The 113,389-nt window shown below is 70.9% G+C and carries 103 protein-coding genes and 2 pseudogenes (2 of these 105 only partly in view); 62 read left to right on the forward strand and 43 right to left on the reverse strand.

The genetic code is table 11. From position 1 onward, the window contains the following. Positions 1-379: the 5' portion of a TetR/AcrR family transcriptional regulator gene (locus ACLQ2T_RS10565; RefSeq protein WP_425765803.1), read on the reverse strand. It extends 191 nt beyond the left edge of the window; the window shows 379 of its 570 coding nt (coding positions 1-379); the start codon lies at positions 377-379; the stop codon falls past the left edge of the window. A gap of 73 nt (positions 380-452) precedes the next feature. Between ACLQ2T_RS10565 and ACLQ2T_RS10570 the strand changes: the two genes are divergently transcribed. From ACLQ2T_RS10570 to ACLQ2T_RS10580, 3 genes are all read left to right on the forward strand, one after another. Continuing rightward, positions 453-2,330, forward strand: coding sequence for an ABC transporter ATP-binding protein (locus ACLQ2T_RS10570; protein WP_425765804.1), 1,878 nt, complete (start codon positions 453-455; stop codon positions 2,328-2,330). Between the two features lie 9 nt (positions 2,331-2,339). Continuing rightward, positions 2,340-5,609: an efflux RND transporter permease subunit gene (locus ACLQ2T_RS10575; RefSeq protein ID WP_425765805.1), complete on the forward strand. Its 3,270-nt coding sequence runs from the start codon at positions 2,340-2,342 to the stop codon at positions 5,607-5,609. Between the two features lie 86 nt (positions 5,610-5,695). Next, the gene (locus ACLQ2T_RS10580; RefSeq protein WP_425765806.1) at positions 5,696-6,952 is read left to right on the forward strand and encodes an MFS transporter; all 1,257 of its coding nucleotides are present in this window, start codon (positions 5,696-5,698) and stop codon (positions 6,950-6,952) included. Between the two features lie 19 nt (positions 6,953-6,971). Here the strand turns inward: ACLQ2T_RS10580 and ACLQ2T_RS10585 are convergent, their stop codons facing one another. Continuing rightward, positions 6,972-7,412 carry a hypothetical protein gene (locus ACLQ2T_RS10585; RefSeq protein WP_425765807.1) on the reverse strand — a complete coding sequence of 147 codons (441 nt, stop codon included), beginning with the start codon at positions 7,410-7,412 and terminating at the stop codon, positions 6,972-6,974. Between the two features lie 128 nt (positions 7,413-7,540). Here ACLQ2T_RS10585 and thrB point away from each other — a divergent pair, with 128 nt between their 5' ends. The 4 genes from thrB (at position 7,541) to prfA (ending at position 12,813) form a co-directional block, all read left to right on the forward strand. Next, a complete protein-coding gene (thrB, locus tag ACLQ2T_RS10590; RefSeq protein WP_425765808.1) occupies positions 7,541-8,485 on the forward strand; it encodes a homoserine kinase in 945 nt (314 codons plus the stop codon). A 294-nt stretch (positions 8,486-8,779) separates the two neighbouring features. Beyond that, positions 8,780-10,948 carry a transcription termination factor Rho gene (rho, locus tag ACLQ2T_RS10595; protein WP_425765809.1) on the forward strand — a complete coding sequence of 723 codons (2,169 nt, stop codon included), beginning with the start codon at positions 8,780-8,782 and terminating at the stop codon, positions 10,946-10,948. Between the two features lie 457 nt (positions 10,949-11,405). Further along, the gene (gene rpmE, locus ACLQ2T_RS10600; RefSeq protein WP_425765810.1) at positions 11,406-11,630 is read left to right on the forward strand and encodes a 50S ribosomal protein L31; all 225 of its coding nucleotides are present in this window, start codon (positions 11,406-11,408) and stop codon (positions 11,628-11,630) included. Between the two features lie 94 nt (positions 11,631-11,724). Further along, positions 11,725-12,813, forward strand: a complete 1,089-nt coding sequence (gene prfA, locus ACLQ2T_RS10605) for a peptide chain release factor 1 (RefSeq protein WP_425765811.1) — start codon at positions 11,725-11,727, stop codon at positions 12,811-12,813. A 6-nt stretch (positions 12,814-12,819) separates the two neighbouring features. Here prfA and ACLQ2T_RS10610 read toward each other — a convergent pair whose 3' ends face one another. Further along, positions 12,820-14,370, reverse strand: a complete 1,551-nt coding sequence (locus ACLQ2T_RS10610) for a diguanylate cyclase domain-containing protein (RefSeq protein WP_425765931.1) — start codon at positions 14,368-14,370, stop codon at positions 12,820-12,822. A 70-nt stretch (positions 14,371-14,440) separates the two neighbouring features. Between ACLQ2T_RS10610 and prmC the strand changes: the two genes are divergently transcribed. The 4 genes from prmC (at position 14,441) to ACLQ2T_RS10630 (ending at position 18,857) form a co-directional block, all read left to right on the forward strand. Next, positions 14,441-15,394 (forward strand): peptide chain release factor N(5)-glutamine methyltransferase, encoded by a 954-nt coding sequence (gene prmC, locus ACLQ2T_RS10615; protein ID WP_425765812.1) that lies wholly within the window; start codon positions 14,441-14,443, stop codon positions 15,392-15,394. Next, on the forward strand, positions 15,394-16,038 hold the full coding sequence (locus ACLQ2T_RS10620; protein WP_327027450.1) for an L-threonylcarbamoyladenylate synthase: 645 nt from the start codon (positions 15,394-15,396) through the stop codon (positions 16,036-16,038). Before prmC ends, ACLQ2T_RS10620 begins: the two co-directional genes overlap by 1 nt. Further along, positions 16,039-16,650 carry a phosphotyrosine protein phosphatase gene (locus tag ACLQ2T_RS10625; RefSeq protein WP_425765813.1) on the forward strand — a complete coding sequence of 204 codons (612 nt, stop codon included), beginning with the start codon at positions 16,039-16,041 and terminating at the stop codon, positions 16,648-16,650. A 95-nt stretch (positions 16,651-16,745) separates the two neighbouring features. Next, positions 16,746-18,857, forward strand: coding sequence for a transglycosylase domain-containing protein (locus ACLQ2T_RS10630; RefSeq protein WP_425765814.1), 2,112 nt, complete (start codon positions 16,746-16,748; stop codon positions 18,855-18,857). 18 nt (positions 18,858-18,875) lie between these two features. Here ACLQ2T_RS10630 and ACLQ2T_RS10635 read toward each other — a convergent pair whose 3' ends face one another. Further along, the gene (locus ACLQ2T_RS10635; RefSeq protein ID WP_425765815.1) at positions 18,876-20,333 is read right to left on the reverse strand and encodes an SDR family oxidoreductase; all 1,458 of its coding nucleotides are present in this window, start codon (positions 20,331-20,333) and stop codon (positions 18,876-18,878) included. A 35-nt stretch (positions 20,334-20,368) separates the two neighbouring features. Between ACLQ2T_RS10635 and glyA the strand changes: the two genes are divergently transcribed. The 14 genes from glyA to ACLQ2T_RS10705 all read left to right on the forward strand — a co-directional run bounded on the left by glyA (position 20,369) and on the right by ACLQ2T_RS10705 (position 32,592). After that, positions 20,369-21,655, forward strand: a complete 1,287-nt coding sequence (glyA, locus tag ACLQ2T_RS10640; protein ID WP_425765816.1) for a serine hydroxymethyltransferase — start codon at positions 20,369-20,371, stop codon at positions 21,653-21,655. Further along, positions 21,652-22,119, forward strand: a complete 468-nt coding sequence (locus ACLQ2T_RS10645; protein ID WP_425765817.1) for a hypothetical protein — start codon at positions 21,652-21,654, stop codon at positions 22,117-22,119. Before glyA ends, ACLQ2T_RS10645 begins: the two co-directional genes overlap by 4 nt. A gap of 164 nt (positions 22,120-22,283) precedes the next feature. After that, a complete protein-coding gene (locus ACLQ2T_RS10650) occupies positions 22,284-22,505 on the forward strand; it encodes a hypothetical protein (protein WP_425765818.1) in 222 nt (73 codons plus the stop codon). Then, positions 22,506-23,327, forward strand: coding sequence for a F0F1 ATP synthase subunit A (atpB, locus tag ACLQ2T_RS10655; RefSeq protein WP_425765819.1), 822 nt, complete (start codon positions 22,506-22,508; stop codon positions 23,325-23,327). It begins immediately after the preceding gene. An 87-nt stretch (positions 23,328-23,414) separates the two neighbouring features. Beyond that, positions 23,415-23,639 (forward strand): ATP synthase F0 subunit C, encoded by a 225-nt coding sequence (atpE, locus tag ACLQ2T_RS10660; protein WP_327024320.1) that lies wholly within the window; start codon positions 23,415-23,417, stop codon positions 23,637-23,639. 29 nt (positions 23,640-23,668) lie between these two features. Next, positions 23,669-24,193: a F0F1 ATP synthase subunit B gene (locus ACLQ2T_RS10665; protein WP_425765820.1), complete on the forward strand. Its 525-nt coding sequence runs from the start codon at positions 23,669-23,671 to the stop codon at positions 24,191-24,193. Continuing rightward, positions 24,193-25,014: a F0F1 ATP synthase subunit delta gene (locus ACLQ2T_RS10670; protein WP_425765821.1), complete on the forward strand. Its 822-nt coding sequence runs from the start codon at positions 24,193-24,195 to the stop codon at positions 25,012-25,014. The genes ACLQ2T_RS10665 and ACLQ2T_RS10670 overlap by 1 nt, the downstream gene beginning before the upstream one ends. A gap of 92 nt (positions 25,015-25,106) precedes the next feature. Then, positions 25,107-26,753: a F0F1 ATP synthase subunit alpha gene (gene atpA / locus ACLQ2T_RS10675; protein ID WP_425765822.1), complete on the forward strand. Its 1,647-nt coding sequence runs from the start codon at positions 25,107-25,109 to the stop codon at positions 26,751-26,753. Positions 26,754-26,762: 9 nt separating this feature from the next. Beyond that, on the forward strand, positions 26,763-27,701 hold the full coding sequence (locus ACLQ2T_RS10680) for a F0F1 ATP synthase subunit gamma (RefSeq protein WP_425765823.1): 939 nt from the start codon (positions 26,763-26,765) through the stop codon (positions 27,699-27,701). Then, a complete protein-coding gene (atpD, locus tag ACLQ2T_RS10685) occupies positions 27,701-29,155 on the forward strand; it encodes a F0F1 ATP synthase subunit beta (protein WP_425765824.1) in 1,455 nt (484 codons plus the stop codon). Before ACLQ2T_RS10680 ends, atpD begins: the two co-directional genes overlap by 1 nt. 227 nt (positions 29,156-29,382) lie before the next feature. Continuing rightward, positions 29,383-30,537 (forward strand): LCP family protein, encoded by a 1,155-nt coding sequence (locus tag ACLQ2T_RS10690; protein WP_425765825.1) that lies wholly within the window; start codon positions 29,383-29,385, stop codon positions 30,535-30,537. Positions 30,538-30,624: 87 nt separating this feature from the next. Then, on the forward strand, positions 30,625-30,909 hold the full coding sequence (locus tag ACLQ2T_RS10695) for a F0F1 ATP synthase subunit epsilon (protein ID WP_425765826.1): 285 nt from the start codon (positions 30,625-30,627) through the stop codon (positions 30,907-30,909). Between the two features lie 12 nt (positions 30,910-30,921). After that, positions 30,922-31,380, forward strand: coding sequence for a DUF2550 domain-containing protein (locus ACLQ2T_RS10700; protein WP_425765827.1), 459 nt, complete (start codon positions 30,922-30,924; stop codon positions 31,378-31,380). 609 nt (positions 31,381-31,989) lie between these two features. After that, entirely contained in the window at positions 31,990-32,592 is a 603-nt protein-coding gene (locus ACLQ2T_RS10705) for a hypothetical protein (protein ID WP_425765828.1), read from the forward strand. Between the two features lie 395 nt (positions 32,593-32,987). Here the strand turns inward: ACLQ2T_RS10705 and ACLQ2T_RS10710 are convergent, their stop codons facing one another. Both ACLQ2T_RS10710 and ACLQ2T_RS10715 read right to left on the reverse strand, forming a co-directional pair. Beyond that, on the reverse strand, positions 32,988-33,920 hold the full coding sequence (locus ACLQ2T_RS10710; protein ID WP_425765829.1) for an alpha/beta hydrolase: 933 nt from the start codon (positions 33,918-33,920) through the stop codon (positions 32,988-32,990). After that, a complete protein-coding gene (locus tag ACLQ2T_RS10715; protein WP_425765830.1) occupies positions 33,917-34,258 on the reverse strand; it encodes a hypothetical protein in 342 nt (113 codons plus the stop codon). Before ACLQ2T_RS10715 ends, ACLQ2T_RS10710 begins: the two co-directional genes overlap by 4 nt. 74 nt (positions 34,259-34,332) lie before the next feature. Here ACLQ2T_RS10715 and ACLQ2T_RS10720 point away from each other — a divergent pair, with 74 nt between their 5' ends. Beyond that, positions 34,333-34,911 carry a helix-turn-helix domain-containing protein gene (locus ACLQ2T_RS10720; protein WP_425765831.1) on the forward strand — a complete coding sequence of 193 codons (579 nt, stop codon included), beginning with the start codon at positions 34,333-34,335 and terminating at the stop codon, positions 34,909-34,911. Here ACLQ2T_RS10720 and ACLQ2T_RS10725 read toward each other — a convergent pair. Both ACLQ2T_RS10725 and ACLQ2T_RS10730 read right to left on the reverse strand, forming a co-directional pair. Continuing rightward, a complete protein-coding gene (locus ACLQ2T_RS10725) occupies positions 34,857-35,276 on the reverse strand; it encodes a VOC family protein (RefSeq protein WP_425765832.1) in 420 nt (139 codons plus the stop codon). The genes ACLQ2T_RS10720 and ACLQ2T_RS10725 overlap by 55 nt on opposite strands. Beyond that, positions 35,273-35,845 (reverse strand): cob(I)yrinic acid a,c-diamide adenosyltransferase, encoded by a 573-nt coding sequence (locus ACLQ2T_RS10730; protein ID WP_425765833.1) that lies wholly within the window; start codon positions 35,843-35,845, stop codon positions 35,273-35,275. Before ACLQ2T_RS10730 ends, ACLQ2T_RS10725 begins: the two co-directional genes overlap by 4 nt. Between ACLQ2T_RS10730 and murA the strand changes: the two genes are divergently transcribed. Further along, positions 35,844-37,286 (forward strand): UDP-N-acetylglucosamine 1-carboxyvinyltransferase, encoded by a 1,443-nt coding sequence (murA, locus tag ACLQ2T_RS10735; RefSeq protein WP_425765834.1) that lies wholly within the window; start codon positions 35,844-35,846, stop codon positions 37,284-37,286. The two genes, ACLQ2T_RS10730 and murA, sit on opposite strands and share 2 nt — an antisense overlap. Positions 37,287-37,431: 145 nt before the next feature. Beyond that, on the forward strand, positions 37,432-38,280 hold the full coding sequence (locus ACLQ2T_RS10740) for a 3-hydroxyacyl-CoA dehydrogenase family protein (RefSeq protein WP_425765835.1): 849 nt from the start codon (positions 37,432-37,434) through the stop codon (positions 38,278-38,280). Between the two features lie 138 nt (positions 38,281-38,418). On the opposite strand, the gene ACLQ2T_RS10745 is transcribed toward ACLQ2T_RS10740, so the two are convergent. The 4 genes from ACLQ2T_RS10745 to ACLQ2T_RS10760 all read right to left on the reverse strand — a co-directional run bounded on the left by ACLQ2T_RS10745 (position 38,419) and on the right by ACLQ2T_RS10760 (position 41,250). Then, positions 38,419-39,267, reverse strand: coding sequence for an ABC transporter permease (locus ACLQ2T_RS10745; RefSeq protein ID WP_425765836.1), 849 nt, complete (start codon positions 39,265-39,267; stop codon positions 38,419-38,421). Then, on the reverse strand, positions 39,264-40,112 hold the full coding sequence (locus tag ACLQ2T_RS10750; RefSeq protein ID WP_425765837.1) for an ABC transporter ATP-binding protein: 849 nt from the start codon (positions 40,110-40,112) through the stop codon (positions 39,264-39,266). The genes ACLQ2T_RS10745 and ACLQ2T_RS10750 overlap by 4 nt, the downstream gene beginning before the upstream one ends. A 119-nt stretch (positions 40,113-40,231) precedes the next feature. Next, on the reverse strand, positions 40,232-40,531 hold the full coding sequence (locus tag ACLQ2T_RS10755) for a DUF1540 domain-containing protein (protein WP_327024338.1): 300 nt from the start codon (positions 40,529-40,531) through the stop codon (positions 40,232-40,234). A 98-nt stretch (positions 40,532-40,629) separates the two neighbouring features. Then, positions 40,630-41,250, reverse strand: a complete 621-nt coding sequence (locus ACLQ2T_RS10760) for a DUF4126 domain-containing protein (RefSeq protein WP_327027452.1) — start codon at positions 41,248-41,250, stop codon at positions 40,630-40,632. Between the two features lie 71 nt (positions 41,251-41,321). Here ACLQ2T_RS10760 and nucS point away from each other — a divergent pair, with 71 nt between their 5' ends. Continuing rightward, the gene (gene nucS, locus ACLQ2T_RS10765; RefSeq protein ID WP_425765838.1) at positions 41,322-41,981 is read left to right on the forward strand and encodes an endonuclease NucS; all 660 of its coding nucleotides are present in this window, start codon (positions 41,322-41,324) and stop codon (positions 41,979-41,981) included. On the opposite strand, the gene ACLQ2T_RS10770 is transcribed toward nucS, so the two are convergent. Continuing rightward, on the reverse strand, positions 41,978-43,480 hold the full coding sequence (locus ACLQ2T_RS10770) for an aldehyde dehydrogenase family protein (RefSeq protein WP_425765839.1): 1,503 nt from the start codon (positions 43,478-43,480) through the stop codon (positions 41,978-41,980). The genes nucS and ACLQ2T_RS10770 overlap by 4 nt on opposite strands. A gap of 215 nt (positions 43,481-43,695) precedes the next feature. Between ACLQ2T_RS10770 and ACLQ2T_RS10775 the strand changes: the two genes are divergently transcribed. The 4 genes from ACLQ2T_RS10775 to ACLQ2T_RS10790 all read left to right on the forward strand — a co-directional run bounded on the left by ACLQ2T_RS10775 (position 43,696) and on the right by ACLQ2T_RS10790 (position 47,182). Further along, positions 43,696-44,160: an FHA domain-containing protein gene (locus tag ACLQ2T_RS10775; RefSeq protein WP_425765840.1), complete on the forward strand. Its 465-nt coding sequence runs from the start codon at positions 43,696-43,698 to the stop codon at positions 44,158-44,160. A 127-nt stretch (positions 44,161-44,287) separates the two neighbouring features. Further along, entirely contained in the window at positions 44,288-45,913 is a 1,626-nt protein-coding gene (locus ACLQ2T_RS10780) for a 3-hydroxyacyl-CoA dehydrogenase family protein (RefSeq protein WP_425765841.1), read from the forward strand. 63 nt (positions 45,914-45,976) lie between these two features. Then, positions 45,977-46,303 (forward strand): hypothetical protein, encoded by a 327-nt coding sequence (locus ACLQ2T_RS10785; RefSeq protein ID WP_203222128.1) that lies wholly within the window; start codon positions 45,977-45,979, stop codon positions 46,301-46,303. Between the two features lie 69 nt (positions 46,304-46,372). Continuing rightward, a complete protein-coding gene (locus tag ACLQ2T_RS10790) occupies positions 46,373-47,182 on the forward strand; it encodes an alpha/beta hydrolase (protein ID WP_425765842.1) in 810 nt (269 codons plus the stop codon). Between the two features lie 15 nt (positions 47,183-47,197). Here ACLQ2T_RS10790 and ACLQ2T_RS10795 read toward each other — a convergent pair. The 4 genes and pseudogenes from ACLQ2T_RS10795 to mce all read right to left on the reverse strand — a co-directional run bounded on the left by ACLQ2T_RS10795 (position 47,198) and on the right by mce (position 52,102). Next, positions 47,198-47,378, reverse strand: a pseudogene (locus tag ACLQ2T_RS10795) (DUF397 domain-containing protein). A gap of 294 nt (positions 47,379-47,672) precedes the next feature. Beyond that, positions 47,673-49,835 (reverse strand): hypothetical protein, encoded by a 2,163-nt coding sequence (locus tag ACLQ2T_RS10800; RefSeq protein WP_425765843.1) that lies wholly within the window; start codon positions 49,833-49,835, stop codon positions 47,673-47,675. A gap of 173 nt (positions 49,836-50,008) precedes the next feature. After that, positions 50,009-51,274: a DivIVA domain-containing protein gene (locus ACLQ2T_RS10805; protein WP_425765844.1), complete on the reverse strand. Its 1,266-nt coding sequence runs from the start codon at positions 51,272-51,274 to the stop codon at positions 50,009-50,011. 345 nt (positions 51,275-51,619) lie between these two features. Further along, a complete protein-coding gene (gene mce, locus ACLQ2T_RS10810; protein WP_425765845.1) occupies positions 51,620-52,102 on the reverse strand; it encodes a methylmalonyl-CoA epimerase in 483 nt (160 codons plus the stop codon). A 62-nt stretch (positions 52,103-52,164) separates the two neighbouring features. On the opposite strand from mce, the gene ACLQ2T_RS10815 reads away from it, so the two are divergent. From ACLQ2T_RS10815 to ACLQ2T_RS10840, 6 genes and pseudogenes are all read left to right on the forward strand, one after another. After that, positions 52,165-53,361: an acetyl-CoA C-acetyltransferase gene (locus tag ACLQ2T_RS10815; protein WP_425765846.1), complete on the forward strand. Its 1,197-nt coding sequence runs from the start codon at positions 52,165-52,167 to the stop codon at positions 53,359-53,361. A gap of 65 nt (positions 53,362-53,426) precedes the next feature. Next, complete coding sequence (meaB, locus tag ACLQ2T_RS10820; protein ID WP_425765932.1) at positions 53,427-54,362, forward strand: methylmalonyl Co-A mutase-associated GTPase MeaB; 936 nt, start codon at positions 53,427-53,429, stop codon at positions 54,360-54,362. Between the two features lie 334 nt (positions 54,363-54,696). Continuing rightward, positions 54,697-55,101, forward strand: a complete 405-nt coding sequence (locus ACLQ2T_RS10825) for an Asp23/Gls24 family envelope stress response protein (RefSeq protein ID WP_425765847.1) — start codon at positions 54,697-54,699, stop codon at positions 55,099-55,101. Positions 55,102-55,258: 157 nt separating this feature from the next. Then, positions 55,259-56,947, forward strand: coding sequence for an acyl-CoA mutase large subunit family protein (locus ACLQ2T_RS10830; protein WP_425765848.1), 1,689 nt, complete (start codon positions 55,259-55,261; stop codon positions 56,945-56,947). Positions 56,948-57,047: 100 nt separating this feature from the next. Next, positions 57,048-57,971: a tetratricopeptide repeat protein gene (locus ACLQ2T_RS10835; RefSeq protein WP_425765849.1), complete on the forward strand. Its 924-nt coding sequence runs from the start codon at positions 57,048-57,050 to the stop codon at positions 57,969-57,971. A gap of 177 nt (positions 57,972-58,148) precedes the next feature. Further along, positions 58,149-59,067: pseudogene (locus ACLQ2T_RS10840) on the forward strand (arginase family protein); the annotation flags it as partial. Positions 59,068-59,984: 917 nt separating this feature from the next. Here the strand turns inward: ACLQ2T_RS10840 and ACLQ2T_RS10845 are convergent. Beyond that, the gene (locus ACLQ2T_RS10845; protein ID WP_425765850.1) at positions 59,985-61,934 is read right to left on the reverse strand and encodes a penicillin-binding transpeptidase domain-containing protein; all 1,950 of its coding nucleotides are present in this window, start codon (positions 61,932-61,934) and stop codon (positions 59,985-59,987) included. A gap of 289 nt (positions 61,935-62,223) precedes the next feature. Here ACLQ2T_RS10845 and ACLQ2T_RS10850 point away from each other — a divergent pair, with 289 nt between their 5' ends. Continuing rightward, the gene (locus ACLQ2T_RS10850) at positions 62,224-67,278 is read left to right on the forward strand and encodes an NAD-glutamate dehydrogenase (protein WP_425765851.1); all 5,055 of its coding nucleotides are present in this window, start codon (positions 62,224-62,226) and stop codon (positions 67,276-67,278) included. Positions 67,279-67,339: 61 nt separating this feature from the next. Here ACLQ2T_RS10850 and ACLQ2T_RS10855 read toward each other — a convergent pair whose 3' ends face one another. Continuing rightward, entirely contained in the window at positions 67,340-68,041 is a 702-nt protein-coding gene (locus ACLQ2T_RS10855; RefSeq protein WP_425765852.1) for a class F sortase, read from the reverse strand. Continuing rightward, the gene (locus tag ACLQ2T_RS10860) at positions 68,025-69,059 is read right to left on the reverse strand and encodes a hypothetical protein (protein WP_425765853.1); all 1,035 of its coding nucleotides are present in this window, start codon (positions 69,057-69,059) and stop codon (positions 68,025-68,027) included. The genes ACLQ2T_RS10855 and ACLQ2T_RS10860 overlap by 17 nt, the downstream gene beginning before the upstream one ends. Before the next feature lie 523 nt (positions 69,060-69,582). On the opposite strand from ACLQ2T_RS10860, the gene ACLQ2T_RS10865 reads away from it, so the two are divergent. Continuing rightward, on the forward strand, positions 69,583-71,394 hold the full coding sequence (locus ACLQ2T_RS10865; RefSeq protein WP_425765854.1) for a glycoside hydrolase family 6 protein: 1,812 nt from the start codon (positions 69,583-69,585) through the stop codon (positions 71,392-71,394). Between the two features lie 135 nt (positions 71,395-71,529). On the opposite strand, the gene ACLQ2T_RS10870 is transcribed toward ACLQ2T_RS10865, so the two are convergent. From ACLQ2T_RS10870 to ACLQ2T_RS10880, 3 genes are all read right to left on the reverse strand, one after another. Continuing rightward, positions 71,530-71,904: a hypothetical protein gene (locus ACLQ2T_RS10870; protein ID WP_425765855.1), complete on the reverse strand. Its 375-nt coding sequence runs from the start codon at positions 71,902-71,904 to the stop codon at positions 71,530-71,532. A 117-nt stretch (positions 71,905-72,021) separates the two neighbouring features. Further along, positions 72,022-72,951 carry a hypothetical protein gene (locus tag ACLQ2T_RS10875; protein WP_425765856.1) on the reverse strand — a complete coding sequence of 310 codons (930 nt, stop codon included), beginning with the start codon at positions 72,949-72,951 and terminating at the stop codon, positions 72,022-72,024. Between the two features lie 10 nt (positions 72,952-72,961). After that, complete coding sequence (locus tag ACLQ2T_RS10880; RefSeq protein ID WP_425765857.1) at positions 72,962-73,552, reverse strand: hypothetical protein; 591 nt, start codon at positions 73,550-73,552, stop codon at positions 72,962-72,964. A gap of 336 nt (positions 73,553-73,888) precedes the next feature. Here ACLQ2T_RS10880 and ACLQ2T_RS10885 point away from each other — a divergent pair, with 336 nt between their 5' ends. From ACLQ2T_RS10885 to ACLQ2T_RS10915, 7 genes are all read left to right on the forward strand, one after another. Beyond that, positions 73,889-76,531: a nitrate- and nitrite sensing domain-containing protein gene (locus ACLQ2T_RS10885; RefSeq protein ID WP_425765858.1), complete on the forward strand. Its 2,643-nt coding sequence runs from the start codon at positions 73,889-73,891 to the stop codon at positions 76,529-76,531. Beyond that, entirely contained in the window at positions 76,531-76,950 is a 420-nt protein-coding gene (locus tag ACLQ2T_RS10890) for a roadblock/LC7 domain-containing protein (protein WP_425765859.1), read from the forward strand. The genes ACLQ2T_RS10885 and ACLQ2T_RS10890 overlap by 1 nt, the downstream gene beginning before the upstream one ends. Next, a complete protein-coding gene (locus ACLQ2T_RS10895; protein ID WP_425765860.1) occupies positions 76,940-77,329 on the forward strand; it encodes a DUF742 domain-containing protein in 390 nt (129 codons plus the stop codon). Before ACLQ2T_RS10890 ends, ACLQ2T_RS10895 begins: the two co-directional genes overlap by 11 nt. Continuing rightward, on the forward strand, positions 77,310-77,912 hold the full coding sequence (locus ACLQ2T_RS10900; protein WP_425765861.1) for a GTP-binding protein: 603 nt from the start codon (positions 77,310-77,312) through the stop codon (positions 77,910-77,912). The genes ACLQ2T_RS10895 and ACLQ2T_RS10900 overlap by 20 nt, the downstream gene beginning before the upstream one ends. A gap of 94 nt (positions 77,913-78,006) precedes the next feature. After that, positions 78,007-79,044, forward strand: a complete 1,038-nt coding sequence (locus tag ACLQ2T_RS10905) for a lactonase family protein (RefSeq protein ID WP_425765862.1) — start codon at positions 78,007-78,009, stop codon at positions 79,042-79,044. Between the two features lie 145 nt (positions 79,045-79,189). Beyond that, on the forward strand, positions 79,190-80,953 hold the full coding sequence (locus tag ACLQ2T_RS10910) for a substrate-binding domain-containing protein (protein WP_425765863.1): 1,764 nt from the start codon (positions 79,190-79,192) through the stop codon (positions 80,951-80,953). 207 nt (positions 80,954-81,160) lie between these two features. After that, positions 81,161-82,648 carry a sugar transferase gene (locus ACLQ2T_RS10915; RefSeq protein ID WP_425765864.1) on the forward strand — a complete coding sequence of 496 codons (1,488 nt, stop codon included), beginning with the start codon at positions 81,161-81,163 and terminating at the stop codon, positions 82,646-82,648. Positions 82,649-82,658: 10 nt separating this feature from the next. Here ACLQ2T_RS10915 and ACLQ2T_RS10920 read toward each other — a convergent pair whose 3' ends face one another. After that, entirely contained in the window at positions 82,659-83,786 is a 1,128-nt protein-coding gene (locus ACLQ2T_RS10920; protein WP_425765865.1) for a PP2C family protein-serine/threonine phosphatase, read from the reverse strand. Positions 83,787-83,880: 94 nt separating this feature from the next. Between ACLQ2T_RS10920 and ACLQ2T_RS10925 the strand changes: the two genes are divergently transcribed. Continuing rightward, positions 83,881-84,432: a MarR family winged helix-turn-helix transcriptional regulator gene (locus ACLQ2T_RS10925; protein ID WP_425765866.1), complete on the forward strand. Its 552-nt coding sequence runs from the start codon at positions 83,881-83,883 to the stop codon at positions 84,430-84,432. A gap of 17 nt (positions 84,433-84,449) precedes the next feature. Here ACLQ2T_RS10925 and ACLQ2T_RS10930 read toward each other — a convergent pair whose 3' ends face one another. Together ACLQ2T_RS10930 and ACLQ2T_RS10935 are read right to left on the reverse strand one after the other, a co-directional pair. Next, the gene (locus tag ACLQ2T_RS10930) at positions 84,450-86,114 is read right to left on the reverse strand and encodes a PP2C family protein-serine/threonine phosphatase (RefSeq protein ID WP_425765867.1); all 1,665 of its coding nucleotides are present in this window, start codon (positions 86,112-86,114) and stop codon (positions 84,450-84,452) included. 139 nt (positions 86,115-86,253) lie between these two features. Next, positions 86,254-87,513 carry an ROK family protein gene (locus ACLQ2T_RS10935; RefSeq protein ID WP_425765868.1) on the reverse strand — a complete coding sequence of 420 codons (1,260 nt, stop codon included), beginning with the start codon at positions 87,511-87,513 and terminating at the stop codon, positions 86,254-86,256. 49 nt (positions 87,514-87,562) lie between these two features. On the opposite strand from ACLQ2T_RS10935, the gene xylA reads away from it, so the two are divergent. The 3 genes from xylA to ACLQ2T_RS10950 all read left to right on the forward strand — a co-directional run bounded on the left by xylA (position 87,563) and on the right by ACLQ2T_RS10950 (position 91,721). Next, positions 87,563-88,750, forward strand: a complete 1,188-nt coding sequence (gene xylA, locus ACLQ2T_RS10940; protein WP_425765869.1) for a xylose isomerase — start codon at positions 87,563-87,565, stop codon at positions 88,748-88,750. An 11-nt stretch (positions 88,751-88,761) separates the two neighbouring features. Then, the gene (gene xylB, locus ACLQ2T_RS10945; RefSeq protein ID WP_425765870.1) at positions 88,762-90,189 is read left to right on the forward strand and encodes a xylulokinase; all 1,428 of its coding nucleotides are present in this window, start codon (positions 88,762-88,764) and stop codon (positions 90,187-90,189) included. Between the two features lie 107 nt (positions 90,190-90,296). Further along, positions 90,297-91,721 (forward strand): MFS transporter, encoded by a 1,425-nt coding sequence (locus ACLQ2T_RS10950; protein WP_425765871.1) that lies wholly within the window; start codon positions 90,297-90,299, stop codon positions 91,719-91,721. Positions 91,722-91,724: 3 nt separating this feature from the next. Here ACLQ2T_RS10950 and ACLQ2T_RS10955 read toward each other — a convergent pair whose 3' ends face one another. The 5 genes from ACLQ2T_RS10955 to ACLQ2T_RS10975 form a co-directional block, all read right to left on the reverse strand. Further along, positions 91,725-93,383, reverse strand: a complete 1,659-nt coding sequence (locus ACLQ2T_RS10955) for an alpha-amylase family glycosyl hydrolase (protein ID WP_425765933.1) — start codon at positions 93,381-93,383, stop codon at positions 91,725-91,727. Between the two features lie 55 nt (positions 93,384-93,438). Beyond that, positions 93,439-94,470, reverse strand: a complete 1,032-nt coding sequence (locus ACLQ2T_RS10960; RefSeq protein WP_425765872.1) for a LacI family DNA-binding transcriptional regulator — start codon at positions 94,468-94,470, stop codon at positions 93,439-93,441. Positions 94,471-94,531: 61 nt separating this feature from the next. Continuing rightward, a complete protein-coding gene (locus tag ACLQ2T_RS10965) occupies positions 94,532-95,497 on the reverse strand; it encodes a carbohydrate ABC transporter permease (RefSeq protein ID WP_425765873.1) in 966 nt (321 codons plus the stop codon). Between the two features lies 1 nt (position 95,498). After that, positions 95,499-96,551, reverse strand: a complete 1,053-nt coding sequence (locus ACLQ2T_RS10970; protein WP_425765874.1) for a carbohydrate ABC transporter permease — start codon at positions 96,549-96,551, stop codon at positions 95,499-95,501. 73 nt (positions 96,552-96,624) lie between these two features. Beyond that, positions 96,625-97,977, reverse strand: a complete 1,353-nt coding sequence (locus ACLQ2T_RS10975) for an ABC transporter substrate-binding protein (protein ID WP_425765875.1) — start codon at positions 97,975-97,977, stop codon at positions 96,625-96,627. 251 nt (positions 97,978-98,228) lie between these two features. Between ACLQ2T_RS10975 and ACLQ2T_RS10980 the strand changes: the two genes are divergently transcribed. After that, a complete protein-coding gene (locus ACLQ2T_RS10980; protein ID WP_425765876.1) occupies positions 98,229-99,026 on the forward strand; it encodes a peptidoglycan DD-metalloendopeptidase family protein in 798 nt (265 codons plus the stop codon). A gap of 57 nt (positions 99,027-99,083) precedes the next feature. Here the strand turns inward: ACLQ2T_RS10980 and ACLQ2T_RS10985 are convergent, their stop codons facing one another. The 5 genes from ACLQ2T_RS10985 to ACLQ2T_RS11005 form a co-directional block, all read right to left on the reverse strand. Then, complete coding sequence (locus ACLQ2T_RS10985; protein ID WP_425765877.1) at positions 99,084-99,584, reverse strand: TspO/MBR family protein; 501 nt, start codon at positions 99,582-99,584, stop codon at positions 99,084-99,086. Positions 99,585-99,759: 175 nt separating this feature from the next. Beyond that, positions 99,760-99,903 carry a GPGG-motif small membrane protein gene (locus ACLQ2T_RS10990; RefSeq protein ID WP_007464364.1) on the reverse strand — a complete coding sequence of 48 codons (144 nt, stop codon included), beginning with the start codon at positions 99,901-99,903 and terminating at the stop codon, positions 99,760-99,762. Further along, complete coding sequence (locus ACLQ2T_RS10995; RefSeq protein WP_425765878.1) at positions 99,894-100,670, reverse strand: metallophosphoesterase family protein; 777 nt, start codon at positions 100,668-100,670, stop codon at positions 99,894-99,896. Before ACLQ2T_RS10995 ends, ACLQ2T_RS10990 begins: the two co-directional genes overlap by 10 nt. 10 nt (positions 100,671-100,680) lie before the next feature. Beyond that, positions 100,681-100,953, reverse strand: coding sequence for a hypothetical protein (locus ACLQ2T_RS11000; RefSeq protein WP_425765879.1), 273 nt, complete (start codon positions 100,951-100,953; stop codon positions 100,681-100,683). Then, positions 100,950-101,792, reverse strand: coding sequence for a nucleotidyltransferase family protein (locus ACLQ2T_RS11005; RefSeq protein WP_425765880.1), 843 nt, complete (start codon positions 101,790-101,792; stop codon positions 100,950-100,952). Before ACLQ2T_RS11005 ends, ACLQ2T_RS11000 begins: the two co-directional genes overlap by 4 nt. Between ACLQ2T_RS11005 and ACLQ2T_RS11010 the strand changes: the two genes are divergently transcribed. Further along, the gene (locus ACLQ2T_RS11010; RefSeq protein WP_425765881.1) at positions 101,695-102,435 is read left to right on the forward strand and encodes a dTMP kinase; all 741 of its coding nucleotides are present in this window, start codon (positions 101,695-101,697) and stop codon (positions 102,433-102,435) included. The genes ACLQ2T_RS11005 and ACLQ2T_RS11010 overlap by 98 nt on opposite strands. Here the strand turns inward: ACLQ2T_RS11010 and ACLQ2T_RS11015 are convergent. Next, on the reverse strand, positions 102,420-103,115 hold the full coding sequence (locus ACLQ2T_RS11015) for an SDR family NAD(P)-dependent oxidoreductase (protein WP_425765882.1): 696 nt from the start codon (positions 103,113-103,115) through the stop codon (positions 102,420-102,422). The two genes, ACLQ2T_RS11010 and ACLQ2T_RS11015, sit on opposite strands and share 16 nt — an antisense overlap. A gap of 471 nt (positions 103,116-103,586) precedes the next feature. Here ACLQ2T_RS11015 and ACLQ2T_RS11020 point away from each other — a divergent pair, with 471 nt between their 5' ends. Further along, complete coding sequence (locus tag ACLQ2T_RS11020) at positions 103,587-104,576, forward strand: sigma-70 family RNA polymerase sigma factor (RefSeq protein ID WP_425765934.1); 990 nt, start codon at positions 103,587-103,589, stop codon at positions 104,574-104,576. A 131-nt stretch (positions 104,577-104,707) separates the two neighbouring features. Here the strand turns inward: ACLQ2T_RS11020 and ACLQ2T_RS11025 are convergent, their stop codons facing one another. Further along, positions 104,708-105,679, reverse strand: a complete 972-nt coding sequence (locus ACLQ2T_RS11025) for an NlpC/P60 family protein (RefSeq protein ID WP_425765883.1) — start codon at positions 105,677-105,679, stop codon at positions 104,708-104,710. Between the two features lie 452 nt (positions 105,680-106,131). Between ACLQ2T_RS11025 and ACLQ2T_RS11030 the strand changes: the two genes are divergently transcribed. After that, the gene (locus ACLQ2T_RS11030; RefSeq protein WP_425765884.1) at positions 106,132-106,662 is read left to right on the forward strand and encodes a DUF6232 family protein; all 531 of its coding nucleotides are present in this window, start codon (positions 106,132-106,134) and stop codon (positions 106,660-106,662) included. 23 nt (positions 106,663-106,685) lie between these two features. Here ACLQ2T_RS11030 and ACLQ2T_RS11035 read toward each other — a convergent pair whose 3' ends face one another. Beyond that, complete coding sequence (locus tag ACLQ2T_RS11035; RefSeq protein ID WP_425765885.1) at positions 106,686-107,015, reverse strand: DUF3817 domain-containing protein; 330 nt, start codon at positions 107,013-107,015, stop codon at positions 106,686-106,688. 23 nt (positions 107,016-107,038) lie between these two features. After that, positions 107,039-107,485: a hypothetical protein gene (locus ACLQ2T_RS11040; protein WP_425765886.1), complete on the reverse strand. Its 447-nt coding sequence runs from the start codon at positions 107,483-107,485 to the stop codon at positions 107,039-107,041. A gap of 124 nt (positions 107,486-107,609) precedes the next feature. Between ACLQ2T_RS11040 and ACLQ2T_RS11045 the strand changes: the two genes are divergently transcribed. The 3 genes from ACLQ2T_RS11045 to ACLQ2T_RS11055 are packed head-to-tail and all read left to right on the forward strand — an operon-like array spanning position 107,610 to position 108,827. Next, positions 107,610-107,933 (forward strand): DUF6158 family protein, encoded by a 324-nt coding sequence (locus tag ACLQ2T_RS11045; RefSeq protein ID WP_425765887.1) that lies wholly within the window; start codon positions 107,610-107,612, stop codon positions 107,931-107,933. Next, entirely contained in the window at positions 107,933-108,247 is a 315-nt protein-coding gene (locus tag ACLQ2T_RS11050) for an SRPBCC family protein (RefSeq protein ID WP_425765888.1), read from the forward strand. Before ACLQ2T_RS11045 ends, ACLQ2T_RS11050 begins: the two co-directional genes overlap by 1 nt. 40 nt (positions 108,248-108,287) lie before the next feature. After that, on the forward strand, positions 108,288-108,827 hold the full coding sequence (locus ACLQ2T_RS11055) for a DUF1360 domain-containing protein (RefSeq protein WP_425765889.1): 540 nt from the start codon (positions 108,288-108,290) through the stop codon (positions 108,825-108,827). Between the two features lie 70 nt (positions 108,828-108,897). Here the strand turns inward: ACLQ2T_RS11055 and ACLQ2T_RS11060 are convergent, their stop codons facing one another. The 3 genes from ACLQ2T_RS11060 to ACLQ2T_RS11070 all read right to left on the reverse strand — a co-directional run bounded on the left by ACLQ2T_RS11060 (position 108,898) and on the right by ACLQ2T_RS11070 (position 110,741). Further along, positions 108,898-109,095, reverse strand: a complete 198-nt coding sequence (locus ACLQ2T_RS11060) for a hypothetical protein (RefSeq protein ID WP_425765935.1) — start codon at positions 109,093-109,095, stop codon at positions 108,898-108,900. A 59-nt stretch (positions 109,096-109,154) separates the two neighbouring features. Further along, positions 109,155-109,385 (reverse strand): hypothetical protein, encoded by a 231-nt coding sequence (locus ACLQ2T_RS11065; RefSeq protein WP_425765936.1) that lies wholly within the window; start codon positions 109,383-109,385, stop codon positions 109,155-109,157. A 237-nt stretch (positions 109,386-109,622) separates the two neighbouring features. After that, positions 109,623-110,741, reverse strand: coding sequence for a 3-deoxy-7-phosphoheptulonate synthase (locus ACLQ2T_RS11070; RefSeq protein WP_425765890.1), 1,119 nt, complete (start codon positions 110,739-110,741; stop codon positions 109,623-109,625). Between the two features lie 311 nt (positions 110,742-111,052). On the opposite strand from ACLQ2T_RS11070, the gene ACLQ2T_RS11075 reads away from it, so the two are divergent. The 3 genes from ACLQ2T_RS11075 to ACLQ2T_RS11085 form a co-directional block, all read left to right on the forward strand. Continuing rightward, on the forward strand, positions 111,053-111,268 hold the full coding sequence (locus ACLQ2T_RS11075) for a hypothetical protein (protein ID WP_327024405.1): 216 nt from the start codon (positions 111,053-111,055) through the stop codon (positions 111,266-111,268). A gap of 76 nt (positions 111,269-111,344) precedes the next feature. After that, complete coding sequence (locus ACLQ2T_RS11080; RefSeq protein WP_425765891.1) at positions 111,345-112,637, forward strand: M16 family metallopeptidase; 1,293 nt, start codon at positions 111,345-111,347, stop codon at positions 112,635-112,637. A gap of 85 nt (positions 112,638-112,722) precedes the next feature. Beyond that, positions 112,723-113,389: the 5' end (the start) of a M16 family metallopeptidase gene (locus tag ACLQ2T_RS11085; RefSeq protein ID WP_425765892.1), read on the forward strand. It continues 692 nt past the right edge of the window; 667 of the gene's 1,359 nt are visible here — the first part of the coding sequence; it begins with the start codon at positions 112,723-112,725; its stop codon lies beyond the right edge, outside the window.

A 113,389-nucleotide genomic window follows, 5' to 3' on the forward strand; every position in this document is an offset into this window, starting at 1 on the left:
CGTGGAAGTCGTCGTCGCAGACCTCGGTGCTCCAGGCGGGGTCGTTGACCAGCGCGGGCTCGGAGAAGACCAGCGAGAGCAGGTCGCCCAGGTCGAAGTACTCCGCGCAGAGCCGCAGCAGGGCCTCGGCGCCGGTGCCCTCGGCAAGGCGGGCGCGGGTGGTGGCCTCGTTCAGCCGGGTCGCGCCTTCGGCGGCCACGGCGGCCAGCAGGTCGGACCGTTCGGCGAAATACCGGTGCAGGGTGGTCCGGCCGACCTGGGCGGCGGTGGCGATCTCACCCAGGCTGGCGGTCTGATTGCGGCTGAGCACCTCGATCGCGGCTTGCAGGATCGCCTGGCGGGTCCGCGCCCGGCTGCCGCTCTCATCCCTGCTCGCCACGTCGAAGAGGCTACCAACGTACAAATTCGGAATTGTGCTTGCCCGCAATGGAACAGTGATGTTCCCTTGCGGGGTGACTTCGACCGTCTTACCCACTCGGACCGAACCGCAGCCGCCCACCCAGCGGGCCCGCACCGGGCTGCTGCTGGCCTACCTCCGGCCGCACTGGCCGGCCATGCTGGTCGGGCTGGTGCTCGGCCTGTTCGCCAACGCCGCCGGGCTGGCCGCCCCGCTGGTGACCAAGTGGGTGCTGGACACCCTAGGTGCCGGTGAGCCCCTGGCCCGACCGGTCACCGTGCTGCTGATGCTCGTGCTGGTCGGTGCGGTCATCTCGCTGTGGCAGTGGATTCTGATGGGCCGGATCGCCGAAGCGGTGGTGCTCGACGCCCGCACCGGGGTGATCCGCCGCTACCTGGCCGCCCGGATCGACCAGTTGACCCGCCGCCCCAGTGGTGAACTGGTCACCCGGGCCACCTCCGACCCGGCGCTGCTGCACCAGGCGTCCGGCAGCCTGGTCGGACTGACCAACGGTGCCCTGGCCCTGATCGGGACCCTGGTGCTGATGGGCACCCTGGATCTGGTGCTGCTCGGCGCCACCATGGTCGCGGTGCTCGTGGTGGCGGTGCTGATGGGGCTGCTGCTGCCCACCATCGGCCGGGCCCAGGAGGCCGCCCAGGAGTCGGTGGGACGGCTGGGTGGCGTCCTGGAAGGCTCCCTGCGGGCGGTTCGCACGGTCAAGGCCAGCCGGGCCGAGCAGCGGCAGACCGAGGCCCTCACCACCCACGCCCGCGAGGCCGCCCGGCACGGGCTGCACGCCGCCCGGCGTAGCGCCCTGGTCTGGACCATCTCCTGGACCGGCATCCAACTCGCCGTCATCGTCATCCTCGGGGTCGGGGCCGCGCGGGCCGAACGCGGCCTGATCGAGGTCTCCACCCTCATCGCCTTCCTGCTCTACGCCTTCGGGCTGATGGGGCCGATCGGCGACCTGACCCAGAACCTGACCGCCATGCAGGCCGGCATCGCGGCGGCCGGCCGGCTGCGCGAGATCGAGGCCCTGGCGGCGGAGCCCGGCACCACGCCGGGCGAGGCAGGCCGACCGGAGGACGGGGGTACCCCTGTCGGTCGTACCGCCGGGCCGGTGCTGGCCCTGCGCGGGGTCACCGCCCGGTACGCCCCCGGAGCCCCACCCGCCGTGCGGGACATCGACCTGGAGATCCCCCGGGTCGGTCACACCGCCCTGGTGGGACCCTCCGGGGCCGGCAAGACCACCCTGTTCTCCCTGCTGCTGCGCTTCCTCGAACCGGAGCACGGTGAACTGCTGCTGGACGGCCGCCGGTACGGCGAGCACACCCCGGCGCAGATCCGGGGCCGACTGGCCTACGTGGAGCAGGAGGCGCCGGTGGTGCCCGGCACGATCGGCGACAACCTGCGCTTCACCCATCCGGACGCCGGTGACGACGAACTGTGGGCCGCGCTGCGGGCGGTCGACCTGCACGAGAAGGTGGCCGCCCTGGAACTCGGATTGGACACGCCGTTGGCGGCCACCACCGTCTCCGGGGGTGAACGGCAGCGCATCGCGTTGGCGCGGGCGGTGCTGCGTACGCCGGATGTGCTGCTGTTGGACGAGGCCACCTCGCAGGTCGACGGCCTGACCGAGGCGGTGGTGAGTCGGTGCGTGCGGCAGCGGGCCCAGCAGGGTGCCGTGGTGACGATCGCCCACCGGCTCTCCACCGTGCTCGATGCCGACCAGATCGTGGTGCTGGAGGGTGGCCGGATCCGGGCCGTCGGCGACCACGCCACTTTGCTGCGTACCGACGAGCTCTATCGGGACCTGGTGGCGGCGCTGCGGATCGGCGCCGTGGCGGAACCGGTCATGACCGCCCCGGAAGCTGACGAAGGGAACGGGTCGGGCACACTGCTCGTGCCCCACGACCGTCTCCCCCAGGAGTGAGTCACGCCGATGTCGCTGCTCGCCAGATTCAGCCTCGCCAACCGAGGGCTGGTAGCCCTCATCGCGGTGGTGACCACGGCGTTCGGTGCGTACGCCGTGCCGTCGCTGAAGCAGCAACTCCTGCCCTCGCTGGAGTTTCCCGCCGCCTTCATCGTCGCCTCGTACCCCGGCGCCGCGCCCGAGGTCGTCGAGTCCCAGGTCACCGAGCCGATCGAGAACAGCCTGCGGGGCATCCCCGCGTTGGACACCGTCACCTCCACCTCCCGTGAGGGTCTGACCACCGTCACCGTCCAGTACGAGTTCGGTACCGACCTGGACGACGTGGTCAGCAAGATGCAGACCGCGCTGAACCGCACCCGGCTGCCCGACGGGGTCGAGCCGCAGGTCTTCGCGGGCAGCACGGACGACCTGCCGGCGGTGGTGCTGGCCGCCTCCGGCGGTGGCGACGAGCGGGAGTTGGCGGCGAAGCTGCGCGAGGTCGTGGTGCCCGAGTTGGCGGCGATCGAGGGGGTACGGGGCGTCGAGCTGACCGGGGTCCGTGAGGAACTGGTGGTGATCACCCCGGATCCCGCGAAGCTGGCCAAGGCCAAGGTGCAGCCGAACGCGATCACGACCGCCCTGAAGGCCAACGGGGTGGCCGTACCGGCCGGGGTGGTGCTGGACGGCGAGCGCAGCCTGCCGGTGCAGGTCGGGGCTCCGCTGACCACCCTGGAGGAACTGCGGGAGGTGATCGTCGCCCCGCCGGTCAAGAAGACCCCTGCGGTACGGCTGGGTGATGTCGCCACGGTGGAGGAGCAGCTGACCCCGGCCACCGCGATCACCCGTACCAACGGTCGGGAGAGCCTGGGCATCACGGTCACCGCCGACCCGGACGGCAACGCCGTGGAGATCTCGCACGCGGTCGGCGACCGGCTCGACGACCTGCGGGCCGCGACCGGGGCCGAGCTGACCGTGGTGCTGGACCAGGCGCCGTTCGTGGAGAAGTCGATCAAGACCCTGAGCACCGAGGGCCTGCTGGGTCTGATCATGGCCGTGGTGGTCATCCTGGTGTTCCTGCTGTCGGTACGGTCCACAGTGGTCACCGCGGTCTCCATCCCGCTGTCGGTGGTGGTCGCCCTGCTGGCCCTCTGGCTCGGCGACTACTCGCTCAACCTGCTCACCCTCGGCGCGCTGACGGTGGCGGTCGGGCGGGTGGTGGACGACTCGATCGTGGTGCTGGAGAACATCAAGCGACACCTGACCTACGGCGAGCCGAAGCGGGAGGCGATCCTCACCGCCGTACGCGAGGTGGCCGGGGCGGTCACCGCCTCCACCCTCACCACGGTCGCCGTCTTCGCCCCGATCGCGCTGGTCGGCGGCTTCGTCGGGCAGCTGTTCGCGCCCTTCGCGATCACCGTCACCGTGGCGTTGCTGGCCTCGCTGCTGGTGTCGCTGACGGTGATCCCGGTGCTGGCGTACTGGTTCCTCAAGCCGGTGACCGGGGCCGACGGTGCGGCGCTGCGCCAGGCCGCCGAGCAGCGTGAGCTGCGCAGCCCGTTGCAGCGGGCGTACCTGCCGGTGATCCGGTTCGCCACCGGACGACGGGCCTACCGCTGGGCCACGTTGGCCGTGGGAGTGCTCGTGCTGTTCGGCACCTTCGGCCTGGCCCGGCAACTGGAGAGCAACTTCCTCGACGACTCCGGTCAGGACACCCTGAACATCCGGCAGGAGCTGCCGGTGGGCACCGGGCTGGCCGGCACCGACGCGGCGGCACGTCGGGTCGAGGCGGTGCTGGCGGACACCCCGGGTGTGGAGTCGTACCAGGTGACCGCCGGTGGCGGGGACAGCCCGTGGACCGGCAGCGCCGGCAACAACGTGGCCAGCTACGCCCTGCGGCTGGACGGGGAGACCGACGCCAAGGCCATGCGCGGCATCCTGCGGGAGCGATTCGCCGCCCTGGGCACGACGGCCGGTGAGATCACCTTCCCGGCCGGTCAGGGTGGTGCCTCCGCCAACGAACTGGCGGTCATCGTGACCGCCGCCGACCAGCAGACCCTGGCGACCGCCGCCGAGCAGGCCCGGGCGGCACTGGCCGGCATCTCCGGTGTCGAGGACGTCTCGACCACCCTCGCCCAGCAGGTACCCCGGGTGGATGTGACCGTCGACCGGGTCGCGGCCAGCCGGGCCGGGCTCACCGAGGCGGCGGTCGGTCAACTGGTGGCCCAGTCCTTCCGGGGTACCCCGGTGGGTCAGATCAGCCTGGACGGCGGTAGTCGGGACCTGGTGCTGCGGCTGTCGGCCAAGCCGCCGCTGACGGTGGAGGAACTCAAGGCCCTGTCGGTCGGGGCGGTCAAGCTGGGCGACATCGCCGAGGTCACCCAGACCGAAGGACCCCAGCAGGTACGCCGGATCGACGGTGAGCGCAGCGTCTCGGTGACCGGTACGGTGACCGGCTCGGACCTCGGCGCGATCAGCAGCGAGTTGCAGCGGCGGCTGGACGCGATCGAGGTGCCGGGGGCCACCCTGACCCTGGGCGGGGTCAGTGCCGAGCAGCGGGAGACCTTCGCCGACCTGGGCCTGGCCGTGCTGGCCGCGATCGCGATCGTGTTCCTGATCATGATGGCCACCTTCCGGAGCGTGGTGCAGGCGCTGATCCTGCTGGTCTCCATCCCGTTCGCGGCCACCGGGGCGGTTGCCCTGCTGCTGGCCACCGGGACCGCGCTGAGCGTGCCGGCGCTGATCGGCGTACTCATGCTCGTCGGCATCGTGGTGACCAACGCGATCGTGCTGCTGGACCTGGTCAACCAGTACCGGTCGCAGGGGCTGGGGGTACGGGAGGCGGTGGTCGAGGGTGGTCGGCATCGGCTGCGCCCGATCCTGATGACCGCGATCGCCACCATCTTCGCGTTGACCCCGATGGCGTTCGGGCTCACCGGGGAGGGCGGCTTCATCTCCCGGCCGCTGGCGATCGTGGTGATCGGCGGGCTGCTCAGCTCCACCCTGCTCACCCTGGTCCTGGTGCCCACCCTGTACGCCATGGTGGAGGACACCAAGCAGTCCCTGCGCAACCGGCGCTCGGGCGACTCCGCGGCGGGGCGGTCCGGGTCGGACGCCGAGGCCACCCAGCCCACCGGCGAGGACGCCTCAGCTTCGATCGAAGCCGAGGCTGCCGACAAGCAGCCGGCGCAGAGCCGGCCGGTGCCGGCGGCACCCTCCGGGGCGTTGCTGGAGGGCACCGACCAGTTCGAGGTGCTTCGGCTGCCCAGGAGCCGCAACTCACCCTTCCCGCCGGCGGAGTAACCACGCCGACGCCCAGGCTCCCGGTCGGCCGCCGGGGGCCTGAAGCGTCCGCTGTGCCGTGACTCGGATCGCGACGCCGGGCAGGTATGGTCCGCCTCGTGGTCTCCACCGTGTCGGTCCTCACCCGCAACCGGAACTTCCGGAATCTGTTCATGGCCGAGTTGGTGGTCTTCGGTGCCGACTGGTTCGTGATGGTGCCGTTGCTGGTCCTGCTGCCGAAGCTGACCGGTAGCGGGGTGTGGGGCGCCCTGGTGCTCGCCGTGGACACCGGCATCCTGGCGTTGCTGCTGCCGTACGCCGGGGCCATCGCCGACCGGTTCGACCGCCGCAAGATCATGATCATGGCCAACCTGGCCGCGCTCGTCGGGGTGCTGCTCCTGCTCGGGGTACGCAGCGCCGGTACGGCGTGGCTGGCGATGCTGGGCATCGGGGTGGTCGCGGTGGCCAAGGCCTTCTACTCCCCGGCCGCGCAGGCCGCCCTGCCCAATGTGCTCGAACCCGAGGAGTTGGCCGCGGGCAACGCGGTGGCCGGGTCGGCCTGGGGCACCATGACCATCGTCGGGGCGTCACTCGGCGGGGTGCTCACCGCCGCCACCGGCCCGTACGTCTGCTTCTGGGTGGCCGCGGTCGCGCTGGTGGTCGCCGCCGGCCTGGCGGGGCGCATCCGCCGGCCCTTGCAGGCCCCCCGGGACAAGGACACGCCGGTACCGCAGACCTGGACGGCGATCCGCGAGGCGTTGGGCTACATCGGACACCGCCCACGGGTGCTGGCCCTGGTCACGGTCAAGTCGGCGGTGGGGCTGGGCAACGGCGTCCTGACGGTCTTCCCGCTGCTGGCCGGGCTGTACGGGGTCGGCCCGATCGGCACCGGCCTGCTGTTCGCGGTACGCGGCGCGGGCGCCCTGATCGGCCCGATCCTGATGCGCCGGGTGCTGACCAACCGCGCCTGGCTGCTGCCGGGGCTGGCACTGTCCATGTCGGCGTACGGGCTGGCCTACCTGGGCACCTCCATGGTGTCCTGGTTCCCGTTGGTGCTGGTCCTGGTCTTCGTGGCGCACTTCGCCGGTGGCAGCAACTGGGTGATGTCCAACTTCGCGTTGCAGGGTGAGGTGCCGGACCGGTTGCGGGGCCGGGTCTTCGCCACCGACATGATGCTGGCCACCCTGGCCATCTCGGTCAGCCAACTGGTGGTGGCCAGCGTGGTGGACGTGGTGGACGAGCGCTTCGTGCTGGCCGGCTGTGGCCTGGTCACAGTGGTGTACGCGATCGGCTGGCGGGTGGCCACCCGACGGCTCTCGCTGGCCGCCCCGGCGCCGACCGTCGCCGAGACCGGCACTCGGTAGCTGAGCGGCCCGGCTCCCGCTAGCGGGAGCCGGTGGGAGGCGACTGGCCGGTGGGAGACCACTGCGTCTCGGCAGCGGGCCAGTGCGCCTCGGGCGGCGGCGAACCCCAGGCAGCGGGGGCGTTCGGGACGGCCGCGCCAGCTGCCGGTCCGCCGCGGCGGGCGGCGAACGCGGCCGCGATCAGCAGTCCGAACCCGACCGGCGCGACCAACGCCCTGATCACCGAGAAGATCGTGGACAGGGCGACCCACCCGCTGACGTTCTCCGAGGCCAACCAGGGCAGGGCGGTGAACCACACAGTGGTGGCCACCGTGAGGACCAGCAGGACACCGACTCCGGCCAACAGCAGGCGGCGGGCTGTCTCCGGCAATCGGCGCGCCAACACAGCTCCCACGATCAGCACCACCAACGTCGGTAGCTCCTGGGCCGCCTGCAACAGCACGTAGCCGGACACGTTCATGCAAGTCTCCCTGAGGGCATTGGTGCGGTCAGGCTAGAGCCTGTGAGCAAGCGCGCTCGGGCGCGAGTTGCGTCTCAGGGGACGGGCGGTGCCCCGGACCCGACCGGTGAACCCCTAGCATGGGCGGCGTGCCGACCACCTTCGCCGCCGGCCCTTTCCGGGTCCGGGTCCCCGCCACCAGCGCGAACCTGGGGCCCGGCTTCGACGCCCTGGGCCTGGCCCTGGCGCTCTACGACGACGTGGCCGCCGAGGTGACCACGAGCGGCGTGACCGTCTCCGTGGTCGGTGAGGGCGCCGGTGACCTGCCGCTGGACGACGGTCACCTGGTGGTGCGCGCGATGCGGGCGGCCTTCGACGAACTCGGTGGGCAGCCGAGGGGACTGTCGGTGGAGTGCGTGAACCGGATCCCGCAGGCTCGCGGGCTCGGCTCCTCCTCCGCCGCCATCGTCGCCGGGGTGCTGCTGGCTCGGGCCCTGGTGACCGACGGGACCCAGCGACTCGACGACGACGCCGCGCTGCGGTTGGCCGCCCGGATCGAGGGCCATCCCGACAACGTGGCGCCCTGCCTGCTCGGCGGGTTCACCCTGGCCTGGACGGAGCCCTCCGGCGCACGGGCCGTGTCGTTGCCGGTGGCCGACGGCGTACGCCCCACGGTGCTGGTGCCCACCGAGCATGGCCTGACCGCCTCCGCCCGGGCGGCTCTGCCACCGACCGTGCCGCACGGCGACGCCGCGCTCAACGCCGGTCGGGCGGCGCTGCTGGTGCACGCGTTGACCACCCGGCCGGATCTGCTGCTGCCGGCCACGGTCGACCGACTGCACCAGGGCTACCGGGCATCCTCGATGCCGGGTACGGCCGCCGTGGTTGAAGCGTTGCGTGCGGCCGGTGTGCCGGCCGTGGTCAGTGGGGCGGGTCCGACCGCCCTCGCCCTGTCTGACCTGCCCGAAGGGTTCGAGGCGGGAACAGATTGGCGGATTCTGCGGTTGCCGGTGGACGTACGCGGCGCCCAGGTCGGGCAAGGTAGACTCGGACACGCGGAGCGGGACCCTGTTGCCGCAGGTCGCAAGAGTTGATTACGCTCTAGACTTAGCACAGCCGCGAAGCATGCGATCTCCTGCGGGTCGGCGCCCCCCGAAGCTTTCGGCGGTAAGCCCGTCACCCCTGCCTAGGCCACGCCGCACCGCAGTCTTCACTGGTCGCCGCAGACGGCGAAACGCCGCCCACAGCTTTCCTGGGTGGGTCGGGCGACCGACCGGCTGCTGTGTCACAGACTCCCGCGAAGCGTCATGCGAGGCGGGTGCACCGAGGCCGCCCGGCCACCTGTAGTCGATTCCGGGCAGTCCCGGCCTATCGAGGGAAGGAATCCATTGAGCGACACCACCGACGTGACGTCGGATGTTTCCAACGTCGCTGGCGATGCCACCACCGCTGCTCCTGCCCGCCGCCGGCGTAGCGGCACCGGCTTGTCGGCGATGCTGCTGCCGGAGCTTCAGAGCCTGGCTGCGTCGCTCGGCATCTCGGGGACGGCTCGCATGCGCAAGGGCGAGTTGATCAGCGCGATCACCGAGCGGCAGGGCAGCGCCGCGGGCGCCCCTCGACCACGGGCCGAGGTAGCGGCGGCGGCCGCTCCGGCCCGCGAAGAGGTCCACGCCGAGGTACGCGAGAGCGCTGAGCGGCCGGAGTCCGGTCGCCCTGCCGCCGAGCAACCGGCGGCGAGCGTCGAGACCGAGGGCCGGACCCGGACCCGGCGCAGCCGGGCCACCGCCGCGGCGGAGCCGCGCGTCGAGGAGCCCGCAGCCGAGGCCGGCGAGCGGACCGAGGGCCGGTCGAGCCGTACCGAGCGTGCCGCGGAGCGGACCGCTGAGCGTCCTGCCGAGCGTGCCGAGCGGGCTGCGGAGCGGACCGCTGAGCGTCCTGCCGAGCGGGCTGCGGAGCGGACCGCCGAGCGGACCGAGCGTGCCGAGCGCGGCGCTGAGCGGACCGAGCGTGCCGCCGAGCGGGGCGAGCGCACCGAGCGCACCGCCGAGCGGGCTGATCGTGCCGAGCGGACCGAGCGGGGTGACCGCACCGAGCGGGGCGATCGTGCTGAGCGCACCGAGCGGGGCGACCGCGCCGAGCGGGGCGAGCGTGCCGCCGACCGCAGCGAGCGGGGTGACCGCACCGAGCGCGGTGAGCGGGGTGACCGTGCTGACCGTGGCGAGCGCGGGGACCGCGGGGACCGCGGACAGCGTGCCGAGCGGGACACCAACAACGACGATGACGACGAGAACGGAGGCCGGCGCAGCCGGCGTAGCCGCTTCCGGGACCGTCGGCGCGGCCGTAACGAGCGTGGCGAGTCCGGCGGCGAGGGCGGCCGTGATGGCGGCCGCGAGGGCGGCCGTGAGCCGCAGGTCGGCGAGGACGACGTGCTCGTGCCGGTGGCCGGCATCGTCGACGTGCTCGACAACTACGCCTTCGTCCGGACCACCGGCTATCTGGCCGGCGCGAACGACGTGTACGTGTCGATGTCCCAGATCAAGAAGTACGGCCTGCGCCGGGGTGACGCGATCACCGGTGCGGTGCGGGCGGCGGCCCGGGACGGCGAGCAGCGTCGCGACAAGTACAACCCCCTGGTCCGGCTGGACACCATCAACGGGATGGAGCCGGACGAGGCCAAGCGGCGGCCGGAGTTCTACAAGCTCACGCCGCTCTACCCGCAGGAGCGACTGCGGCTGGAGACCGAGCCGCACATCCTCACCACCCGGGTGATCGACCTGGTCATGCCGATCGGCAAGGGGCAGCGGGCGCTGATCGTCTCGCCGCCGAAGGCCGGTAAGACCATGGTGCTCCAGGCGATCGCCAACGCGATCACGCACAACAACCCGGAGTGCCACCTGATGGTGGTGCTGGTCGACGAGCGGCCTGAAGAGGTCACCGACATGCAGCGCTCGGTCAAGGGCGAGGTCATCGCGGCCACGTTCGACCGTCCGCCGCAGGACCACACCACGGTCGCCGAGCTGGCGATCGAGCGGGCCAAGCGCCTGGTCGAGCTGGGCCACGACGTGGTCGTACTGCTCGACTCGGTGACCCGGCTCGGTCGGTCGTACAACCTGGCGGCGCCGGCCAGCGGCCGGATCATGTCCGGTGGTATCGACTCCACCGCGCTGTACCCGCCGAAGCGGTTCCTCGGCGCGGCCCGCAACATCGAGAACGGCGGCTCCCTGACCATCCTCGCCACCGCGCTGGTGGAGACCGGCTCGATGGCGGACACGGTCATCTTCGAGGAGTTCAAGGGCACCGGTAACGCGGAGCTGAAGCTGGACCGGAAGATCGCCGACAAGCGGACCTTCCCGGCCGTGGACGTCAGCGCCTCCGGTACCCGCAAGGAGGAGATCCTCCTCGCGCCGGAGGAGCTGGCCATCATCCACAAGCTCCGCAAGGTGCTGCACTCGCTGGACTCGCAGGCATCGCTGGACCTCCTGCTGGACCGGCTCAAGCAGTCCCGGACCAACATCGAGTTCCTGATGCAGATCGCCAAGTCGACCCCGGGGGAGTAACCTCCGCCGAGGAAGATCGACGAAGGGGGCGTGGCCGATCGGCCACGCCCCCTTCGCATGGCCGCCCCCGTCACGAAGCTCCGCCCGTACCCCCTCTGGGTTGTGGCCCCTTTGCTCTGCTTCAACCGACGCAACGGAAACCGCCCGAAACCGATGCGCCGGTTGAAGCAGAGCAAAGGGCGCACAGGGGGTGCTATCTCCGCTGGCCGTCCCGGCGCGGCGACCAGCCGAGCCGGCGGGGTGGGGGCAGGGGAGGAATGCTGGGCGGGGCGGTGGGAATGCGTACGGAAGGGCCGTTGTTGCTACCGGCGACCAGCCGGTGTGGCCCGATTTCGGGGCCCGCCGCGGCCCATGGCAGACTGGTCAATCGGCCACCGGTTCCGGTTCACGCCCCATGATCGGCGCGCAACAGCATGCCAGGGCGACCCGGCGACCACGACGAGAGGACCGAGGCGACATGAAGCAGAACATCCACCCGGAGTACGTGACCACCGCCGTCACCTGCTCCTGCGGTAACACCTTCAGCACCCGCAGCACCGCCAAGGGGGGCTCGATCCACGTCGAGACCTGCAACGCCTGCCACCCGTTCTACACCGGTAAGCAGCGCGTCCTGGACACCGCTGGTCGGGTCGCCAAGTTCCAGCAGAAGTACGCCAAGGTTCAGGCCAAGAAGGCCAAGTAGCTCCTGGTCCGACGCCCGCGCCCGGTTCTCGCCGGACGCGGGCGTCGTCCGTCTGTTCCCGCCTCCAGCCATCCTCGAAGGAGCGATGCACAGCATGAGCAGCGAGCGTCTGGCCAGGCTCCTCGACGAGTACGCCGAGCTGGAGAAGCGGCTGGCCGACCCGGCCATCCACGCCGACCAGGGCACCGCTCGGCGGGTCGGTCGGCGGTACGCCGAGCTGGTCCCGCTGCACAAGGCCGCCGCCGAGCTGGAACAGGCCCGGGCGGATCTGGCCGCGGCCCGGGAACTGGCCGCCGAGGACCCGTCCTTCGCGGCCGAGACCGAGGCGCTCGCAGCGGAGCTGCCCGCGCTGGAGGAGCGGCTGGCCGAGCTGCTGATCCCGCGCGATCCGCACGACGCCAAGGACGTCATCGTCGAGATCAAGGCCGGTGAGGGCGGCGAGGAGTCGGCCCTGTTCGCCGGGGACCTGCTGCGGATGTACACCCGGTACGCCGAGCGACATGGCTGGCTCACCGAGGTGATCGACGCCCAGGACTCCGACCTCGGCGGGGTCAAGGACGTCTCGCTGGCGATCAAGACCAAGGGTGTCCCCGAAGGGGGCAACGGCGTGTGGTCCCGACTCAAGTGGGAGGGCGGGGTCCACCGGGTGCAGCGGGTCCCGGTCACCGAGTCGCAGGGCCGCATCCACACCAGCGCCGCCGGGGTACTGGTGCTGCCCGAGGCCGAGGAGGTCGATGTCACCATCGACCCCAACGAGCTGCGCATCGACGTGTTCCGCTCCTCCGGGCCGGGCGGCCAGTCGGTGAACACCACCGACTCGGCGGTACGCATCACCCACCTGCCCACCGGCATCGTGGTCTCGTGCCAGAACGAGAAGTCCCAGTTGCAGAACCGGGAGCAGGCGATGCGGATCCTGCGGGCCCGGCTGCTGGCCGCAGCCCAGGAGCAGGCCGACGCGGCCGCCTCGGACGCCCGCAAGGCCCAGGTGCGTACGGTCGACCGGTCGGAGCGCATCCGCACCTACAACTTCCCGCAGAACCGGATCACCGATCACCGGATCGGCTACACGGCGTACAACCTGGATCTGGCGCTGGCCGGGGAACTCGACGGGGTGTTGGACGCCCTCACCGAGGCCGACCGGGCCGCCCGACTGGCCGGGGATCCGGAACTGGCCCGCCGCTGAGCAGCCTCAGGCGCCGCGGGGGCAGCCTTTGGCCCGCAGCATCTCCCGGTCGGCCGCCTCGAAGGCGGCACTGAGGGCGTCGCGCTGACCCGGGCCGCCCGCGCCGACCTCGGAGAAACCGATGCTGACCCCGACCGGGGTGCCGGGCACCAGCGATTCCCAGTCCTCGGTGCGGATGGCGGCGTCGATGCGGCGGGCCACGTCGGCGGCCTCGGTCATCCCGGCACCCGGCAACACGACCACGAACTCGTCGCCGCCGTAGCGGGCCACGAAGTCACCCCGCCGCATCACCCGGTTGATCACCCCGGCGATCCGCTGGAGGACCAGGTCCCCGGAGTGGTGCCCGTGCCGGGTGTTGACCGCCTTGAAGCCGTCCAGGTCGCAGACGCCGATGACGACCCGCTCGCCCCGGGCGACCACGGCCGCGATGTAGCGCTCCAGTCGGCGGCGGTTGGGCAGGCCGGTCAGCGGGTCGGTGAGGGCCTCCCCTTCGAAGCGGGCCGCCTCCCGGCGCATCTCCTCGTGGTCGATGCGGGCGGCGATGCCGTCGATGTAGACGTCGCGGAGCCGGTCGTGCCGCTGGGCGGCGAGCCGGAAGGCCAACCGGTCGGCCCGGTGCGCCCCCGCGTGGTCACCGGCCCGACCCAGGGCGATGCTGCGTAACCGGGCCGGCTCGGCGGCACCGAGGGTCTCGGCGCTGACCTGCACGTTGCCCAGCCGGGTGACCGCCTCGATCGGCCGGCCGTCGGCGATGGCCAGGCAGACCTGACCGAGTTGGCGCATGTCACTGGCGCGGGCGCTGTCCGCCCCGTGCCCGAGCAGCCGGGCCGGGTCGGCACCCCCGACGGCCTCGACGACGTCACCGAGGGCGGCCCGGCGGGCACCGGCGTAACCGTAGGCGGCGAGGCTGCTGGGACGCAGCCGGTCGGCGGTGCCGTTGGCGATGAACCGGTCCAGGTCGGTGGCGATGTCCCGCAGTACGCGCAGACAGCCGTCGCCGTCGCCGGTGTGGTCCAGGGCCACCGCGTTGCGTAGCCGGATGCCCGGGGCGGCGAAGGTCTCCTCCGGGATGCCGGCGGCGTTACCGAGTTGCCGGGCCCGTTCGATCGCACCCAGGGCGTAGCCGTGGAAGCTCAGGTAGGAGTAGGCCATGGCCAGGTCGTGCCAGCCCCAGGCGGTGTCCCGATCCGGGTCGTCCACCGCACCCAACGCTCGGGCGGCCCGCACCAGGTGGGTCACGCAGCGGTCCAGCGCGCCCTGGTGGTGCGCGGCCAACGCGGCCAGGGCGTTGAGGTGCCCGTGTAGGTAGGGCTCGGCGAGATCGCGTACGGCGGCGGAGGCTTCCTCGATGGCCCGGGTGTACTCGGCCGTGCGGCCCAGGTTGATCAGGGCGGAGAGGCGTTGCACCAGCGCATCGCCCCGGGCGTGCGGGTCCCGGGTGGTACGCAGCACCCCGTCCAGGATCGCGTACGCCTCCGTGGAGCGACTCACCTCCTGGAGCGCCCGCGCTTTCCTCAGGGCGTCAACCTGGTCGTCGACCCGGTCGAGCCAGCCCACCCGCGACCTCCCGTCGGTGTGCCGCTGCACCTGCTTTTGCACGTGCACCGCGACGACTCATGATTATGGCGTGACCACGCAGCCGCAACACCCGTCCGAAGGAACGAGACGGCACCGCCCGTCTCTGCTGGTGGCCGCCGCCACCCGGGACCTGCTCGCCGCCGGGGTGGAATCGGCCCGAACGGACGCGGAACTGCTGGCCGGGCACGTTCTGGGGGTGTCGCGGGGCCGGTTGGCGCTGGCCGAGGATTTCACCGACGAGCAACGAAACCGTTACCAGGCGTTGGTGGACCGCCGGGCGCGCCGCGAGCCTCTGCAACACCTCACCGGCAGGGCCGGATTCCGACATCTGGAGCTGGCGGTCGGACCCGGTGTGTTCGTGCCGCGCCCGGAGACCGAACTGCTCGCCGGCTGGGGTGTCGACCTGGCCCGCCGCATGACGTGTCCGGAGCCCCTGGTGGTCGACCTGTGCAGCGGATCCGGGGCGATCGCCCTGTCGGTGGCCCAGGAGGTGCCGGCCGCCCGGGTGGTGGCGGTGGAACGTTCGCCGGCCGCACTGGCCTGGCTGCGGCGCAACGCGGCGGACCGGGCCGCGGCCGGGGATCGGCCGATCGAGGTGGTGGTGGCCGACGCCACCGACCCGGACCTGCTGGCTGCCCTGGTCGGCCAGGTCGACCTGCTGCTGTGCAACCCGCCGTACGTGCCGCAGGCGGTGGCCGTACCCCCGGAGGTGGCCGGGCACGACCCGGCGGAGGCGGTCTTCGGTGGGACGGACGGCCTGTCGGTCATCCGTCCGGTGATCGACCGGGCGGCGACCCTGCTGCGCCCGGGTGGCCATCTCGGGGTGGAGCACGACGACACCCACGGCGCGGCGGTGCCCGACCTGCTCGCCGCGGACGGTCGCTACACCGCGATCACCGCCCATCCCGACCTGACCGGGCGGCCCCGTTTCGCCACCGCGTCCCGCCGAACGGACCACCCACCGGCCGGCGCGACCGGCACGTGGCAGACTGGCTCCTCGTGATGCTCTACGACTGCCGGTCGCTGGCCGACCGGGACCGCGGCATCGCTGCGGCCATCGAAGCGGTCCGTAACGGCGAGTTGGTGGTCCTGCCGACCGACACGGTCTACGGGGTGGGCGCGGACGCCTTCACCCCGTACGCGGTCAAGGCCCTGCTGGACGCCAAGGACGCCCCGCACACGCCGCCACCGGTGCTGATCGGCTCCCGGCACACCCTCGACGGCCTGGTCTACTCGCTGCCTACCGAGGCGCGTGACCTGGTGGAGGCGTTCTGGCCGGGTGCGTTGACGATTCTGGTGCAGCACTCGGCGAGCCTGCGGTGGGATCTGGGCGACGACAGCGGGGTGGTGGCGGTGCGGATGCCGTTGCACCCGGTCGCCCTGGAGGTGCTGCGGGAGACCGGTCCGATGGCGGTGGCCTCGGCCAACAAGAGCGGCCAGCCGCCCGCCCTCACGGCCGAGGAGGCACGCGACCAGCTGGCCTACTCGGTGCGGGCGTACCTGGAGGCGGGGCCGGCGGTGGACCCGGTGCCCAGCACGATCGTGGACCTCACCGGTGACGATCCGGTGCTCGTCCGGGAAGGTGCCATCGGGCTGGACCGGTTGCGGGAAGTGGTGCCGGAGCTGCGCGAGAGTCAGGAGGCTTAGGTGCCTCCCTTCACCGTTCTGCACGTCTGCATGGGCAACATCTGCCGATCCCCGATGGCGGAGCGGCTGCTCGTGCTGGCCGTACGTCAGCGCCTGGCCCGGCAGGACGTCGACCCGGCCCGCGCCGACGAGCTGCTGCACAGTCACAGCGCCGGCACGGGTGGCTGGCATGCCGGCGAGGAGATGAACCCGCCGGCCGCCCGGCAGGTGATCACCCGGGGCGGCAGCACCGCCGGGTTCGCCGCCCGCAAGCTGCGCTCCGAGCACATCGACGCGGCCGACCTGGTGCTGACCGCCACGGCCGACCAGCAGGAGTACGTGGTGGCGCTGCGTCCCGACGCCGCGGCGCGCACCTTCGTGCTGGGGGAGTTCGGGCGGGTGCTGGCCACCCTGGACCTCTCCGGGTTGCCGGCGGCCGAGGCGACCGGAGAGGCGGTGTACGCCCGGGGGGTGGCGCTGGTCGAGACGGCACACGCGGCTCGCCAGGGCACCACCCTGCTGCCCACGGACGACCTCGACGACCCCTGGGGGCGTGGGGACCAGTGCTTCACCCGGGTGGCCGACGAGATCGAGGAGACCGTGCACCCGCTGGCCGCCACCCTGCTGCCCTGATCGGTGAATCTCCTCCGGATTCGGGGGAAAAGGCGGCAGAAGTAGTGATTAGCGCCATTCTGGGAGGGTCCTGACGGCTCCTGCGGGGAGAGCTGATGACCCGGGCGTTGCTGCCGAAAGTGTTCACCGTCCTGTTGGCCGGCACGTTGGCCGGCCTGGCGCTGGCGGTGGCGGCGCTGCCCGCCGCCCTGGTGTACGGCGTCGGCCTGTCGGCGCTCTCGGCGCCGTACGCGGAGCTGCCCAACACCCTGCGTACGCCACCCACCGCCCAGCGGTCCAACCTGTACGCCAACGACGGCACCACCCTGATCACCTCCTTCTACCAGGAGGACCGGGTGGACGTGCCGTTGGACGAGGTGGCGCCGGTGATGCGCCAGGCGATCGTCGCCGCCGAGGACGCCCGGTTCCACGAGCACAGCGGGGTGGACCTGCGGGGCATCGTGCGGGCCTTCACCGTCAACCGGCGCGACGGGGCCCCCCGGCAGGGCGCCTCCACGCTGACCATGCAGTACGTGCGCAACGTGCTGAGCAACGATCCACGGCTCAGCGAGGAGCAGCGGGCCGCCGCCACCGAGGTCAGCACGGCCCGCAAGATCCAGGAGATCCGGTACGCCCTGGCTCTGGAACGGGAACTCACCAAGGACCAGATCCTGACCCGGTACCTCAACATCGCCTACTTCGGCGCCGGCGCGTACGGTGTCGCCGCCGCCAGCCGGCGCTACTTCTCCACCTCCCCGGCGGAGCTGACCCTGGCTCAGGCGGCGTTGCTGGCCGGGCTGGTGCGCTCACCGCACACCGACGACCCGATCAACGGTGACGCGGACAGCGCGACCGCCCGCCGAGGGTACGTCCTGGACCGGCTGGTCGAGTCCGGCCAGGTCCCGCCCGACGTGGCACAACAGGCGCAGGCCGAGCCGTTGAACCTGCGCCCCAGCGAGACCCCGAACGACTGCACCGCGGTGCCCGAGGGGCACAACGACTGGGGTTTCTTCTGCGACTGGTTCACCCGGTGGTGGAGTGACCAGCGGGCCTTCGGCAGCACCGTCGACGAGCGGCAGCGCACCCTGCGCCGGGGCGGCTTCACGATCGTCACCTCCCTCGATCCGGCCGTGCAACGGTCCGCCACCGAGCAGGTGCGTCGGGTCTACTCGGCGCAGTCTCGGTACGCGATGCCCACGGCGGTGGTGCAGCCGGGCACCGGGCGGGTGCTGGCCATGGCGGTGAACCGGACCTACAGCGTGGCGGCCAACCCGGCGGGGCAGAAGAACCACCCGAACACCGTCAACCAGCTCGTCGCCGGTGGCGGCACGATCGTCGGCTACCAGGCCGGTTCCACCTTCAAACTCTTCACCCTGCTGGCCGCGTTGGAGGCCGGGCTGCCGCTGAACACCGTGTTCGACGCGCCGGACCGGATCGTCACCGACTTCCGGGTCAGCGGGGAGACGAACTGCGGCGGCTACTGGTGCCCGGAGAACGCCAGCGCCTCGATGAGCGGTGAGCACGACATGTGGACCGCCTTCGGGGAGTCGGTCAACACCTACTTCGCCTGGCTGGCCGAGCGGGTCGGCGCCGACCGGGTGGTGGAGATGGCCCAGCGGCTCGGCATCGTGCTGCGGGCCCGGGACGACGCCCAACTGGCCCGGCACGGGGCCCGGGAGTGGGGGCCCTTCACCCTCGGGGTGGCCGCCACCACTCCGCTGGACCTGGCCGGGGCGTACGCCACCGTGGCGGCGGAGGGGATCTGGTGCGCCCCCACCCCGATCACCGCGATCACGGACGCCACCGGGCGGCGGGTGACCGCCGGCCAACCGGACTGTCGGCAGGTGCTCGACGTCGACGTGGCCCGCGCGGCGGCGGACGCGGCCCGTTGTCCGGTCGGCGACCAGTCGATGTACCGCACCTGCGGCGACGGTACCGCCACCCGGCTGCGCGGCCAGCTCGACCGGCCGGTGGGCGGCAAGACCGGCAGCTCCGAGCGGTACGCCACGGAGACGGTGGTCGCCTTCACCCCCCAGTTGGCGGTCGCCGCGATGGCGGCCAACCCGGACGACCCCCAGGACCCGGTGGGTCACGCGGTGCAGCGCGCGATGGTGGATTCGATGGGGGAGATCCTCGCCTTCGCCCTGCGGGACCAGCCGGTACGCGACTTCGTGCCGCCCAGCGAGACGACCGCCTGGCGGGTCACCGGCGAACGCACCGGCAACTGAGCCGACCGGTCAGGAAGGTCAGCCCTCGGCGCGGGCGGTGATGTTGCGGGCCATGCCGCCGAAGACGACGGCGTGAAAGGGCGCCACCGCGGCCCAGTAGGCGTGCCCGGCCAGGCCGTGCGGCAGGAAGACCGCGCGCTGCCGGTAGCGGACGGCACCGTCCTCACCGCGCTGCACCCGCAGCTCCAGCCAGGCCCGGCCGGGCAGGCGCATCTCGGCCCGCAGCCGCAGCATCTCGCCCGGCACGATCTCCTCCACCCGCCAGAAGTCCAGCGCCTCGCCCACCCGCAGCTGGTGCGGATGGCGTCGGCCCCGGCGCAGTCCCACCCCGCCGACCAGCTTGTCCAGCCAGCCGCGCACCGTCCAGGCGAGCGGGAAGGAGTACCAGCCGTGCTCGCCGCCGACCCCCTCGATGACCCGCCACAGCGCCTCCGGGGAGGCTTCCACCGCCCGTTCCCGGATGTCGGTGTAGGCGGTGCCGCCGCTCCAGTCGGGGTCGCTGGGCAGGGGTTCGGCCGGGGCGTTCGACCCGGCCGCGGTCGACCAGCGGGTCTCCACCTGGGCGTCGCGGACCTTGGCCAGGGCCAGGGCGACGGCCTCGTCGAAACCGGTCAACCCACCCGGCGGGTCCGGCAGGTACCCGGCGATGTCGTGCTCGTGGGCCACCGCCTCGTGGATCAGACTGGCCACCAGGGGCCGGGCCAACGAGTTGGGGACCGGGGTGACCAGCCCTACCCAGTACGAGGAGAGGGTGGGGGTCAGCGGGCGGACCGGCAGCAGCAGTCGGCGGGGCAGCCCGGCGACCCGGGCGTAGCGCTGCATCATCTCGCCGAAGGTGAGCACGTCCGGGCCGGCGATGTCGAAGCCCCGGTCGACCTCCTCCGGTAGGTCGGCGCAGCCGACCAGGTAGTACAGCACGTCCCGGACCGCGATCGGTTGGATCCGGTTGGTCACCCAGCGTGGGGTGACCATCACCGGCAGCCGCTCGGTCAGGTAGCGCAGCATCTCGAAGGAGGCCGAACCGGAGCCGATGATCACCGCCGCCCGCAGCACCACCGTCGGCACCCCGCTCTCCCGCAGGATCCGCCCCACCTCGCTGCGCGAGCGCAGGTGGGGCGAGGTGGTCGGGTCGTCCGCGGCCGGTTCCGGGCCGCCCAGGTAGACGATCCGGCGTACCCCGGCCGCGCGGGCCGCGGTGGCGAAGTTCGTGGCGGCCTGCCGGTCGGTGGCCTCGAAGCCGGCCTGCCCGAGGGAGTGCACCAGGTAGTACGCCACCTCGACGCCGGCCAGGGCCTCGGGCAGGGTCTCCGCCCGGCTGAGGTCCCCCTCGGCGATCTCGACCTGCCCGGACCAGGGCACGTCGCGCAGTCGGGCGGCCCGGCGAGCCAGGCAGCGTACGTCGTGTCCGGCGGCCAGAAGACGGGGCACCAGACGTCCGCCGATGTACCCCGTCGCGCCGGTGACCAGGCATCTCACGGGTTCCAGTCTGCGGCCCAATAGACTCACTCGCTGTGGAGACCGCGACAGGCACCTTCTGGGGGCCGGACTTCGAGCAGTTGAGCACCGACGATCCCGAGATCGCGGAGGTGGTGCTCGGTGAGCTCGACCGGCTGCGTACCGGCCTGCAACTGATCGCCAGTGAGAACCTCACCTCACCGGCGGTGTTGGCCGCGCTGGGCTCCACCCTGACCAACAAGTACGCCGAGGGCTACCCGGGGCGGCGCTACTACGGCGGCTGCGGCCAGGTGGACCGGGCCGAGGAGATCGGCATCACCCGGGCCAAGGACCTGTTCGGCGCCGAGCACGCCAACCTGCAACCACACTCCGGGGCCAGTGCCAACCTGGCCGCGTACGCCGCCCTGGTGCAGCCGGGGGACACCGTGCTGGCGATGGAGCTGCCGCACGGCGGGCACCTGACCCACGGCAGTCGGGTGAACTTCTCCGGCAAGTGGTTCGACACCGTCGGCTACACCGTCCGGCGGGACACCGAGCTGATCGACTACGACGAGGTACGCGACCTGGCCCTGGCCCACCGGCCGAAGATGATCATCTGTGGCGCCACCGCGTACCCCCGGCTGATCGACTTCGCCCTGTTCCGGGAGATCGCCGACTCCGTCGGGGCGTACCTGATGGTGGACGCGGCACACTTCATCGGGCTGGTCGCCGGGCAGGCCGCCCCCTCCCCGGTGCCGTACGCCGACGTGGTCTGCGCCACCACCCACAAGGTGCTGCGGGGTCCGCGTGGCGGGATGATCCTGTGCCGGGAGTCCCTGGCGGAGCGGATCGACAAGGCGGTCTTCCCGTTCACCCAGGGCGGTCCGCTGATGCACGCGGTCGCGGCCAAGGCGGTCGCGTTGCGCGAGGCGGCCCAGCCGGAGTACCGCCGCTACGCCGCCCAGGTGGTGGCCAACGCGCAGGCCCTGGCCGACGGGCTGGCCGCCGAGGGGATGCGCCCGGTCTCCGGGGGCACGGACACCCACCTGGCGCTGATCGACCTCCAGTCGACCGGGGTGACCGGGGCCGAGGCCGAGGCCCGGTGCGACGCGGCGACCATCACCCTGAACAAGAACGCCATCCCGTACGACCCGCGTAAGCCGATGGTCGCCTCCGGCATCCGGGTGGGCACCCCCAGCGTCACCACCCAGGGCATGACCGAACCACAGATGCGGCAGGTCGCGGAGTTGATCGCCCGAGCGGTACGCACCGATCCCGCCGCCCCGGGCGGTGCCGACGAACTGACCCGGATCGCCGCCGACGTGGCCGAGTTGGCCGCCGACTACCCGGCGTACCCCCGATGAGCGCCCCCGGTGCCCCGGAGTCGGCGGCCAAGCCCGCACCTCGGGCGGGGGAGCCCGGTGCGATCCGGGCCCGGCTGCCGCACCTGCGCCTGCCGCTGCTGGCCTGTGCCGGCCTGGCCGTGGTCGGGGTGCCGATCGCGGCCCTGGTACGCGGGCCCACCAGTGCGGCCGGGGTGGCCGCCGGGATCGGCCTGGTCATCGTCAGCTATCTGATCTCCAGTTTCTCGGTGGCCTGGGCGGACGCGGTCAATCCGAAACTGATCATGTCCGTGGGCCTGGTCACCTACGCCACCAAGATGGTCTTCCTCGGGGTGGTGATGGCAGCGGTGGCCAGCGCGGGCTGGCCGGGGCTGCCCGACATGGGTGTGGCCATCATCGTGACCGTCGTGGTGTGGATCGTCGCCCACGTGAGTTGGGCCCTGCGGGCACCGCTACCCACCGGGAACCGGGTGTCGGGTCACTGACCCTCTCCGTGGTGTTTCTGGGCGTTTCGTGGCCCTGTTCCGGTGGCTGTGCAGGAGTAAGCTGGCCCCGGCTGACGCGCCCGCACTCGCCGCCCGCACGCTGCTTGCAGTGTGGGGGGTGCCGCACATCTGCGAAACACCTGGCTGATAGTGTTCGCCTCGTCATGGCCGACAGCCCTCACCGCGGAAACTCCGACGAGCACTCGTCGGAAGGCGTAGCCGGAGCCGTTTTTGGTTACCTGCTCGCCGGCATCGTGGCGTGGGGATTCCTCGGTTGGTTGGCGGCGAAGCTCCTCGGCCTGCCGACCGGCATCGGGATCGGGGTGGGCATGATGCTCGGCGCAGCCGGAGCGATCTACCTGATCATGAAGAGGCTCAGTGCCTGAGTGCCGGCACACGCGGGTCTGTCGAGTGCGGAGGATGACACGTTGAGCGGACAGTTTGTCGCCGCAGAGGGCCTTCCATGGCCCCCCAAGGTCGATGACTTCTATCCGCCGGATCTCGCGGGTCCGTGGGTCACGAAGTTCACCCTCATGATCTGGCTGGCCGTCGGGCTGGTGATGATCTTCTTTCTGCTCACGTACCGGAATCCCAAGCTGGTGCCGAGTAAAGGCCAGTGGATGGCGGAATCCGTCTACGGACTGGTCCGGGACAACATCGCCCGGGAACAGATGGGCAAGGAGGGCATCAAGTTCGCGCCCTACTTCACCGTGCTGTTCTGCTTCATCGCGGTGACGAACCTGTTCGGTGTCACTCCCGGATTGCAGATCTCGCCGAACTCACACATCGCCTTCCCGATCGTGCTCACGGCGGTCACCTATGCGATGTACATCTACGTCGGTATGCGTAAGCACGGCGTGGGCCGCTACCTCAAGCAGAGCCTGATCCTGCCGGGCATTCCCTGGCCCATGCACTTCCTGCTGGTGCCGATCGAATTCCTGCAGACCTTCATCAACCGGCCGGTCACCTTGGCGGTGCGACTCTTCGCCAACATGTTCGCCGGTCACCTGATCCTGCTGGTCTTCACGGTCGGTGGCTTCGTGCTGCTCGCCTCGGACAACCTCTTCATCCAGGCGACCTCCGTCTTCGCCTTCCTGATGGCGATCGTGATGGCCTTCTTCGAGGTGCTGGTCTCGCTGTTGCAGGCCTACGTCTTCGTCACGCTGAGCGCCAACTACATCGGGACCTCGCTTTCGGACGAACACTGATCCGACCCGGTGGGATGCCCGCCCGAGCTTTAGGTACGACCGCGTACGCGTGAAACCCTCACGCGTCAAACAGGAGGAATACCCGCAATGACTGTTCTTGCCGAGATCAGCGGTAACGTCAACACGATCGGCTACGGCCTCGCCGCCATCGGCCCCGCTGTCGGTGTGGCCCTGATCTTCGTGGCGTACATCAACTCCAGCGCCCGCCAGCCGGAGTCGGCCGGCTACAACCGCACCTGGCTGGTCCTGGGCTTCGCCCTGGTTGAGGCGCTCGCCCTCTTCGGCCTGGTGCTTGCCTTCGCCGTCAGCTGACCGTCCGTTAGTCGACCCGGAGGTCTGACATGAATCTCGCTGCCGAAGGTCATCACCCGCTTATGCCGATCTGGCAGGAGCTGGTCATCGGGACGATCGCCTTCGCCCTGCTCTGCTTTGTGCTGCTGAAGTTCGTCATGCCGCGCATGGAGACGATGTACCAGGCGCGGGTCGACGCGATCGAGGGTGGCCTCAAGCGCGCCGAAGCGGCGCAGGCGGAGGCCAACCAACTTCTCGAGCAGTACCGGGCCCAGCTCGCCGAGGTGCGTACCGAGGCGGCACAGATCCGGGACGACGCCCGGGCCGACGCCGAGTCGATCCGTACCGAAATCCTGGCCAAGGCCCGGGAGGAGTCCGACCGGATCATCGCCGCCGGCCGGGAGTCGCTGGCCGTGGAGCGCGAGACCATCGTGCGCGAGCTGCGCGCGGAGGTCGGCGGTCTCGCGGTCGACCTGGCCGGTCGGATCGTGGGCGAGTCGCTCGCCGACGAGGCCCGCCGCAAGGGCACCGTCGAGCGCTTCCTCACCGATCTCGAGAGCGCGGGGGCCCGCTGATGCAGGCCGCCAGCCGGGAGTCCTACGCCACCGCCCTGGCGCGGCTGGAGGAGTACGTCCGCGGCGCCGAGCCAGGGGCGATCATCACCACCGGTAACGAACTGCTCTCCGTGGCAGACCTGCTGCGGCGGGAGGTCCGGCTGCGTCGGGCCCTGTCCGACCCGGCCCGTGCGGGCGCGGACCGGACGGGTCTGCTGACCGGAATGCTCTCCGGCAAGGTCGGCGCGGAGACGCTGGACCTGCTCGGTGTGCTGGTCGCCGGTCGGTGGTCGGCACCGTCGGAGCTGCTCGACGGTGCGGAGCGCCTCGGCGTGCATGCGCTGCTCGCCGGCGCGGACCGTGCCGGCGATCTCGGTGAGGTGGAGGACGAGCTGTTCCGCTTCGGCCAGGTGGTCGCTGCGGATCCGCAACTGTCCAACACCCTGTCCGACCCGGTGGCACCGGTGGCGCAGCGGGCCGAGCTGACCGGGATGCTCCTGACGGGCAAGGCCCGACCGGTGACGGTGCGACTGGTGGAGGCGGCGCTGGCCGGCTTCGGTGGCCGGTCGTTCTCCACCGCGCTGTCCCGGCTGGTGGAGCTGGCGGCGGAACGCCGCGACCGGCAGGTCGCGTACGTCACCGTCGCGGCACCCCTGACCGAGGACGAGGAGCGTCGGCTGGCCGACCAGCTCTCGGCCATCTACGGCCGGGTGGTCGCCGTGAAGCTTACGGTTGACCCGACGATCCTCGGCGGAGCGAGTGTTCGGGTGGGTTCGGACCTGTACGACGGGACGATCCTGCGCCGGCTCAACGAGACCCGTAACGCGCTCGCAAAGCGCTGACCAGCACCCCGCGATGCGCCCGGAATAACAGTCGACCCGAGGACCGGTCGGTACTAGGTATCCCGGGCCCCTGATACTTAAGGAAGCAGAGGATGGCCGAGCTGACCATCTCGACGGAGGAGATCCGCGGCGCGCTTGAGCGCTACGTCTCCTCCTATTCGCCCGACGTCTCCCGTGAGGAGGTCGGCACCGTCGCCGACACCGGTGACGGCATCGCCCACGTCGAGGGCCTGCCCTCGACCATGACCAACGAGCTGCTGGAGTTCGAGGACGGCACGCTCGGCGTGGCGTTGAACCTCGACGTCCGGGAGATCGGTGTCGTCGTCCTCGGCGACTACTCCGGGCTTGAGGAGGGCCAGCGGGTCAAGCGCACCGGCCGGGTGCTCTCCGTGCCGGTCGGTGACAACTTCCTCGGTCGCGTGGTCAACGCGCTCGGCGAGCCGATCGACGGCCTCGGCGACATCGCCGACGAGGGCTACCGTGAGCTCGAGCTCCAGGCCCCGAACGTGATGGCCCGCCAGTCCGTCTTCGAGCCGATGCAGACCGGTATCAAGGCCATCGACGCGATGACCCCGATCGGTCGGGGCCAGCGGCAGCTGATCATCGGTGACCGTAAGACCGGTAAGACCACGGTCGCCCTGGACGCCATCCTCAACCAGCGGGAGAACTGGGCCTCCGGCGACCCGAAGAAGCAGGTCCGCTGCATCTACGTCGCCATCGGTCAGAAGGCCTCCACCATCGCCTCCATCAAGGGGCAGCTGGAGGAGGCGGGCGCGATGGAGTACACCACCATCGTCGCCTCCCCGGCCTCGGACCCGGCCGGCTTCAAGTACCTCGCTCCGTACACCGGCTCGTCCATCGGGCAGCACTGGATGTACGGCGGCAAGCACGTCCTGATCGTCTTCGACGACCTGAGCAAGCAGGCCGAGGCGTACCGGGCCGTGTCGCTGCTGCTGCGTCGCCCGCCGGGCCGTGAGGCGTACCCCGGTGACGTCTTCTACCTGCACTCCCGGCTGCTGGAGCGCTGCGCGAAGCTCTCCGACGAGATGGGCGGCGGCTCGATGACCGGCCTGCCGATCATCGAGACGAAGGCCAACGACATCTCGGCCTTCATCCCGACCAACGTCATCTCGATCACCGACGGCCAGATCTTCCTGGAGACCGACCTGTTCAACCAGGGCGTCCGGCCGGCGATCAACGTCGGTACCTCGGTCTCCCGGGTCGGTGGCGCCGCGCAGGTGAAGCCGATGAAGAAGGTCTCCGGTTCGCTGCGGCTGAACCTGGCCCAGTACCGCGAGCTGGAGGCCTTCGCGGCCTTCGCCTCCGACCTGGACAAGGCCTCCCGCGCCCAGCTGGACCGCGGTGCCCGCCTGGTCGAGCTGCTCAAGCAGCCGAACTACTCGCCGTACCCGGTGCAGGACCAGGTCGTCTCGGTCTGGGCCGGCACCGAGGGCAAGCTGGACGACATCCCGGTCGGCGACGTGCGGCGCTTCGAGACCCAGTTCCTGGAGCACCTGCGGCGCAAGCACAACGCCACCCTTCAGGCGATCGCCGACAACAAGTGGGACGACGAGATCATCGCCACCCTCGATTCGGCCGTCGCGGAGTTCAAGAAGGGCTTCCTCGGTCGCGAGGACGAGCGCACGATCAACGAGGCGCCGGCGGCGCCGCTGGAAGGCGAGGCCGAGCACGAGACGGTCACCCGCTACAGCGGTGGATCCTCGGCCCAGAAGAAGTAGGGCCGGGCCATGGCGGCGCAGGTACGTGTTCTTCGTCAACGCATTCGCTCGGCGAAGGGGATGAAGAAGATCACCAAGGCGATGGAGCTCGTGGCGACGAGCCGGATCGCCAAGGCCCAGGCCCGGGTGGGGGCGTCCCTGCCGTACGCCCAGGCCATCACCGGCGTGCTCACCGCGCTGGCGTCCAACGCCTCGGTCGACCACCCGATGCTGACCCCGCGTGAGCGGGTGCGGCGGGCGGGTGTGCTGCTGGTAACCGCCGACCGAGGTCTGGCCGGCGGTTACAGCTCCAATGCCATCAAGACCGCGGAGTCGCTGATCGCGCGGCTCAAGGAGGATGGCAAGGAGCCGGTGCTCTACGTCGTCGGGCGTAAGGGCGTGTCCTTCTACCGGTTCCGTAACCGGCCGATCGAGGCCAGCTGGACGGGCTTTTCCGAGCAGCCGTCGTTCGCCGACGCCCGTGAGGTGGGCGACACCCTGGTGAAGGCGTTCACCGCGGGTGCGGATGACGTCGACGGCGGTCCGGGTGCCGACGGGGTGCTCGGGGTCGACGAACTGCACATCGTCTTCACCGAGTTCAAGTCGCTGATGACGCAGACGCCGGTGACCCGGATCATCGGCCCGTTGCAGGTCGAGGAGCGGCCCCGGTCGGAGGCCTCCCCGGGCCTGCTGCCGGACTACGAGTTCGAGCCGGACGCGGAGGAGTTGCTCGACGCGCTGCTGCCGAAGTACATCAACACGCGGATCTACGCGGCGTTGCTGGAGTCGGCGGCCAGCGAGTCGGCAGCCCGTCGGCGGGCGATGAAGAGCGCCACGGACAACGCCGAAGAGATGATCGACAAGTACACGCGTGAGATGAACTCGGCCCGCCAGGCCGGGATCACCCAGGAGATCAGCGAGATCGTCGGCGGCGCGAACGCGCTGGCCGCGTCGGGAAGTGAAGTGTGATGACTGTTTCCACCGCTGCTGGAGGACCAGCCGAGACCAAGACGGCCACCGGTCGCGTGGTCCGGGTCATTGGCCCGGTCGTCGACGCCGAGTTCCCGCGCGACGTCATGCCGGCTCTCTTCAACGCCCTGCACGTGGACGTGACCCTCTCCGGCGGTGAGAAGACGCTGACCCTGGAGGTCGCCCAGCACCTGGGTGACAACCTGGTCCGCGCGATCTCGATGCAGCCCACGGATGGTCTGGTCCGCGGTGCCGAGGTCCGTGACACCGGCTTCCCGATCCGGGTGCCGGTCGGTGACGCGGTCAAGGGCCACGTGTTCAACGCGATCGGCGAGTGCCTCAACCTCACCGAGGGCGAGACCATCTCCGCCGACGACCACTGGGGCATCCACCGCAAGGCCCCGGCCTTCGCGGACCTGGAGCCGAAGACCGAGATGCTGGAGACCGGCATCAAGGTCATCGACCTGCTCGCCCCGTACGTCAAGGGCGGCAAGATCGGCCTGTTCGGCGGTGCCGGCGTGGGCAAGACGGTGCTCATCCAGGAGATGATCACCCGGGTGGCCCGTAACTTCGGTGGTACCTCGGTCTTCGCCGGGGTGGGTGAGCGCACCCGTGAGGGTAACGACCTGATCCACGAGATGACCGAATCCGGCGTCATCGACAAGACCGCGCTGGTCTACGGCCAGATGGACGAGCCGCCGGGCACCCGACTGCGGGTCGCCCTCTCCGCGCTGACCATGGCGGAGTACTTCCGGGACGTGAAGAAGCAGGAGGTGCTGCTCTTCATCGACAACATCTTCCGCTTCACCCAGGCCGGTTCCGAGGTCTCCACCCTGCTGGGCCGGATGCCCAGCGCGGTGGGTTACCAGCCGACCCTGGCCGACGAGATGGGCGAGCTCCAGGAGCGGATCACCTCCGTCCGGGGCCAGGCCATCACCTCGATGCAGGCGATCTACGTGCCGGCGGACGACTACACCGACCCCGCCCCGGCCACCACCTTCGCCCACCTGGACGCGACCACCAACCTGGAGCGGTCGATCTCCGACAAGGGCATCTACCCGGCGGTGGACCCGCTGGCCTCCTCGTCGCGGATCCTGGCCCCCGAGTTCGTCGGCCAGGAGCACTTCCAGGTGGCCAGCGAGGTGAAGCGGATCCTGCAGCGGTACAAGGACCTGCAGGACATCATCGCCATCCTGGGTATCGAGGAACTCTCCGAGGAAGACAAGATCACGGTCCAGCGGGCCCGGCGGATCGAGCGCTTCCTGTCGCAGAACACCTACGCGGCGGAGCAGTTCACCGGTGTGCCCGGCTCGACGGTCCCGATCAAGGAGACCATCGAGGCGTTCCGGAAGATCAGCGAGGGTGAGTACGACCACTTCCCCGAGCAGGCGTTCTTCATGTGCGGTGGGCTCGACGACCTGGAGAAGAAGGCCGCCGAGCTGATGAAGGGCTGACCCTTCGCACAGTCGTGCTGACGAAAAGGACCGCCCCGGACAACTCCGGGGCGGTCTTTTCGCTCGGCTTGGACAGATTCTGTCGCCGCTGTCCGGTTTTCGGTGCTCGGCGATCACGTGACTCGCGAGATACCGTCTATTCCACGCTCATTCGCCGATGAGCGGTGACCGTGTTCAACCATTCGGATGCGCGTACCCGTATCCCCTGTGGGACGCGACGAACGGAGATGCTTGTGGGTAAGGCCGGCAGGCGCGACAAGCGTGGTGGGCGGTCGTCGATCTGGCGGGGAGTGCCGGGCTGGGCCAGGTTCTGCACCATCTTCGGTGTCGTGTTGATGATGCTCAGCGGCACCTCACTGGTCGGTGCCGAGGCGTTGATGGCCCGCTACGAGGGGGCGATCGGCAAGGCGGACCTCTTCGGCGACCAGGCGGCCGGGGCCAGTGAACGCAAGAGCGACATCAAGGGGCCGCTCAACATCCTGCTGGTCGGCATCGACCCCCGCAACGACCGGACCGCACCGCTGGCCGACGCGATCATGGTGCTGCACGTGCCGGAGGAGTTGGACCGGGCCTACCTCTTCTCCATGCCCCGCGACCTCTACGTCGAGATCCCTGCGTACCCCCGGGCGAACTTCAACGGTGCCACCTCGAAGCTGAACGACGCGATGTCCTTCGGCAGTCGGGTGCCCGACGGCGGCAAGCCGGACCCGGCGCGGGGCTTCGAACTGCTGGCCACCACGGTGCAGAACGTCACCGGGATCAAGCGGTTCGACGCCGGTGCGATCATCAACTTCTCCGGTTTCAAGGAGATCGTCGACGCGATGGGCGGCGTCACGATGAACATCGAGCGGGAGGTCCGCTCCGAGCACCGGGAGCCGGACGGCAAGCACCGCAAGGGCAACCCCTACGGCGAGGGCTACATCGGGCCGCAGGCGGTCTACCCCAAGGGCAAGCAGCACCTCAGCGGGTGGCAGGCGCTGGACTACGTCCGCCAGCGGTACCCGGAGAACGGTGTGCCCGACGGTGACTACGGCCGTCAGCGGCACCAGCAGCAGTTCGTCAAGGCGATGGCCGCCCAGGCGTTCAGCGCCGACGTGGTGACCAACCCCGTCAAGCTGGACCGGGTGCTGCGGGCCGCCGGCGAGTCGTTGATCTTCAGCGGGCGGGGGAACGGCGTGGTCGACTTCGCGCTGGCCCTCAAGGACATCCGTCCCGGCAACATTCAGATGATCAAGCTTCCGGGTGGCGGCGTCTTCGGTAACCGGAACAACTACCTGGGCGAACAGTTCGAGCCCGAGGTGGAGGACTTCTTCGTGGCGTTGGAGCGGGGCCTGCTGGATCCCTTCCTTCTCGAACATCCCAAGCTGGTGAACAAGGGCTGAATCGTGGTGCACGTCTCGGCACCCGGCTGTAAGAGGTGCCCGGGAGGTGACTAGACTTTCCCCCAATCCGCCCAGCAAGGAGACAGCGTGGCAGAGCAGCTCAACGTCCAGCTCGTGGCCGTAGAGGAGAAGGTCTGGTCCGGCAAGGCCGAGATGGTCATGGCCCGGACGACCGAGGGTGAGCTGGGTGTGCTGCCGGGGCACGCGCCCCTGCTCGGTCAGCTCGCCGAGCCCGGCCGAGTACGCATCAAGCTCCCCGGCGGCGAGCAGATCGCCTACGAGGTGTCCGGCGGCTTCCTGTCGGTGAACGGGCAGGGCGTCACCGTCCTCGCCGAGAGCGCCACCCCGGCCTCCGTCACTTCGGACAACTGAGCCGACCCGCCGATGGAGATCGTGGGAGGGATCGGAATCGGCTTCGCCGTCATCCTCGGCGCGATTCTGTTCCTCTTCATCCGGCGGGCACTTGTCACCCGAAGCGGCGGCATCATCCGGCTCAGCGTCCGGACCTCCACCATGCTCGACGGCCGCGGTTGGTCGCCCGGTTTCGGAAGGTTCGTCGGGGACGAACTCCGCTGGTACCGGATGGTCAGTTTCGCCGTACGCCCCAAGCGGGTGCTCTCCCGTGAAGGGCTCAACGTGGAGCGGCGGCGACTGCCGGAGGGGCAGGAACGGATGTCCATGCCGGCGGACTGGATCATCCTCCGCTGTACGAGTCGACACGCCCCGGTCGAGATCGCCATGGCGCGATCCACCGTCACCGGGTTCCTCTCCTGGCTTGAGGCCGCTCCTCCGGGGGCGGTCTCGTCACGTCTGACTGCCCAACAGGACTGGCCCGCCGCCTGACCCGTCAAGTCCGACCCGCCAAGACCGCTCGACTGCCGGCTGGGCGTGGTGTGGCCGGGGCGCTCGGTCGCCGGGCCGTTGGCCGCCCCACTGGTCGGGTGCCTGGCTCATCGGCTGACTGCCGGATGGCCCACCTGAGTAGTTTGTGTTGGTTTTGGGGATTTGCCGGTGCAATCGGCGCAAGGCCACCCTCGGGCGCGCACCGAGTGCGCCATGATCGACGCCGTATCGCCGAAATGGCGGTATCCCGTCGGGCCGGACCCCGCCGTTTCGGCGAAGCGGCGCGAGCCTCCGTGGTTCGGGCTCGGGAATGATGGCGGCCGGCGGGGCGTTGGACCTCCCTGACCGGCCGATGCAGGCCTCCTGAGCTGGGCAGATGGCTCCGCGAGTGTCGAGCCCGGCGGGAATCATGGCGGATGGCCGGTCGTTGAACATGGTCCCGGCGCCGTGAAGGGCCATGCCCCGCAAGAAGGGCCACGCCCGCGAAGGCCCCCGGCCCCGTGTGTCAGCCGGTGATCTCCCCCTTGTTCTTTCGGCGCCTGATGGTGTTCGCGCGCACCCGTTTCCCCCTTTTCGTGGTGTGTGTCTACCCCCGAATGGAGCTTGGTCATGAACTCGATCTTCCGTAACAGCGTGCTCGGTATTGCTGGTGTGGCCCTCGCCGGTGGCGTTTTCGCCGGTCCGGTGGTCGGTCATACGGACGCGACCCCGGTGAGGACGAGTCCGGTGGCGGCCGTGCAGGCCGACAAGCCGAAGGCCGACAAGCCGGACACGGGCAAGTTGATCCCGCACGGCGTGCAGGGTGCCCAGTCCCGCATCGACCTGGACGATGAGCAGGTCGCGAACACGAAGGCGATCATCGCGGCCACCAAGAAGAACGGTATGGACGAGCGTGCCGCTGTGGTGTCGATCGCGACCGCGTTGCAGGAGTCGAAGCTGGAGAATCTGGGTCACCTCGGTGACCGTAACGACCATGATTCGCAGGGCCTGTTCCAGCAGCGTCCGTCCAGTGGTTGGGGCACGGTGGATCAGATCACCGACCCCGAGTACTCCACCACCGCCTTCCTCAAGGGCCTCAAGCAGGTCGACGGCTGGCAGGACATGCCCCTGACCAAGGCCGCCCAGACCGTGCAGGTGTCGGCATACCCGGACCACTACGCCCAGTGGGAGCAGCAGGCCGCCGACCTGGTCGCCCAACACTGGAACAGCTGACCCGTACCCCCGTGGTGAACCAATGCCCGACTGGCCGGACCCCGCACCCGGGGGCCCGGCCAGTTCGGCGTCTGACGGCCTGTGCGTGCCGTGCAGGCCCGGTCCTCGGTACGGTCGGGCTCTCGGTGTTCGTACCGGTCGCGGCCTGGGCATCGCCGGGCAGCGGCGAGATCGTGGTGCGGGCGGGACAGAACGCACGCCCCGCCAAGGCGGGGTTCAGTGGCCTCGACTGCTGCGTGGTGGTGGTCTTCGGCATCGCTCTGCTGGTGGTGCTGCTCATCAAGCTCGCCCGCAACCGCCCCCGGACTGACACCGCCACCGCCCACCCGCACTACCGTTGGACAACGCGAAGAGCCGGTACCCGATCCCGGGTGCCGGCTCTCGGCGTCTTCACATCAGGTCAACCCCGCCACATCCACCCGGGCGCGGAGCCAGTCGACGACCGCGCCGGTGACGGCTGCGTCGACCGGGTTGCGGATCTCCCGGCGGTACGCCCCCAGGGACGCCCGGCCCGGCTGGTGGCGCAGTACGTGGGTGATGTCCGGCAGGAGTCGGGTCTGCACCGGGCCGCCCGCGTGCTCGGCGATCAGGGTCAGGTCGGCCGGGTCCACCTGAAGGTCCTTGGTGCCGGTGGCGGCGAGGATCGGCGCGCTGATGCGGGCGAGGTCGGGCCGTGGGTCGTACCGCAGGAACTCCCGCATCCACTTCGCGTTGATCCGCTGCCCGCCGATCCGTGTCACGTCGCCGGTGGTGGCCAGGATCTTCTCGTGGTTGCGGGACACCCGGGCAACCAGGTTCAGACGCATGAGCCGCAGTAGCAGGCGTACCGGGGCGGGCAGGCTGGGCAGGATCTGGGCCGCCTGCCAGCGCAGCACCTCGGCACCGAGCCGGGCACTGCTGGAGAGCAGGACCAGCCCGGCGGTGGTCACGCCACGCGCGGCGAGCATGGTGGCGGTCAGTGCCCCTTCGCTGTGCCCGACCAGGAACAGCGCCCCGCTGTCCACGTCTGCCTCGGCCCCCAGCGCGGCGAAGGCCGCCTGGGCGTCGTCCACGTTGTCGTGGAACCCGGTGGGCCAGAACCGGCCGGAGCTCTCGCCGACTCCGCGCCGGTCGTACCGCAGGGTGGCGACACCTGCGGTGGCCAGCGCGGCGGCCAGTTCCCGTTGGATGCCGAGGCGCATCCGGCGGTGGTCGCCGTCGCGGTTCAGCGGCCCGGAGCCGGGCAGTAGCAGGGCGGTGGGGTGGGGGCCCGGAGTGTCCGGCAGGGTGAGGGTGCCGACCAGGCGGTGACCGGCGGAGTCGAAGGTCAGTTCGCGCTCGGTGCTCACCGGCGTACCGCCTTCGCCACGGCGGCCGCGTCGTCGGCGCCGATGACCAGTGCGTCGTACCGCTGGCCGGTCAGGGTGATGCGCACGGCCGGTTGGTTGGCGCGGACGCTGACGAACTCCTTGCCGGCCCGGCCGCGCCAGGTGCCGACCTTGCGGACACCGGGCATGCCGAGGCCGGGTGCCCGAATGCCTCGGGGAGCGTGCAGACCGTCGGGCTGCACGGTGACGGCGGTTACGGCGGAGCGCGGGACGGTGACGTCACCCCGGAGGGCCCACAGCTTCTCGGCGGGGGTGAGCCGGATGCGGATCGAATCGGCGGTGAGGTCGATGGTGGCCATCGGCGCTCCTTCATGCTCGCTATAATCTCGGCAGAGAGAACATTATCAGGTGTGAGAACGATGGGGAGGCGTTTGTGGCCCTCGACACCGCTGAGCTGCTGCTGCATCCGGTACGACTGCGGATCGTCCAGGCATTTCTGGGCGGCCGGACGCTGACCACCGCCGACCTGCGGGCCGAACTGGCGGATGTGGCCCCGGCGACCCTGTACCGGCAGGTCGGCACCCTCGCCGGTCACGGGGTCCTGCGGGCGGTAGGGGAACGGCGAATCCGGGGTGCGATCGAGCGCAGCTACCAGTTGGACGAGGCGGCGGCCGCGGTGGACGCCGAGGCGATCCGGGGGATGACCCCGGAACAGCACCGCCGCGCCTTCCTCACCTTCGTCGCCGGGCTGCTCGCCGACTTCGACCGCTATCTCGACAACGGTGGCGGGGACCTGGCCCGGGACCTGGTCGGCTACCGGCAGAACGCGTTCTACGCCAGCGACGCCGAGGTGGTCGAGTTCATCACCCGGATGCGGGAGCTGTTCGCCGAGTACGCGGCGCTGGGGCCGGGTCCGGACCGGGTGCGGCGGCTGTTCACCACCCTGCTGCTCCCCGCTCAGGCAGACGGGCCGGGCACCGTGCCGTCGGAGGCCACCAGCTCCACCTCGTAACCCTGCCCGTCGGCCAGGTAGGCGGCGTAGGTGTCGGCGCCACCGGCGTACGGGTGGCGGTCGGGAAAGAGCAGTTCCCAGCCGTACGCCGGGGCCTGCTCGACAAGCCGGTCCACCGCGGCGGGTGGACCGGCGTGAAAGGCCAGATGGTTCAGGCCGGGGGAGAGCCGGTCGTGCCTTGCGCCGGAAAGGGCGGGTGACTGCTCAAGGACCAGGTAGGTCGGGCCCAGCCGCCACGAGTGGCCGGCCGGCCACTGCTGGAAGGGGGTCCACCCCAGTTCCCCCAGCAGCCAGCCCCAACTGTGCATTGCCGCGCCCAGGTCGGGTACCCAGACCTCCACGTGGTGCAGGGCACCAACCGTCACCGGCCTCCGCCGGGGACCCATAGCACGTCTCCGTCCGGATTTGCCGTTCTTGACAGGATAAAGAGCAGATCCGACAACCGGTTGAGATACTTTGCCGGGAGGAGGCTGGTCCGGTCGGGGTCGTGTGCGACGAGCGCCCACGCCGACCGCTCGGCGCGCCGGGCGATCGTCCGCGCCACGTGCAGCAGCGCCGCGCCCGCGGTGCCGCCGGGGAGGATGAAGGAGTCGAGCGTGCTCAGGCGTCCGTTGAACTCGTCGCACCAGCCCTCAAGGCGCTCGACGTACTCCTCGGTGACCCGCAGCGGCGGATACTTGGGGTCCGGCTCGACCGGGGTGGACAGGTCGGCGCCCACGTCGAACAGGTCGTTCTGGATCTGCCCCAGCACCGTACGCAGGGACTCGTCGAGCTGCCCCAGGGCCAGTGCCACGCCGAGCGCCGCATTGCACTCGTCGACATCGGCGTACGCGCAGATCCGTGGGTCGGTCTTCGACACCTGCTCGTTGTTGCTCAACCTGGTCATGCCGGCATCGCCGGCCTTGGTGTAGATGCGCGTGAGGTGGACGGCCATGACGCACAGCCTACGGATACCCGACCTGACCATCCCGACGCGCCCGCAGCCGGGCACCGGCTTCTCCGCCGGGGTCGGCCCGGGCGACGCGGGCGACCCGGCGATATCCGACGTCGATGTCATCCGGGTCAACGGGGCGGCCCGACTAGCCGGCACGGTGCACGTGGTCGGTGCCAAGAACTCGGCGTTGAAGCTGATGGCCGCCGCCCTGCTGGCCCCGGGTCGAAGCGTGATCACCAACGTGCCGCGGATCACCGACATCGCCATCATGGGGGAGGTGCTGCGCCGACTCGGCTGCGACGTGCGGTTCGACGCGGACGACCCGGTGGACCCGATGGTCGCGGGCGGGGGAGTACCCCGCTCTCGTTCGGTGTCCATCGAGGTGCCGGAGCAGCCGGGGGTCGAGGCCGACTACGACCTGGTTCGTCGGCTGCGCGCCTCGATCTGCGTACTCGGTCCACTGCTGGCCCGGCGCGGCTACGTGCGGGTGGCCCACCCGGGCGGGGACGCCATCGGCTCACGGGGACTGGACATGCACATCGCCGGGCTCACCCGGATGGGCGCGGACATCTCCGGTGAGCACGGCTTCGTGATCGCCTCCGCACCGCAGGGACTACACGGCGCGGAGATCACCCTGGACTTCCCCAGTGTCGGGGCCACCGAGAACCTGGTCATGGCGGCAGTGCTGGCCAACGGGACCACCGTGATCGACAACGCGGCCCGGGAGCCGGAGATCGTGGACATCTGCACCATGCTCATCCGGATGGGGGCGCTGATCGAGGGCGAGGGCACCCCCACCATCACGGTTGTCGGGGTACCCCGGCTGCAACCGGTGCGGCACGCGACCGTGGGGGACCGGATCGTCGCCGGCACCTGGGCCTTCGGGGCGGCGATGACCCGCGGCGACGTCACCGTGACCGGCCTGGACCCGAGCTTCCTGGAGATCGCGCTGGACAAGGTGGTCGCGGCCGGTGGGCTGGTGGAGACCCGGGCCAACGCCTTCCGGGTACGGATGGACGACCGGCCCCGGGCGGTGGACGTGGTGACCCTGCCCTATCCGGGCTTCGCCACCGACCTGCTGCCGATGGCGATCGGCCTGGCCGCGCTCAGCGACGGCGCCTCCCTGATCACGGAGAACATCTTCGACGGCCGGTTCATGTTCGCCAACGAGATGATGCGCCTCGGCGCGGACATCAAGACCGACGGGCACCACGCGGTCGTACGCGGCCGTGAGCAGCTCTCCGGCGCACCGGTACGCGCCACCGACATCCGTGCCGGCGCTGGACTGATCATCGCCGGGCTCTGTGCCGACGGGGTGACCGAGGTGTCCCATGTGCACCACGTGGACCGGGGTTATCCCGACTTCGTCGCCGACCTGCGGGCGCTCGGCATCGAGGTGGAGCGGGCCACCGCGCCGGAGGAACCGGAACTGACCATCTGAGCCTGAGCCGCCGTGCCGTCCGGCTGAACCGCCTTAGCGGTCGTTCAGTCCCGCCGACTAGGGTCTGTGTCGGGAGTCCTCGGTGAGGCCGAGGGCTTCGGCAGGATGCAGGCAGAGACTCCGAATCGCAGCGAGGGAGCAACAGATGGCGGGTCGACTCGCGGTTGTCGGTGCCGGGCTGATGGGCTCGGGCATCGCCCAGGTGGCGGCGCAGGCAGGCTGGCAGGTGACCCTGCGGGATCTGGACGAGGCGGCGACGCAGCGCGGCCTGGACGGCATCCGGACCTCACTGACCCGGTTCGCCGACAAGGGGAAGATCTCCGCCGACGAGGTCGAGGCGACCCTCGGACGGATCACCCCCACCACCGACCTGGAGGCGGCGGCGGAGGCGGACATCGTCGTCGAGGCGGTCTTCGAGCGACTGGAGATCAAGCACGAGGTGTTCCGGGCGCTGGACCGGATCTGCAAGTCGGACGCGATCCTGGCCACCAACACCTCGGCCATCCCGGTGACCCAGATCGCGGCCGTCACCGAGCGTCCCGAGGCGGTGGTCGGCACCCACTTCTTCTCCCCGGTGCCGATGATGAAGCTCTGCGAACTGGTCCGCGGCCACAAGACCAGCGACGCGACCCTGGAGGCGGTCAAGTCCTTCGCGGAGGGGATCGGCAAGACCGTCGTGGTGGTCAACCGGGACATCGCCGGCTTCGTCACCACCCGGCTGATCTGTGCGCTGGCCATGGAGGCGGTCCGGCTGGTCGAGGCCGGGGTCATCTCCGCCGAGGACCTGGACACCGCCTGCAAGCTCGGTTTCGGCCACGCCATGGGCCCGCTGGCCACCGTCGACCTGACCGGCGTCGACGTGCTGCTGAACGCCACCCGCAACATCTACACCGACACCGCCGACGAGAAGTTCTTCCCGCCGGAGCTGCTCCAGCGCATGGCCACCGCCGGGGACCTGGGCCGCAAGACCGGCCAGGGCTTCTACTCGTACTGAGGGTGTGATGTAAGGAAGGGCACCTTCTTAACGCCTCGTGCATAGGAAGGGCCCCTCATTAACAAGATCAGCTGGATCTCGTTAACAAGGGGCCCTTCCTCTACCGCAGGCGTTAACAAGGGGCCCTTCCTTGCACCGTCAGCCGTCGCGGCGGGTGGTCCAGCGGAAGGTGGTCAGGCAGAGCACCAAGCCGATCACGCACCAGGCGCCCAGCACCAGCGCGACCCGGGTCAGCTCGAAGGAGCCGCCCGGCTCGCTGGCGCCGAAGCTCTCCGGCAGGAAGACCGCGCGCAGCCCCTGGCACATCCACTTGAGCGGGAAGATGGCCGCCACCTGCTGCATCCAGCTCGGCAGGTTGGTGAAGACGAAGAAGACCCCGGAGATGAACTGGAGCACCAGGGCGATCGGGGTGACCACCGCCGAGCCGCTGCGCGCCGTACGGGCCAGCGAGGAGATCGCGATGCCGCACAGGGTGCAGGCGGTGACCCCCAGCGCGCTGACCCAGCCGAAGGTGAGCCACGCCGACGCGGTGGACGGCAGGTCCAGGTCGAACAGGGCCACCGAGACGCCGAGCAGCAGGGCGGTCATCACCAACCCGGTCACCAGCACCATGATCACCTTGCCGGCGAACCAGACCCACTTCGGCATCGGGGTGCCCCGGTAGCGCTTGAGCACCCCCCGGTCCCGCTCGATGGGGATCCAGATGCCGAGGTTCTGGAAGCTGACCGTCATCAGGCCGGTGGCGATCATGCCGGTGATGAAGTACTGCGTGTAGCTCACCCCGTTGCCGAGGTCGCCGTCGAAGATCGAGGCGAAGATCAGCACCATGATGATCGGGAACCCGAGGGTGAACACGACGGATTCCCGGCTGCGCAGGAACTGCCGGATCTCCAACCGCCCCTGCCGAAGGGCGAGACTTGCCGGCCCCGGCCGGCGGGCGGGCGCGGCGGCGGCGACCGGGGCCGCCGACTTCGTCGTGGTGGTCATCGGTGTCCGATCATCCGCAGGTAGATGTCCTCAAGGGTGGGCCGGGTGACGGTCAGGCCGGGCACCTCACCACCGAGTCGCGCGGCCAACTCCGCCACCAGCGCCGTCGGCGTCGCGCTCTGCGCGCTCTCCAGGGTGCCCTCGGGGGTACGCCAGGAGACCGTGGCCAAGGCCTCCTGCCGGTTGCCCAGGCTGTTCGGTGGGGCCACCTCGACCAGTCGGCCGCCCGCGATGACCCCGACCCGGTCGGCCAGGGCCTCGGCCTCGTCGAGGTAGTGGGTGGTGAGCACGATTGTGGTGCCGGCCGCGGAGAGGTCGCGGATCAGATCCCAGAACTCGCGGCGGGCCTCCGGGTCGAAACCGGTGGTCGGCTCGTCGAGGAAGAGCAGTTCAGGGCGGCCGACGATGCCCAGCGCGACATCCAGCCGGCGCTTCTGCCCACCGGAGAGGGTGTGCGTACGGGCGCGGGCCTTGCCGGCCAGGCCGACCCGGGCGATCACCTTGTCCGGGTCGTCGGCGTCGGGATAGAAGGCGGAGAAGTGGTGGACCACCTCGGCGACGGTCAGTTCGTCGAACTCGCCGGTGCCCTGGAGCACGATGCCCACCCGGGCCCGCCACTGCGGGGTGGCCTCGGTCGGGTCGACCCCGAGCACCCGCACCTCACCGGCGTCCCGGTGCCGGTAGCCCTCCAGGATCTCCACCGTGGTGCTCTTGCCGGCACCGTTCGGCCCCAGCAGGGCGAACACCTCGCCCCGGTGGACGTCCAGGTCCAGCCCGGCCACCGCGACGTTGTCGCCGTACGCCTTGCGCAGCCCTCCGACGTGGATCGCGACCTCGTCACTCATGACCTCAAGTGTGCGACCTGCACCGGCGGATCACCCGCACCGGGGGTGGTGGTTCACGCCACCACCCCCGGGGTGCCTTCCCCTGCCGTGGGCGTCGAGAAGGGTCCCTTCCGTACCCCTCAGCGGGGGTTGTAGGTCATGCAGTCGGCCATGTCCGCGTCCGGGCCGACCCGGATCGAGGGGGCCTGGCACTCCAACTGCTCGTTGTGTCGGCAGTCGGCCCGTTTGCAGGCGCCCACCTGGGCCTTCTGGCCGTCGGCGCCGGCCCGGATGGCCGGCATCTCGATGAAGGTGTGGCAGTGGGCGTGGTCCATGCTGCCGATCGTGATGGCGAACGCGTGGCAGTCGTTGGTGTGGTTGTAGGCGCAGGCGGCCACCACACACTCCTGGACGCGCGGCATCTCCAAGGCTGCGGTCATCGCGACCTCCTCTAGGTATTTGCCTGATTTTAGGCATCTGGGAGATCTGCGCGGTCTGCCTTTGCGGGATCCGCCGCCAGCCTGGCCCTTGCCCCCGGTCAGACCCGGAAGCCGGCCTCGCGGGCGGCCCGGCGTTCCCGGCGGCGTTCCGCCCTACGGCGCAGGAACCACGGCAGGAAGAGCAGGAAGGCGACCAGGAACACCAGCACCAGCACCGGCAGGATGATCGCCACCAGGGACATCACCACACTCGTGGCGTCCTCGGCGGTGCTCGCCACCGGGGCCCCGATGCCGGCCGTGGCCGCGTTGATGACCGGCCGGGCGGCGGACTTGAGCAGGTGGATGCCGAGGGCGATGGCCACCCCGACCAGCACCGGCACCCACTGGCCCCCACTGGCGAAGAAGCTGTCGGGATCGCTGACGGTCACCGTCTCGGCGGCCGAGCCGGCACCGAAGGCCAGGCCGCCCGCCGTCGGACGGACCACCGTCTGCACCACGTCGTTGACATGGTCCACCACGGGCACCTTGTCCGCGACGACCTCGACGACCAGCAGGGCGGCGAGGATGGCCAGCACCCAGCCGTTACCCAGCCACTGCCAACCCCCGGGCAGGTCGATCACGCTGGTGTAGCGGGCCAGCCCGCCCATCAGCAGCAGCGGGATGTACGCGTTCAACCCCGCCGAGGCGGCCAGTCCGGTACCGGTGAGCAATTCGAGCACCATCTCAGCATGGCACCGGCACGCCAGTGGCGCTCGACGGCGATCCCCGGTGCCTCCGCTACCCTCGTCGGGTGCGGTTGGTGATTGCGAAATGCTCGGTGGACTATGTCGGACGGCTCTCGGCCCACCTGCCGCCGGCCACCCGGCTGCTGATGGTGAAGGCGGACGGGTCGGTGTCGATCCACGCCGACGACCGGGCCTACAAACCCCTGAACTGGATGAGCCCGCCCTGCCGGCTGGAGGAGGCCCCCGGGGTGTGGCGGGTGGTCAACAAGGCCGGTGAGGAGCTGCGGATCACCCTGGAGGAGATCTTCCAGGACACCTCGTACGAGCTGGGCGTCGACCCGGGGCTGCGCAAGGACGGGGTGGAGGCGCACCTTCAGGAGTTGCTGGCCGCCAACCCGGAGACCCTGGGCGAGGGGTTCACCCTGATCCGCCGGGAGTACATGACCGCGATCGGCCCGGTGGACCTGCTCTGCCGGGACGCCAACGGAGGCACCGTCGCGGTCGAGGTGAAGCGGCGTGGCGAGATCGACGGGGTGGAGCAGCTCACCCGCTACCTCGAACTGCTCAACCGGGACCCGCTGCTCGCCCCGGTGGCCGGGGTCTTCGCCGCGCAGGAGATCAAGCCGCAGGCCCGGGTACTCGCCACGGACCGGGGGATCCGCTGCGTCGCGGTGAACTACGACCGGCTGCGCGGCATCGAACGCGACGAGCTGACCCTCTTCTAGAGCTTCCGGCCGTACAGCAGCTTGACCGCCTTGACCAGGCGGTCGACGTCGGCCTGGGTCCGTTCGAAGGTGGTCGACGGCAGCAGGGAGCGGGCCCGTCGGCGGGTGATCGCCTTGGCCCGGCCGAACTCCCGCAGCCCGTCCTCGCCGTGGATGCGGCCGAAGCCGGACTCGCCGACCCCGCCGAAGGGCAGGGTGGACATCCCGGCGAAGGTCAGGGTGGAGTTGATCGAGGCCATGCCGGAGCGCAGGCGCCGGGCGATCGCCACCGCCCGTCGCTCACCGAAGACCGAACCCCCCAGGCCGTACGGCAGGGCGTTGGCCCGCCGCAGCGCCTCGTCGGCGTCGCGGACCCGGTTGATGGTCACCGTGGGCCCGAAGGTCTCCTCGCGTACGGCGGCGGAGTCCTCCGGCACCTCGACCAGCACGGTCGGGTGGGCGTACGGCGGCCGTACCGAATCCGGGCCGCCGAGTGCGGCCCGTCCGCCCCGGGCCAGGGCGTCGGAGATGTGCCGGCGGATGACCTCAAGCTGGCTCGGCATGGTGATCGGCCCGATGTCGGTGCCCTCCGGGCCGACGGTCAGTCGCCCGGCCCGCTCGACCACCTTCTCCACGAAGGCGTCGAAGACCGGTTCCACCGCGTAGACCCGCTCGATGCCGATGCAGGTCTGCCCGGCGTTGGTCATCGCACCCCAGACGCACGCCTCGGCGGCGGCGTCCAGGTCGGCGTCGACGTCCACGATCATCGCGTCCTTGCCCCCGGCCTCCAGCAGCACCGGGGTCAGGGACTCGGCGCAGGCCGCCATGACCTTCTTGGCGGTGGCTGTGGAGCCGGTGAAGGCCACCTTGTCGACCCCGCTGCGGCACAGCGCGGCACCGATGTCCCCCAGCCCGTGCACGGCGGTGAAGACGGGCTGTTCCGGCACCACCTCGGCGAAGGTGTCGACCAGCCACTGCCCGACGAGGGGGGTGTACTCGCTGGGCTTGAAGACCACCGCGTTGCCGGCGGCCATCGCGTACGCGGCGGAGCCGATCGGGGTGAAGACGGGATAGTTCCAGGGGCCGATCACCCCGATCACCCCGTGCGGCTGGTACTCCAGGTGGGCGGTGAACTCCGCCAGGATGAGCCGGGAGCGCAGCTTGCGGTGGCCGAGCACCCGGCGGGCGTTACGGGCCGCCCAGTCGGCATGCTCCACCGCGGTGACGATCTCCACGATGGCGTCCGCCACCGGCTTGCCGCCCTCGACGTGCACCAGTTCCGCGAGCTGCTCCATCCGCTGCACGAGCAGCCGCCGCCAGCGCAGCAGCCGGTCGCGTCGGGCGTCGAAGCCCAGCCCGGCCCACCACTGGCCGGCGGTGCGGGCCCGTGCGACGGCCTGCTCCACCTCGGCGGGGGTGGCCAGCGGCAACCGGCCGGCCTCCGCGCCGGTCGCCGGGCTGGTCGAGATCAGTTGATCGCCCTCGATCACCGGGGTGCCGGGCAGATGCACAGCCGTCATGGCGGAAGTCTAGACCTGAAACCTACTCATCGGTAGGACGGGCCGGCGGGCCGCCCACCGGCCGGTCGGTCGGCCGCGCCGGGTGGATGGTCGATGCGGGCGAACGCCGTATCGGAGGCCGTGGAAGTGGCGAACGGAAGGTGGCTGGCTGGTTACTAAGTGATGGCCGGATGGTCGGTGGAGGTGACCGGGAGGGGATGGCAGGCTGACCAGGGGTGGCGCAGGACGTGGAGGTCGGACGGCCCATGGAGCAACATCCGCAACTGTTGCCGCTGTTGACGGTGGCCACCGGCCCGATGCGCGGGGTCAGCTTCCGGCTGCGTCCTCAACCCATGGTGATCGGCCGGGACTCGGCGGCGGACATCGTCGTGCACGATCCCCACCTGAGTCGTCGACACGCCGAGGTCCGGCTGACCGGTGAGGGCGTCCGCCTGGTGGATCTCGGTTCCACCAACGGCACCTGGGTGAACGGACTGCGCACCGTTGAGGCGGTCAGCCTGACCGACGGCGACATGATCCTGATCGGCCGCACCGAGCTGCGCTTCTTCGACCCCGCCCTGGCCCGGACCGACCCGGTGGGCCTGAGCTTCGGTATGCCCCGACAGGACCGGCGCGGCCCCCTGGTGCTGCCCACCGCCGCGGCGGAGGTCACACCGGGACACGTGACGCTGGCTCCCTGACCGGTACGGTCAACCGCTCCCGTTCGGCCCCCGAGCCTCCTCGGCGGTCACCGCGTGGCAGACTCGCGCCAAAGCCTTAGCGGCCGTTCAAGTCCGGCCGTGCGGAGCGGACAGGGGAGGCCGGGTCATGGCGCGGGAATTCACCAGCGTGGGTGTGGTGGGTCTGGGCACCATGGGTGCCGGCATCGTCGAGGTGTTCGCCCGCAACGGCGTCGAGGTGGTCGCCGTGGAGATCTCCGAGGCCGCTCTGGAGCGCGGACGGGCCAACCTGACCGGCTCCACCGACCGGGCGGTGGCCCGGGGCAAGCTCGCCGAGGCCGACCGGGACGCTTTGCTCGGCCGGGTCACCTTCGCCGTCGGGCTGGGCGCCCTGGACTCCGTGGACCTGGTGATCGAGGCGGTTCCCGAGCGCCTGGACATCAAGCAGCGCCTCTTCGCCGAACTGGACCGGGTGTGCAAGCCGGAGGCCATCCTGGCCACCAACACCTCCTCGTTGAGCGTCACCGAGATCGCGGTGGCCACCACCCGTCCCGACCAGGTGATCGGCATCCACTTCTTCAACCCCGCGCCGGTGATGAAGCTGGTCGAGGTGGTGCGTACGGTGGTCACCTCGGCCGAGGTGGTGGCGGATGTGGAGGCCCTCTGCGTACGCCTGGGCAAGGTCGACGTGACCATCACCGACCGGGCCGGGTTCATCGCCAACGCCCTGCTGTTCGGGTACCTCAACCAGGCGATCGGGATGTACGAGTCCCGCTACGCCACCCGTGAGGACATCGACGCCGCGATGAAGCTCGGCTGCGGCCTGCCGATGGGCCCGCTGGCCCTGCTGGACCTGATCGGCCTTGATACCGCGTACGAGATCCTGGACACCATGTACCGGCGGGGCGGCCGGGACCGCCGACACTCCCCGGTACCCCTGCTGCGGCAGATGGTGACCGCCGGGCTGCTGGGCCGCAAGTCCGGCCGAGGTTTCTACACCTACGAGCGGCCCGGCTCCGGCAGGCTCGTCCCGGACGAGTCGACCCCGGTGGCATCGGCACCCCTGGAGGGGGCGCGAACGGTCGCCACGGTCGGGGTGGTCGGCTCGGGGACCCTGGCCGCCGGCCTGGTCGAGTCCTGCACCACCGCGGGCTACCAGGTCACCCAGGTCGACCCCGCCACCGAGTTGGCGTCCCTGGCCGAGGCGGACCTGGTGATCGAGGCGGTGGCCGACGAACCGGAGGTGAAGAAGGCGCTGTTCGCCGGCCTGGGTGAGGTCTGCAAGCCGGGGGCGGTGCTGGCCACCACCACCTCCTCCCTGGCGGTGATCGAGCTGGCCATGGCCACCGGACGCCCGACCGAGGTGGTGGGCCTGCACTTCGCCGACCCGGCCACTCCGCTGGTGGAGATCGTCCAGACGATCCTCACCTCGGCGGAGACCACGGCCACCGCCCGGGCGGTCGTCGCCGCCCTGGGCCGGACCGGGGTGATCTGCGGGGACTCCGCCGGGTTCATCGTCAACGCCCTGCTGTTCCCGTACCTCAACGACGCGGTACGGATGCTGGAGGCCAACTACTCCACCACGGACGACATCGACGCCGCGATGAAGCTGGGCTGCGGCTACCCGGCCGGCCCCTTCGAACTGCTCGACACGATCGGGCCGGACAAGTCGCTGGCCGTGCTGCGGGCGGTGTACCGGCAGTCCCGTGAGCCCGGCCTGGCCCCGGCACCCCTGCTGGAGCAACTGGTGACCGCCGCCCGCCCCTTCCGGTAGGAGGGGGCCGCCCACACCAGCGCCCCTCGGGGCCGCTGTCGGCACGGTCGTACGCTGGACGGCGTGAGCCCTCGCCGTAACCGTCCCCGCCGCGACGACGTCGAGCGTCTGGACACCGAGCGCGCCCGGCAAGGCGTCGCCTCGGTGCAGCAGTGGCGCGACGGCGACTGGCAGGTACGCGGGATCAGCGGCGGCTCCTCGGTCAAGACGTACCGCTGTCCCGGTTGTGACCAGGAGATCCGGCCCGGGGTGGCGCACCTGGTCGCCTGGCCTGCCGACGGGCGTGGCGATCTCACCGACCGGCGGCACTGGCACAGCGGGTGCTGGCGGGCCCGCGACCGTCGGGCCCCGGTGATCCAGCGCGGACGCGGCGCCCCCCGGCACGGCTGAGGCCCGCTCGACGGGCGATCTTTGTCACCTCGGGCGGCGGGGTGCAGAGCTACGCGGGAGGATGGTGGGGTGAGCGCATCGATTCGGGCATCGTCGATCCTGCCGGGGCGACGGGAAGACATCGAGTTGCACACCGCGGACGGGCTGTGCCTGGTCGGTGAGTTGGCGCTTCCGGTCGACCGGCCCCCGGTGGCCACCCTGGTCTGCCTGCATCCCCTGCCCACCCACGGCGGGATGATGGACAGCCACGTGTTCCGCAAGGCGGCCTGGCGGCTGCCCGCCCTGGCCGACGTGGCCGTGCTGCGGTTCAACACCCGTGGCACCAGCAGCGTGCGCGGTACCAGCGAGGGCACCTTCGACTCGGCCGTCGGCGAGCGTTTCGACGTGGCCGCCGCCATCGAGTACGCCGAGTTCCACGAACTGCCGAACATCTGGCTGATCGGCTGGTCCTTCGGCACCGACCTGGCCCTCAGGTACGGCTGCGACCCGGCGGTGACCGGCGCGATCCTGCTCTCGCCGCCGTTGCGCTTCTCCGAGCCGACCGACCTGACCCAGTGGGCCGAGTCCGGCAAGCCGCTGACCGCCCTGGTGCCGGAGTTCGACGACTACCTCCGCCCCGAGCAGGCCCGGGAGCGGTTCGCGGCGGTGCCGCAGGCCGAGGTGGTCGGGGTGCCCGGGGCCAAGCACCTCTGGGTCGGTGACGCCGAGACCGCGCTCGACGAGGTGGTCCGGCGGGTCAACCCGGCCGTGTCCGTGCCGCTGCCGACCACCTGGGACGGCCCGATGGAGACCGGCGACGCCAGCGCGTACGCCGACCGCACGGTGGCCGCCTTCTCCGACACCCCGGTACCCGGCCCTCAGCAACGCCAGGCCGACTGAGCCGGCCCTACCGGGCTACCGCCGCTTGAGGTGGCTGATGAAGGTCTGCCAGGTCGGCGGGGTGAAGGCGAGCACCGGCCCCTGGCGGTCCTTGCTGTCGCGCGGCGACCACCTCGGGCAGGTTGTCGGCCACCTCGACACAGTCGGTGTTTCCGCTGCGGGTGGCGGTGCGCCAGGTCGCGCCGGTCAGGTCCATGACTTCGCCACTTCCTTGAGGAGTTCGATCGACTGCTGGCGGGACAGGGCCTCGTTACGCACCGTCTCCCACCGCGCCAACAGGGTAGCCACATCGGACTCCCGGTCGGTGGGTCGGGCGGTCGGAACCGCCCTCCTGATCCCCGGGACCGCCCGCCCACCCGCCCGTGTTGATCAAGAAGTTTGCGTCGTGATCGGCGTCGATCCTGACGCAAACTTCTTGATCAACACGCCAAGGGCACGCCGACGGGAGGGGTTGGGCGTTGGACAGGCCGCGGCCTGGCGGAGTGCGGGGTCAGTCTGAAGTGATCTTGCTGGGTTTGGCGCTGCGTTCGTCCTTGGTCGGCTTGGTCGGCCGCTTGCCGTTCTCACCGGTGCTGGTGATCTTCGTAGGGGTGGCGGCCCGGCCACCCGTACCGGGCATCGCGGCCACCGTGGGTTCGCCGTCCACCCCGGCGCTCGCCGTGCCGCCGTCGACCGTGGCCGGCTCGACCGCCGACTTCGCTGCGGGCTCATCCTCCACAGTGGTCACCGGCTCGGCAGTCGGCTTCGTCACCGGGCCGTCGGCGCTCGGCTTCGTGACCTGACCGTCGGCGGCCGGATCACCGCCCTCGGCGGCGACACCGGCGGTCTCCAGGACCGGCCGATGGCCGTTGACCGGGGCCTCGGCGGGATCGACAGTCGGGCTGGCCCCGGCGGGCTGGCCGCCGTTTACCGAAGGACCCTCCACCGTACGGGCGACCGTGGCGGGTGAGGGTGCGACAACCGCCGAGGAGACCCCGGCGGGGGCCGGTGAGGTCGGGCCGTCGGAGACCGTGGCCGCCGCCAGCCGCAGTTCCCGCACCTTGCGCTGCAACTCGTCGGACTCCTGCCGGGACTTCCAGGTCTCCTGACGCAGGTCGGCGAGCTGCTGCTGGGCCTGTGCGATCTCCAACATCACCTGGGCGAGCTGCTGTCGGCCGGACGCCGCCTCCTGCTGGGTCGCGGCCAGGTGCTGCTGGGTGGTGGCCAGGTGCTGCTGGGTGGTGGCCGCGTACTCCTCGAACTGCCGACGGGAGGAGGCGACATACTCGTCGGCCTCGTGCCGGGCGTTGGTCGCGAACTCCTCGGCCTGGGCGCGCAGCTCGGCGGCGTCCCGCTCGGCGGCCTGGCGGATCTCGTCCGCGCCCTGCTCGATCTCGTTCCTGCGGGCGGTGTACTCCGCCTCCAGCGCCGCACGGCGGCTCTCGAACCCGGACTCCAGCTCGGCGGTGCGGGTGCGGATCTGCTCCTCAAGGGCGGCGGTACGGGTGCTGAAGCGCTGCTCCAACTCGGCCGTACGGGCCTGGTGCTGCTGCTCCAACTCCTCGCGGCGGCCGGTGTACTCGCGCTCGGCAGCGGCCTTGCGCTGGGCCAGTTCCCGGTCCGCGGCCTCACGTCGGCCGTTGACCTCCTTCTCCACCCCGGCCCGCCAGGCCCCCAACTCCTGCTGGGCCTGTGCCCGGGTGTGCTGGACGTGGGCCTCGGTCTCGTCGCGCATCCGCTGGGCGTACGCCTCGGTCTCGGCCCGGGTGCGCTTGGCCGCCTCGGTCGCCTGGGTGGTCAGCCGCTCGGCCTCCTGGCGGGCCTTGTTGCGGGCGGCCCGACCGGCCTCGGCGGCGTCGTCGATGATCTGCTTGGCCTCCTGGCTGGCCTTGGCGTGGGTGGCCCGGCCGGTCTCGGTGGCCTGGTCGACCAGACGCTTGGCCTCCTGCTGGGCCTTGGCGTGCACCTCCTTGGCCGCCTCGCGCAACTGGGTGGCCTCCTGCTGGGCGGTGGCCAGCACCTCACGGGCCGACTCGCGCAGCTTCGTCGCCTCCTGCTGGGCCCGCTGATGGATCTCCTTGGCGGCGTCCCGGAGCTGGGTGGCCTCCTGCTCGGCCTTGGCCAGCGCCTCCTGGGCACCCTTGCGCAGCCGGGCGGCCTCCTCCTTGGCCGCCTTGCCGGCCGCCTCGGACTCCGCCCGGCGAGCCGCGGCCTGCCGCTCCTCCTCGGCGCGGCGGGCGGCCAGAGCGATCTCGAAGTCCTTGAGGGCCTCGGCGGCCTCGGCCCGGGCCTCGTCGATGATGTGTTCGGCGGCGGCCCGGCGCGCTTCGATCTCCTCGTTCGCGACGGCGAGGATGTCCTCGGCCTGCTCCTCGGCGAGCGCGAGGATCTGCTCGACCCGCGGACCGAGATGCCGGAAGGCGGCCCGGTCCACCACAGCGGACTGCTTGCGCGCCGCAGCCAGATCCCGCTGGAGTACCTCTACCTGACCCGCCAGCTTGTGGATCTGGGAGAAGGCCTGCTCCCGTTCGGCCTCCAGGGCCGCGATCTCATGCTCCGCCCGAGCGACGTACTTCTCGACCTGTCGTTTGTCGTACCCCCGCAGGGCGGACTCGAAGCTGGGCTCCGTGGTCACATCCCCGCCGAGAGCGAACAGTTCCTCGCCGTGCGACATGCACCCATCCTCACACGCATCAGGCCCTCCTGGGGCGATACGGACGCCCCTGTTGGGAGCTACTTCACTCGCCCAGGTGGGCGGTGCCCAGGGCCCTGAAGGCAGGGCGACGCGGGGTGTCGCCGGTCACCCGGTGTCACCCCGCGTCGTGGTTCATGCCCCGGTGGTCGTCGTCAGCTGGAGGTTTCCGCGGCCACCTTCTTCTCGGCGTCGGCCGCCGGCTTGGCGGCCGGCTTCTCGGCCGCCGGGGTGTTGTTGCTGGGGACCCCCGGAACGATGCCGGCCAGGCCGGAGAGCATCTGCCCGAGCTGCGAGGTGACGGCGTCCTTCTGCCGGGTGAGGTCCTCGACCTCGCGGCGCGCCGCCTGGGTGGTCAGCTCGGCCTCGGTGCGGGCCTCGCTGAGCAGACGCTGGGACTCGGCGCGGGCCTCGCTGAGGGTCCGCTCGGACAGGGCCTTGGCCTTCTCGATCGTCTCGGTGGCGTTGCGCTCCGACTCGACCCGCCGGGCCTCGGCGCGCTGCTCGATCTCCTTGGCGCGCTCCTGCGCGGCGTGGGCCCGCTGCTCGGCCTCGCCGACCAGCTTCTGGGTCTGCGCGACCTGGGCGGCGTGCCGCTCGGACTCCTCGCGCTCGGCCTTCTCCCGCCGCTCGGCGAGTTGCAGTTCCAGGGCCTGGAGGTCCTTGTCGCGCTTGTCGCGGGCGTCGGTCAGCAGCTTGGTCGCCTCGGCACGCTTCTCCTCGGCCTCGCGGGCGGCCTTGGCCCGCTGCTGGGTGATCTCACGCTCGGCGGTGGCGCGCAGGGTGGCGACCTCCCGCTCGACGGTCGACTTCAGCTCGGCCACCTCGTGCGCGGTCACCGTACGCAGCTGCTTGGTCTCGCGCTCCGCGTCGGCACGCAGGGTGTCGGCCTCGCGGCGGGCCTGCACCCGGACCTCGGCCGCCTCCCGCTCGGCGGCGGTCCGCAGGTTGCCGGCCTCCCGCTCGGCGGTGGCCTTCATCGCGGCCGCCTCGGCCCGCGCCTTGTCGGTGATCTCCCGCGCCTCCAGGCGGGCGGCGGAGAGGATGCCCTCCGACTCGCGCTTGGCCTCGTTGCGGTGATCGTTTGCCTGCTCCTCGGCCAGCCGGAGGATCTGCTCGACCCGGGTGCCGAGGCCGGACAGCGTGGGGCGGCTGTTCTCCTCAAGCTGCTTGCTGGTGTCGGTGAGCTTCTGCTCCAGGGCGGTGAGCCGCTGCTCGGACTGGCGTAGCCGGCGCTGGGCGTCGTTGAGCGCCTGCTCGGCGTCGGCGCGGTCCTTGTTGGCCTGGCTCAGCGCGGCGTTCAGTCGGCCGATGAAGTCGTCGACCTGACCGGTGTTGTATCCGCGCAGGCCAACCGTGAAATCTGGCTGCGAGTTCGCGTTATCGAAGAACGCGAGAGGGGAGGATTGCTGCTGGGGCATTGGGACATACTGGCAGACCCCCCGGGGTGCTTCGCAAGAGCGGCCCGCCCTTTGCCGTCCGCTTTACATGGTCAACTCGTAGGGTGACCGGAACCACGGTCCGACAGGCGATCTTGCCAGCTCGGGGAGGAGCCCTTCGGTACGCAGCGTGACGCAGAAAAAGTATCGCCGCTATCCGTACGCCGCTTTTCTTTCCGCCCGCCGGGGCCCCGCGAATGGATGCGGGGCCGGGAGGCGGAAAACCATTGCGCGTTCACCGAAAGGCCGTCGCCGCACCCGTCTGCGGGCCGACGACGGCCACACCCCTCGGTGATGTCACGCCTGTCGATGAATTCGGCTCCCGGGTCAGCCGTGGGCGGGGTGCGGGGCAGGCTCGACCAGCTCGACCAGGACCCCACCGGCGTCCTTGGGGTGGACGAAGTTGATCCGCGAGCCCGCCGTACCCCGCCGGGGGGTGTCGTAGAGCAGCCGCAGGCCGCGTTCCCTGAGCACCGCGCAGGCCGCCTCGACATCCACCACGGTGTATGCCACCTGCTGCACCCCCGGACCGTTGCGGTCGAGGAACTTGGCGATGGTCGACTCCGGGGTCAGCGGGGCCAGCAGTTGCAGGCAGCCGCCCTCCGGGGTCGGCCCGACCGCCAACATCGCCTCCCGTACCCCCTGCTCGGTGTTCGTCTCGGTGTGCACGCATCGCATACCGAAGGTCCGGGTGTAGAAGTCGATCGCGGCGTCGAGGTCGGCGACCGCGATCCCGACATGATCGATGCGGCGCAGACCGATGTCTGTGACATAGTCGGCAGCGGGCTCGACGGGGCAGTTCTCAGGCATGACGCTAGTCTGACCGAACAATCGTTAAGGCGTACAGGTCGGCACCCCCCTCGGAGGCAGGTATGGCTTCGGTGATCGTCAGCGGCGCACGCACCCCGATGGGGCGGCTGCTGGGCAACCTCAAGGACCTACCGGCAACCAAGCTCGGCGGCATCGCGATCGCGGCCGCGCTTGAGCGGGCCGGGGTGGCCCCCGACCAGGTGCAGTACGTGATCATGGGCCAGGTGCTCCAGGCCGGTGCCGGGCAGATCCCGGCCCGCCAGGCGGCCGTGGAGGCGGGCATCCCGATGTCCGTACCGGCGCTGAACATCAACAAGGTCTGCCTCTCCGGCCTGGACGCGATCGCCCTGGCCGACCAGCTGATCCGGGCCGGCGAGTTCGACATCGTGGTGGCCGGCGGCATGGAGTCGATGACCAACGCCCCGCACCTGCTGCTCGGTCAGCGGGGCGGCCACAAGTACGGCGACGTGACCCTCAAGGACCACATGGCCCTCGACGGGCTGACCGACGCCTGGGACTGCTGCGCGATGGGTGAGGCCACCGAGCGGCACGGCAGCACCCGCGGCATCACCCGGCAGGAGCAGGACGAGTTCGCCGCGACCAGCCACCAGCGCGCCGCAGCCGCCCAGAAGAACGGTCACTTCGCCGACGAGATCACCCCGGTGGTCATCCCGCAGCGCAAGGGTGACCCGCTGGTGGTCAGCGAGGACGAGGGCATCCGCCCGGACACCACGGCCGAGTCCCTGGCGAAGCTGCGCCCGGCCTTCGCGAAGGACGGCACCATCACCGCGGGCAGCTCCTCGCCGATCTCCGACGGTGCCGCCGCGGTGGTCGTGATGAGCAAGGCGAAGGCCAAGGAACTCGGCCTGACCTGGCTGGCGGAGATCGGGGCGCACGGCAACGTGGCCGGCCCGGACAACTCCCTGCACTCGCAGCCCTCCAACGCCATCCAGCACGCCCTGCGCAAGGGTGGGCTGAACGTCTCCGACCTCGCCCTGATCGAGATCAACGAGGCCTTCGCGCAGGTCGGCATCCAGTCCATCCGTGACCTCGGGGTCAGCCCCGACAAGGTCAACGTCAACGGTGGTGCGATCGCGCTGGGCCACCCGATCGGCATGTCCGGCGCCCGGCTCGTACTCACCCTGGCCCTGGAGCTCAAGCGGCGCGGCGGCGGCACCGGAGCGGCGGCCCTCTGCGGTGGCGGCGGTCAGGGCGACGCCCTGATCATCCACGTTCCGGCTCCCTCCGAGACCCCGTGAGCGGGTCCCACGGCCACGCCCCGACCGTGGCCACCGGGTCGGTGCGCCGCAGTCGGGACGTACCGATGCTGGTCGAGCGGGCGCGGGCCGGTGACCACCGCGCGGTGGCCCGGTTGATCACCCTGGTGGAATCCGGCGACGAGACCCTGCCGGCGATCGCGGCGGCGCTGGCTCCGTACGGCGGCCGGGCCCAGGTGGTCGGCCTCACCGGTTCCCCCGGGGTGGGCAAGTCGACCACCACGAACGAGTTGGTACGCGCCCTGCGGGCCCGGGGCCACCGGGTCGGGGTGCTCGCCATCGACCCCTCCAGCCCGTTCACCGGCGGGGCGATCCTCGGCGACCGGGTACGGATGCAGGACCACGCCACCGACCCCGGCGTCTACATCCGCTCGATGTCCAGCCGGGGGCACCTCGGCGGACTGTCGGCGGCCACCCCCCAGGCGGTACGGGTGCTGGAGGGTGCCGGCTGCGACGTCGTCCTGGTGGAGACCGTCGGCGTCGGGCAGGCCGAGGTTGACGTGGCCTCCCTGGCCGACACCACCCTGGTGCTGCTCGCCCCCGGGATGGGCGACGCCATCCAGGCGGTCAAGGCCGGAATCCTGGAGATCGCCGACGTCTTCGTGGTCAACAAGGCCGACCGGGACGGCGCCGACCACACCGTCCGGGACATCCAGGGCATGATCGCCCTGGGCGAGCGGGGACCGGGCCAGTGGCGCCCGCAGGTGGTGCGCTCAGTGGCCGCCCGGGGCGAGGGGATCGACGACATCGCCGCGGCGATCGACAAACACCGCGGCTGGCTGGTCGAGCACGACGAGTTGCGTCGCCGCCGGGAGGCGCGGGCCGCCGCCGAGATCGAGGCCATCGCGCTCGGCACGCTGCGCGCCCGGATCGGCTCCCTGCGTGACGGTACGCAGCTGCCGACCCTGGCCGCCGAGGTGGCCGCCGGCACCACCGACCCCTACGCCGCCGCCAACACCCTGCTCGCCCAACTCGCCGCCTGACCCCTCCCGCCCCCGCCCACCCCCCTCCTCACCCGCCGCCGTCACCCGCGCCCGCCGCGTCGCCGTGGCACGCCCTCGCCGCCCAGCGCCCAGCGGTCGCCGGTCGCCGGTCGCCGTCGATCATGCACTTTTTGTCTCGGCATACGGTCCGAAGAGGGCAATTCGGCGACCGAAACTGCATGATCGACGGGGGCGGTGGGTGGGGGTGCTCGACGGGGGTGGGTGGGTGGCTCGGGGGTGGTGGGTGGGTGATGTGTCTATTGGGGAGGGTGGGGGGCGGTTAGGCTCGCAGCGGCCCGCGGGGTGCGGGGTGGTGTGAACGCGGGGAGCGAGCATGGAGCACGAGTCGACGCAGGAGTTGCCGGTTACTCCGGACGCGGTGGCGGGTGGGCGTACCGAGATCTCCGACGAGGTCGTGGAGAAGATCGCGGTGGCGGCGGCGAAGGCCGTGCCCGGGGTGGTCGAGTTGGGTGGGGATGTCGCCCGGTTCTTCAACGCGGTGCTCGACCGGGTCGGGCTCGACCAGGTCGGTGACGCCCGGCGCGGCTGCTCGGCTCATGTCACCGATGGGGCCGCCGTGATCAACCTGGTAATCGTGACCGACGCCGGGCATCCGGTGCCCGAGGTGACCACGGCGGTACGGGTCGCGGTGACCCAGGCCATCGAGGCGTACGGGCTGCGGGTCGACGAGATCAACATCCGGGTGGATGACGTGGCCATCGGAGGGCCGGCGGCCTGAGGTCGCGGGACCCTGGGGGCCGGCGCGTGCCCGGCGGTCCGGCCCGAGGGTCGACAGCGGGGCCGGTTACCGTCCGGTATCAGTTTCCTTATCGATCGTTCAGGAAGGGCTCTACACTCGACATGCAGTCGTGAAGGACTTGAGGAGGAGCCCGGAGATGAACGCCGACGAGATCGCTGCCGGACGGGCCCGCTGGCAGGCCCGTTACGACGCCGCGCGCAAACGGGACGCGGACTTCACCACGCTCTCCGGGATGCCTGTCGAGCCGGTCTACGGGCCGCCCGAGGGGGCCGCCTACCCCGGGTTCGACCGGATCGGCTGGCCGGGCGAGTTCCCGTACACCCGGGGTCTTTACCCGACCGGATACCGGGGGCGGACCTGGACCATCCGGCAGTTCGCCGGGTTCGGCAACGCCCGGCAGACCAACGAGCGCTACAAGATGATCCTCGGCGCCGGTGGCGGTGGCCTGTCGGTCGCCTTCGACATGCCCACCCTGATGGGCCGCGACTCCGACGACCCGCAGGCCCTCGGCGAGGTCGGCCACTGTGGGGTGGCGGTGGACAGCGCCGCCGACATGGAGGTGCTGTTCGACGGCATCGACCTGGCCGGGGTCACCACCAGCATGACCATCTCCGGGCCGGCGGTGCCGGTGTTCTGCATGTACCTGGTCGCCGCCGAACGTCAGGGGGCCGACCTGTCCAAGCTCGACGGTACGTTGCAGACCGACATCTTCAAGGAGTACATCGCGCAGAAGGAGTGGCTGTTCGACCCCGAGCCGCACCTGCGCCTGATCGGCGACCTGATGGAGTACTGCGCCACCGAGATCCCCCGGTACAAGCCGCTGTCGGTCTCCGGGTACCACATCCGGGAGGCCGGCTCCACGGCCGCGCAGGAGTTGGCGTACACCCTCGCCGACGGCTTCGGCTACGTCGAGCTGGGACTTTCGCGCGGCCTGGACGTCAATGTCTTCGCCCCCGGGTTGAGCTTCTTCTTCGACTCGCATGTCGATTTCTTCGAGGAGATCGCCAAATTCCGTGCCGCCCGCCGGATCTGGGCCCGCTGGCTGCGCGACGTCTACGGCGCGACCAGCGAGAAGGCGCTCTGGCTGCGATTCCACACCCAGACCGCCGGGGTGTCGCTGACCGCCCAACAACCGGTCAACAATGTGGTACGCACCGCGGTGGAGGCCCTGGCTGCGGTGCTCGGCGGCACCAATTCGCTGCACACCAACGCCCTGGACGAGACCCTGGCCCTGCCCACGGACGAATCCGCCGAGATCGCCCTGCGTACCCAGCAGGTGCTGATGGAGGAGACCGGGGTGACCAACGTGGCCGACCCCCTGGGCGGATCGTGGTACGTCGAGGCGCTGACCGATCGGATCGAGGCCGAGGCGGAGGAGATCTTCGCCCGGATCAAGCAGCTCGGTGGCGAGGGTCCGCACACCATCGGGCCGATGACCTCCGGCATCCTGCGGGGCATCGAGGACGGCTGGTTCACCGGGCACATCGCCGAGTCGGCCTTCGTCTACCAGCAGGCGCTGGAGAAGGGCGACAAGAAGATCGTCGGGGTCAACTGCCACACCGGCACGGTCGCCAAGGACCTGGAGATCCTGCGTATCTCGCACGAGGTCGAGGTGGAGCAGCGCCGGATGCTGGCCGAGCGCAAGGCCGGCCGGGACGAGGCGGCGGTGCGCGCGGCGGTGGAGAAGATGGTGGCGGTCAGCCGTACCGGGGAGAACATGGTCCCGGCGATGCTCGACGCCGTACGCGCCGAGGCCACCCTCGGCGAGATCTGTGACGCCCTGCGCGGGGAATGGGGCGTTTACCGCGAGCCTGCCCGGTTCTGACATCCACCTCGAAAGGGCGGCTGGGCAGGGGTGACAGTGGCAACCGTCTCCGGCCACGGTTGATCTGAGTTCGGCGCGGCGCGTGCGAGACTAGATAACCATGAGCGACCCACGGATCACCTCGTCGATCTTTACCCGCGGCGCGGTCGACCTCAGCGCGCTGCGCACCCCTGCACCCAGTCCCGCCCCGGCACCGACCCAGGCAGCTCCCCCCGCCGGCATCCCTGCCGGCGTACCGGGTGGCTCTGCCGGTGGGGTCACGGTCATCGACGTGACCGAGGCGACCTTCCAGTCGGAGGTGCTGGAGCGCTCCCTGAGCACACCCGTGGTGGTGGACTTCTGGGCCGAATGGTGCCAGCCCTGCAAGCAGCTCTCCCCGGTGCTGGAACGGCTGGCGGTGGAGGGCGGCGGCGCCTGGGTGCTGGCCAAGGTGGACGTCGACGCCAACCCCCGGCTCGCACAGATGTTCCGGGTGCAGGGCATCCCGATGGTGTACGCGGTGGTCGGTGGTCAGCCGGTCGACGCCTTCTCCGGGGTGGTACCCGAGGCGCAGCTGCGCCAGTGGATCCAGGCGATCCTCAAGGCCGGCGGAGTCTCCGTGGCCGAACCGGAGGACCCCCGACTCGACGCGGCCGACGACGCCCTGATGGACGGTGACCTGGACGCCGCCGAGCAGGCGTACCGGAAGATCCTGGCCGAGACCCCCAACGACGCGGCTGCGGAGGCGGGCCTGGCCCAGGTCGGCCTCGCCCGCCGGGTGTCCGGTGCCGACCCGCGGACCGCGCTCGCCGAGGCAGCGGCCAAGCCGGACGATGTCGACGCGCAACTGCTGGCCGCCGACATCGAGGTGCTCAGCGGCCAGGCCGAGCAGGCGTACCAACGGCTCGTCGGACTGGTCCGGCGTACCGCCGGTGAAGACCGGGAGAAGGTACGCCAACACCTCGTCGGCCTGTTCACCATCGCCGGTCCGGAGGACCCGACGGTCGCCTCGGCGCGCCGAGCCCTGGCCAGCGCCCTGTTCTGACCCAGTCACGCCAGCGCGGGCCGGCGTAGCCGCCGGCCCGCCTCGACCCCAGAGGACGGGAGCCCCAGGTGAGCGCGAGGAGTGAGCTTGCGAGCCCCGCAGTCGTGAACGGAGGGCGAGGTCTGTGAGCGCGAGGAGTGAGCTTGCGAGCCCCGCAGTCGTGAACGACAGCGGCCCATGATGCGCCGGGTCGCCGTCCTCGATGCGCCGAGCAACCTCGGTCTGCGGTCACCCACGCCCACCTCGGTTCCGGGCTGCGGAAAAGCACCCGGCGCGCTACGCGACCAGGGCCTGCTGCCCCGGCTGCGGGCCCGCGACGCCGGCTGCCTGACCCCACCGCGGTACGACGCAGGTGACTGGCGGCCGGGCGACGGGGTGTGCCACGCACGGGAGATCGCCGACTACTCGGTGGCCCTGGCCGACCGGGTCGGCGCGATCATCGATCGGGGCGAGTTCCCACTGGTCCTCGGCGGCGACTGCTCGATCCTGCTCGGCTCGGCGCTGGCCATGCACCGCCTAGGCGAGGAGATCGGCGGCCGGATCGGCCTGGTCTTCGTGGACGGTCACTCCGACTTCCGGCACCCCGGCAACGCCTCGTACGTGGGCGCGGCGGCTGGGGAGGATCTCGCCCTGGTCACCGGGCGGGGACAGGCCGACCTGGCGGCCATCGAGGGGCGCCGGCCCTACTTTCGGGACATCGACGTGGTGGTGCTCGGCATCCGTGCCCAGGACGAGTACCGCCTCGATCTGCAAGCCGCCGGGATCGTCACCCGTCCGGTGCCGGCGCTGCGCGTCGAGGGTGCGGCGCGTACCGCCCAGTGGGCGCACGAGCAGTTGGCCGACTGCGCCGGCTACTGGGTGCACGTCGACGTGGACGTACTCGACCCGGCCGTGATGCCCGCGGTCGACGCCCCCGATCCGGGCGGCATCGCCTTCGCCGAGCTGGAGATCCTGCTCGCCGGCCTGGTCGACACCCCGCACTGCCTCGGTGTCGAGCTGACCGTCTTCGACCCCGACTACGACCCGGACGGCACGTACGCCGCCGAGATCGTCAACACCCTGGTAGCCGGCCTTCGCCCGGTCACCACCCCCGCGCCGGTGCTGGTCCGCCCGGCTGCTGAACGGATGGAGCCGACCCCACCCACCCCACGCCGAACCGCCGACCGTCCCTCGAACCCCGCCGGTCGTCCGGGCTCGGCCGATCATGCGGGCTCGGGCGGTGGTGTGGGCCTGGGCGGTGTCGCGGGCCTGGGCGGTGGTGTGAGGTTGGCCGGTGGTCCTCCCGGCTTGGCTCGTGGTGTGGGCTCGGGTGGTGGTGCGGGCTTGGCCGGGGATGTGGGCTCGGGCGGTGGTGTGGGCTTGGGCGGTCGGGGGGTGGACGGTGTCGGTGTGTCGGAGATACGCGACATCGGTTTCTCCGCCGGCCCGGGGTCCTTGCGCCGCTCGGTGGCGGACGGGTCAGCAGAGCCGGGAACCTTACGTCGGCCTGCGACGGAGCTGGGGACAGACGGGCTCGCTCCCGAGCCCCAGCGGATGGCCGATGACGAGACGGCCGGGTGGGGACTCCCACGCCCTGCGGCGGCAGACGAACGGACCCTAGCGGACGATCTTGGCGACCCGGCCGTGGACGAGCCGGGCCCCCCGCGTGCAGGCGCCCTGCGCCCGCTGGCCGCCGCCACACAGGGAGCGATCGCCACGGGTGACGCCGCTACCCCGGGTGATTCGGGTGACTCGGCGGCCCCCAGCGAGCCGGACGAACCGAGCGAGCCGGACGAACCGAGCGGCCCGGTCGACCCTGCCGACCCGGCGGCTGAGTCGGACAAGTCCGGCGACGGGACCGGTCAGGGACCGGCGCACTCGATGATCGACACCGTTACGGCGGAGTGGCGGTAATCCGGACGCTTTGATCACGCCGTTTCGCCGTAACGGCGGCGGCGGACGGAGCCGAACGCGGCGGACGGAGCTAGGCGGCGGACGGCACCAGACGCAGCCAGGCGGACGACGCGGAGCTGGTCACGAGAGGGCGCGGAGGAAGCGCTCGGCGATCGGGACGGCCGTGCCGCTGCCGGAGCCGCCCTTCTCGACGAAGACCGCGAAGGCGACGTCGCCCTGCCAGCCGATGAACCAGGCGTGGGTGTTCTTCGGGTTGTTGTCGTACTCGGCGGTGCCGGTCTTGCCGTGTACCGGCTCGCCCGGAACGTCCTTCAAAGCCGTGCCGGTGCCGCTGGTGATCACCGTACGCATCATCTCGCGGAGGGCGTCGACGGCCTCGGGCTTCAACTCCGGGCCCGGTTCGCCGGCCGCCTCTGGTGCCGGGTCCAGGACCAGCTTCGGCGGGGTGAAGGCACCCTTGGCCACCGCTGCGGTCGCCGCGGCCATGGCCAGCGGGCTGACCACCGTGGTGCCCTGGCCGATCGCGGCGGCGGCCTGCTCGGTGGCGCCACCGCCGGCCGAGATCTTGCCGGTGAAGGCGTCCAGTCCCACCTGCCACTGACCCTCCAGGCCGAGGTTGCGGCCGGTGGCGGCTAGTCCGTCGGCGCCGAGTTGCGGGGCCAGGGCGGCGAAGGCGGTGTTGCAGGACTTGGCGAAGTTCGTGCGGAACGGCACCTCGCCGAGTTCGAAGTCGTTGGAGTTCTTGAACGAGCGGCCGTCGACGACGAAGGTCTTCGGGCAGTCCACGACGGTGTCCGGGGTGACCGCGCCGCGTTCGGCCAGGCCGAGTGCGCTGACCATCTTGAAGGTGGAACCCGGCGGCACCTGGGTGGTGAAGGCCAGGTTCTCCCCGGCGGCGCCGGGGCCGTTGGCGGCGGCGAGGATCGCGCCGTCGCTGATGCGTACGGCGACCAGGGCGGAGCGTCGTCGTTCGCCCCGCAAGGCCTGGTCGGCGGCCTTCTGGGTGGCGACGTCGAGGGTCGTCTTGACCGGTTTGCCGGGCTGCGCCTCGCGCTGGAACACCTCGGTGTCGGTGGGCACCAGGGTCCCGTCCTGCCCGGGCCGCTTGATGATCACGGTGAGGCCGGGGACGCCTCGCAACTGCTCGTCCCAGCGGCCCTGCAACCCGCCGTGCCCGACCAGGTCGCCGGGGGAGTAGCGGTCCGGGTGCTTGGCCAGGTCCTCGGCGTGCGCCGGGTCGACCGTGCCCAGCACCGCCCGGGCGAACTCCCGGGTCGGGGCCAGGTCGAGCTTGTCGCTCTGGAACTTCGTCCCCGGCAGGTCGTAGATCCGCGACCGGATCTGCCGGTACGCCTCGTCGCGGAGGGTCACCACCTCCACGAAGGCGTCCGGTTTCGCCTCCGCCAGCCGCTTCGGCAGACCCGACAGGTCGACCGGTGGGGTGATCGCCGGGCGGATCGCACGGAAAGCGGCCGCCAGCTCACGGGTCACGGCCTTGACGTCGGTGACCTCGCTGGGTTGCAGCCCGACCCGGACCACCTCGCGGGGGGCCACGATCGGCTGGTCGTCGGCGTCGAGCACGCTGGCCCGGGGGGCCCGGTCCCGCCGCAGTCCCAGCCGGTCGCCCCGGGTGAGCTGTTCCTGGACGATCTGCGGCTCCCAGATCACCTGCCACTGCTCGTCGCGGGCCTGGGTGAGTCGTACCGGCCGGTCGTAGCTCCAGTTGGTCTCGCCCGGCAGGGTCCATTCCAGGCGTACGGTCGCGGTGGCGGTGTTCTGGACGACCGTCGGCTCACCCTGCCGGGTCAGGGTGAGCGGGGCGTCCACCAGTTCGCCGGAGAGTTCCCGGATCTCCTGGACGACCGTGCTGGCGGGGATCTTGGCGCCGGTCGGGTCGACGAAGCCGATCGAGTTCAGGTCGCCCGAGCGCCAGCCGGTGAGGAAGGCATCGACCGTGCGTTCCGGGCCGTCTTCGTCGGAACAGGCGACCAGACCCGCCGAGGCGACGAGACAGGCGACCGTGGCAGCGAGTCGTGACCATTGGTGACGCTGTCGGTGCGGCCGGTGCATCAGAACTGGTTCCTCCCGGTAAGACTGCCCTGCACCGTAGTACCTCCGGACCGCCCGTACCGCCCCGGTCGGCTGGGGTTGGGCGAAAAGACAGGCCGGTCACGGTGTGAGGAACAACATGAGCTGGGGTACTCCTGATCCGGCCGAACCTCGTACCGCAACGGGTGAAAGGACGACCGTCCTGATCCGGAAGGCCGGCCACAGGTCCGCCGACGGACGACCCGGTCGGTCGGCCTAGGCTTGGCCGCAGAGTGATCCACAACGCAGTGGGTCGAGGGGAGTGGCACCGATGGACCGGCGTCCGGCGATAGAACCGGGACCCGACCTCCGGCAGGATGACACCAGCCGGGACGACAGCTTCGACACGGCGACCGACGGAGACGGCTACGGCCGCCTCGATTCAGGAGTGACCGGCATGACCGGTTCGAGTATCGACACCCTCTATGACCTGGGTCTGCCGCCAGAGGCGCTGGCAGGCGACGTGGAGGACGCCGAACTCGACGAGCAGGTACCCAATGCCGAACGACTGGTGGCCCAGGCGGTCGCGCTGGCCGGGGACGACCATGACGCGGCGACCCTGGTGGGGCGTTTCTGGCGGTTCGCGCCGGACGAGGAGCTGATCGGCTTCACCGCCGAGGAGATGCTCGACGCCGCCCGAGAGCACCGGGAGTTGGCCGAGCAGCGGGTACCGGGCGAGTTGAAGCTGCGGATCCACGCACCCGACGCGGAGCAGCACCACAGCGTCATCGAGATCGTCACCGACGACATGCCCTTCCTGGTGGACTCGGTGACCGCCCTGCTCAACAGTCACCACCTGGACGTGCACCTGCTGGTGCACCCGCTGGTGGTGGTGCGTCGGGAGCCGCTGGGTCGGCTGGTCGAGGTGGCCGCCGACGTGGAGCCGGACGACGCGATCGCCGGTGACCTGGTCGAGAGCTGGATGCACATCGAGGTCGACCCGATCCGTGACCCGGCGGAGCGGGACCGGTTGCGCCGCGAGTTGCAGCGGGTGCTGACCGATGTGCGGGAGGCCGTCGAGGACTGGCCGAAGATGCGCCAGCAGGCCCTCTCCCTGGCCGACGAGCTGGCCGCCGCGCGGACCAGCGACAACCGGCCGCCGGTGCCGGAGAAGGACATCACCGACTCGGTGGAGTTGCTGCGCTGGCTGGCACACGACCACTTCACCTTCCTGGGCTACCGGGAGTACCGGCTGGTGCCGGACTCGGACCGGGGCGGGCCGGCCCTGGAGGCCGTGCTCGGCACCGGGCTGGGCATTCTGCGGCAGGACTCGCCGGAGGCGCGGGCCCTGTCGTCGATGACCCAGGAGGCGCACGAGAAGGTCACCGAGAAACGCCTGCTGATCATCACCAAGGCGAACTCGCGGGCGACCGTGCACCGCTCGGCGTACCTGGACTACATCGGTTTCAAGATCTTCGACGACAACGGTGAGGTGGTCGGGGAGCGCCGCTTCCTGGGCCTGTTCTCCACGGCCGCGTACCGGACCAGCGTGCAGGAGCTGCCGGTGGTCCGCCGCAAGGTCGCCGAGGTGCTGGACCGCTCCGGCCTGAGCCAGCGCAGCCACTCCGGCAAGGACCTGCTCCAGATCCTGGAGACCTACCCGCGCGACGAGCTGTTCCAGATCAAGACCGACGACCTGTACCACGCCGTGATCGGTGTGCTGCGGATGGCCGGTCGCCGGCAGTTGCGGGTGTTCCTGCGCCGGGACGGGTACGGGCGGTTCATCTCCTGCCTGATCTACCTGCCCCGGGACCGGTTCACCACGCAGAACCGGCTGCGGATGCAGGACATCCTGCTGCGGGAGCTCAACGGGGTCGGGGTGGACTACACCACCCGGGTCACCGAGTCGATGCTGGCCCGGGTGCACTTCATCGTGCGGACCGACCCGACCAACCCGCCCGGGGAGATCGACGCCGACCTGCTGGCCGAAGAGCTGGCCGACGCCACCCGGCTGTGGGACGACGACTACCGGCTGGTGTTGGAGCGCAAGCTCGGTGACGAGCAGGCCAAGCACCTGTTCGTCCGGTACGCCGACGCGTTCCCGGAGGGCTACAAGGACGGGCACACGCCGTACGAGGCGATGAAGGATCTGGCCAAGCTGGAGCTGCTGGAGGAGCCCGGCCAGCTGGAGATGCACCTGTTCCGTAAGCAGCCGCTGCCGCGTGCGGTCGCCCGGGGGGCGGACGTCGACGACGCGATGGACGTCCGGTTCAAGGTCTACCGGTACGGCGAGCCGATGATGCTCTCGGCGGTGCTGCCGGTGCTGCACTCCCTCGGGGTACGGGTGGTCGACGAGCACCCGTACGAGGTGGAACGGGTCGACGGGCGGATCTGGCTGTACGACTTCGGTCTGCGGCTGCCCGAGGGCCACCAGGACCTGGCCGAGGTGCGTCCGCACGTGGAGAACGCCTTCGCGGCGGCGTGGCGGGGCGAGGCCGAGGTGGACGGCTTCAACGAGCTGGTGCTGCGCGCCGGGCTGACCTGGCGGCAGGTCGTGGTGCTGCGGGCGTACGCGAAGTACCTGCGGCAGACCGGCACGGTCTTCTCCCAGGAGTACATGGAGTCGACCTTCATCGCGTACCCGCACCTGGCCAGGCTGCTGGTGCAGCTGTTCGAGACCCGGTTCGAGCCGGGGACGCTCAGCACCGAGCAGCGGGAGCAGCGCAGTGCGGAGCTGGTCGCCGAGCTGACCTCCGCCCTGGACGACGTGGCCAGCCTCGACCAGGACCGCATCCTGCGGGCGTACCTGACCCTGATCCAGGCCACCCTGCGGACCAGCTTCTACCAGAAGCCGGTGGGTGGGCGGCCGAAGGCGTACGTGGCCTTCAAGCTGGACCCGCAGGCCATCCCGGACCTGCCCGCGCCCCGGCCGAAGTTCGAGGTCTTCGTGTACTCGCCCCGCTTCGAGGGCGTGCACCTGCGGTACGGCCCGGTGGCCCGTGGTGGTCTGCGCTGGTCGGACCGGCGGGAGGACTTCCGCACCGAGGTGCTCGGCCTGGTCAAGGCGCAGATGGTGAAGAACGCCGTGATCGTGCCGGTGGGCGCCAAGGGCGGCTTCGTGCTCAAGCGGAAGCCGGGGGACCGCGACGAGGCGGTGGCCTGCTACAAGGAGTTCGTCGGAGCCCTGCTGGACGTCACGGACAACATCGTGGCCGGTGAGATCGTGCCGCCCGACGACGTGGTCCGGCACGACGGCGACGACCCGTACATGGTGGTGGCGGCCGACAAGGGCACGGCTACCTTCTCCGACATCGCCAACGAGGTCTCCGTCGCGCACAAGTTCTGGTTGGGTGACGCCTTCGCCTCGGGTGGCTCGGCCGGGTACGACCACAAGAAGATGGGCATCACCGCCCGGGGTGCCTGGGAGTCGGTCAAGCGGCACTTCCGCGAGTTGGGCCATGACACCCAGAGCCAGGACTTCACCGTGGTCGGTGTGGGCGACATGTCCGGTGACGTGTTCGGCAACGGCATGCTGTTGTCGGAGCACATCCGGCTGGTGGCCGCCTTCGACCACCGGCACATCTTCCTGGACCCGGATCCGGACTCGGCGGCCTCGTACGTCGAGCGGAAGCGGCTGTTCGAGCTGGCCCGCTCGACCTGGGAGGACTACAACCCCGAGCTGATCTCGGCCGGTGGTGGGGTCTACCCGCGTACGGCGAAGTCGGTGCCGATCTCCCCGCAGGTGCGGGCGGTGCTCGGGCTGGGCGACGATGTCGAGCAGATGAGCCCGCAGGAGCTGATGAAGGCCGTCCTCACCGCACCGGTGGATCTGTTCTGGAACGGCGGCATCGGCACCTACGTCAAGGCGTCCACGCAGAGCAATGCCGAGGTGGGCGACAAGTCCAACGACGCGATCCGGGTCAACGGCAAGGACCTGCGCTGCCGGGTGGTCGGTGAGGGCGGCAACCTGGGCTTCACCCAGCACGGCCGGATCGAGTACGCCCGCACGGGCGGCCGGATCTACACCGACTTCATCGACAACGCGGCCGGGGTGGACTGCTCCGACCACGAGGTGAACATCAAGATCCTGCTGAACACCGCGGTCGCCGACGGCGAACTGACCGTCCCCGAGCGCGACGAACTGCTCGCCGGGATGACCGACGAGATCGCCGAGCTGGTGTTGCGGGACAACTACGACCAGGCCCGCGCGATCAACAACTCGCAGGCCCAGGCCGCCTCGCTGTTGCCGGTACACCGGCGGATGATCAGCGAGCTGGAGCGGTCCGGCGCCCTGAACCGGGCCCTGGAGGGGCTTCCGTCCGACGAGGAGTTGGCGGCCCGCACCGAGTCCGGGCTGACCGCGCCGGAGTTCGCGGTGCTGCTGGCGTACGTGAAGATCGCCCTGGAGAAGGAGATCCTCACCGAAGGGCTGGCCGACGAGGAGTGGACCAACGAGGTGTTGGTCAACTACTTCCCGTCGCCGATGCGCGAGCGGTTCGCCGAGCGGATGGGGCGGCACCGGCTGCGTCGCGACATCGTGACCACCGTGCTGGTCAACGAGGCGGTCAACCGGGGCGGCATCTCCTTCATCTTCCGAGTGGTCGAGGAGACCGCCGCGCCGGCTGCGGACGTCATCCGGGCGTACGTGGTGGTCCGTGAGGTCTTCGGGCTGCGTGAGATCTGGGACGAGGTCGAGGCGCTCGACAACAAGGTCGACCCGGAGTTGCAGACGAATGTCTACCTGGACACCCGGCGGCTGCTGGACCGGGCGGTGCGCTGGCTGGTGACCAACCGCCGGTCCCCGATCGACGTGCGGGCCGAGGTCGAGCGGCTGCGCGACGGGGTGGCCAAGCTGCTGCCGGAGCTGGAGACGCTGTTCTACGGCACCGAGCGGGAGGCGATCGCGGCCCACATCGACACGATGACCGAGCGGGGTCTGCCGCGGGAGTTGGCCGAGCAGAGCACCCGGCTGATGTACAGCTTCGGCCTGCTCGACGTGGTGGAGACCGCGGCCGGTTCCGGGCGCGAGGTGAGCGAGGTGGCCTCGATCTACTTCGTGCTCTCCGACCGGTTCCGGGTGGACTCCCTGCTGTCGAAGATCTCCCTGCTGCCCCGCGAGGACCGGTGGCAGACCCTGGCCCGGATGGCGCTGCGCTACGACCTGTACGCCGCGCTGGCCGCGCTCACCGCCGAGGTGCTCGACTCCACGCCCGCCGACCTGCCGCCGCTGGAGCGGGTGCAGCAGTGGGAGCAGTCGAACGCCACCTCGATCCACCGGGCGGAACGGGCGATGGGGGAGTTCGACGAGTCCCGGGCCGACCTGGCGGCCCTGTCGGTCCTGCTGCGGCAGATCCGCACCCTGGTGCGTACCTCGGCCGCTGCCTGATCGGTGGACGAAGCGTGGCCCGGCGGGAGAACCGCCGGGCCACGCCGTTGTCCGGGGATGGTCAGGAGTGCAGGGAGGCGAAGACGATCACGTTGTCGGGGTAGTCGCCGGTGGCCTCGTCGAACTGCCCCCCACAGGTGATCACACGTAGTCCCGGCCGGTCGTTGGGGCCGTAGACCTGCTCGGTGGGGAAGGCGTTCTTCGGGTGGGAGACCACCGAGTCCACCTGGAAGGTGGCGGGCCGGCCGTCCGCACGGTCGACCGTGATGGTGTCGCCGGGTTGCAGGGCGCCGAGGGAGAAGAAGACGGCCGGCCCGATGGCAGCCGAGTCGACATGCCCGACGATGACCGCGTTGCCCACCTCGCCGGGGCTCGGACCGGGTTCGTACCACCCGGCGAGCAGGGCCTGGTCCAGCGAAGGGACCTGGACCGTACCGTCGGGATTGGTGCCCAGTGGCATGATCTGCGCGTTGACGCCGATGCGGGGGATGCGGACCGTGGTGGGCGCGGAACGGGGCAGCCCGACCGGGGCCTGAGCGCCGCCGAGGTCGGCGTCGTCGGAGGGAGCCTCGACGGACGGGGTGGCTCCCACCCGGGTCACCGGCTGGGGTGGGCGGACCGTTTCGGTGCCCTTCAAGGCGGCGCCGACCAGCCCGGAGCCCACCATCGCGAGGAGGACGACGAAAGCGGCGCCGACGGCGCGCCACGGGTTACCGTGGCGGCCGTCGGCCCGTCTCGTCGTCGCGTCAGGCCGCGAACTCATCGGTCCGACGACGACGCAGCAGCACCAGGCCGCCGAGAGCCGCCGCGCCGACCAGCCCCGCCCCGGCGGTGGCCATGTCACGGTCGGTGCCGGCGGTCAGGCCACCGTCACCACCGTCGACCCCACCGTGCGGCAGGACGACCAGTTCGCCCTCCCCGCAGGAGCCCTCCAGCTTGTACGTGCCGGGCTTGGCGTCCTCGGCGATCCGGGCCTCGCCGTAGTAGACGAAGTCCTTCTCGTGCTCCCAACGGTCGCCCTTGTCCGCGCCGTGCTCGTCACGGTCCTTCCGGTCGCGTGCACCCTCGGCGTCCTGGCCGTGCTCGTCGCTCTTCCAGTTGCCTTCCTCGTCGGCGGCCGCACCCCCGCCGGCACCCTGCTGGGGCGCCTCCTCGCGGTCCTGCCACTCGCCCTTGTCGCCACCGGGTGTCCAGTCGCCCTTGTCCTCGCCCGGGGTCCAGTCGCCCTTGTCCTCGCCGGGCGTCCGGTCGCCCTTGTCTCCGCCGGGCGTCCAGTCGCCCTTGTCTCCGCCGGGCGTCCGGTCGCCCTTGTCTCCGCCGGGCGTCCAGTCGCCCTTGTCTCCGCCCGGGGTCCAGTCGCCCTTGTCCTCGCCGGGTGTCCAGTCGCCCTTGTCTCCGCCGGGTTTCCAGTCGCCCTTGTCGTCGCCGGGCTTCCAGTCGCCATGGTCTCCGCCGGGCTTCCAGTCGCCGCGGTCCTTGCCGTGCTGCCAGTCCTTGCCGTTCGAGTCGCCTCGGCCCCACTTGCCGCCGTCGCGGGCCGACTCAAGCTTGACCTTGCCGGTGACCTTGGACCAGACGAAGGGCTTCTCCTGCGGCTTCTCGCAGATCTCCACCAGCTTGATCTCTTCACCGGGCTTGGCGGCGTGCGGCTTGGCGAAGACCTTGCCCTCGGTCTCAGGCGGCGGGCCGTCGGCGAACGCGACTCCCGGCGCGAACACCAGCAGGGAGGCACCGCCTAGCGCAGCGCCTGCCACGACCTTCCCGAGCATCTTCTTAGCCATGACCTGTGTCACTCCATCCCTGATTGTCCTGCGGCCGGTTGCAACCGCGTCAGAACCGACGTTAGACCGTTTCATGACTTATGCAGGGAAAGATTCGTCTTTTGCCATTAGTCCGATCGGTGCACCCTGCGGCAGGCGTTGATCCCGCCGTGCCGGACTGTCCCCGGGGTGGCCCGCCGTCGCCGTTGAGAGGGTGTTCGCGCCGGTAAGGGGCTTGAGCGGTTTGTCCGCTAGACTTCCGAAAGTATCGAGCCATTGCCATGGAAGCGCTCCCATGCAAGAATCGCTGCACGCGGTTAGCGGAGCCACACCGCGCAGCAGGGAGTCGAGGGCACCGGTCAGACCGGACGGCCACCCACTGAAACGACCGGGTCAGCCCCCGATCGTCGCACCACCACCACGCCCGTCCGGGTCGGGCGCTCACAAGAATCCCGTTGGCACCGGCGGCTGTCCGCGTAGGACGCCCTGGGGCCACGTGCCGGGCCGTACAGCGGATCCGGTCTCGCCCAAGGAGATCAGTGGCATGAACGTGTGGAGAAAACTGTCCGGCCCTCGCCGGGCCGTCGCGCTGGCCGGCGCGAGCGCGCTGGTCGCGGGCGGTTTGGTGACGTTGCCGGTCTCGGCTGCGTACGCGGCGACGCAATGCGACGTGGCCTACACGACCAACGACTGGCCGGGCGGATTCACCGCCAACATCACGATCAGGAACATCGGCGACCCGATCAACGGGTGGACGCTCGGCTTCACCTTCCCCGACGGCAACCAGCGGGTGCAGAACGGCTGGTCGGCCCGGTGGACCCAGTCGGGCCGCAACGTGACCGCGCAGAACGAGTCCTACAACGGGAACCTCGCCACCGGCGGCACGGCCAGCATCGGCTTCAACGGTGCGTGGAGCGGTAGCAACCCGGCTCCGACCTCGTTCACGATCAACGGCGTGACCTGCAACGGCGGCAACCCCCCGCCCACCAGCCCGCCGCCGAGTGACCCGCCGCCCACGAGCCCGCCGCCGAGTGACCCGCCGCCCACCAGCCCGCCGCCGAGTGACCCGCCGCCCACGAGCCCGCCGCCCCCCGGCACCAAGGTGGACAACCCGTACCTGAACGCCAAGGGCTACGTGAACCCGGAGTGGAAGGCCAGGGCCGAGTCGGTTCCCGGTGGTAACCGGGTGTCCAACCTCTCGACCGCCGTCTGGATCGACCGGATCGCGGCCATCGAGGGTACCGAGGACAGCCAGTCCAACGGCCCGATGGGCATTCGGGACCACCTGGACGAGGCCGTGCGCCAGGGTGCCGACTACATCCAGTTCGTGATCTACAACCTCCCCGGCCGTGACTGCGCGGCGCTCGCCTCCAACGGTGAGCTGGGGCCGAACGAGCTGCCCAAGTACAAGGCCGAGTACATCGACCCGATCGCGGCGATCATGCGCGACACGAAGTACCGCAACGTGCGGATCATCAACGTCATCGAGGTCGACTCGCTGCCGAACCTGGTGACGAACACCTCGAACAACCCGGGTGGCACGGTCATGTGCGACACGGTGAAGGCCAACGGCGCCTACGTGAACGGTGTCGGCTATGCCTTGGCCACCCTGGGCTCGATTCCGAACGTCTACAACTACGTCGACGCCGGGCACCACGGCTGGCTGGGCTGGGACAGCAACTTCACCCCGAGCGCCCAGGTCCTGAAGCAGGCCGCTACCGCCTCCGGCAGCACCGTCAACCACGTGCACGGCTTCATCACCAACACCGCGAACTACTCCGCGCTGATCGAGCCGTACGCGAAGGTCGACACCTCGATTAACGGACAGACGGTCCGGCAGGCCAAGTGGATCGACTGGAACTGGTACAACGACGAGCAGAGCTTCGCTCAGGCCTTCCGGCAGGAGCTGATCCGCCAGGGCTTCCCCAGCGACATCGGCATGCTGATCGACACCTCCCGTAACGGCTGGGGCGGCCCGAACCGGCCCACCGCCGCTGGCCCGACGACCAGCGTGGACGCCTTCATCGACGGTGGCCGGGTCGACCGTCGTATCCACAAGGGCAACTGGTGCAACCAGGCCGGTGCCGGTATGGGCGAGCGGCCGAAGGCCGCGCCGGCGACCGGTATCGACGCGTACGTCTGGGCCAAGCCCCCGGGCGAGTCGGACGGCTCCAGCCGCGAGATCCCGAACAACGACGGCAAGGGCTTCGACCGGATGTGCGACCCGACCTACACCGGTAACGACCGCAACGGCAACAGCCGCAGCGGCGCCCTGCCGGACGCCCCGATCTCGGGCGCCTGGTTCTCGGCGCAGTTCGCCGAGCTGATGGCGAACGCCTACCCGCCGCTGTCCTGACGGTCAGGCACACCCGCCGCCAGCGGTAGGTGAGGCACTGCGGCGGCAGGTTACCCGGGCCCCTGGTCCGACCGCACCGGTCGGACCAGGGGCCCACCCCTGTTCCCGGCGAGGAGTCCCCGCCGTGGGGTGAGGTCAGGGCACGGTCTTCTCGACCGCCGCCCGACCGGTCTCGGCCAGCTCCCGCCGTGCCCGTTCGATGTTCTCCGCGGTGGGATCCTGGCCCCGGGCCGCCACCAGATCCTCCGGATCCCAGGGCTGTTCCGCCCCGGTGCGGATGTTGTCCGCAGCGGCCCCGGTGCCGGTGCCGGTGGCCCCGGTGCCGGCGGCGTACGGATCGCCGATGATCTCGGCGGACGGGTCATCCCGTCCGCCCGGTTCGGTGAAGGTCGGGGTGTCCGCGTCGGGGCCGCCCCCGGTCATCAGCTGGGGCACCCCGGAGTCGTCATCGACCGCTGCGGCCACCTCGGGGCTCTCCTCCAGCGGTCGTTTCCGCCCACGATCGGTCATCGTTGGCCACCTCCCTGTCCGCAGCCGAATCACCTGGCCCCTGCCTGGATACCCGCCAGGTCAGCGGACATGCCTACGGCGGGTGCCCCGCAGGACACCCGCCGTCGGTGGTGGTGGTCAGCGACCGAGGACCCGGTCCAGGAAGTCGCGGTACTCGCGCACGGTGACCCGCAGCTGCTCGGTGTCGGTGGCACCGGCGTCCTGCCAGCTGCCGAGCTTCTCCTTGTGCTGGGTCAACGCGGCCGACAGCGCCTGCATGGCCTCGTCGACCAGGTTCTGAGCCTCACCGGCGGCCCCCCGGGGGTCGTCGACGAAACGCATCTGGACATCGCGCCAGCGGTCCCGGAATCCCTGGGCCGTGCTGTCGTCGAACAGGGTCGCCGCCCCGGACGGCACGGCGGAGGTGGCCCCGTCCGACCCGGTGGTCTCGGTGGTCTCGGTGTCCGGGTCGACCATCGCCGGGGTGGCGCTGCCGTAACCGGCCCCGCCGGCTGCCGCCGCCTCGGTGTCGGTCCCCGGCAGGGTGGACGGGTCCGAGTCGTGCGCGTCGGCTCGGTGGCTGTCCGCGTCGCGGCTGACGTCCTCGGCCTCCCGCACCTCGGCGGGGTCCACCTCGTCGTGCCGTCCGTCGAACTCGGCCGTGGGGTCGGCCCGCAGCCCCTCGCCCGTACCGTCGGCGGCACCGTCGCCCGGTCGGGCGGTGCGCTCCGCGCGCGGGTCGGGCTGGTCCTGCGGAAGCGGGCTGGCCAGCGCGGAGGCGGCTACCGCCCCGCCGACCGTGGTCGCGCCGAAGGCCGACGGCACCGGGCCCGGCTCGTGGAACTCGGCCTGCTCGTCGTCGCCCGGTCGGCCGTCCCACGGGCGGTTGCGGTCGGTGCCGGACTCCGCGCGGGCGGCCCGCTCGTCCGTGCCGTCGAACTCGTCGGTGCCGTCGAACTCGTCCCTGCGGTCGAACTCGTCCGTCCCCTGGTCGTCGGTCACCGGTACCGGGGTCGACCGTACGGTCTCGGGGTGGTCGTTGTTGATCTGCTGTTCTTGCTGCCGCATGGTGGTCTCCTCAGCGGTTGGTGGCGTCGTGGGCGGCGTCAGGCTGGCGCTGTTCCGGCGTCCTGGAGGCCAGTTCCTCACCGAGCAGGTCGGCGAAGAGGGCGCGGTAGTGGACGAGGGCCTGGCGGAGGTCCTCCGTGCTGGCCTCGCCCCGGCTGTTGCGCAGGTGGATCTCGTGGGCGTCCCGGTAGTGGCTCAGGGTGCGGGCATGCTCGACGGACAGGTGCGCGATCTGGTCGGAGAAGTCACCCGTGGGGTAGCCACGTTCGGCGATCAGCCGGGTGACCAGTTCGTCGGCCTGTCCGACGGTCTCGGCGGGGGAGTCGACGAAGCGGACCTGAAGCTCCTCCCAGGCCTCGGCGTACCGGGCCCGGGCGGCCGGGTCGAGGGGGACCAGTTCGAGTTCGGCGTGCCGGCGCTCGCGGTCGCGCAACTCCCGCTCGGCGGCGCTACGACTGTCCTGTTCGGCGATGACGTGGTCGTACTCGGGGCCGAAGCGCTGTCGGAGTGTCCGGCGGCGGTTGGCGACCACCAGGGCCGCGGCTACGGCGGCGACGACCAGGATGACGAGGACGGTGACGACTATCTGCGTGGGCGACATGGTTCCTCCTTCGCCTGCAGGTATTCCCTCCGTCCACTGATCGCCAATCCCGTTTCGGAGCACTTTCCTCGCCCACGTTGCCCCTTGCCGGTCCCGATGCCGTTCCTGAAGGCATCACCGAAGACCGGTTCGCACGGATTCGGGCAGGATGTGGGTCAACCGAACGTTCGTCAACGTACCGGTCGTCTCGACGGACGGTAGTGCGGCGAGCGCGGATTACGTATCCTGCCCAAGGCGCCCGAGCCGGCGCCCCGGGGGACAACTGGGGTGCATCCGGCAAAGGTGCTGCCCGGCCGTGCCGGAGCCCCTCCAGCCACCCTTCCGGGCGAGGTCCGATTGAACACCCGCGACTGGCCGATCCGCTCCAAGCTGACCGCCCTGGTCGTCGTACCGGTGACCGCCCTGCTGGCGTTGTGGATCTTCGCGACCAACCTCACCTTCGGACCGGCCCTCGACCTGTTGTCCGCCCGGACCCTGCTGTACGACCTGGGGCGGCCCGGTGAGACCGTGGTGGCCGAGTTGCAGCGCGAGCGGCGGCTGTCCGTGGTGCACCTGGCCTCTTCCCGGGCGGACTGCGCCAAACAGTCGGCCGGGTGCGTGGTGCCGGCGCTGGGCGAGCAGCGGGACCGTACCGACGTGGCGGTGGAGCAACTGCGCCGCCGGGTGGCCGGCGAGAAGTTCCGGGAGGCCGCCGGTGAGTTGCTCGAAGCCCGACTGGACCGGTTGCTCGACAGGTTGGCGGGGCTGCCGGCGGGACGGGCGGCGATCGACCGCCGGGAGCTGGACCGCATCGGCGCGGTAGGCCTCTACGGCGACCTGGTCTCGGCTGCCTTCCACACCTTCGAGGCGCTGGCGAACCTGCCCGACCAGAATCTCAACCGGGAGGCACGGGCGCTGACGGACCTGGGCCGTTCCCGGGAGCTGCTAGGGCAGACGGATGCGCTGCTGGCCGGGGCCCTGGCCGCCGGGGGCTTCGCCAAGGGCGAGCACACCATGCTCGTGCAGAGCATCGGTAACCAGTGGTTTCTCATCCAGTCGGCGGTCGCCGACCTACCCGCCCCGGAACAGGCCGCGTACCAGCGGCTGGCCGAGCAGGAGGGGTTCGAGCGGCTGCGCGAGATGCAGGACGAGCTGATCGCCGCCGGTCCGGCGGGCCGGATCACGGTCGACGCGCGGGCCTGGCAGTCCGGCTATGACACCGTGCAGCAGTCGTTGCGGGACTTCGAGCTGACCCAGGCCGACGGACTGGCCGACCGGTCGGTGCCGATGGCGGTGAGCATCCTGGCCCGGCTGGCCGGCGCCGGGGTGCTGGGTCTGATCGCCGTGGTGGTGTCGCTGGTGGTGGCTGTGCGGGTAGGCCGGTCGCTGGCCCGGCGGCTGACCCTGGTGCGCGGGCGGCTGACGGAGACCGCGGAGAAGGGCCTGCCGGAGGTGGTGGACCGGCTGCGTCGGGGCGAACAGGTCGATGTCGACCGGGAGGCACCCGTGGTCGACGAGGGCACCGACGAGATCGGGCAGGTGGCCCAGGCCTTCACGGAGGTGCAGAAGGCCGCCATCCGGGCCGCCCAGGTCGAGGTCACCCTGCGCCGTGGGCTCAACGAGGTCTTCCTGAACATCGCCCGCCGCAGCCAGGGCCTGGTGCACCGGCAGATCGCCCTGCTGGATCGGCTGGAACGCGACGCGGAGGATCCGGACCATCTGGCCGAACTGTTCCGGGTCGACCACCTGGCCACCCGGCTGCGCCGGCACGCGGAGGATCTGGTCATCCTGGCCGGGGCCACCCCGGGGCGCGGCTGGCGGGAGCCGGTAGCCATGGTGGATCTGATCCGGGGGGCGATCTCCGAGGTCGAGTCGTACGACCGGGTCGAGATCACCTCCTTGCAGTCCGCCGGCACGGCGGGGCGGGTGGTCGGGGACATCATCCACCTGCTCGCCGAGCTGATCGAGAACGCGACCACCTTCTCCCCGCCGCAGTCGCGGGTGACGGTCTCCGGTGAGCATGTCGCAAACGGGTACGCCCTGTCCGTCTCCGACCAGGGCCTGGGCATGACCGCGGCGGCCATCGAGGAGGCCAACCGCAAACTGGCCCGGGCACCGGAGTTCGACCCGGCCGAGACCGCCCGCCTCGGCCTGTTCGTGGTGGCCCGACTCGCCGGCCGGCACGGCATCCGGGTGCGACTGCGCCGGTCGGAGGGCGCCGGGATGACCGCGGTGGTGTTGATCCCCGCCGACCTGATCACCACCGAGCCCTCGCCGCTGCCCGCCCTCGGCGCTGCGGACAGCGGCGACGAGGGCGCCATGGAGCAGCGGCGGCTGGCGCGGGCCAGCCGGCTGGCCACCGTTCCCCGACCCCGCAGCCGTTCGGCGGCTACCTCGAAGGGCTCGCGCTCACCGGCTGCGGAGAGCCGGGGCGGGCCACGCCAGGCCTCGACCGTGGGGCCGGCCGAGTCCGACGGGCTGCCCCGCCGGATCCGGCGGCGTCCGCCGGCCGGATCCACGACCGCTGCCGGTGCCGCGGCAGCCCCCGAACCGGTTGAGGCCACGGCCGAGGAGGTCTCCGGAACCACCGCCGTGCCCTCGCCCGGCACGGACCAGGACTCCGCCGGGGTGAACTCACCCACCGTGCAACTGCCCGCGCTGACCCAGCGAGCGACCGGATCGGGGGCGGGCGACCGGCGGTCGGTGACGGCCCTCCACGGCAGCACCGCCCGGGTGGGCGAGCCGACCCCCCGCAGCCCGCAGGAGGCGCGGCGGTTCATGTCCGCGTTGCAGTCCGGCACCGCCCGGGGCCGGCTGGCCGCCGCCGGTACGGCCGAAGGTGGACAGGTGCCGGTCGAGGGGGAGGCGGGAGCGGCCGCCCAGCCCCGGTCGGACCGGACCGACGCGATTCACCGGGAATCGACCACCGAGGAGGCTGGACCGCCGACCGGCGGACCGGTCACCGTGCAATCCCCGACCGTTACTGAGAGGGACGCCTGATGCAATCGACGAGGCAGAGTGCCAATCTCGACTGGTTGCTCGACGATCTGGTGGAGCGACTGCCCGCCGCGCGGCGGGCAGTGGTGCTCTCGGCGGATGGACTGCTGCTCGGCTCCTCCGCCGAACTCGACCGTGCCGACGCCGAACATCTGTGTGCCCTGGCCTCCGGGCTGGCCAGCCTGGCGCGGGGTGCCAGCCGGCAGTTGGGCGGCGGGCCGGTGCGGCAGACGGTGGTGGAGATGGAGTCGGCGTACCTGTTCGTGACCGCCGCGGGACAGGGCACCTGCCTGGCGGTGGCCAGCGACACGGACGCGGACATCGGCCTGGTGGCGTACGAGATGGCCATGCTGGTGACCCGGGTGGGGGAGAACCTGCAGACACCGGTGCGGGCGTCGATGGGTGCCGCCGATGCGGACTGAGTTGTCCGGGCACCGGAACGAGTGGCTCGACGAGGACGCCGGGCCGGTGGTCCGGCCGTACACCCTGACCGGTGGCCGGGTGCGCTCCTGCGCGGACGGATTCGACCTGGTCGCGTACGTGTTGGCGAAGCCGAACCCGGATCTGGGGGCGTTTCCGGAACTGCATCCCGAGCACCGGTTGTTGGTGGCCCTGGCGGGCCGGGGCACCCCGGTGGTGGAACTCGCCGCCGACCTGGACCTGGCGGTGGGTGTGGTCCGGGTACTGCTCGGTGATCTGCTGTCCCGGGGACTGGTCGCCGTGCAACAGCCACCGCGCGCCACGTACCTGCCCGACAACGACATCCTCAAGGCGGTGGTGGATGGACTCCGTGCGCTATGACGCCGAGTATCGGGACCCCAGGGTCCCCCTGGCGTTGAAGATCCTCATCGCCGGTGGCTTCGGCGCCGGCAAGACGACCCTGGTCAGCGCGTTGAGTGAGGTGCGGCCGCTCCAGACCGAGGAGATTCTGACCGGGGCCAGCATCGACACCGACGACATCTCCGGGGTGGAGGGCAAGTCCACGACCACGGTGGCGATGGACTTCGGGCGGATCACCATCAACGAGGACCTCCAGCTGTACCTGTTCGGCACCCCGGGACAGGACCGCTTTCGGTTCCTCTGGGACGAGTTGGCCTTCGGGGCGTTGGGGGCGGTGGTGCTCGCCGACACCCGGCGGCTGGCCGACTGCTTCCCCTCGATCGACTACTTCGAGCAGCGGGGCGTTCCCTTCGTCGTCGGGGTCAACTGCTTCGACGGCTCGCAACGGTTCAGCCTGGAGGCCGTACGCCGAGCCCTGGACCTCGACCCGGAGGTGCCGATGGTGCTCTGCGACGCCCGGGACCGGCAGTCCGGCAAGGCCGTGCTGATCTCCCTGGTCGAGCACGTGGCCCGGCAGCGGGGCGAACCGGTGCCGGCGGCCTGACCCTGCGAAGGCCGGCGGTGGCAGGTCTAACCGCGGGTGTCGGGGGGAAGGGTTCGGATGGGACCTAGGCAGTTCGGCGGAGAGGTGGCACCTGGTGGCAGGTCGAGGCGAGATCGTTCACATCGGCGGATACACGGCGCACAGCGGCGGGCGGGGCACCGGGATCGTCGCCGCCTCGCGTGACCCGGAAACCGGCGAGCTGACCTCCTTGGGCACGGTCGCGGTCACCGCCTCGCCGTCGTTTCTCACCCGCCATCCCACCCGGCCCGTGCTGTACGCGGTCAACGAGCTACCCGAGGGTCGGATCAGCGCCTGGCGGGTGGGGCCCGAGGGTGACCTGACCACGATCGGCTCGTGGGCCACCGGCGGAGCCGAGCCCTGCCACCTGGCGGTCGCGCCGGAGGGTCGGAACCTGTTCGTGGCCAACTACGGCGGCGGGAGCGTTACGGTCTTCCCGCTGGACTCCGAGGGGGTGCCGGGCGAGCGTAGTGACCTGGTGCAGCACACCGGCCACGGCCCGGATCCCGAGCGCCAGGAGGGGCCGCACGCGCACATGGTCGCGCCCGGGGCCGAGGGCCGACCGATCCTCGCGGTGGATCTCGGCACGGACTCCATCTACCGGTACGACCTCGACCCGGCCTCCGGACGGCTCGTCCCCCGGGCACCCCGGGTGCGTACCCCCGCCGGAGCCGGCCCCCGGCACCTGGCCCGGCACCCCGACGGCCGGCGTTGCTACGTCTGCGGTGAGCTGGACGGCTCGGTGCTGGTCTACGAGTTGACCGAGGAGGGCGGGTGGCACCAGTCGGGGCGGGTCGAGGCCAGCGAACGGGCCGGGCACGTCCAGCCGTCGGAGATCGCGGTGGACGCCGAGGGGCGTTTCCTCTACCTGGCCAACCGGGGGGTCGGCACCATCGCCGTGTTCGCGCTCGGGTCGGGGCTGCCGAAGCTCGTCGAGGAGGTGGCGACCGGCGGCGAGTGGCCCCGGCATTTCGCGCTGGTGGGGGACCATCTGTATGTCGCCGACGAGCGGGCGGACATGGTGCGTACCTTCCGGATCGACCGGGAGAGCGGGGTGCCGGTGGCGGTCGGGGAGCCGCTGACGATTCCCAGCCCTACTTGCGTTCTGCCCTGATCGTGGGTGTTGGATATTGATGAATCCACATTGCGCCGTTGAGTCATCACTCAGAGTTACTAAATCGCGGTAAACTGTTTCTCCTCTGTAACTTTCGTCCGAACGGCCATGGCAGTCCCATGGTCAGGTCCGGAAGATGGTCAGCGTGTCAGCAGGCCGCCATCGCATGCGTTCAGGGTTCCACGGCGCCGCCGCCGCAGCCGCGGTCGGCGTGCTCGTCGTCACCGCCGGTGGGTGGGTGGGCTATCGGCAGCTCGCCGGCCCGGACTGCGCTGGCAAGATCGAACTCTCGGTCGCGGTCTCGACCGAACTCGCACCCGCTGTCGACGCGGCGGCCACCGAGTGGGAGGAAAACGGCGCCGCGGTCGACGGGACCTGTATCGACGTGACCGTGGCGGCGGCCGACGCGGTAGAGGTCGCCGCCGTGGTGGCGGCCAAGCACGGGGCCACCCTGGCCGGGGTCGGCCAGGCCAGCGGCACGGCGGTGAGCCCCGACGTCTGGATCCCGGACTCCTCCACCTGGTTGCTGCGGCTGCAGACCGGCGGCGCGGCGGCCTTCGCACCGGGCAACGGTGCCTCCATCGCCAGCAGCCCGGTGGTGGTCGCGATGCCGGAACCGAGGGCCGAGCAGCTGGGCTGGCCGCACGAGGAAATCGGCTGGACCGAGCTGTTGACCCGGGTCAACAGCGACCGGCCGTTGAAGACCGGCATCGTCGAGCCGACCCGCGACGCCGCCGGCCTGTCCGGACTGCTGTCGCTGATGACGGCGGCCTCCTCCGCCGGGGGTGCGACCGCCGAGCAGGACCGCATCGGCGCCCTGCGGGCGCTGGCCTCGGGCGCCTCGGCCCTGCGCCAGGACCTGCTGGCCAAGTTCCCCACCGCCTCGGACGCCACCACCCTGGCCAGTGCCCTCGGGGCGGCGGCACTGTCCGAGGAGAACGTCATCCGGTACAACGCGAAGAAGCCGCCGGTGCCGCTGGCGGCGCTGTACCTGAAGCCGTCGCCGCTGCCGTTGGACTACCCCTACGCGGTGCTGCCGGGCATCGAGCCGGCCAAGGCCTCCGCCGCGCGGGTGCTGTTCGAGGCGCTGACCACCCCCTCGTTCAAGGACCGGTTGGCCGCCCAGGGGCTGCGTGGGCCGGACGGCAACTGGGGCAGTGGCTTCGAGCCCCCGCAGGGCGCACCCAGCCCGGCCAGCGGTGACTCCTCCGCCGCGCCGCCGCCCCAGGGCGGCATCGCCGCCGGTGGCCTGGCGCCGGACGCGGTGGAGCGGGCCGTCTCCAGTTGGTCCATCGCCACCCTCTCCGGCCGGATGCTCTGCATCATCGACGTCTCCGGCTCGATGAAGAAGGCCGTGCCGACCGCCAACGGCGCCACCCGCCAGCAGGTCACCGCGGAAGCCGCCCGGCGGGGCCTGAACCTGTTCGACGACTCCTGGTCGATCGGTCTGTGGGTCTTCTCCACCAACCTGGACGGGGCGCGGGACTACCGGGAGGTCGTGCCGACCGGTCCGCTGTCCCGGCAGCGCAGCTCCCTGGAGCGCAGCCTGGACACGATCACCTCGTCCAGCGGCGACACCGGCCTGTACGACACCCTGCTGGCCGCGTACCGGAACGTGCAGCAGAACTGGGAACCGGGCAAGGTCAACTCGATCGTCCTCTTCACCGACGGCAAGAACGAGGACGCCGACGGCGTCTCGCAGCGGCAACTGCTCGCCGAGCTGAAGCGGATCAAGGACCCGGACCAGCCGATCCAGGTGATCATCATCGGCATCGGCACCGAGGTCAGCAAGGCGGAGCTGGACACCATCGCGCAGAGCGCCGGCGGGGGTGCCTTCATCGCCGCCGACCCGACTAAGATCGGCGACATCTTCCTGCGAGCTATCGCCCTGCGGAAGGCGCCGGCCTGAGTCGTGTCTCAAGTAAGAACTGTGGTGTAGGGGTGAATTCCATACCACAGGCCGCTTCCGGCCGGTTCGCCGGGATGGAAAGTGACGGCAATGCGTCCGAAGCAATTGCTCGTCATAGTTCTCAGGGGAGGATGTCGTAGTGCACCGGCAGTTCCGGCTTACCGTCGAGCCGGAGCCGTGCCGTCGACGAGTGGAGTGGGAGGGCTGGTGACCTCGGCGACGCTGTTGACTCCGGCCAGATCTTCAACACGACCTGACGGTACGTCGTCATCGAGCAGCTCGCTGCGCGGTGGCCAGCGGGCGTACGTGCGAACCCTCGTGGTGCTGGACGCCACGGTCCTCACCCTGGCGGTGCTCGCCGGCTACGCCGCCCGCTTCGGTGAGGCCGCCCCACGCGGCACCCACGTGCCCTACGTCCTGGTGGCGCCCGTACTCGTCCTGGCCTGGCTGCTGTCGCTGAAAGCGATGCGCTGCTACGACGACCGGGTGATCGGCTACGGCGCGGACGAGTACCGGCGGGTCAGCATGGCCAGCCTCCGACTGGCCGGGGCGGTCGCCATCGCCGGTTACATCGCCGACGTCGGGGTGTCCCGGGGCTTCCTGGCGATCTCTTTCGCCGTCGGCCTCGTCGGCCTTGAACTCGCCCGGTTCGCGGCACGCAAGCGCCTGCACCGGGCCCGCTCCGCGGGAGCCGGCTGGTCCCGCCGAGTGCTGGTGGTCGGCGACACCGCGCACGTACTGGAACTGGTGCACACCCTGCGCCGCGAACCGTACGCGGGCTATCAGGTGGTGGGTGCCTGTATCCCGGACGCCCTGCTGGCGCCGGTGGCCCAGCGACTCGGTGACGTGCCCGTGGTCGGCTCCTTCCGGGGCATCCCGGAGGCCGCCGCCGCGATCGGCGCGGACACGGTCGCCGTCACCGCCAGCGGGGAACTGACCGCCGCCCGCCTGCGCCGGCTCGGTTGGCAGTTGGAGGGCACCGGAATCGACCTGGTGCTGGCCCCGGCGCTGACCGATGTCGCCGGCCCGCGCATCCACACCCGCCCGGTGGCCGGCCTACCGTTGATCCACGTGGAGGCCCCGGAGTTCCGGGGCACCCGCAAGCTGGTGAAGGGTTTCGTCGACCGGTCCATCTCGCTCGTGGCGTTGGCTCTGCTGCTGCCCCTGCTGGTGGTCATCGCCCTGGCCATCAAGCTGAACACCCGAGGGCCGGTGCTGTTCCGACAGACCCGGGTCGGGCAGGGGGGCCAGGAGTTCGGGGTCTTCAAGTTCCGGACCATGGTGGTCAACGCCGACGTCCTGCTGGCCGAGTTGGCCGCGCGCAACGAGACCGACGGTCTGATGTTCAAGATGCGCGACGACCCCCGGGTGACCCGGGTCGGGCGACTGCTGCGCAAGTGGTCGCTGGACGAGTTGCCGCAACTGGTCAATGTGCTGTTGGGGCAGATGAGCCTGGTCGGTCCGCGTCCCCCGCTGCCCTCCGAGGTGGCCCGCTACGACGGCGATGTGGCCCGCCGACTGTTGGTCAAGCCCGGCATGACCGGCCTCTGGCAGGTCAGCGGCCGGTCGGATCTGAGCTGGGAGGACGGCATCCGGCTGGATCTTTACTACGTGGAGAACTGGTCGCTGGCGGCCGACCTGACGATCCTCTGGAAGACCTTCGGCGCGGTGGTCAACAGCCGGGGCGCCTACTGAGCCGTGGCGCTCACGGCTGCGGCCCGTACCAGTCCAGGCAGACGATCACCGCGTCGTCGGTGAGATCGGCCGAGACGAAGGCCCGCAGGTCCCCCAGGAGGGCGCGGACCGCGTCCAGCGGGCTCATCGGGGCGGTACGACGCAGCATCCGGTCCAGGGCGGTCTGCCCGTAGCGGATGTCCTGCCCGGTGGCGTCGAGCACCCCGTCGCTGATCATGAAGAGGCGGTCGCCGGGCTCCAGCTGGAGGTGCTGCTCGCGATAGTGCGACCCCTCGAACATGCCGAGGGGGAACTGCTCCTCCAACGACTGCACCCCGACCTCACCGGCCCGGAGCAGGACCAGCCGGGGGGAGCCCGCGTCGACCGCGGTGAGCAGTCCACTGTGCAGGTCCACCTCGATCAGCAGGGTGGCCAGGTACTGCTCGCCCCGATGCAGGGCGTAGATCGCCTGGTCGGCCAGGGCGGCCTGGTCGGCCAGGGAGATGCCGGCCCGGCGGGCGTTGCGCAGCGCGCAGGTGGCCAGGGTGGTGAGCATCGAGGCGGCGACCCCGGAGCCCATGCCGTTGATGGTTGCGGTCCACACCCGATCGCCGTCGTCGGACCAGTCGAAGCTGTCCCCGCGCACCGCGTACGCCGGTTCCAACTGCCCGGCCAGGCTGAAGGAGGGCCGGATCCGGCTGCGCCCCGGCAGTAGTTCCCACTGCATCTCGGCGGCGAGGGTGAGTCGCCGGGTACGCCGGGCGATGCGGTAGACGTCCGTGCCGGGGTCCACCGCGGTCAGCTCGTGCGCCAGGGCGGTGCCGATCTCGGCCAGCTCCGGCAGGAGGCTCTCGTCCGCGACCGGCCGCACCCGCAGCACTCCACGTCGTTCGCCGCGCATGCTGACCGGCAGATAGGCCGTGCCGTCCGCGTACATCGGGTTCTGGTGGTCGAAGCACCGCCAGGCCGGGTGGCCCGGTTCGGTCACCGCCTCCCCGGCGGTGAGCGGCAGCAACGCGGCCAGTCGGTAGTCGACCTGGAGCAGGTCGACCTCCGCCATGCCGTACCGCTGGTCGAGCAGTCCTCTGATCCGGCTCAGCAGCAGATCCGCCGGGGCGGCGGTGAGCACGGTGCGGGCCTGATCGACCGGATCGCTCATGGGGCATCTCCTTGATCACAAGCCCATCGACCGACAGAATCGGAGTACGCTCAGGCGCACGATGGCGGAACTGCATGGTTTTCCAGGACCCGAGATGAGTATGGCTGCCGAGGTGGATGTCGCGGCGGGCGCCCTGCTGACCGTCTGGGACGGTGCCCGGGAGCGCACAGCGAACCGCATCTCCACCGCCCAGCTTCGTGCCGTGATGCTCGTCGAGCGACAGGACGGGATCAACCTGCGCAGGCTCGCTGCCGGGTTGGACATGCTGCTCTCCTCGGCCAGCCGGCTCTGCGACCGACTGGTCGCCGCCGGGATGCTGGAGCGCGAGCCCGGCCGGGCGGACCGGCGGGAGATCTCCCTGCACCTGACCGCCGAGGCCCGCAGCCTCCTCGCCGAGCTGCGCGAGGACCGCCGGCAGCACCTGGCGGCGATCCTGGCCGACATGACCCCGGAGGGCCGCACGGCCCTGCTGCGAGGTCTCCAGGAGTTCGACGAGGCGGCCCGGGCACGGGTGGTACGGCCGGTGTCCTCGCTGGTGCCGCAGCCGGAGGAGCCGGGCTCCGTGCACCGCGGGGAGGTCCGCGAGGTCGTCGACACCCCGCTGAGCTGGTCGAACGGGGACACCCCGGTCTCCCGTACGGCCTGACGCCGCCCCGGTCGGGGTCAGCCGGGCTTGCGGGGGGTCACCGCCAGCATCGCCACATCGTCGTGCCGTTGCCCGGCGGACCATTCGTCGACCAGGCGCAGCACCCGCTCGACCAGGGCGTTGGGCGGCAGCCCGGCACCCGAGGAGAGGGCCTGGTGCAGCCGTCGCTCGCCGAACATCTCCGCACCGTGCGGCCCACCGCGAGCCTCGGTGACCCCATCGGTGTGGGCGAACAGCACAGCACCGGGCGGCAGCCGCAGATCGATCTCGGTGAACCGGGCGTCCGGCAGGGCTCCCACCGGCATCCCACCCACCGGTATCCGGGTCACCGTGCCGTCGGGGTCGACCACCAGGGGCGCGGGATGCCCACCCCCGGCGACCCGGACCCGCAGGCCGCCCTCGGGATCCTGGCTCAGGCTGCCCAGCAGCAGGGTGGTGAACTGGCTGCGTCGGGCGGCGTCCGGCATGTCCAGCAGGGCCCGGTCGAGCAGCCGCAGCAGCTTCAACGGCTGCTGTTCGACCAGCCGCAGGGTCTGCAACGACTGCCGTACCCGGCCGGTCAGCACGGCCGCGCCGACCCCCTTGCCGCAGACGTCGCCCAGGGCGAACAACACCCCGCCCTCGGAGGGTAGGAGGTCGTAGAAGTCGCCACCGATCCGCAGGCTGTCCCCGGCGGCACGGTAACCTCCCGCGATCTCCATCCCGGCGACCCGGGGCAGCTCCGGCGGTAACAGGCTGTTCTGGAGCACTCGGGCCAGGTGGGCCTGCTGGTCGTACAACTCGGCCATGGTCAGGGCGGCGCCCACCCGGGCGGCGAACTCACGGGCCAGATCGACATCCCGAGGGTCGAAGCCGGTACGCCCGGGGTGTCGCAGCAGCACCAGGGCCCCGACCGTCCGGCCGGCCCCCGGCATCGGACTGACCAGCAGGGTCGCCTCCCGGTCGAGGTCGGCGGCGAAGACCGGGTCCAGGTCCTCCTGCGCCGCCACCGACCAGGGTCCAGGCGCCGGGAACCCGCCGTCCAGGGCCTCCTCCAGCCCGGGTAGGGCTGCCGTCAGACTCCAGTCGGACTCCCCGGTCACCGGGCCGGGCTGACCCTCGGCGTAGCGGACCCAGTGCGGCCGTTGCTCGGCGGGAACGGGCGGCAGGTGTACGACCAGGGCCAGGTCGGCCAGGTAGGGCACCGGGAGGGTGGCGGCGGCACGCAGCGCCTGGTCGCGGTGCAGTGCCAGGCCCAGGCGCCGACCCGCGTCGGCGAGGAAGGCGGTACGGCGGCGTTCGGCGAGCAGCGCCTCGGTGCCGGTCCACTCGTCGGTGACATCACGCACGTACCAGACCCAGCGGCCGGCGGGCAGTGGCCGCCGTACCCCGCGAAGGCGTCGGCTGCGGTGTTCACCCTCGAAGTGGGGGTGCCCGGCGGCGGTCGCGGTCGCCAGTGCCGCCACCGCGCAGGTGGCCAGATCGGTGCCGGGGCCCACCTCGGGCAGCAGTCTCCTGGCGGCCGTGTTGGCGGTGCTGACCAGCCCGTCGCCGTCGACGGTCAGCACCGCCTCGGCCAGTCCGTCAAGGACTTCACCGGCCAGGTCCAGGCGGTCGGCCGGCTCCGGTCGCTCCGCCCTGCCCTGGCCGGCCTTGTCACGGCGGGCGGGGCCGACGACTCGGCCCTCACGAGTGGTGGTCATTCCGGCTCGCGGTGCGCCCTGCGCTGTCGGGGTGTGCGCATTCCGGTGGTGTCGCTCCTCCGGGTCACGGTCATGGTTGCCTGGGGGCAAGCGTACCGAAGTGCCCTCGGGACCCGCCCGGACGCAGTGGAGGCTAGGGCTACAGCCGGGCCAACCAGGCCACCGGCCGGGCGATGATCCGGCGTACCACCGAACCGGCCGCGCCGACGGCGGCGGCCGTGGCCCCGAGGGTCGCCGGCCGGACGGTCACCGGGGACCAGGCCGCGGTCAGCACCCGGCGATCGATCTCCGCGAGCATCGGTGGGCGCAGCCAGGGAGCCAGGGGGGCGTAGCCGCCGCCGAGCACCACCGTGTCGAGGTCCAGCAGGTTGACCACACTGGACACGGTCACCCCGAGGGCCGTCCCGGCCTCGTGCAGGGCGCGCAGCACCTGTGCTTCGCCCGCCTCGGCAAGCTCGGCCAGCCGGTTCGGGGCGGTGTCGGCCGGTAGGTCCGCCCCGGCCAGGCCGGCCGCCGCGAGGATCGACTCCTGGCCGGCGTACTGCTCCAGGCAACCCCGACCCCCGCACCGGCAGGCGGGCCCGTCCGGGCGTACCGGGATGTGGCCGATCTCCCCGCTCCAACCTCGGGCCCCTCGGTACAGGGCGCCGTCGAGCACGATGCCGGCGCCGATGCCGACCTCACCGGAGATGTGCAGGAAGCTGCCCGGCCCGGCGCCGGCGTGCAACTCGCTCAGCGCGGCCAGGTTGGCCTCGTTGTCCACCACCAGCGGCGGCACCCCGTCGATCACCTCGGTCAGCGGGGGATGCCCGGCCAGCAGTTCGGGCACCGGCACGTCGCGCCAGCCCAGGTTCGGGGCCAGGCGGACCAGCCCGGCGTCGTCGACCAGGCCGGGCACCCCCAGGGCGGCGCCGGCCAGGATGAGGCCCTGCGCGTCGGCGGCGGCCCGGGCCTCGGCGGCCAGCCGCACCAGCCGGCCCAGCGCGTCGGCGGGGGAGATCGGCCGCAGATCGGCGCGGTGCACGCTGTGGTGCCGGACCGCACCGGTGAGGTCCACGACGCAGGCGGCCAGATAGTCGACATTGACCTCCAGCCCCAACCCGGCCGGGCCGTCCCCGGCGAGCACCAGACCACGGGCCGGTCGGCCGGCACCGGTACGCGGCTGGGGCTCCGCCTCGGTGACCAGTCGCCCGGCGACCAGGTCCTCCACCACGGCGGAGACCGTGGCCCGGGTCAGGCCGGTCTCGGCCGCCAGCGAGGCCCGTGAGGGAGGTCGGGGGGCGGCCGCGATCCGGCCGAGCACGAGGGCGAGGTTCAGTTCGCGGAGGCTGCCCTGGCGCACCGCGCCGGCCGGGGCTGCGGAGGGGATCACCTCTTGACACTGCCACATCACCACCATTTAATTCAACCACTGAACAAATAGCGGACGACACCACCGGAGGTCTGTCATGGCACCCCGTCCCACCCCCGCCGACAAGTTCTCCTTCGGGCTCTGGACGGTCGGCTGGCAGGGCCGCGACCCGTTCGGCCACGCCACCCGTACCGCCATCGACCCGGTGGAGTCGGTGCACCGGCTGGCCGAGCTGGGCGCGTACGGCGTGACCTTCCACGACGACGACCTCATCCCCTTCGGTTCGGACGCGGCCACCCGCGACGCCCAGATCGCCCGGTTCCGCAAGGCCCTGGACGAGACCGGCCTGGTGGTGCCGATGGTCACCACGGACCTCTTCCAGCAGCCGGTCTTCAAGGACGGCGGCTTCACCAGCAACGACCGTGAGGTGCGGCGGTACGCCCTGCGCAAGGTGCTGCGCAACGTCGACCTGGCCGCCGAACTGGGCGCGAAGACCTTCGTCATGTGGGGCGGCCGGGAAGGCGCCGAGTACGACGTCGCCAAGGACGTCCAGGCGGCCCTGGAGCGCTACCGCGAGGCGGTCGACCTGCTCTGCCAGTACGTCATCGACCGGGGCTACGACCTGCGCTTCGCCCTGGAGCCCAAGCCGAACGAGCCGCGCGGCGACATCCTGCTGCCCACCGTCGGGCACGCCCTGGCCTTCATCTCCACCCTCGCCCACCCCGAGCGCGTCGGGCTGAACCCGGAGGTCGGCCACGAGCAGATGGCCGGGCTCAACTTCGTCCACGGCATCGCCCAGGCCCTCTGGCAGGGCAAGCTGTTCCACATCGACCTCAACGGCCAGCGGGGCGTCAAGTACGACCAGGACCTGGTCTTCGGCCACGGTGACCTGCTCAACGCCTTCGCCCTGGTCGACCTGCTGGAGCACGGCGGCCCGGCCGGGGGTCCCGCCTACGAGGGGCCACGGCACTTCGACTACAAGCCCTCCCGCACGGAGGACATCGACGGGGTGTGGGCCTCCGCGGCGGCGAACATGCGCACCTACCTGCTGCTCAAGGAGCGGGCCGCGGCCTTCCGGGCCGACCCGGAGGTGGCCGAGGCGCTGGCCGCCAGCAAGGTCGCCGAGCTGGCCGTGCCGACCCTCGGCGAGGGTGAGGGGTACGCCGAACTGCTCGCCGACACCACCGCGTTCGAGGAGTTCGACGTCGAGGCCGTGGCCGCCCGTGGCTTCGGTTTCGTCCGGCTCAACCAGCTCGCCGTCGAGCACCTGCTCGGCGCCCGCTGAGGACGGACGGGATGCCGCTCGTCGCCGGGGTGGACTCCTCCACCCAGTCCTGCAAGGTGGTCGTCCGGGACGCGGAGACCGGTGCCCTGGTCCGCCAGGGCCGGGCACCGCACCCCGACGGCACCGAGGTCGACCCGGAGGCCTGGTGGTCCGCCCTCCAGAAGGCGGTCGAGGCCGCCGGTGGGCTGGCCGACGTAGCCGCGGTCGCCGTCGCCGGTCAGCAGCACGGCATGGTCTGCCTGGACGAGGCCGGGCAGGTGATCCGGCCGGCCCTGCTGTGGAACGACACCCGCTCGGCCGAGGCCGCCGCCGACCTGGTCACCGAGGCCGGGGGCGGGCAGTTCTGGGCGGAGGCCGTGGGCAGTGTGCCGGTGGCCAGCTTCACGGTCACCAAGCTGCGCTGGCTGGCCCGGCACGAGCCGGCCAACGCCGACCGGGTGGCGGCCGTCTGCCTGCCCCACGACTGGCTGACCTGGCGGCTGGCCGGCGCACCCGGGCTGGACGCCCTGCGTACTGATCGCAGTGATGCCAGCGGCACCGGGTACTGGTCGCCGGCCACCGGCGAGTACCGCCCCGACCTGCTGGAACGGGCACTGGGCCGGGTGGTACGGGTACCCACCGTGCTGGGTCCGGCCGAGTCCGCCGGTCGGCTGGACCCGGCCGCCCTGCCGGGTGCCACCGAGGCCCTGCTCGGCCCCGGGGCGGGTGACAACGCCGCCGCCGGCTTCGGGGTGGGAGCGGGCTCCGGTGACGTGCTGGTCTCGATCGGTACCTCCGGCACGGTCTTCAGCATCGCGGAGACCCCGGCCGCCGACGCCGGCGGCACGGTAGCCGGTTTCGCCGACCTGACCGGCCGGTTCCTGCCCCTGGTCGCCACCCTCAACGCGGCCCGGGTGCTGGACGCCGCCGCCGGGATGCTGCGGGTCGGCCTGGACGAGTTGGCCGACCTGGCGCTGTCCGCCCCGCCCGGGGCGGACGGGCTGGTGCTGGTGCCGTACCTGGAGGGGGAGCGCACCCCGAACCGGCCGACGGCCACCGGGGCGGTGCACGGGTTGACCCTGCGGACCTCGACCCCGGCGCACCTGGCCCGGGCGGCCGTGGAGGGCATGCTCTGTGCCCTGGCCGACGGTCTGGACGCGCTGACCGCCCAGGGCGCGCAGGCCCGTCGGGTGATCCTGGTCGGGGGTGGGGCCCGTTCCGCCGCCGTACGTCGGATCGCCGCCCAGGTCTTCGGCTGCCCGGTCGTCGTTCCCCCGCCGGGGGAGTACGTCGCAGACGGTGCCGCCCGCCAGGCCGCCTGGCTGGCCCTGGGCGCCACGGAGGCCCCCGACTGGACCCCGGCCGGCACCCGGGAGTACGCCGCCGAACCGGTCCCGGCCATCCGGGAGCGCTACGCCCAGGCCCGCGAACACCACCTGGACCGCCAGGCCCAGGGCTGAACCACCCTCGAAACCCGGATCGAGTGGCTGGCGCTAGGGGGTGCAGCCACTCGATCCGGGGGTGGGCCGGTGCACGGCCCGACATCCGGTCCTGATTGGCTGCCCGCATGACCTTGACCACGGGCGGAGCCGGGCGGGTGTGGGGCGGCGGCGCGGTGCACCGGTTCTACAGTGTCGTCGTCTTCGTGCTGCTCGCCTCGCTGGACAATGTGGCGATCGGCCTGGTGCCGCCGCTGTACGGCGCGATCGCCGAGTCCTTCGAGGTGTCGCAGCGCCTGCTCGGCCTGGTGACCGCGGTCAGCTTCCTGGTCAGCGCGGTGGCGGCGGTGGGTTGGGCCTACTTCGGCGACCGTACCCACCGCAAGCCCCTGCTCATGATCGGCACTCTGCTCTGGGCCGCCGGGACCGGAGGCAGCGGGCTGGCCGGGGGCTATCCCACCTTCCTGGCCGCGCAGCTGCTGGCCGCGGTGGGGCTGGGGGCGGTCGGCTCGGTCGGCTTCTCGGTGGTCACCGACCTGATCTCGCCCCGGCGGCGGGGCCTGGTGATGAGCTTCTGGGGGCTGTCCCAGGGGGCGGGCACCCTGGCCGGCACCCTGGTCGGCGGGCTGCTCGGGGCGGCCGACTGGCGACGACCGTTCCTGCTGCTCACCGTCGTCGGTCTGGTCGCCACTGCGGCCTACCTGCTCACGTACGACATTCGGCGCGGCCAGAGCGAACCGGAACTGGCCGAGGCGCTGGCCGGGGGCGCGGACTACGACTACCGGATCAGTCGCCGGGACCTGCCGGTCATCCTGGGTCGACGCACCAACCGGTGGCTGATCCTTCAGGGACTCACCGCCCAGGCCGCCTTCGGGTCGCTGGTCTGGTTGCCGGTGCTGTTCGCCGAACGGGCCCGGGACCAGGGCTACTCGACGGCCACCGCGATCGTGGTCGGCAGCGTCTTCGCCACCCTGTTCCAACTCGGCGGGGTGCTCTCCATCGTCGGTGGACTGATCGGGGACGCCCTGCAACGGCGTACCCTCTCCGGCCGGGCCACCGTGGCCGCGATCGGCATCCTCGCCGCCCTGCCCTTCTACCTGGTGCTGTTCTTCGTGCCGATCCGCATCGAGGTGCCCGACGGGGCCGGCACCGGCACGGTGGTGCGGGCCGTACTGGCCAGTGTCGTCACCGAGCCCACCGTCGGGCTGAGCCTGCTCACCGCCCTGCTGGCCCTGGCGCTGACCTCGGCGAACTCGCCGAACTGGTTCGCCCTGATCGCCGACGCCAACCCTCCGGAGCACCGGGGCACGGTCTACAGCCTGGGCAACCTGGTCAACGGGGTGGGGCGGGCGGCCGGCAACGGGCTGGTCGGGGTCGCCTTCCACGCCCTGCGGGCGGCCTTCCCGCCCCCGTTGAACTACGCCGTCGGGCTGGCCGCCTTCCAGCTCTTCTTCATCCCCACCGGCATCATGTACTGGCTGGCCGCCCGCACCTCCCCCAAGGACATCTCCGAGGTCACCCAGCTGCTCCACACCCGCGCGGAGAAGCTGTGAGCCTCAGTCGGCGAGCATCCAGACGGTGACGTCGGTGGGGACCGAGCCGTCCTCGTCCAGCGGGGCGCTGCTGTGCAGCAGTTCGCCGCCGGGCAGGGGTACCCCGGTGGCACCGAAGTTGGTCAGCACCACCACTTGGCCGTTGCGGAAGGTCAGCACCTCGTCGCCGGAGGAGAGCCACTGCAACGTGCCACGACCCAGCCCGTGGGTACGCCGCAGGTGCAGGGCGGTGCGGTACATCTCGTAGGTCGACCCGGGCACCTCCCGCTGGCGGTCCAGGGCGTACTCGGCCCAGACGCCCGGCTGGGGCAGCCAACTGGCGTCGGTCGGCCCGAAGCCGTACGAGGGGGCGTCGGCCTCCCACGGGATCGGCACCCGGCAGCCGTCCCGACCGCGCTGGGTGTGTCCGCTGCGTTCCCAGGTCGGATCCTGGCGGGCCTCGTCCGGCATTCTGGTGTGCTCCGGCAACCCCAGTTCCTCGCCCTGGTAGAGATAGGCCGAGCCGGGCAGGGCGAGCATCAGCAGGGTGGCCGCCCTGGCCCGACGCAGACCGGTCGCGGCGTCCGGCTGCGGGTCGTCCGCCCCGATGCCGTTGGGGCGGGGGGTGCCGATCGGCAGGCCCAGCCGGGAGGCGTGCCGCACCACGTCGTGGTTGGACAGCACCCAGGTGGCGGGGGCACCGACCGCGTCGGTGGCCTCCAGGGAGCGGGTGATGACGGCGTACTGGGCCGGGGCCGTCCAGGAGGCCAGCAGGTACTCGAAGTTGAAGGCCTGGTGCATCTCGTCGGGACGGACGTAGCGGGCCAGCCGCTCGGCCGGCTCCACCCACGCCTCGGCCACCAGGATCCGTTCGCCGGGGTAGCCGTCCAGCAGCCGCCGCCAGTCCCGGTAGATCTCGTGTACCCCGTCCTGGTCCCACATCGGCGGGCGGGGCTTGTCCACCTCCTGACCGGAGAGGATCTCCTGCGGCTCCTGCCAGTCGGCCAGGTCGGCCTGCTTGATCAGGCCGTGCGCCACGTCCACCCGGAAGCCGTCCACCCCCCGGTCCAACCAGAACCGCAGCACCTCCAGGAACTCCGTGCGAACCTCGGGGTCGTCCCAGTTCAGGTCGGGTTGGGCGGTGTCGAACAGGTGCAGGTACCACTGCCCGTCGGCCACCCGGGTCCAGGCCGGTCCGCCGAAGACGCTCTGCCAGTCGTTCGGTGGTTCGGCACCCTCGGGTCCCCGCCCGTCGCGGAAGATGTAGCGCTGCCGCTCGGGGCTGCCCGGCCCGGCGGCCAGGGCCTGCTGAAACCACTCGTGGGCCGAGGAGGTGTGGTTGGGCACCAGGTCCACGATCACCCGCAGCCCGCGGGCGTGTGCCTGGGCGATCAGGTCGTCGGCGTCGGCCAGGGTGCCGAACAGCGGCTCGACGTCCCGGTAGTCGGCCACGTCGTACCCGGCGTCGGCCTGGGGTGAGGGATAGAACGGGGAGAGCCAGATCGCGTCGACCCCCAGCTCCCGCAGGTGGTCCAGGCGGGCGGTGATGCCGGGCAGGTCTCCGATCCCGTCGCCGTCGGAGTCACCGAAGGAGCGCGGGTAGATCTGGTAGATCACCGCCTCGGTCCACCATGCGGGGGCCGCGACGGCGGGTGCGGGCTGCGGGGTCGGGTTCTCGTTCAGGGCGTACTCCCATGGTCCGGACGAGGTCGGCGACGGGCGATGGAGACCCGTTGGTTCAGTTTGCCCGTGGTGGGGCGGTCGATTCCCGCACGACCAGCCGAGTGGGCAGGATCACCAGGGTGGCGGCCGGGTCGGGGGCGGAGGCGGCAGGTCGGCAGAGCGGGTCCAGCAGCATCTGGGCAGCCAACCGACCCTGCTCGGCGGCGGGCTGGGCGACCGTGCTCAGCCCGAGCACACCGGAGAGGGCGTGGTCGTCGATGCCGATCACACTGACATCCTCAGGTACCCGCAGGCCCGCGTCGCGCAGCGCGGTCAGCGCGCCCATCGCCATCTCGTCGCAGGCGGCGAAGATGGCCGTCGGCGGGTCACCCCGGCGCAGCAGTTCCTCGGTGGCCCGGGTGCCACCGGCGATGTCGAACCCGGACTCCACATCCAGGGTCGGGTCCGGCCGCAGCCCGGCCGCGCGCAGCGCCTCCTGGTAGCCCCGCCGCCGGTCCAGGTGGGTGGTGAAGGCCAGTTCGTCGTCCGGGTCGCCGGAGATGTGCGCGACGCGCCGGTGACCGAGTTCCAGCAGATGGCGGGTGGCGGTGCGGGCGGCGGCCACGTCGTCGATGCGTACGCAGGGCCAGCCCGCCACGTCGGTGCCGGAGCTGACGGTCACCCCGGGCAGGGCCAGGGTGGTCAGGGCGGCCAGGTCGGCGGGGCGTAACGGAGTGGCGACCAGCATCACGGCGTCCACCCGCTTGTGCAGGTTGGCCGGGTGCAGCAGGCGCTGTCGGTTCTGTTCCCGCCCACCCAGGTTGTGCAGCAGCAGGTCGTACCCGGACTGGTGGAGGAAGTCCTCGACCGCCTCCACGACCACCCCGAAGAACCACCGGGTGATCCGGGGGACCACCACGGCGACCGCGCCGGTACGCCCGCCGGCCAGTCGCGAGGCGCTGGGGGAGACGGCGTACTGCAACTGTTCGGCGGCGGCCAGCACCCGCCGACGGGTGGCCGCCGACACGGTGGGCAGTCCGCGCAACGCCCGGGAGACGGTGGCCGTGGAGACCCCGGCCAACCGGGCGACATCGTCGATCCTCGTCACGGTAACCCCACTCACTGCCTCCGGTGGTGCCGCCACCTCAGGCGGCGGCACCACCGGTGGGTCAACCCTTGACGCTGCCGGCGAGCAGCCCTCGAACGAAGTAGCGCTGCAACGACAGGAACACGATCAGCGGTACGACGATGGAGACGAAGGCTCCGGCGGTCAACCGTTGCCATTCGTTGCCCCGGGTACCGGCCAGTTCGGCCAACCGCACCGTCAGGGGGGCGGTGACCTCGCTGCCACCGGCGAAGATCAGCGCCACCAGCAGGTCGTTCCAGACCCAGAGGAACTGGAAGATGGCGAACGCGGCCAGGGCGGGTGCCACCAACGGCAGGACGATGGTGCGGAAGATCTTGGGGTGGGTTGCCCCGTCGACCCGGGCCGCCTCCATCAGGTCCCTGGGCAGTTGCGAGATGAAGTTGTGCAGCAGGAACACCGCGAACGGCAGCGCGAAGCAGGTGTGTGCGAACCACACCTGGGCGAAGTTCTGTGCACCGTCGAGGTTCCAGGCGGGCATCAGGGTGATCCCGCCCAGGTTGACTCCGCGCGAGAAGAAGCTGAGCAGCGGCACCAGGGCCATCTGCAACGGCACGATCTGGAGCGCGAAGATGGCGATGTAGAGCCAGTCCCGGCCGCGGAAGTTGATCCAGGCCAGGGCGTACGCGGCCAGGGCGGCGAACGCCAGGGGGAACAACACCGAGGGCACGGTGATGACCAGCGAGTTGACGAAGTAGTTGGCGAGCTGCCCGGAGGAGGCGTTCTGCCCGAACAACACGTCCTGGTAGTTCTGCAGGGTGAACTGCGGATCCCGGAAGGCCGTCCACCAGCCGGTGGTCTTCAGTTCCGCCTCCGGGCGGAAGGAGGAGATGAACAGGCCGAAGGTGGGGATGGTCCAGACCACCGCGATGACGATCGCGGCCACGGTCGCCGTACGGCTGTTGAGCCGCTTGCGTACCCGTGACGCCCGGGTGGAACCCTTGCCGTCCTGCTGGGCGCCGACCGCGGCCGGGGGAGTGGTGGTGGTCATCTCAGCCCTCCCGTCGCTGCTGACGCAGGTTCCGGATCTGGAAGATCACGATCGGTACCACCAGAATGAAGAGGAACACCGCCAGTGCGGAGCCCTGCCCGTTCTCGCCGTACCGGAACGCCTGGTTGTACATCTCGTTGGCGATCACGCTGGTGTCGTAGTTGCCGTTGGTCGTCGTACGCACGATGTCGAAGACCTTCAGCGTGGCGATCGAGATCGTGACCACCACGACGATCAGCGCGGGCCGGATGCTCGGCATGGTGATCTGCCAGAACATCTGCCACGGGGTGACCCCGTCGAGGCGGGCCGCCTCCACGATGTCCGCCGGGATGGACTTGATCGCCGCGGAGAGCACCACCATGGCGAAACCGGCCTGGATCCACACCATGATCACGATTAGCAGCAGGGTGTTCAGCGGTGAGTCGAGCAGCCACTGCCGGGGTTCGCCACCGAGGCTGACCACGATCCGGTTGAGCAGGCCGATCTGGTCCTGGTCGTCGCCACGGTAGGCGTACACGAACCGCCAGATGATGCTGGCGCCGACGAAGGAGATCGCCATCGGCATGAAGATCAGGGATTTGGCGATGGATTCCAGGCGGGCCTTGTCCACCAGCACCGCGTAGATCAGACCGATGGCGGTGGCGGCCAGCGGCACCAGCGTCACCCAGACCAGGGTGTTGAGCAGCACCCGGACGATCGCGTCATCGGCGAACATCCAACGGTAGTTGTCCAGGCCGACCCAGTTCTGACTGCTACCGTCCATGAAGGACAGCAGGGTGGTCCGCAGCGCCGGGACCACCAGACCGATCAGCAGCAGCAGCACCGCCGGCATCAGGAAGAACAGCGCGAAGAGACCCTCGCGGGGCTTGGTCCGCCGAGGCATCGGACCCCCGCTGGCGTACGCCGCCAGCACCTGCGCCTCACGGCGCCGGGCGAAGTAGGACGGCACCGCGTCGAGTACGAAGAGCAGGCCGCCGACCACCACTGCGAAGCCGACCAGCCCCCACAGCAACATCATCATCTTCGGCGCCTGGCCGGCGAAGTCGAAGTTCATCAACCCTCCCAGGGGTTACTCCACGGAGCAGGTGGGCCGGTCCGCGACCAGCGGACCGGCCCCACCGCTGGAATTACTTCCAGCTGCTCTCGATGCCCTGGAGGACGCTGGCGGTGTCCTTACCGTTGATCCAGTCGATCATGCCCTTCCAGAAGGTCCCGGCGCCGACGGCGGCGGGCATCAGGTCGGAACCGTCGAACCGGAAGACCGAGCTGTCGTCCTGGAGGATCTCCACGGAGAGCTTGTCGATCGGGTTGCTGACGTTGGCCAGGTCGAGCTTGTTGTTCGCCGAGACCCAGTCGCCGATCTTCGCGCGGCTGTTGGCGTGCTCACCGGAGGCCAGGTAGGTCTGCACCGCCTGCACCTCGGGACGGTCGGCGAAGGCGACGACGAACTCGCCGCCACCCAGCACCGGCTTGCCCCGGGACGGGTCGATGGCCGGGAAGTAGAACGCGAACACGTCGCCGTCCTCGGCCACCTTGGTGTTCTCCGGCCACTGGTTGGCGTAGAACGACGCCTGCCGGTGCAGGGCGCACTTGCCGGAGGTGATCGGGATGCCGCCCTCCTGGAAGGAGGTGGTGGTGATGCTGCGAACCCCGCCGAAGCCGCCGTTGACGTACTTCTCGTTCTTCAGGATGGTGCCGGCCCGGTCGAGGGCGTCGGCGATCCGCGGGTCGTTGAACGGGATCTCGTGGGTCGTCCACTGGTCGTAGACCTCGGGGGTCTGCGTACGCAGCAGGACGTCCTCGATCCAGTCGGTGGCCGGCCAGCCGGTGGCGTCACCGGACTCGATGCCGGCGCACCACGGCTTGGTGCCGCTGTCAGCGATGGTGTCGCTGAGCTTGATCATTTCTTCCCAGGTGGTCGGGACCGACCAACCCTTCTCCTGGAACATCTTCGGCGAGTACCAGACGAACGACTTCACGTTCGAGCCCAGCGGCGCGCCGTAGAAGGCGCCGTCGACCGTGCTGTACTTCAGCCAGTCGGCCGGGTAGTTCTCCTCGGCCATCGCCTTGGTGTCGGCGCTGGCGGCCTTGATCTGGCCGCGCTCGGCGAAACGCTGAATCAGACCGGGCTGCGGGATGAACGCGAGATCCGGCGCGTTTCCGCCGTCGGCGCGAACCGGCAGCTGCGCTTCGAAGTCACCAGCGCCCTCGTGGCTGATGTCGATGCCGGTGCACTCTTCGAACTGCTTCCACGACTGGTCGAGGCGGTCGGCCTCGATATCGCGGATTGACGAGTAGATGCCCACCTTCTTGCCGCTGTGACCCTGGTACTTCTCGTACGGGGCGCACTCGGCAGAATCGGCGTTGTTGTTATTGCCGCTGTTGTCGCTGCTTCCGGTGCCGCACGCGCTGACGCCGAGCGCCAGTCCGAGCACGCCAGCGATCGCGAGGGCCTGGCGTGGCCTGGCAAAGACCGCCATACCGTCCTCCTTTCTAGCCGGCGCTGACCGGACACATCCGGTCAACATGGCGCCGGTCCGATGGGGCGTTACACATGTAAGCGCTTGCATCCGGTGGGGTCCACCCCTGGACGGGACACGGACAAGTAACAATCCCGAAACCTGCTGTTCGGGCCGGTCGCGTTCTCCGCGAATACTCGGTCTACCGATATCCGAGGATTCCTGCCAGGCTTGTCTAAACCATTGACAGGTTTCGACCTCGGAGGTGCTAGATGCATGATCGATGGCTGCGCCCCATCACCGCCCGGTTACTGGCGGCAGGCGCCCTGCTGACGCTCGTCGCAGGGTTCCTGCTGCCGGCGTCGCCCGCGATGGCGGCGCCGACCTTCCGGGTGCCCTTCCCTTGTGGCCAGACCTGGTCCGGGCAGACCCGCAGCGGCCACAGCCCGGCCAACGCCATCGACTTCAACCGCACCGACGACCTGGGTGACCCCGTGGTGGCCAGCGCCCCCGGCACGGTCGACCGGGTGACCGACCTGGGCGGCAGCAGCTACGGAAAGTACGTGCGGATCAACCACGGCAACGGCTACCACACCTACTACGCCCACCTGCGGGGCTTCAACGTCTCCGTCGGACAGTCCGTGGGCTACGGCAAGGTGATCGGCTGGGTCGGCAGCACCGGCAATTCGAGCGGCGCCCACCTGCACTACGAGCAGCGACTCAACGGGGCCGACATCAAGATCCGGTTCAACGGCACCCTGGCGCTGTACTGGGGCACCAGGAACTACACCAGCGGCAACGGCTGCTCCTCGGCCACCGGCTCCGGCACGGTACGCACCGCCGGTGCCGATCTGACCGTCCGCTCCGGCCCGGGCACCGGCTACTCGGCCGTCGGTTCCCTGGCCACCGGTACGAAGGTCACCATCAACTGTCAGACCAACGGCACCACGGTCACCGGCACCTACGGCACCAGTTCGATCTGGAACCGCATCGGCGCCGGTCGCTTCATCGCGGATGCGTACACCTACACCGGATACGACGGGTTCATCCCGAACGTGCCCCGCTGCTGAGCCGTCCTCGACCTCCTGGGCGCGGTGCGGCTACACATCCGCCGCGCCCAGGGTAGGTCACCCGTTGAGCTGCCAGATCGAGTAGTTCAGGGCGGCGGCGAAGGTGACCCAGGCCCAGTAGGGCAGCAGCAGGGCCGCCGCCAGGACGCTGACCCGCCGGAACAACAGCACGGTGACCCCGATCGCCAGCCACATCACCACGATCTCGGCGAAGGCCAGGCCGTACTGGCCGGCGCCGAAGAACAGCGGGGTCCAGGCGGCGTTCAGCAGCAACTGCACCACCCAGGCGATCAGGGCGGGGCCGAAGCCCACCCGACGCCAGACCAGCCAGCCGGACACCGCGATCATCACGTAGAGCACGGTCCACACCGGCCCGAACAGCCAGGACGGCGGCGCCCAGCCGGGTTGGTCCAGGCTGGCGTACTCGGCCGAAGTGCCGGTGACGGCCAGGCTGCCCAGGGCCGCCGCGGCGAACACGGCCAGCCCGAAGCCGGCCAGCGCCCACCACTGTCGTGCGCCGCCGGTGGCCCGTCGGGTCTGTGCCGTAGTCATCCGCATGAGGGCTGCTTCTCCGTCCCGGGGGCCGGCAAACCTCAGGGTCGCATGTCGGACACCGCAAGAAGGCTGGACAGCACGCCGGGGTCGCCGTGCCCGGTGACTCCAGTCGGGAGGACGGAGTTCCGGTCATGACGACCCCGGCGGGTCCGGTGTGGGCGACGTCGTCGTCGCCACGTCAATTGAAGATGCTGACACCACCCGGGCCGACGAGAAGACCGACCACGATGAGGACGATGCCCCAGAGAATCTGCCGCCGGAACAGCGCGAGGATGCCGGCAACCACCAGTACGACTGCGAGAATCCAGAGAATCAGCTCCATGGTTGCGCAGTACCCGATGTCCCGACTGGGGAAACGTCGGCCTGATCGAGACCATCGCCCAGATAGAAGATGCTGTACGCCTGCTTGATCACGGGGTGGGCCACATTGCGGACCCGCACCCCGCCCGGGGTGACCCCCCGCTCCGAGCCTTGGTGTGCATGCCCGTGCAGGGCCAGGGTGGTCGGGGCGTCGTCGATCGCCTGACCCAGCTGGTAGCAGCCGAGGAAGGGATAGATCTCCAACGGCTCACCGGCCAGGGTGTCCGGCACCGGCGAGTAGTGGGTCAGTGCCACGAGCATGTCGCAGTCCAGCGACCGCAGGGCCGCCGACAGCCGTTCGGCGCTCTCGGTCGTGGTGCGTACGAAGGCCTTCATCTCCGGCTCACCGAAGTCACTGGCGCAACGGCCGGCGAATCCGCCACCGAAGCCCTTGACCCCGGCCACCCCCAGCCGCCCGCCCGCGCAGTCGAGCACCACCCCGGTGCCCTCCAGCACGGTGATCCCCGCCTCCTCCAGCACCCCGGTCACCTGCGGTACCTGGTCGCACTGGTGGTCGTGGTTGCCGAGCACGGCGATCACCGGTACGCCCAGGCCACCGAACTCCCGGGCCACGCAGCGGGCCTCGGCCTCGGTGCCGTGCCGGGTCAGGTCACCGGCGAGCAGCAGTACGTCGGCGCGGTCGGGCAACTCCTCCAGTGCCGGCCGGAACCGGCCGACCACGTCGTCGTCCAGATGCACGTCCCCCACGGCGGCGATCCGGATAACCATCGAACCTCCCTCAGAGTTGCTCGATCTCCGTGGGTGCCTGCGTGCGGGTCACCCCGATGTCGCTGGTGATCGACACCTCCGGGAAGCGTTCGGCCACCCGGCGCAGGATCTCGTCCCGCCGGTACGCGCTCTCCACCTCGCCGTACAACATGAGGCCGCGTTCCGTGCGGACCACGGTGATTCCCTGTTCGGCCACGGCCGGATCCTCGGAGAGCAGTCGTTGGATCTCCGCCTCGACGTATTCGTCCGGTGGCCCGGCGCCGGGGTCGCGGTACACGGTCACGGTGTTCCCCTCCCGTCGGCCGTGCCGACGAACGGCACGACTTCCAGCCTGTCCAGCAGCACCAGGAACGACTCCGCGTACGGCGAGTGCTGCGTGTCCTTATGTACCCGCTCCCAGTCGATCTGCTCCCGCAGCGACCGGGCCAGCGGCAGACCCCGGGCGAAGTCGCAGTAGTGCTGGGAGAAGCTGAGCAGCTTGTGCACCATCAACTGGGTGGCCGACAACACCGGCATGTGGATGGCGTCGACCGGCCGCACCACCGTGTCGGTGAAGGTCTCCTCGGTCACCGGGGTCTCGATCGGTCGATGGATCAGGTCCACCATCCGGCCGCCGTCGTAGACCTTGACCAGCCAGTCCTCCGGGGGTCGCTCGGCGGTGAAGCCGGCGGCCACCAGGGCCTCCAGGGCGGCATCGACATCGCCCTCCCGGATCAGGAAGTCGACGTCGTGCTCGCTGGAGTGCCCGCCGTGGGCGTAGACGGCGAAGCTGCCGCCGAGGGCGAACGGAATGTCGGCCTGCTTGAGCACGGCGGCGACCTTCTTCAGGGTGTGGAGAAGAGTTTCGTCGTCGCGCTCGGCCATCTCGGCTCTCCTGTCGACTCGTTCGGGGCACCTCGGGGGTTCCCATCCGTACCCGGCATTCCACCAACCCACACCTGTCACGCTGGTGGAACACCCCGAACCGCCCCTAACCGGTAGGTAACACGCAGGGGTGCTGCGGGGGTCGGATAATCTGTCGAGGGTGGTCAGTGCGACGCAAGCCCCTCTGCCGGCATGGTCGGCCCCCTCATCCGAGCGCGGTCGGGCCAGCCGACTCCGCGCCGTGGCGCTGGTCGGCATCGACGGCTCCGGCAAGACCACCCAGGCGCAGTCGCTGGCGGACGCCCTCAGTGCCTCTGGTCATCCCGCCACCTACCACCGCAATGCGGGCGGCCGACGCTGGTTGGGGCGGGCGGCCAACCGACTGGGTAGGGGGGAGGCCCAACGGCTGGTCGGGCGGGACGGAATGCTGCTGGTGGAGTCCGTACTGCGCTGGTTGGCCATCGCGGCGGCGTTGCTGGCCGGCTGGTTCACCGGCCGGACGGCGGTGATGGACCGCTACGCCGTCTGCCAGTACGCCAGCCTTCGGGCCCACGGTGGGCAGCGTTGGGAGCGCCTGGTCCGGGCGGCGTACCGGATCTTCCCGCAACCGCAGGTGACCTTCCTGATGGCGGTGCACCCGGCGGAGGCGTACCGGCGGATCGAGCGGCGCGGCACCGACCAGGAGAGTCTGACCTACCTGACCGCCGCCGAGCACGCCTACCGCACCCTGCCGGAATATCCGACCTTCGTCGTCGTGGACGCGACCCGGTCGCCAGAGGAGGTGGCCCAGGCGATCCAGGCGTATCTGACCGGGTGGTGGGCGGCGCAGGACCAGGCCCGGTGCGGGGTGCGGGTCGCGAACCCCGTCGCCCCGGTTGCGCCGGCTCAGGCCCGACCGTAGACCGGTACGGCGGCGCCGCTGGTCGGGGCGGACTCCTCGGAGGCCAGGAAACGGATCACCGAGGCGATCTCGGTCGGTGCCACCCACCGGGAATGATCGGCCTGCGGCATGTCCGCCCGGTTGGCCGGGGTGTCGATGATGCTCGGCAGCACGGTGTTGCAGCGCACCCCGGCCGACTTGTACTCCACCGCGACAGCCGAGGCGAAGGCGAGCACCGCGGCCTTGGCGGTGACATAGCCGGCGACCCCCGGGAAGGGGGCGACCGCCGCCCGGGAGGCCACGCAGACCACCGCGCCCCCGCCCGCCTCGATCAGACGCGGCAGGGCGGCCCGGGTGACCAGATGGGTGGGACGCAGATTGAGGGTGAGCATCCGCTCGAACTCCTCGATCGGGGTCTCGTGCACCAGACCGGCGCCGGCGTAACCGCCGACGAGGTTGACCACGGCCCGCAGCGGCGCCTGCGGATCCCCGGCGGCCACCTCGGTGACCCTGGCCACGTCGTCCGCCTCGGTCAGATCCGCGACCAGCCGTACGGGAGCGTTGGGGCCCGGATCGGGGCTCGGGGTCGGCTGGTGCCGTTGTGGCGCCACCACCCGCCAGCCCGCCTCGACGAAGGTCGCGGTCACCGCGGTGCCCAGCCCGCCGGTGCCTCCGGTGATCAACACGCTGCGTTCGGCCATGGGCCACACGCTACTGCCGTCGCCCGCTCCCCGCGCCGGTCGGCAGCGGGACGCCGGCCCTCGGCGGGGGGCAAACCCGGGCATAGAACGGGGGTACGGATTGTTCATCAGGGCGTGGGGTATTACCACCGGCGTGGATGAACCAACCGTTCCGCGTACGCGTATCTGGCAGTGACCAGCATCGCAGCACGGGGGTGACCCGGGTCGCTGTATCGGTCGGCCGGGCAGTGTTGCCATGGGCGGGTACGGTCAGCGATCCGTCGATCCGTCGACCTCACCGAGGTCCCTGTCGACCAGATCATCCGACAGGGTGCTGACAGCAAACGTGGACCGTGCTCTCAGCTGATTATCAGGCATTCGTGACACTTTCGACCCACGACATGGAATCCCCGATACGTCTCATCTGTTGTGTAGATGTCAGCACCGATGGGCACAGCGGAGGTTACGGGGGAGGGGCTGATGAGCGTGGGGATGGCAAGGAACCGGGCAACCGGCGCGATAGAGGGGACCGTGGGCACCGTGGACAAGAACATCGGGATGCGAACCGACGAGGTTGCCGAGGAGCGCGACCTGGTTGGAGTCTACCTGCACGAGATCTCCCGGACGCCGTTGCTGGACGCCGCCATGGAGGTCGACCTTTCCAAGGCCATCGAGGCGGGCCTGTACGCCGAGCACCTGCTCGGCGAGGACCGCGTGCCCGACGGTGCCACCCGAGAGGAACTGAGCCGACTGGTCGCCGAGGGCGAGCGGGCCAAGGACCTGTTCATCCGGGCCAACCTCCGCCTGGTCGTGTCGATCGCCCGGCGTTACGTCCGCTCCGGGATGCCCATGCTGGATCTGATCCAGGAGGGCAACACCGGTCTGGTCCGGGCGGTCGAGAAGTTCGACTACGAACGTGGCTACAAGTTCTCCACCTACGCGACATGGTGGATCCGCCAGGCGATCAGCCGGGCGATCGCCCAGCAGGAACGCACCGTGCGGCTACCGGTGCACCTGGTGGAGGACGTCAACCGGATGCGCAACGTGGCCCGGCAGCTCACCCGTGAGCTGGGCGGTGACCCGGAGCCGGAGCAGATCGCGGCGGCCCTGGGGGTGACCGTCGAGCGGGTCAACGAGTTGGTCCGCTGGTCGCAGGACACCGTGTCGCTGGACACCCCGGTCGGTGACGACGGTGACACCAACCTCGGTGACCTGGTCGCCGACAGCGACGCCCCCTCGCCGGAGGAGATCGTGCTCACCGGCCTGGAGCGGCAGCGCATCGAGGGCCTGCTGAACCACCTGGACGACCGGTCCGCCGGCATCATGCGGGCGCGTTACGGGCTGGAGGACGGCCGGGAGCACTCGCTTACCGAGGTCGCCTCGCGGTTCTCGCTGTCCCGCGAGCGAATCCGCCAGCTGGAGATCCAGGCGCTCGGGCGGCTACGTGAGCTGGCTCGCGCGGAGGGGCTGCAAGCGGCCTGACCTGGTAGGAACGGCGAGCGAAGGGCCGGTGTCCGGTAGGGGGACGCCGGCCCTTCGTCATGGGCACCGGTCGGGCCGCACCACAGCAGGGCTCCGGGGCCGGGCCTGACGGGCGACTGAGTGGCCCGGACTCAGCGCACCCGGCCGTAGCCGTAGGGCGCCATCAGGTCGACGGCCCGCTTCTCCACATTCCGCCCGAAGGTGGGTGCGTGGATGACCTGTCCGCCGCCCACATAGATCGCCACATGCCCCAGGCTGCGGTAGAAGACCAGGTCACCCGGGCGCAGCTCGCTGCGGCTGATGTGGGCGACCACCCCCCACTGCATCCGGGTGTTGTGTGGCAACGACTTGCCCGCGGCCCGCCAGGCGGCGGAGGTCAGCCCGGAACAGTCGTAGCCGTTCGGCCCGTCCTGGCCCCACGCGTACGGCTTGCCGAGGGCACCGTAGGCGTACCGGACGGCGGCGCCGGCCTGGCCGGAGACGTTGGGGGCCTCCTTGGCGCTGTCCGGCCGGTTGGTCGAACGTTCGGTGGCTCGGCCGTACGCCTGCCGGCGTAGCTCGTACAACTTGGCCAGGTCCCGCTCGATCCGGCGCTTGGCGCTGGTCAGCTCCCGCGACCGCGCCGCCTGCTGGGTGAGGGTCACATCCAGCCGGGTCTTCTCGTCGAGCAGCCGTTGCTGGTCCGCGGTGTAGCCGGCGATGGTGGCCTGGCGTTGCCGGGTCAGGTGGTCCAGGGTGCCCAGCCGGTCCAGTACGGATGCCGAGTCCCCGCCGTGCAGCAGCGCGTCCACCGCGCCGAGGTTGCCGGTCTTGTACGCGGTGGTGGCCAACTCGGTGACATCCGCGCGGCTCTGCGCGGCCTGCTGCTCCAGCGGACCGATGCGTTGCTGGAGTCGGCGTACGGCGGCCTGGTTCTTCTTGGTCTTCTCGCGTAGCTCGTTGTGTGCCTCCACCACGTTCTCCAACTCGGTGGAGGCCTTGTCGATCCGCCGGGTCAGTTCGGCGGGGGAGGGTTCGGCCCGGGCCACCGTGGCCGGTGCGATCAGCACCAGTGCGAACGCGGTGACGGTCAGGGCCCGCAGCGTGTGTAACAGGGGCGACAAGAGCTTGATGCTCCTCTCCCGTCGCCGACGCGGGCCTGCTGACGCTCCGCGGCGGCACCAGCCCGGTGCCGTCCGGGGCGGACGGCGGCCGACCGGGCCGACTCGCCCAAGGTAGTACGGGACGGGAGTCAGCGGCAGTGAAAGCCGGGACCAATGGTGATGGTGAGACTGAATCAGGTTTGCGTTCGTCAGCAATGAAAGGGTATGGGAGGAAAGTGAGAAGGGTCCGTCTTGGCGTATGACGCCCGAGTGCTGGGGTGCCATGTCCGACAAGCCGGAATCGGCATGGTGTTTCCGGCACCCCCGGCCCGCCACCGCGCCGCTGAGCACCGCAAACGGCCAGGCCAGGGTGGCGAGACGGGCACACAATAAGCGCACAGCCGGGATTCCCGCACATCTGCATCGAGGAGCCGTCCGCCGGTCGCCTCGACACCAGCAGTGGAGGAGGGGCCGTGGAGCGTGAGGGTGCTAGGACACGACCGCCCTGGTCACCGGGGGGTGCGGCAGGTGGACAACCCACCCTGCTCTACGCCCGACCCGGGATCATCGTCACGGCCGACCGGTTCACGGTCGGCACCACCAGTTGGCAGGTCGCGGAACTGACCCACCTGCAAACCACCCGGGGGCCACACGACCGGATGGCCACCCGGGCCGCCCTGGTCTCCGCCGCGGTGATCGTCGGCATCGGGCTGGCGCTCGGCTTCACCGGCGGACTGCAACGGCTCACCGCCGGGGCGTACCTGCTGCTCGGTGCCGTGTTCCTGGTGCCGGTGCTGGTCGCGGCGGCGGGCGACCGGTGGCGACCCCCGGCGTACGAGTTGTGGGGGCAGCGGGCAGGTGCCACGGAGTTGCTGTTCGCCAGCGACGACGAGCACCAGTTCGGCCAGGTCAGCCGGGCGCTGCGGCGGGCCCGGGAGATCCACCACCACGGCAGCTGGGAGGACCCCCTGGCCAACGCCGACCTGTGGCGACCCCAGCGCTGAGGCGCTCGGCGGGCGGTGGTGGGTCAGCCGGCGACCGGCTGCGGGGCCGGCTCAGGGTGTTCGGCGAGAACCATGGCGCCCACCTTGCGCTCGGCCCAGAAGGAGAGGAAGGGCACCGTTCCGGCCAGCATCACCAGGACCATCCGCTTCAGCGGCCAGTTGACCCGCCGGGACAGGTCGAAGGTGGCGACCAGGTAGAGCATGTAGAGGAAGCCGTGCGCCTGACCGACGGTCTCCACCACGATCGGCTCGCCGAAGCCGTACTTCAACGGCATGCCGATGACGACCAACAGGATCAGCACCACACCGACGATCCAGGCGATCACGCGGTAACGGGTGAGGGCAGCGCGCACTTCTGGTGTCCTTCCGGGCCGGCTCAGCCGGGATAGTCGCCGGGCTTGGCGCCCGGATTGGCGTTCAACCATGACAGGTAGCGGTTGTAGGCGGCCAGCTCAGGGTCGTCCTCGCCGGGGATGTCGACCGTGCGGGTGACCCGTACCGGCCGACCGATGCCCGGCTGTGGTCGTACCCCGGTCGGCCCGGCGGACCGGCCCGCCGGGACGGCCTCGGCCTCCTCGACGACCGCCGCCTCGCCGGTCGCCGACGACGAGGGGGTGTCGCGCAGCGCGTGGCGGACCTCACGCCACCAGACGAAGACCACGAACCCTGCGAAGATCGGCCACTCGACGGCGTAGCCCCAGCTGATGGCGTTGCCGGCGGCGGCCCGGCTGACCTGCCACCAGCCCAGCGCCAGGAAGGCCGTCACCAGTACGACCATGGCCACGTGGCGGGCGATCCACGCCGGGGTCCAGAGCCGCTTCATGGCACCGAGGGTACCGGGACCTCGTTCTTCTCCGACACCGTGTCGTAGTGGTGGCGGTGGTTTGGTCGACCGGGGGGTGGGCAACCGTACAGACGCCAGCCCACGACGGACAAGGGGGCGCGAGATGACAGCATCCCGACCAACGGACGGATTTCCCCCCGGCGGCACCGAGGTGAGCCCCGAGCAGCGGATGCCGCTGTGGGGCGACGGCCGGGTGGCCGCGGCGAACTCCGACATCGAACCACTCGGCATCGACCCGGCGGAGTTGACCGAGGAGGACCTCATCCGCGAGATGGAGAGCCTGCACCGGACCCGGCTGGACACCCTGCGGCACGCCACCGACTCGGCGCTCGCCACCCACCTGCGGCGCACCGCGGAACTGGAGACCGAGTACCTGGCCCGGCATCCCGGTCGGGAGGTCGACCCGAACCGGCTCCGGGAGGGCTGATGGTCTACGCCGAGCGGGGGATCTCAGCACCACCAGAGGTGGTCTTCAACACCGCTACCGACCCGGACCGGAGTGCCGCCTGGCTGCCCGAGCCGCTGCGATCCGCCGTACGCGATGGCGACCTGGACGGGCTGCGGGCCCGCTGGCGTTCGCGCGACACGGACTGGACGGCGGAGCTGAAGGTGACACCGCAGGACACCGGCGGTACCCGGGCCGGGCTGGACCTGTCCGGTGCGGGCCAACCCGACCGGCTGGCCGACGAGGCGCTGGCGAACCTGGCCCGAGAGGTGGCCGACAACCTACAGGCCGGCTGACCGGCCGAGTCAAGCATCCAGAGCGTGATAAGGAGCCCGGGTGAGCTTGCTGAAACAGAAGGTGACCAGACTGCGCCAGGCGTACGCCCCGCACGAGCATCGCCCGTTGGGCGGGTACCTGGCCGCGATGGGCACCTACGCCGGGGTGGCGGGGGCGATCGCCGCCCTGGTCAAGGCGACCGGACGTACCGTGCCGGAGCGACCGGCCACCTCCGACGTGGTGCTCCTGTCGATCGCCACCCACAAACTCAGCCGGTTGCTGTCCAAGGACGCCGTGACCAGTCCGCTGCGGGCCCCCTTCACCCGCTACGACCACCCGATCGGCAGCGGGGAGGTGATGGAGCAGGTACGCGACTCCGGCAGCTCCACCCGGCACGCGATCGGCGAACTGCTCAGCTGCCCCTTCTGCCTGGCCGTCTGGGTGGCCACCGGGTTCACCGGGGGCCTGGTGCTGGCGCCCCGCCTGACCCGGCTGGTCGCCACCGCCCTGACCGCGGTGGCCGCCTCCGACTTCCTCCAGATGGGGTACGCGATGGCCCAGCAGGGCGCGGAGGGGCGGCACCACACCGAGCAGGAGTGAGCCGTACCGCGAGGAACAGCCGCCGGCCCGGTGATCCGTCCGGGCCGGCGGCGTCTGTTTCGAAGGCCGGTCAGCGCTGCATACCGGACCAGCCGCGGGGCGATTCCGGTTCCCGCTCGTCCTCGTCGGCGCCGGTCAGAATGTCGTCGTCGACCGCGGTGGTCTCATGTTCGTTGGCGAAATCCGCCTCGGGCAGGGTGTCCCTGCCCTCCGGGGGTTGGCCGAGGGCGGGCATCTCGTCGTGTTGGTCCTCGGTGGGCTGCGACATCACGGTCCTCTCCTGGTCGCCACTGGGTCGGCTGGTGCAGGGGTCGGCCGGTGCGGGGGTCAGCCCGCCGAGCCGCCCAGCAGGTCGGTCACCTCGTCGACCGCGTACTCGCCCTGGGGTAGCGCGTTCAGCCGGGCCAGCAGCTGCGCGGGCAGCTCCGCCGCGAGCGCGCGGCGGTAGATGTCCACCTGGCTGATCCGCTCCTGACCGTGGTAGAGCTCGTCGAGCAGCTCCTCCAGCGGTCGGGTGTCCACCGCCTCGACCTCGATCTCGTCCGGTACCGCGGCCAGGGAGCCCGGCAGGTCGGTGGTGGGTGGGTCGATCGCGGCGGTGTCGACCACCGGCACGTCGGCCAGTACGGCCTCCGGCAGGCGGGCCTGCGTCGTCGGCGCGGTGGGTGCCCCGGTCACGGGTACGTCGTCGGTCACCTCGGTGAGCTACCCGCGCCCCCTGCCCCCAAACACCCGTCCCGTCCCGCCCCCGCCCCGATCGACCTGAGCGGGGAGGGGCGTGCGGGGGTGTAGTCGTCAGGCGGGGGTGGGCAGGACGTGCGGGTCCGCGCTGGGACGGGTGGCCCGGCGGGCGCGTACCGCGGCGGCCAGTTCGGTGAGCACCTCGTCGGTGGTGTCCCAGCCGATGCAGGCGTCCGTGATCGACTGGCCGTAGGTCAGTTCCCGGGTGGGGTCGAGGTCCTGACGGCCGGGGACCAGGAAGCTCTCCAGCATGATCCCGACGATGCCCCGCTGCCCGGCGGCGATCTGCCCGGCCACGTCGGCGACCACGGCCGGCTGGTTGCGGTGGTCCTTGCCGCTGTTGGCGTGGCTGGCGTCCACCACCAGCCGTTCGGGCAGGCCGGCAGCGCGCAGCAGGTCCAGTGCCCCGACCACCGAGGCGGCGTCGTAGTTCGGTCGCCCGCCGCCACCGCGCAGCACCAGGTGACCGTCCGCGTTGCCCCGGGTGTGCATGATCGCCGGGGTGCCGGAGACATCGATGCCGGGGAAGACGTGGGGTACCCCGGCCGCCCGGATCGCGTCCACCGCGGTGGCGATGCTGCCGTCGGGGCGGTTCTTCATGCCGATCGGCATGGACAGCCCGGAGGCGAGCTGCCGGTGCACCTGGCTCTCCACCGTGCGGGCGCCGATCGCCCCCCAGGCCACCGTGTCGGCGATGTACTGCGGGGTGATCGGGTCGAGGAACTCGCAACCGACCGGAAGGCCGAGGCGTACCACGTCGAGCAGGAGGGCCCGGGCCAGCCGGAGGCCGGAGTTGACGTCGCCGGAACCGTCCAGCCCAGGGTCGTTGATCAGGCCCTTCCAGCCGACCGTGGAGCGCGGCTTCTCGAAGTAGACCCGCATCACCACTAACAGGTCCTCGGAGAGGCGGTCGGCCGCCGTACGCAGCCGGTGGGCGTACTCCAGGGCGGCGGCGGGGTCGTGCACCGAGCAGGGGCCGACCACCACGAGCAGGCGGTCGTCGACGCGGTCGAGCACCTGGGCGGTGGCGCGTCGGCCGGCGATCACAGCCGTGGCCAGGTCCTCGTCCAGGGGGAGTTCGTGGTGCAGCAGCGCCGGGGTGGTCAGCGGTACGACATGGTCGATTCGCTGATCGATGACGCGACGGTTGTCCGGGGTCGTCACGGTGGGCATCCTTTCGCCGACCGCACCCGGTGCCGGGACCCGGGACGAGCCGGCTGCTCGTAGGCAAAAGGGCAGGAAATCCATTCCTGCCCGGCCGGCTCGAAAACGGTGACGTCAGATCATGGTGAGGTCACCGGCTTACGAGCCGGCTGCCTAAACCATCGATACGACCGCGTCACGGCGCCAAGCCTACCCGACGGTGGGTGAGTGCTCACCCGCCGGGCGGCAAAGCCTTTCCTGGCATCACCTACGAGGTCCGTGGCCCGTTCCGCAGCTGACCGGACGAGTGGGGGGTGGGGCAGGGGGGTATGGGGGCAGTCATGAGTGACGCGAAGAGCGATCAGGAGCGAATCGAGTCCCGGGCACACCTGCTGCCCGAGGAGGCGGCTGCCGGCAGCGAGGATCCCGAGGCCCAGGCCGACGCGATCCTGACCGAGTCCGACATCCGGGAGGACAACCCGGCAGCCGCGCCGGACACCGTGCTGGAACGGCGTACCTCGGAGCAGACGGTGACCCCGATCGAGCCTCCCGACTGAGCCGAGGGTGGGGTGGGGCGCGGCACGCCCGCGTCCCGACCGCACCGGTCGGCGTAGATCGGATAGCGTCGGAGCCATGCCCGACAGCGGTTACCCCTGGCCCATCTCCACGACCCGACTCGACAACGGCCTACGTGTGGTGGTCAGCGAGGACCGCACCGCACCCGCGGTCGCGGTCAACCTCTGGTACGACGTCGGCTCGCGTCATGAGCCGATTGGACAGACCGGTTTCGCCCACCTGTTCGAGCACCTGATGTTCGAGGGCTCGGTGAATGTCGCGAAGACCGAGCACATGAAGCTGGTGCAGGGGGCGGGCGGTTCGCTCAACGCCACCACCAATCCGGATCGGACGAACTACTTCGAGACGGTCCCGGCCGAGCACCTGGAGTTGGCGCTCTGGCTGGAGGCCGACCGGATGGGCGGCCTGGTGCCGGCTCTGACCCAGGAGACGCTGGACAACCAGCGGGAAGTGGTCAAGAACGAGCGCCGGCAACGCTACGAGAACGTGCCCTACGGCGACGCATGGCTGCGGCTGCTGCCGCTGCTCTATCCGCCGGGGCATCCGTACCACCACGCCACCATCGGTTCGATGGCCGATCTGAACGCCGCCGACCTGGCCACCTTCCAGGCCTTCCACCAGACCTACTACGCACCGAACAACGCGGTGCTGACCGTGGTCGGTGACACCACCGTGGACGAGGTCGTCCGGCTGGCCGAGAAGTACTTCGGCGGCCTCGAGCCCCGGGCGGAGATCCCGCCGGCCCCGGACGGCCGCACCGTGCCGGCCACCGGGGTTCCGGCGGTCGAGGAAGTGGTCACCGAGGTGCCCGCACCCCGGGTGTACGTGGCACACCGGACCCACCCCTTCGGCAGCCCGGGCTACGACGTGGTGACCGTGCTGGCCACCGTCCTCGGCAGCGGTCGGGGCAGCCGGCTCTACCAGCGCCTGGCCGACGGCGAACGGATCGCCCAACCGGACCTCGTCGGGGCGTACGGGGTGGATCTGGCGCACGCCCCGGCACCCCTGATCGCCACCGCCACCGCCCGTCCCGGGATCGGCAGCGAGCGGCTGGCCGAGGGGCTGACCCAGGTGGTCGACGAACTGGCCACCGTGCCGGTCACCCCCACCGAACTGGATCGCGCCAAGGCGCTGCTGACGACCTCCTGGTGGCGACAGATGTCGACTGTGGACGGTCGGGCGGACGTGCTGGGCCGCTACGCCACCCAGTTCGGCGACCCGGCCACCGCGGCCGAGCGGCTGCCGGCCTGGCAGGCGGTCACCGCCGAGCAGATCGCCGAGGTGGCCGCCGAGGTGCTCGCCGCCGACGACCGGGTCACCCTGAGCTACCGCCCCGAGGTGAAGCTGTGAGCGCGAGGAGTGAGCGGCGCGGCCCGGTGGGACGCCGCGACCTGGCACCAGCGAGCCCCGCAGTCGCGAACGAAAGGTTGGCCCAGTGACTCTGATCGCCGAACGTCCCGGTCCGGGTGCGGCTCGTCCGTACCGGTTCCCGCAGGTGGTCCGTCGGACCGTGGCGGGCGGCCAGGTGATCGCCGCGCATCTGCCCGGGCAGAACCTGGCCGTGGCGGTGCTGCTGCTGGACGCGGGAGCGGGCCGGGAGCCGGTGGGCTCCGAAGGGCTGGGCGGGGTGCTGTCCAAGGCCCTGGAGGAGGGCACGAGTCAGCGGGACGCCACCGCGTACGCCCTGGCCATCGAGGCGCTCGGCACCGAACTGGTGACCGGGCTGGACTGGGACAGCTTCCAGGTCAGTGTGCAGGTTCCGGTGGAGCGGCTGGGCGCGGCCGTGGAACTGCTCGCCGAGGCGGTGCGTACCCCGAAGTTGGACCCGGACGATGTGCGGCGGGTCCGGGACGACGAGGCGACGGCGTTGCGGATGGACTGGGCCAACCCCGGCCCGCGCGCCGACGCGGTGCTGCGCGCCGACCTGTTCGGCATCGACAACCGGTGGGGCCGGCCGTTGTACGGGGACCCGGACTCGGTGGCCGCCCTGGACGTCGAGGATGTCACCGTCTTCCACTCGGAGTGGTTCATCCGCCCCGGCACCCTGGTGGTCGCCGGTGACCTGGACCGGATCGACCTGGACGCCCTCGCCGCGACGGCCT

The organism is Micromonospora sp. DT229, from assembly GCF_049844505.1.
Classification (GTDB): domain Bacteria; phylum Actinomycetota; class Actinomycetes; order Mycobacteriales; family Micromonosporaceae; genus Micromonospora.

Bases quoted from the DNA above. Each gene is read 5' to 3' on its own strand.
- ACLQ2T_RS10900 (WP_425765861.1), top strand. From the start codon at position 77,310: ATGGACTCCGTGCGCTATGACGCCGAGTATCGGGACCCCAGGGTCCCC.
- ACLQ2T_RS10700 (WP_425765827.1), top strand. From the start codon at position 30,922: ATGGAGATCGTGGGAGGGATCGGAATCGGCTTCGCCGTCATCCTCGGC.
- xylA (WP_425765869.1), top strand. From the start codon at position 87,563: ATGGCACCCCGTCCCACCCCCGCCGACAAGTTCTCCTTCGGGCTCTGG.
- atpD (WP_425765824.1), top strand. From the start codon at position 27,701: ATGACTGTTTCCACCGCTGCTGGAGGACCAGCCGAGACCAAGACGGCC.
- ACLQ2T_RS10845 (WP_425765850.1), bottom strand. From the start codon at position 61,934: ATGCACCGGCCGCACCGACAGCGTCACCAATGGTCACGACTCGCTGCC.
- ACLQ2T_RS10880 (WP_425765857.1), bottom strand. From the start codon at position 73,552: ATGTCGCCCACGCAGATAGTCGTCACCGTCCTCGTCATCCTGGTCGTC.
- ACLQ2T_RS10830 (WP_425765848.1), top strand. From the start codon at position 55,259: ATGAACGCCGACGAGATCGCTGCCGGACGGGCCCGCTGGCAGGCCCGT.
- mce (WP_425765845.1), bottom strand. From the start codon at position 52,102: ATGCCTGAGAACTGCCCCGTCGAGCCCGCTGCCGACTATGTCACAGAC.
- ACLQ2T_RS10835 (WP_425765849.1), top strand. From the start codon at position 57,048: ATGAGCGACCCACGGATCACCTCGTCGATCTTTACCCGCGGCGCGGTC.
- ACLQ2T_RS10645 (WP_425765817.1), top strand. From the start codon at position 21,652: ATGAGCGCCCCCGGTGCCCCGGAGTCGGCGGCCAAGCCCGCACCTCGG.
- meaB (WP_425765932.1), top strand. From the start codon at position 53,427: ATGCTGGTCGAGCGGGCGCGGGCCGGTGACCACCGCGCGGTGGCCCGG.
- ACLQ2T_RS10965 (WP_425765873.1), bottom strand. From the start codon at position 95,497: ATGACCACCACCACTCCCCCGGCCGCGGTCGGCGCCCAGCAGGACGGC.
- ACLQ2T_RS11075 (WP_327024405.1), top strand. From the start codon at position 111,053: ATGAGTGACGCGAAGAGCGATCAGGAGCGAATCGAGTCCCGGGCACAC.
- ACLQ2T_RS10580 (WP_425765806.1), top strand. From the start codon at position 5,696: ATGGTCCGCCTCGTGGTCTCCACCGTGTCGGTCCTCACCCGCAACCGG.
- murA (WP_425765834.1), top strand. From the start codon at position 35,844: ATGACGCACAGCCTACGGATACCCGACCTGACCATCCCGACGCGCCCG.
- ACLQ2T_RS11060 (WP_425765935.1), bottom strand. From the start codon at position 109,095: ATGTCGCAGCCCACCGAGGACCAACACGACGAGATGCCCGCCCTCGGC.
- ACLQ2T_RS10730 (WP_425765833.1), bottom strand. From the start codon at position 35,845: ATGGCCGTCCACCTCACGCGCATCTACACCAAGGCCGGCGATGCCGGC.
- ACLQ2T_RS10800 (WP_425765843.1), bottom strand. From the start codon at position 49,835: ATGTCGCACGGCGAGGAACTGTTCGCTCTCGGCGGGGATGTGACCACG.
- ACLQ2T_RS11040 (WP_425765886.1), bottom strand. From the start codon at position 107,485: ATGAAGCGGCTCTGGACCCCGGCGTGGATCGCCCGCCACGTGGCCATG.
- ACLQ2T_RS11050 (WP_425765888.1), top strand. From the start codon at position 107,933: ATGGTCTACGCCGAGCGGGGGATCTCAGCACCACCAGAGGTGGTCTTC.
- ACLQ2T_RS10805 (WP_425765844.1), bottom strand. From the start codon at position 51,274: ATGCCCCAGCAGCAATCCTCCCCTCTCGCGTTCTTCGATAACGCGAAC.
- ACLQ2T_RS10970 (WP_425765874.1), bottom strand. From the start codon at position 96,551: ATGAACTTCGACTTCGCCGGCCAGGCGCCGAAGATGATGATGTTGCTG.
- xylB (WP_425765870.1), top strand. From the start codon at position 88,762: ATGCCGCTCGTCGCCGGGGTGGACTCCTCCACCCAGTCCTGCAAGGTG.
- ACLQ2T_RS10750 (WP_425765837.1), bottom strand. From the start codon at position 40,112: ATGAGTGACGAGGTCGCGATCCACGTCGGAGGGCTGCGCAAGGCGTAC.
- ACLQ2T_RS10870 (WP_425765855.1), bottom strand. From the start codon at position 71,904: ATGACCGATCGTGGGCGGAAACGACCGCTGGAGGAGAGCCCCGAGGTG.
- ACLQ2T_RS10930 (WP_425765867.1), bottom strand. From the start codon at position 86,114: ATGACCACCACTCGTGAGGGCCGAGTCGTCGGCCCCGCCCGCCGTGAC.
- ACLQ2T_RS10920 (WP_425765865.1), bottom strand. From the start codon at position 83,786: ATGAGCGATCCGGTCGATCAGGCCCGCACCGTGCTCACCGCCGCCCCG.
- ACLQ2T_RS10585 (WP_425765807.1), bottom strand. From the start codon at position 7,412: ATGAACGTGTCCGGCTACGTGCTGTTGCAGGCGGCCCAGGAGCTACCG.
- ACLQ2T_RS10740 (WP_425765835.1), top strand. From the start codon at position 37,432: ATGGCGGGTCGACTCGCGGTTGTCGGTGCCGGGCTGATGGGCTCGGGC.
- ACLQ2T_RS10680 (WP_425765823.1), top strand. From the start codon at position 26,763: ATGGCGGCGCAGGTACGTGTTCTTCGTCAACGCATTCGCTCGGCGAAG.
- ACLQ2T_RS10630 (WP_425765814.1), top strand. From the start codon at position 16,746: ATGACCCGGGCGTTGCTGCCGAAAGTGTTCACCGTCCTGTTGGCCGGC.
- ACLQ2T_RS10890 (WP_425765859.1), top strand. From the start codon at position 76,531: ATGCAATCGACGAGGCAGAGTGCCAATCTCGACTGGTTGCTCGACGAT.
- ACLQ2T_RS10770 (WP_425765839.1), bottom strand. From the start codon at position 43,480: ATGACGGCTGTGCATCTGCCCGGCACCCCGGTGATCGAGGGCGATCAA.
- atpE (WP_327024320.1), top strand. From the start codon at position 23,415: ATGACTGTTCTTGCCGAGATCAGCGGTAACGTCAACACGATCGGCTAC.
- ACLQ2T_RS11020 (WP_425765934.1), top strand. From the start codon at position 103,587: ATGGCAAGGAACCGGGCAACCGGCGCGATAGAGGGGACCGTGGGCACC.
- ACLQ2T_RS10875 (WP_425765856.1), bottom strand. From the start codon at position 72,951: ATGCGGCAGCAAGAACAGCAGATCAACAACGACCACCCCGAGACCGTA.
- ACLQ2T_RS10950 (WP_425765871.1), top strand. From the start codon at position 90,297: ATGACCTTGACCACGGGCGGAGCCGGGCGGGTGTGGGGCGGCGGCGCG.
- ACLQ2T_RS11070 (WP_425765890.1), bottom strand. From the start codon at position 110,741: ATGCCCACCGTGACGACCCCGGACAACCGTCGCGTCATCGATCAGCGA.
- ACLQ2T_RS10705 (WP_425765828.1), top strand. From the start codon at position 31,990: ATGAACTCGATCTTCCGTAACAGCGTGCTCGGTATTGCTGGTGTGGCC.
- ACLQ2T_RS10690 (WP_425765825.1), top strand. From the start codon at position 29,383: ATGCTTGTGGGTAAGGCCGGCAGGCGCGACAAGCGTGGTGGGCGGTCG.
- ACLQ2T_RS10975 (WP_425765875.1), bottom strand. From the start codon at position 97,977: ATGGCGGTCTTTGCCAGGCCACGCCAGGCCCTCGCGATCGCTGGCGTG.
- ACLQ2T_RS10985 (WP_425765877.1), bottom strand. From the start codon at position 99,584: ATGCGGATGACTACGGCACAGACCCGACGGGCCACCGGCGGCGCACGA.
- ACLQ2T_RS10665 (WP_425765820.1), top strand. From the start codon at position 23,669: ATGAATCTCGCTGCCGAAGGTCATCACCCGCTTATGCCGATCTGGCAG.
- ACLQ2T_RS10575 (WP_425765805.1), top strand. From the start codon at position 2,340: ATGTCGCTGCTCGCCAGATTCAGCCTCGCCAACCGAGGGCTGGTAGCC.
- prfA (WP_425765811.1), top strand. From the start codon at position 11,725: ATGAGCAGCGAGCGTCTGGCCAGGCTCCTCGACGAGTACGCCGAGCTG.
- ACLQ2T_RS10715 (WP_425765830.1), bottom strand. From the start codon at position 34,258: ATGGCCACCATCGACCTCACCGCCGATTCGATCCGCATCCGGCTCACC.
- ACLQ2T_RS10650 (WP_425765818.1), top strand. From the start codon at position 22,284: ATGGCCGACAGCCCTCACCGCGGAAACTCCGACGAGCACTCGTCGGAA.
- ACLQ2T_RS11045 (WP_425765887.1), top strand. From the start codon at position 107,610: ATGACAGCATCCCGACCAACGGACGGATTTCCCCCCGGCGGCACCGAG.
- ACLQ2T_RS10755 (WP_327024338.1), bottom strand. From the start codon at position 40,531: ATGACCGCAGCCTTGGAGATGCCGCGCGTCCAGGAGTGTGTGGTGGCC.
- ACLQ2T_RS10855 (WP_425765852.1), bottom strand. From the start codon at position 68,041: ATGAGTTCGCGGCCTGACGCGACGACGAGACGGGCCGACGGCCGCCAC.
- ACLQ2T_RS10865 (WP_425765854.1), top strand. From the start codon at position 69,583: ATGAACGTGTGGAGAAAACTGTCCGGCCCTCGCCGGGCCGTCGCGCTG.
- ACLQ2T_RS10850 (WP_425765851.1), top strand. From the start codon at position 62,224: ATGGACCGGCGTCCGGCGATAGAACCGGGACCCGACCTCCGGCAGGAT.
- ACLQ2T_RS10745 (WP_425765836.1), bottom strand. From the start codon at position 39,267: ATGACCACCACGACGAAGTCGGCGGCCCCGGTCGCCGCCGCCGCGCCC.
- ACLQ2T_RS10925 (WP_425765866.1), top strand. From the start codon at position 83,881: ATGAGTATGGCTGCCGAGGTGGATGTCGCGGCGGGCGCCCTGCTGACC.
- ACLQ2T_RS11005 (WP_425765880.1), bottom strand. From the start codon at position 101,792: ATGCCGACCAGCGCCACGGCGCGGAGTCGGCTGGCCCGACCGCGCTCG.
- ACLQ2T_RS10670 (WP_425765821.1), top strand. From the start codon at position 24,193: ATGCAGGCCGCCAGCCGGGAGTCCTACGCCACCGCCCTGGCGCGGCTG.
- ACLQ2T_RS11080 (WP_425765891.1), top strand. From the start codon at position 111,345: ATGCCCGACAGCGGTTACCCCTGGCCCATCTCCACGACCCGACTCGAC.
- ACLQ2T_RS10980 (WP_425765876.1), top strand. From the start codon at position 98,229: ATGCATGATCGATGGCTGCGCCCCATCACCGCCCGGTTACTGGCGGCA.
- ACLQ2T_RS10990 (WP_007464364.1), bottom strand. From the start codon at position 99,903: ATGGAGCTGATTCTCTGGATTCTCGCAGTCGTACTGGTGGTTGCCGGC.
- ACLQ2T_RS10825 (WP_425765847.1), top strand. From the start codon at position 54,697: ATGGAGCACGAGTCGACGCAGGAGTTGCCGGTTACTCCGGACGCGGTG.
- atpA (WP_425765822.1), top strand. From the start codon at position 25,107: ATGGCCGAGCTGACCATCTCGACGGAGGAGATCCGCGGCGCGCTTGAG.
- ACLQ2T_RS10620 (WP_327027450.1), top strand. From the start codon at position 15,394: ATGCTCTACGACTGCCGGTCGCTGGCCGACCGGGACCGCGGCATCGCT.
- ACLQ2T_RS10935 (WP_425765868.1), bottom strand. From the start codon at position 87,513: ATGGTGGTGATGTGGCAGTGTCAAGAGGTGATCCCCTCCGCAGCCCCG.
- ACLQ2T_RS10815 (WP_425765846.1), top strand. From the start codon at position 52,165: ATGGCTTCGGTGATCGTCAGCGGCGCACGCACCCCGATGGGGCGGCTG.
- ACLQ2T_RS10780 (WP_425765841.1), top strand. From the start codon at position 44,288: ATGGCGCGGGAATTCACCAGCGTGGGTGTGGTGGGTCTGGGCACCATG.
- ACLQ2T_RS10995 (WP_425765878.1), bottom strand. From the start codon at position 100,670: ATGGTTATCCGGATCGCCGCCGTGGGGGACGTGCATCTGGACGACGAC.
- ACLQ2T_RS11015 (WP_425765882.1), bottom strand. From the start codon at position 103,115: ATGGCCGAACGCAGCGTGTTGATCACCGGAGGCACCGGCGGGCTGGGC.
- ACLQ2T_RS10895 (WP_425765860.1), top strand. From the start codon at position 76,940: ATGCGGACTGAGTTGTCCGGGCACCGGAACGAGTGGCTCGACGAGGAC.
- ACLQ2T_RS10860 (WP_425765853.1), bottom strand. From the start codon at position 69,059: ATGGCTAAGAAGATGCTCGGGAAGGTCGTGGCAGGCGCTGCGCTAGGC.
- rpmE (WP_425765810.1), top strand. From the start codon at position 11,406: ATGAAGCAGAACATCCACCCGGAGTACGTGACCACCGCCGTCACCTGC.